Origin of the sequence: Janibacter hoylei PVAS-1, assembly GCF_000297495.1 — a bacterium.
Lineage (GTDB): Bacteria > Actinomycetota > Actinomycetes > Actinomycetales > Dermatophilaceae > Janibacter > Janibacter hoylei.
The window spans coordinates 1-111,376 of record NZ_ALWX01000022.1; the positions used below are offsets into that span (position 1 = coordinate 1).

Below are 111,376 nucleotides of genomic sequence, written 5' to 3' on the forward strand. Positions count from 1 at the left end.
ACCCTGGGTCCGTCCGTCGGCGACGCCGAGGCCGGTGTGCCGGGTGGCGCCCGGGCCGAGCTCGTCGACGCGCTGGCGCGCAGCGCCGGTGTGCCGACGGTCGTCGACGCGGTCGCGCGGGATTTCCGGCTCGAGGCCTCGGCTCGCACCGGCTGGCCCTTCACCCGCTGGGTGCGGGCGCTGCGCCCGGCGCCGCTGCGACGTCTCCGACTGGACCGTGAGGCCGACGGCGCACCCGACATCCGGGAGCACGACGTGCGGGCCGTGCTCGGCCGCTCGTCCATCCCACCACCGGCGCCCGCTGCCCGGGCCGCCGTCGACCTGGCGGCCCGCCGCATCGGCACCGCTGCGGGTGAGGGGCTGCCGACACGGTGGGCCGACGCCGTCGCCGACGCCGCCCGTCCGGTCGACGGGGACCTGGCCGATGCCCTCGACCAGGCCGTGGTCCGGACCCCGCTGCGGGGACGCAGGCCGCTGTGGTGGGCCGTCGCCGGGCTGCTGCAGGTGCTGCTCGCGGTCGCAGCCGTCGCCGGCCTGCTGTGGCTCGTCGTCGTGGCCCTGGCCGGGTGGCTGCAGCTGCCCGAGATCCCCACGGCCGACGTCGGCCCCTTCGCGACACCCTTCCTCCTGCTCGTCGGAGGGCTGCTCGGCGGCCTGCTGCTGGCGGCCGTCTGCCGGTGGTTGGCCGCCATCGGTGCTCGCAAGCGGGCCCACGCCGTCGACAAGCGGTTGCGTCGAGCCATCGGTGAGGTGGGTGACGAGCGGGTCATCGAGCCGGTCGAGGCCGTGCTCGCCGATCACGGTCGCACCCGGCAGGGCCTCGAGCGGGCTCTCGGCCGGACGCGCTAGGGGGCCTGCGGGAGCCTCCCTGCGGCGACGCCCTGATCCTCGTCCCCATGCTCGCGCGCCGGGCCCACGTCGTCCACATCCTGCGCCGGGCGCGGCTGTGCTCCCTTCGCCTCGGTGAGGCTGGACGCACGGGCCCACCGACCGTGGTGGGCGGGGAGTGAGGACAGCATCATGAACGAAGTCGAGATCACCGTCGCCGGCCGGGTCGTCGCCGACCCCGAGCACCGCGTCACGGGCAACGGACGCACCTTCACGACCTTCCGGGTCGCGTCGACGGTGCGCCGGCGCAACCGTGAGGGCGTCTTCGTCGACGTGTCGACGAGCTTCTACAACGTCGCCGCCTTCCGGTCCCTCGGGATGAACTCGCACGTGTCGCTGCGCAAGGGGGACCCGGTCGTCGTGCGGGGTCGCCTGACGATCAACACCTGGCAGCGCGCCGACGAGTCGTGGGGCAGCTCGGCCGACATCGAGGCGATCAACCTCGGGCACGACCTGACCTTCGGGACGACGGAGTACGCCAAGGCCGCCGGCCGTGGAGTCGTCGACAGCCTCGCCGAGCAGGCGGGCGCTGACGGCTTGGCCCGCATGACCGAGCGGATGGAGCGGTCCGAGGGGCCGAGCTGGGCCGTGCCCGAGGCGGGGCCGACGGGGGCCGACGTGGACGGAGACGAGGCGACCCACGACGAGGAGGCCGAGGTGGGGGTGCCGTCACCGACCTGAGGGCAGCGACCGATTCGGGCGCGGGGGCAGGAGTGGATAGCCTGCCCCCATGGCCGACTACATCTACACCATGGTTCGTGCGCGCAAGGCGCACAACGAGAAGGTCATCCTCGATGACGTCTCGATGTCCTTCTTCCCCGGAGCCAAGATCGGGATGGTCGGGCCCAACGGGGCCGGCAAGTCGACCATCCTCAAGATCATGGCCGGGCTCGACCAGCCGAGCAACGGCGAGGCCCAGCTCAAGCCGGGGGCAACCGTCGGCATCCTGCTCCAGGAGCCGCCGCTCAACGAGGACAAGACCGTCCTGGGCAACGTCGAGGAGGGTGCGGGCGAGATCAAGGCCAAGCTCGACCGCTACAACGAGATCTCCGAGCTCATGACCGAGCCCGACGCGGACTTCGACGCGCTCATGGAGGAGATGGGCAAGCTCCAGGAAGACATCGACCACGCCGACGCATGGGACCTCGACTCCCAGCTCGAGCAGGCGATGGACGCCCTGCGGTGCCCGCCGCCGGACGCCGACGTCACCCACCTGTCCGGTGGTGAGCGTCGCCGGGTCGCGCTGTGCAAGCTGCTGCTGCAGAAGCCGGACCTGCTGCTCCTCGACGAGCCGACCAACCACCTCGACGCCGAGTCGGTGCTGTGGCTCGAGCAGCACCTCGCCTCCTACCCGGGCGCCGTCGTCGCCGTGACGCACGACCGGTACTTCATGGACAACGTCGCCCAGTGGATCGCCGAGGTCGACCGCGGTCGGCTCTACCCCTATGAGGGCAACTACTCGACCTATCTGGAGAAGAAGCAGGAGCGCCTGCAGATCCAGGGCAAGAAGGACGCGAAGCTCGCCAAGCGACTCAAGAACGAGCTCGAGTGGGTGCGCTCCAACCCCAAGGCCCGCCAGACGAAGAACAAGGCCCGGCTGGAGCGCTACGAGGAGATGGCGGCGGAGGCCGACCGGACCCGCAAGCTCGACTTCGAGGAGATCCAGATCCCGCCGGGCCCGCGCCTGGGCAGCAAGGTCATCGAGGTCTCGGGTCTGAAGAAGGGCTTCGGCGAGCGGGTCCTCATCGACGACCTGTCCTTCACCCTGCCCCGCAACGGCATCGTCGGCATCATCGGCCCCAACGGCGTCGGCAAGACGACCCTCTTCAAGACGATCGTGGGCATCGAGGAGCCGGACGCCGGCACCGTCGACATCGGTGAGACGGTCAAGCTGTCCTACGTCGACCAGAACCGCGGCGGCATCGACCCGGAGAAGAACGTCTGGGAGGTCGTCTCCGACGGGCTCGACCACATCCAGGTCGGCCAGGTCGAGATCCCTTCGCGCGCCTACGTCAGCCAGTTCGGCTTCAAGGGCCCCGACCAGCAGAAGAAGTCGGGCGTGCTCTCCGGTGGTGAGCGCAACCGCCTCAACCTCGCGCTCACCCTCAAGCAGGGTGGCAACGTGCTGCTCCTCGACGAGCCGACCAACGACCTCGACGTCGAGACCCTCGGGTCGCTCGAAAACGCGCTGCTCGACTTCCCCGGCTGCGCCGTGGTCATCTCCCACGACCGGTGGTTCCTCGACCGCGTCGCGACGCACATCCTCGCCTACGAGGGCACCGACGACGACCCGGCGAGCTGGTACTGGTTCGAGGGCAACTTCGAGGGCTACGAGGCCAACAAGGTCGAGCGTCTTGGCGAGGAGGCGGCTCGCCCGCACCGCGTGACGCACCGCCGCCTCACCCGCGACTGAGTCACCGCTGCACGACCACGGGCGCTCGCCCCCACCACGGGGACGGGCGCCGGTCGCGTCGCGTCAGCGCAGCTCGGCCTCGACGAGGTCGGCCGCCCGGGCAGCGCGCGGGCGGCCGCCGCGGCGGTGTCCAGCCGTCGGGCCACGCCGAGCTCGACGAGGGTGTCGGCGAGCAGGATCGCCAGCTGTGGCACCCACCGGCGCGCCTCCAGGCCCGTCGGGAGGTCACCGATCGCGTCGAGGTCGGTGCGCCGTCCGACCTGGAGGACGAGGTGCCAGCCCGGACGACCGCCGAAGGCCGTGACGCACTCCCTGTAGAAGTCCGGCCGGTCGGTGTAGCTCGACCCGGTCGGCGTGGGGCTGCATGGCGCGTGGGACGAGGGCGAGGGCCCGCGGCGGGACGCCGGCGAGGTCGCGCTGGGCCGGGTCGTTGACGCCCTCGAGACGGTGCCCGCGCCGGACGAGCTCGCCCAGGATCTCGAGACTGGGCAGGGTGTGGCTGACGGCGTCGACGCCGAACATGACGATGTGGGCCATGCCCCGTTGGTGGCCGGGCAGCAGGTCAGGGCGGCACCGAATTGCCGCCGCCCAGCGGGCACGAGTGCTCCGCGACGTAGTGCGGGCGACCGCCGCGCTGCTCTCGGGAGACGAACACGGTCACCTCGTGGGCGCACCACGCGGGGCCGACGTAGTCGCCCAGGGTCGCGAGCCACGGCGTGGCGTCGACGGGGTGCCGGGACCGGGCCAGGGTCAGGTGGGGCGTGTACGGACCGCCTGCGGTCGGGGCGCCGGCAGCGCTGCAGGCCCGTCGGGTGCGCAGGGCCAGGTCAGTGAGGTCGTCGAGGGCGCCGGGGGCGTCGGCGCCGAGTCCGAGCCACGCCACGCGCGCCTCGTGGGTGTCCGGGAAGAACCCGGCCCCGACGAGGCGCAGGTGCAGGGGAGGGGAGGCGGTCGCCTCACGGGTGATCGCGTGGACGACGTCGTCGAGCCCGTCGCCCGGGACCTCTGCCATGAAGGCCAGCGTGACGTGCCACAGGTGCGGTGGCGTCCAGCGCAGCACTGGCTCACCTGCACGGCGGGGCACGAGGAAGGCCTCGAGGTGGGCCCGGGCCGGCTCGGACGGGACGATCGCGGCGAAGACACGCACGCCGCCATCGTCCCTCACCGTCGGGCCACACGCGGTCACCAGCGCCGGTAGCGTGCGCGGCATGGCGTCACTCGTGGAGCAGCTGGACGGACGCACCCACGTCGTGGGGGAGGTCTTCGCCGGCGGGCTCGGCGAGGAGGAGCGTCTCACCGGGGTCGAGCTGGTCGACTGCACCTTCCGCGACGCGTCGTGGGCCGGGTCGACCCTCGCCGGCGTGCACCTCGACGGGTGCAGGTTCGAGCAGGTCGACCTCTCCCGGGTGCGGCTGCCCGATGCGGTCGTCGACGGGTGCACCTTCACCGGCTGCAAGGCACTCGCGACCTCGTGGGCGATGCAACGGTCGCCGGTCATCGCGCCCGACCCGAGTCGCTGGGTCGACTGCCAGCTGTCGTTGGGCGGCTTCGGCGGTCTCGACCTGACCGGCGCCGCCTTCGAGCGGTGCGTCCTCGACGAGGCCGACTTCGACGACGCGGTCCTGCGCGAGGTCGTCTTCGACGAGTGCTCCCTGGCCGGTGCCAGGCTCGTGAGGGCGGACCTGCGTGACGCCGACCTGCGCTCGGCGCGCGACTACGTCGTCGACGCGCGTGAGACGCGGGTCGAGGGCCTGCGCGTGGACCCGGCGGGGGCGCTGGGCCTGCTCACCCCCTTCGGCGTCGTCGTCGACTGACCGGCTCAGCGGCGCTCGTCGGCCTGTTGGCTCGACCAGGCGCGGTCGGCCGCCATGATGCTCGCCGGCGAGTCGAGGTCGACGCCGGCGCGGGTCGCTGCGCGCCGCACCCGTGGTGAGTCGAGGTCGGGGCGCCGCACCGTCTTGGGCGTGATGCGTCGGTCCGCTTCGGCACGTGGTCGCTGGCGGGCCGTCTGCTCGGCGGCGCCGGCATCTGCGCGTGCTGTCGTCGCGGGAGTCACCGTGACCGCGGCGCCCGTGAGGGGTGCGCCGGCGAGGGGGGCTGTACCCGTCGCGGTGACCGGCGGTGTTGGGGTGGTAGCTCTCGCTGATCGGGTTGCTCAGGCCGTTGACCCACTCGGGGTCGTCGCACACCGCGTGGCCGGTGAAGCGGGAGGTCGGGTCGACGAAGGTGAAGCCTGCAGACGTGGCTGCCGTCCGCAGCCGGGCGTTGAGCAGGTCGGCCGTGCCATTGAGCCGGGTCTGCTCCTCCGGCGCGAACCAGGTGAGGGCGTTGCAGTCCTCGCCCATGAAGAGGCGCGGGTAGCCCACGACGACGACGCTGGCGCTGGGCGCCTTGGTGCGGATGGAGCCGAAGAGCGTGGAGAGCCGGCCCGGCAGGGTCGAGGTGATCGTGGACTGCGCGGTGTCGATCGCGCCGTTGCAGTCGCTCGACCAGCCCGGCAGAGCGCACTCGGTGAGCACATCGGCGAAGCCCGCGTCGTTGCCGCCGACGGAGATGCTCACCCGGTCGGTCGAGGACGACAGGGCCCCAGCTGAGTCGCCGCGACGTCGGCTGTCGTCCAGGTAGCTGCCGGTGCCGGTGCCGGAGGAGTAGGAGTCGCCGAGGGCGACGTAGCGGTCGCCCGGGGCGCGTCGGGTGTCAGTCCCCGCGGGCGCCGACGAGACGCAGTGCGAGGGCGCCGTAGGTCTGCGCGATCGAAGCCGGCGTGGTTCGCTTGATGCCGGGGTGGTACCAGCGGGCGACGTCGACGACGAGGGAGAGTGCGGCGAGGGCCGTGGCCCGCACGTCGCTCACCGCGAACTCGCCGGTTGCCACACCGTCGCTGATGATCGCCTCGACGACGCCGTCGATCTCCCTCCGCAGGGTGAGCACCTCGCGCTGGTGGTCGGGGGAGAGGTGGCGGAACTCGTACTGGACGATGCGGGCGACCTGGTGCTGCTCGGCGTGCCAGCGGGCGAAGGCCGAGATGACCTCCTGCAGGGCGTCGGTCGGGGAGCCCGCCTCGGCGGCGGCCGCGGCGAGGGCATCGCGGGCACCCTCGTGCCCGACGCGACTGAGCTGGAAGAGCAGGTCCTCCTTGCTCGCGAAGTGGACGTAGACCCCAGCGGGTGACAGGCCGGCGCGCGAGGCGATGTCGCGCGTGGTGGTGGCGTGGAATCCCTTGTCGGCGAAGGCATCCGCTGCGGCCTCGAAGAGCCGCACGACGGTGGGGTTGTCATGCGCCGGGAGCGAAGGGGTAGGCGTCGTCACGTTGACAGCATGCCTCTTGGCGACGACACTAAGCAAGCGCTTAGTGCGATGTCGCACACCACGTCCCAGGAGAGGTGACCATGCCCCGCAACATCTACGACGAGGACCACGAGTCCTTCCGTTCCTCCGTCAAGGAGTTCGTCGACCGCACGCTCGTGCCGCGCGCGGAGTCGATGATCGCCGAGCACACCATCCCTCGTGAGGTGTGGCTCGAGGCCGGCAAGCAGGGCTTCTTCGGCCTGACGATCCCCGAGGAGTTCGGCGGCGCCGGCATCGACGACTACCGCTTCAACGCGGTCCTGGCCGAGGAGCTCGCCAAGTTCAACGTCGCGGTGTCCTCGTGCTTCGGCATCCACGCCGACATCACCGCTCCGTACATCGTCGCCCTGGGCACCGAGGAGCAGAAGCAGCGCTGGCTGCCGCAGGTCGCCACCGGCGAGAAGATCCTCTCCATCGGCATGACCGAGCCCAACGGTGGCTCCGACCTCGCCGCACTGAAGTCCACGGCGGTCAAGGCCGACGACGGCTCCGGCGACTGGATCATCAACGGCTCCAAGACCTTCATCACCAACGGTCACCAGTGCGACCTCGCGGTCGTCGCGATCCGGACCGACCCCTCCAAGGGCGCCAAGGGCATCTCCCTCTTCGTCCTCGAGAAGGAGGACGAGGGCTTCACCAAGGGCCAGCCCCTGGACAAGGTCGGCCAGCCCGAGTCCGACACCTCCGAGCTCTTCTTCGACAACGTGCGTGTCCCCGCCGACCGCCTGCTCGGGCCCGAGGGCATGGGCTTCATCTCGATGATGCAGAAGCTCCCGCAGGAGCGCCTCGGCAATGCCGTGGGCTGCGTCGCGCACGCCCAGCAGATCCTCGAGGAGACGATCGAGTACACCAAGGAGCGCAAGGCCTTCGGTCAGCCGATCGGCTCCTTCCAGCACAACAAGTTCAAGATCGCCGAGCTCGTCACGAGCCTCGAGGTCGCCCAGGCCTACGTCGACGACTGCGTCGCCGCGCACGCCGAGGGCAAGCTCTCCGCCGTCGACGCCGCCAAGGCGAAGTGGTGGGCCGCCGAGACCCAGAGCAAGGTCCTCGACGAGTGCGTGCAGCTGCACGGTGGCTACGGCTACATGAACGAGTACCGCGTGGCCCGCGCCTGGCGCGATGCCCGGATCAACAAGATCTGGGCGGGCACCAACGAGATCATGAAGGAGCTCATCGGCCGCGACCTGGGCCTGTGACGCCAGACGCATGCGAGGTCGTGGGCGACGAAGGAGCCTGCGGCTGCGCGGAGTCGGCGGAGCAGGCCCCAAGAATCGGTCTGTGACACCGGGCTAGCGCCACACGGCAGGCCCACCCCGTGAGACGGGGTGGGCCTGCCTTCGTCTTCCCTGCGTGATTTGAGACACTGGGAGACCAGCGAGGCGAAAGGAGCCCGGTGAGCACCACAGCGCACGTCATCACGGTCTCGAACCGGGTGAGCGCCGGCGAGCGGGAGGACCTGTCGGGTCGCACCGCGGTCGAGCTCCTGGAGGCGGCCGGCCTCGAGACGACGACGAGTGTCGTTCCGGACGGCGCGGACGAGGTCGAGTCCGTCCTGCGCGCCTCCATCGCGGCGGGGTACCGCCTGATCATCACCAGCGGTGGTACCGGCGTGACGCCCACCGACCGGACGCCGGAGGGCACGGCCCCGGTCCTGGACCGGGAAGTCCCCGGTCTCGCCGAGCTGCTGCGGGCCGAGGGCTCGCGGCACACTCCCTTCGCCGCGATCTCCCGTGGACTGGTCGGTGTCGTGGACGCCTCCCCGGACCACCCGGGTGCCCTCGTCGTCAACCTCCCCGGCAGCCCCACGGGGGTCCGTGAGGGCCTGGACGTGCTCCTGCCCCTCGTCGAGCACGTCCTCGACCAGATCGCCGGAGGCGACCACTGATGGCACACACCGCGTGGATCGCCACCGACCCGATCGACCTGACGGCCATGCTCGCGAGCGTGAGCGGGCCGTCCCACGGAGCCGTCGCGAGCTTCGTCGGGCAGGTGCGCGACCACGACCCCGAGGCCACGGGCGAGGTGGTGGCGCTGCGCTACACCTGCCACCCGGACGCCCAGCGCTTCATCGAGGAGATCGTCTCGGCGACGATCGTCCGGCACGACCCGCAGGGCTTGGCCGAGGTGCAGGCGACCCACCGCGTCGGTGACCTCGACGTCGGTGACCTGGCGCTCGTCGTCACCGTGGGCAGCGCCCACCGGGGTCTCGCCTTCACCCTCTGCCGCGCCGTCGTCGAGGCGGTCAAGCACGAGCTGCCGGTGTGGAAGCAGCAGTTCGAGGCCGATGGCTCGCACGCCTGGTCGGGGCTGAGCTGCTGATGTCCCGCCCGCTGATCGATCCCCACGGTCGCGTCCACCGCGACCTGCGGGTCTCGCTGACCGACAAGTGCAACCTGCGCTGCACCTACTGCATGCCGGCCGAGGGCCTGCCCTGGCTGCCCAAGGACGAGCTGCTCACGACCCCCGAGCTGCTCACCCTCGTCGAGGCGGCGGTCACGGCGGGCATCACCGAGGTGCGTCTCACGGGTGGCGAGCCGCTCGTGCGCCCCGATGTCGTCGAGATCGTCTCGGGCATCGCGGCGATGGAGGGCCCGCAGGGCCGTCCCGAGGTGTCGATGACGACCAATGGTCTGGGCCTGGCCAAGATCGCGCCGGCGCTCAAGGAGGCCGGTCTGACCCGGGTCAACGTCAGTCTCGACACGCTGCACCCAGAGCGCTTCCACGAGATCACGCGTCGTGACCGCTTCGACGACGTCGTCGCCGGCATGGCGGCCGCCCACGAGGCCGGGCTGCGGCCGGTCAAGGTCAACTCGGTGCTCCAGCGTGGCATCAACGACGACGAGGTCGTCGACCTGACGCGGTGGGCGGTCGAGCGCGGCTACGAGCTGCGCTTCATCGAGCAGATGCCGTTGGACGCCCAGCACAGCTGGGAGCGTACGGAGATGATCACCGGGCAGGAGATCCTCGCGTCGCTGCGTGCCGAGTTCGACCTCGAGGAGCTGCCCGGGCGAGGGGCCGCCCCGGCCGAGCGCTTCCGCATCGACGGCGGCCCGGCGACGGTGGGTGTCGTCGCCTCGGTGACGATGCCCTTCTGCGGGTCGTGCGACCGGCTGCGCCTCACGGCCGACGGCCAGCTGCGCAACTGCCTCTTCGCCAACGGCGAGACGGACCTGCGTGGGCCGCTGCGCTCCGGCGCGACGGAGGAGGAGATCCATGCTCTCGTGCACGAGTGCCTGGCGCTCAAGCTGCCCGGCCACGGGATCAACGAGCCCGGCTTCCTCCAGCCGCCGCGTCCGATGAGCGCCATCGGCGGATGACTCACCCCCCGGCGAAGGGGGGCAGCACGTCGATCGTCGCTCCGGCGGTGACCGGTGTGGAGTCGTCGTCGACGTAGCGGCCGGCGTGCAGCACGGAGCACCGCTCGAGGACCTCGCTCAGCCGATCCCCGTGCGCCCGACGGGCAGCCGCGAGCACCTCTCCGACTGTGGCGCCGTCGAGCTGCTCCTCGTCGGTGCCGGCCGCCTCGGCGGCGCCGGCGAAGTACCGGATCGTCGTGCTGCTCATGCCTGCTCCGTCCTCGACGCCGGGGGCAGCGTCGACTCGAGGTGCGATCGTAGGGAGTCCAGGTCGACCGGGCGGCCCTGCTCCTGCAGGCGCCCGACGGCCAGGCCGAGGATGTAGGCGCCGACCGGCGCCATGGGCCGCTCGAAGTCGTGCGCGATGGTCTTCGTCATCGCGAGGATGCTGCGCACGTCGACGGCCTCGGGGTCGAGCCCCAGTGCGGCGCAGGCGTGCTCGATCCAGTCGGCCCAGCGCTCCTCGGCCGGTCCGTCGTCGGTCCGGGTGCTCATCGCTCGTCCTCCTGCTGGGTGGGCTCGTCACGGGGCTCGAGCCGTTGGGCCCACGCGGCGAGGTCGGCCCAGGTGTCGATGTCGGCGACGTCGGCGCGGCTCGCCGGCACGGTGACGAGGGTCGCCTCGGCGAAGAGCTCGTGGAGGGCCCGGTCGCGCGGTGAACCCAGCCGCTCGAGGCCGCGGCGCAGCGTGCTCGTGCGGTGGATACCGAGCAACCACTGGGGGCGGTCGTCGGCGTCGGCCAAGCACCAGCCGTCGTGGTCATCGGTCGTGACGTCCGTGCTGCGGACCGCCCACGACCACGCGGCGAGCAGTCGACCCAGCGCGGGGAGGGGGTTGGCCAGGTCGCACGACGCGACCAGGGTCCACTCGGCGGCTCCGCCGGCGGCGTCCAGGGCCGACAGCCCGGCGGCGACGCCTGCGACGGGTCCGCCCCGGGGCGGGTCCTCGAGCGTGCGGTGGACACCGTCGGGGACGGCGACGTCACCGACGACGGTGATGGTGTCCGCGTCGGCCACGGCGACGAGCACCCGGTCGAGCAGGCGCTGGCCGTCGAGCTCGAGGTCGGCCTTGCTCGCGCCGCCGAGGCGGGAGCCGGTGCCGCCGGCGAGGATCACCGCGTCAAAGGGGGTGGGCTCGCTCATGCGCCCTCCCGCATCCACGTGCCGCTGCGGCCGCCGGTCTTCGTCAGCAGCCTGATGTCGGTGATGTGGGCGCTGCGGTCGCGACCCTTGACCATGTCGACGACGGCCAGCGCGGCGACCGAGACGCTCGTCAGGGCCTCCATCTCGACGCCCGTGCGGTCCGCGGTCCGGACGGTCGCGGTGATGTCGACGCCGTCGTCGGTGATCGCCAGGTCGACGACGGCTCCGTGCACGCCGATGACGTGCGCGAGGGGCAGCAGCTCGGGTGTCTTCTTCGCCGCCTGGATGCCGGCGATGCGGGCGACGGCGAGGACGTCCCCCTTCGGTACGGAGCCGTCCCGCAGGAGCGCGACGGTCTCTGCTGAGGTCACCACGCGGCCTGCGGCGGTGGCCGATCGGATCGTCGGCTGCTTGTCGGTGACATCGACCATGCGGGCGTGGCCCGCGGTGTCGAGGTGGGTCAGCGGGTGGTCCATCTACAGGCTCCTGACCCCGACGAGGTCGCCGGGCTCGACGGTGTCGGTCTCCTCGTCGACGACGGCCAGCGCGTGGGCGCCACCGAGCGAGGTGGCCATGTGCGAGGCGGATCCCCGCCGGTGGGCCGGGGTGGCGACGAGGCGTCCCTCGTCGTCGCTCGTGAGGCGCACGGGGACGAACTGCCGGCGTCCCTCGGGGGATCGCCAGCCGGTGCCGGCGACCGCGAGCGTCGCACCGCCGGGTGCCTCGCGGCCGAGCAGGCGGTCGATCACGGGCCGGCCGAAGACCTCGAAGGAGATCGCGGTGCTCACCGGGTTGCCGGGGAAGGCCAGCACGGGCACGCCGTGCCACCGGGCCCAGCCCTGTGGCTTGCCGGGTTGCATGCGCACGTGGCGGAAAACCCCGTCCGCGGACTCCTGCAGGACGATGCGGGAGACGTCGAAGTCACCCACGCTCACCCCGCCGGTGAGGATGATCAGGTCGCTGCCCCGTGCGAGCTCGTCGAGGCCCGAGGTGAAGGCCGCCCGCTCGTCCCCGAGGACGACGGGTCCGCGCACCTCGACCCCGAGCTCGGTGAGGGTGGCGGCGAGGTGGGTGCCGTTGGACTCGAAGATCTGGCCCCGCTCCAGCGCCCCACCGGGGGCGACGAGCTCGTCACCGGTGGCTGCGACGGCGACGACCGGGCGGCGTCGCACGGAGACGGCGGCGGTGCCGGCGGCCGCGAGCGTGCCGAGCACGCGTGCGGTGACCGTCACCCCGGCGTCGGCGACGACGTCATCGGCCCGCACGTCCTCGCCGGCGCCGCGCAGGTGCTGTCCGGGCTCGACGGTCCCGGTGATGGTCACGCTGTCGTGGCCGCCGTCGGTGAGCTCGACCGGGACGATCGTGTCGGCGTCCGTGGGCACGGGTGCGCCGGTCATGATGCGCACGCACTCGCCGGCGGCGAGGGCGGGGTCGAGCGAGGATCCGGCGGCGACCGCACCGACGACGCGCAGCGTGCTCGTCCCGTCGGTGAGGTCGGCGTGGCGCACGGCGTAGCCGTCCATGCCCGAGTTGGCGAAGGCGGGCACATCACCGCGGGCCCGCACCGGCTCGGCGAGGACCCGGCCGAGGGCCTGGGCCAGGGGGACCTGCTCGGTGTCCGTGAGTGGCCCGCTGCCGGCGAGCAGGTCGGTGAGCAGCTCCTCGCGGTACTCGTCGACGGTCAGCAGGACGCGGGCGGTGGGGCCGGTCATGAGTGGGACTCCTGGGCGAGCGGGACCGGGTCGGGCCAGGCGAGCATGCCGCCGTCGAGGACGTGCAGCTGCACGAAGCCGCGGGCACGCAGCGTGGTCGCCGCGAGTCGGGCCCGCGCCCCGGAGTGGCACACGAGCACGATGTCACGGTCGGTCGGCAGCCCGGCGCTGGAGGCCGGGTCACCCGTGAGGGTCGGCACGGGGATGTGGACGGCGCCGGGGACGCTGCCGGCAGCCAGCTCGTGCGCCTCACGCACGTCGAGGACGAAGGGGGCGTGCGCCCCGGAGAGCTGGTCGGCCAGGTCGGCAGAGGAGACGAGGGGGGGTGCCCCCGGGCTCGGCGTCCTCGACCGTGGCGGGCAGGACCGCCTGGGGGCGGGTGCGTGGCCCGCGAGCGACGAGGGGCAGCTCGCGCTGGGTGGCGGCGAGCACGTCGACGAAGAGCAGCCGGCCGAGGAGGGGCGCACCGACACCGGTGATGAGCTTGATCGCCTCGGTCGCCATCATCGAGCCGACCTGGCCGACAAGTGGTCCGACAACGCCGGCGTCACCGCAGGCGGGCACCGACCCGGGGGCCGGTGGTCGCGGGAAGAGGTCGCGCAGCCCCGGGGCGGGGTGGCCCTCCGGCGCTGCGGTCCAGAAGACGGTGAGGTGGGCCTCGGTGCGGTAGACGGCTGCCCAGACGAGAGGGACACCGAGCTCGTCGCAGGCGTCGGCCACCGCGTAGCGGGTCTCGAAGTTGTCGCTGCCGTCGAGCACGATGTCGTGGTCGGCGAGCATCGCGGCGGCATTGTCGGCAGTGAGGTGGTCGGTGATCCCAACGATCTCGACGTCGGGGTTGACGGCCCGCACCCGCTCGAGGGCGCTGTCGACCTTGGGCCGACCCACGTCGGCGCTCGAGTGGATGACCTGCCGCTGCAGGTTGGTCTCGTCGACCACGTCGTCGTCGACGACGGTGATCCGACCGACGCCGGCCGCAGCCAGGTAGAGCAGCGAGGGGGAGCCGAGTCCACCGGCCCCGATGACGGCGACGCGGGCCGCGAGGAGGCGACGCTGGCCCCCTTCGCCGATGGCGGGCATGAGCAGATGGCGCGAGTAGCGGCTCACCTGCTCCCCGGTCAGCGCCGGTCCGGGGGCAACGAGCGGTGGGAGGCCCATGTACCGACCGTAGTTCACCAGTGCTGCGGGTCGCTGCCCGGTCTCATCGCGCCGTGCGACCCCCGCTCAGCCCACGGGCTTGATCCGCACCATGGCCTCCTGGGCGATGGTCGCGACGAGGACACCCTCCTCGGTGAAGACCTTGCCGACCATGAGCCCGCGACCGGAGCGGGTCGAGGGCGACTCCTGGTCGTAGAGCAGCCAGGCGCCCGGGTCGACGGGGCGGTGGAACCAGATGGTGTGGTCGATGGTCGCCGGCGTCAGCCCGGGCTCGGACCAGGTCAGACCGTGGGCCCGCAGCATGCTGTCGATCGGCGTGTAGTCCGAGGCGAAGGCGAGGACGGCACACCGGGTCAGCTGGTCGTGGGGGAGCTGGGCGATGGTCCGGAACCACACCCGCTGGTGACCGTCCTGCTCGGGGGCCGGCGCCATCATGATGTCGCCGTCGACGTAGCGGTGGTCGACGGGCCGGGTGGCGACGTACTTGGCGCGCGGGTGGTCGATGGCGCCGTAGCTGTCGCCGATCGACTCGAGCTCGTCGGGGCCGGGCACGTCGGGAGCCTCGACCTGGTGGTCGAGGCCGTCGGAGGGGTCCTGGAAGGACGCGGTCATCGACAGGATCGGGCGTCCGTGCTGCAGCGCGTGGACACGACGGGTCGAGAAGGAGCGGCCGTCGCGCATCCGCTCGACGGCGAAGCGGATCGGCAGGTCCGAGTCCCCGGGACGCATGAAGTAGGCATGCAGCGAGTGCGGCATCCGGTGCGGCATCTCGGGGAGGACGGTGCGCCCGGCCGCCATGAGCGCCTGCGCGAGCACCTGTCCGCCGAAGACCCGCCCGTGCGGCATGGCGATGCTCTCGCCCTCGAAGACGTCGGCCGAGCTCGCGCCGAGCTCGCCCACCCCGTCGGCCCCCTCGACGCGGATGGTCGCGTGACCGACCTCCTGGAGCTCGAGCGTCGCCAGAGCGGTGCTCAGGTTGATGCGCTGTGCCTGCTCGACGGAGTCTGCGGCCATGGTGCTCCTCGGTGTCACGTGGTCAACGGACCGAGCCTAGGCGAGAGGGGTGCCCGGGGTCAGCATCGGTCTACCGTGCGGACCGCGCGGGCTCACCCGTCGACGGCGAGGGCGAAGGGGAGGACCTCCCGTGCTCCGGCCCGACGCAGGGCCCGAGCCGCCGTGGTCATCGTCCACCGGGAGTGGACGACGTCGTCGACGAGGAGGACCGGTCCGGTGAGGCCCGGGAGCTGGTGGGCGAGCTCGGGGTCGACGGTCAGCCGCTCCCACACCCCGGCGAGGCGGTAGGCGGAGTTGCCGCCGGGCTCGCCCACGGGTCCGCCCTCGACGGGGGTGAGCGCACCGAGCACCGGCAGCCGGCCGATCTGCCCGAGCTGATCGGCGAGCGAGGTGACGAGTGTCGGACGAGACCGCGAGGGGACGACGACGATGCCGGCGGGGCGGGTCTGCCACCCCCACTCGGCGAGCACCCGGACGACGGCGCGGACCACCTCGTCCGGTACCGGCTGGTCCTCGGAGAGGAGCTCGCGCAGCCGTGGGCCCCAGCCGAGGTCGGTGACGCGCGCCAGGGCGCGGCCGGGCGACATGGCCTCGTCGGCGGGGATGCGTCCCTTGACCGGGACCCCGAGACGGTCCATGCCGCTGGGCCACTGGGCCCGCGGGTCGAGGTCGACACCGGTCCGGTCGAGCGTGGAGCGGGCCGAGCCGAGTGCGTCGTCGGCCACCTCGGCGTCGATCCAGGGCCCGGCGCAGCGGTCGCATCGGCCGCAGTCCTGTGCGCTCGCGTCGTCGAGGGTGCGCTGGAGGAAGGCCATCCGGCATCCGGTGGTGTCGATGTAGTCGAGCATGTGCTGCTGCTCGGCCTCACGGGCGGCGGCGACCCGCTCGTAGCGCTCCGCGTCGTAGACCCACGGTTGGCCGGTGCCGATCCAGCCACCGCTCACCCGCTGGACTGCGCCGTCGACGTCGAGCACCTTGAGCAGCAGCTCCAACCGCGTGCGGCGGATGTCGACGATCGTCTCGAGGGCACCCGTCGACAGGGGACGGCCGGCCTCGGCGAGCGCGGTGATGACGGCGGCGGCCTGGTCCTCGCGGGGCATGGACGAGGAGGCGAAGTGCTTCCAGATCGACACGTCGTCGTGCCCGGGCAGCAGGACCACGTCGGCCCGCTCCGTGGCGCGGCCGGCGCGACCGACCTGCTGGTAGTAGGCGACGGGCGACGAGGGGGCACCGAGGTGGACGACGAACCCGAGGTCGGGCTTGTCGAAGCCCATGCCGAGGGCGCTCGTCGCGACGAGGGCCTTGACCCGGTTGTGGCGCAGGGCCTCCTCCATCGACGCCCGCTCCTCCGCGTCGGACCGGCCGGTGTAGGCGGCGACCTCGTGGCCGGCGGCCTGCAGCGCGGCGGCGACGTCCTCGGCAGCGCTCACCGTCAGGGTGTAGATGATGCCGCTGCCCTCGAGCCGGCCGAGTTGGGTGGTGAGCCAGGCGAGGTGGCGGTCCATCCCGGACCGTGGGAGGACGGCCAGCCGGAGGCTGTCGCGGGCGAGCGGCCCGCGGACGGTGAGGACCTCGCCCTCGGTGCCGGCTGCCAGCTGCTCGGCGACGTCGTGGACGACGCGCTCGTTGGCCGTCGCGGTCGTCGCGAGCACCGGGGTGCCCGCGGGGAGCTCGCCGAGCAGGTCCTTGATCCGGCGGTAGTCGGGGCGGAAGTCATGGCCCCAGTCGCTGACGCAGTGCGCCTCGTCGACGACGAGCAGACCGCACCGCCGGGTGAGGTCGGGCAACTGCTCGGCGCGGAACCGGGGGTTGTTGAGCCGCTCGGGGCTGACGAGCAGGACGTCGACCTCGTCGCGGGCGAGCCGGCCACGGACCTCGTCCCACTCCTGGGCGTTGGCCGAGTTCATCGACACGGCGCGCACGCCGGCCCGCTCGGCGGCGGCGATCTGGTCGCGCATGAGCGCGAGCAGCGGCGAGACGATCAGCGCGGGGCCGGCTCCCTTCGCCCGCTGCAGGCGTGAGGCGACGAAGTAGACCGCGGACTTGCCCCACCCGGTGCGCTGGACGACGAGCACCCGCCGCCCACCCCCGACGAGGGCCTCGATCGCCTCCAGCTGTCCGTCGCGGAAGGTGACGTCGTCGCGACCGACGAGCTGCCGCAGGACAGCGGTCGCGTCGTCGTGGAGGGAGCTGGTCTGTGTGGTCATCGTGGTCAACCGTAGGTCAGCCCACCGACGACGAGCCGGCCGCCGACGGGGGATGGGGATGACCGCGACGGTCGGTGGGAGGATGTGGACATGACGAGCGAGACCACCGAGCCGGGGGCCTTCACGGCCGAGATCGGCCTGCGCTGGGGCGACATGGACGCCTACGGCCACGTCAACAACGTCCAGTACCACCGGCTGCTCGAGGAGGCCCGGATCCGCGCCTTCGGCCGCTGGTTCCACGCCAGCGGTGGTGACAGCATGCTCCGCTCGGGGGTGCTCCTCGCCCGACAGGAGATCGAGTTCCTCGAGCAGCTCACCTATCGTCCCGAGCCGGTGCTCATCGACATGTGGGTCACCGCCGTCGGCGGAGCCAGCTGGGACATGGGCTACACCATCCGTGACGAGGACGTCGTCTTCGCCCGCGCCGAGTCGACCCTCGTCGCCTTCGACCTGGCCACGCAGGGTGCCCGTCGGCTGACCGACGACGAGCGCGCCGCCCTGAGCGCCCAGCTCGGCGGACCGGTGCCGATGCGACGGCGCCGATGACCTCCCTTCGTCTCGTCGACGAGGAGAGCGCCGCCGACCTCGCGACCTACCTCGCCCGGGCCCGCCGCGTCGACGAAGGGGGCTTCGTCCGTCTCCAGGCCGTCGGCCCCGTGCTCGCGGCGTGGACCTGCGTGCTGCCGGGGCGCGGCCTGACCAACTCCGGGCTGGTGCTCGGTCTGCGGACCTTCGCGCTCGCGGAGCCCACGCAGCGCGATCTCACCGTGCCCATCGGTGCCGTGACCGACCGCCTCGCTCGCGGCGGTGTCGAGCTGCAGGACCCGCCGGTCCTGGCCTCGCCCGGGTGGTCGGCGGTCAGTCCGCCCCGGTCGGGCTGGGAGCGCGTCGGTCAGGTGCCCGACACGGCGCTGCAGGACCACGCTCGCGACGGGATCGCCGAGATCGCCCGCGGGGTGCCGGAGGGGGCCGGCTCCGCCGCCGTCGCCGACCTGCGCGCCCGCGTCTGGATGCGGCTGACCGACACGGTGCCCCCGGTGCCTGCGGGCACCGCCTTCGCGCTCCACGCGCTCGGCTTCCTGCGGCCCGCGCCGGAGGCCCGGGCCGAGGTGCACGCGCTCGGGCCGTGGACCCGGGTCTCGACCGACCGGGGCTTCGTCATCGCCCGCTGACCCGGTCGTCGGCGCCCCCATAGGCTGGGGGCGTGGACGATCACCTCGCCGACCTGCCCACCGACATCGACGACGCGGCCCTCGCGGCGGCCCTGACCCGGCAGGCGGCGATGCTCGCCGCCCGCATGCGCTCGGAGGGCCTGCGCGCGCAGCACAAGACCTCGATCTCCGACGTCGTCACGGCCGCTGACCACGCGGCCGAGGAGCTCGTCGAGAGCACCCTGCGTCGCCTGCGCCCCGACGACGGCATCGTCGGGGAGGAAGGCGCCGAGGCGCCGTCCCGCTCCGGCCGGACCTGGGTCATCGACCCGGTCGACGGGACCTACAACTTCCTCTCCGGGCTCGGCACCTGGTGCAGCGCGCTCGCCCTGCGCGACGGCGAGGGCCTCGTGCTCGGCGCCGTCCACCAGCCAGCGGTCGACGAGTCGTGGATCGGCGGTCGTGGCCTGCCGACGCGCCTCAACGGCACCGCGGTGGGTGAGCTGGCCGACCTGCCGCTGGCCGAGGTCGCCATGGCGACCTATCTCCACCCCGCCGTCCTGCCCGACGACTCCCTGCGCGAGCCCTGGCTCGCGGCGCTCTCCGGCGCGGCCACCGTGCGGATGTTCGGCTCCGGCTCGTGCGACCTCGCGGCCGTCGCGGCCGGGCGCCTCGGCGTCTGGGCCCAGCAGTCGGTCCCCGAGTGGGACTGGCTGCCCGGCGCAGCGCTCGTCACCGCCGCCGGCGGGCGCGCCGATCAGGTCGAGGCCCGCGGGCACGTGTGGAGCGTCGCCGGTCGGCCGACGGCCGTGGGCCAGGTCGCCGCGGCGCTGCAGTCCTGACGCGCAGCTGCGGGTCCCGAGGCAGCGGCGCCGGCCGCACACCGTCACGGGCGAAGCGGGTGGCCCCGCTCCGCGAGCACGTCCCGCAGGATGTCGATGCGGTCGGTGACGATGCCGTCGACCCCGAGGTCGAGCAGCCGGTGCATCTCGTCGGGGTCGTCGATGGTCCACACGTGCACCTGCTTGCCCAGCGCGTGCGCGGCGGCGACGAGGCGGGGCGTGACGAGGGTGATGCTCGCCCGTCCGACCCGCTGCGAGACCGGGATCTGCAGCGCCTGCGAGGGGGAGCGGAGCAGGCGGGTCACCACGCGGGGCAGCAGCCGTGTGAGCGCGACGTCGCGCGGCCCGGCCGAGGTGGCCAGGCGTGGGCCGAGGTCGCGGCGCACGAGCCGGAGCCGGGCGTCGTCGAAGGACCCGATGCACACCCGGTCGGTGGCGTCATGGCGGCGGATGGCGTCGACGAGCGGCCCGATGGCCCCCGGCGCCTTGATGTCGATGTTGAAGCGTGCTTGGGGGGAAGGTCTCGAAGAGCTCGTCCAGCGTGGGGACGGCGTCAAGGCCGTGGATGCGGGCTGCGGAGATTTCGCTCCAGGGCAGCTCGGCGATGGCACCGCAGGCGTCGGTCACCCGGTCGAGCACGTCGTCGTGGAAGGCGACGAGCTGCCCGTCGGCCGTCGCGTGAACGTCGGTCTCGAGGTAGCGGTAGCCGAGGTCGACGGCCTGCCGGAAGGCGTGGACGGTGTTTTCGCGACCGACGTTGGGGGCGTAGGTCGAGCCGCCCCGGTGCGCGAGCGCGAGCGGCGTCGCCTGGTCAAAGTAGGGGTAGTCGCTCGCGGACCTCACGTGGTCACGCTACTCGTCGGGACGGGCACCCCGTCGTCCCCAGGGCTCAGTGCTCGGCGACGCAGAACTCGTTGCCGTCGGGGTCGGCCATCGTCACCCACCGGAAGTCGCCCATCCGGCGCGGCTCGACGACCGAGGCGCCGACGCCGGTGAGCCGCTCGACCTCGGCATCGAGGTCAGATGCCCCGAGGTCGAGGTGCAGCCGGTTCTTCCCCGGCGTCGGGTCGTCGACCCGCTGGAAGGAGAGCATCGGGCCACCGGGCAGCTGGACGGTGACGAACCACCCGTCGTTGGTCTCGCGGACCTCTCCGCCCGTCTGCTCGGCCCACCAGGTGCCGAGCCGCAGGGCGTCCGTCGTGTCGGTCGTGATCATGCCGAGCGTGAGGGTCATGCCCCGACCGTAGCGACGGCCTCTGACTGCGGTCGAGACCTCAGTCGATGAAGGCGTCGATCCGCTCGATCGTCGCCGCCGTCACCGCCGCCTCGTACCCGGGGAGGTCGGGGTCGGTGAAGAGGTGGCCGTGGCCGGGTGCCACGTGGTCCTCGAAGGGAGCCCCGCTCGCCTCGACCGCCGCCCCCAGCAGGGACACGTCCGATGGGGCGATCCACGGGTCGTCGGCGTGGCGGTGCACCTGCACCGGCACGCCGGACCAGTCGTGCCGCGGGGCCGCGACGGAGTGGAGCAGGATCGCGGCGCGGGCGCGTGGACGACGTGCGGCGAGCCGCTGGGCGAACCACGCGCCGAGCGAAAATCCGGCGAGCACCGTCACCGGCGGTAGGGCCGCGGCGAGCTCGCGGACGGTCTCGAAGTACTCGGGGTGGGCGTCGCGGTGCGCGATGCCCGGCGCCTCCTCGTCGAAGACGTGCCCCTCGTAGTAGTCGGGGACGGTCACCTCGTGGCCGCACTCGCGCAGCAGGTCGGCGAAGGCGTGCACGCCCGGCCGCAGCCCGAGGGCGGAGTGCAGGAGCAGGACGTCGGCCATCAGGGCAGCTCGGCCCAGACGGCCGTGTCGGCGGGGACCCGTCCGTCGACGAGCTCGCCGGAGGCGACGAGGACGCTGGCGCCCTCGGGCAGCCCGATCTGCTCGGTGGAGAGGTTGGCCACGACGAGGGTGCGGGCCCCGTCCGGTGCGGTGGCGACGTAGCCGAGGACGTCGTCGCCCGGCCCCTCGACCTCGGCGAGGGCCGCCAGCCCGAGGCGCCGCTCGCGGCGCAGCCGCAGGAGGGTGCGGTAGAGCTCGAGCGTCGACCCCTCGACCCCGGTCTGGGCGTCGACCGCCAGGTCGGAGTAGGCCGCCGGCTGAGGCAGCCACGCGGCACCGGTGGGGGAGAAGCCCAGGGCGGGGGGCGCCCTGCTCCCAGGCCATGGGGACACGGCAGCCGTCACGCCCGAGCTCCACTCCGCCGGTCCGGGCGAAGGTCGGGTCCTGGCGCACCTCGTCGGGCAGGCTCGTGTGCTCGGGCAGGCCGAGCTCCTCGCCCTGGTAGACGTAGGCGCCGCCGGGGAGGGCGAGCATGAGCGTCGTCGCCGCACGGGCCCGGCGCAGGCCGCGCTCGGCGTCCGGCTGCGGGTCGTCGGCGCCGATCCCGTTGGGGCGGGGTCGACCGTCGGGCAGCCCGAAGCGGCTCGCGTGGCGCAGCACGTCGTGGTTGCTCAACACCCAGGTCGACGGGGCACCGACGGAGTCGTTGGCCGCGAGCGAGCGGCGGATCGCCGCGCCCAGCGGACCGGCCTGCCACTGGGTCTCGAGGAAGTCGAAGTTGAAGGCCTGGTGGAACTCGTCGGAGCGCACGTAGCGGGCGAGCCGGTCGGCGGGGTTGACCCAGGCCTCCGCGCACATGATCCGGGCCGGTTCGCCGTAGCCGTCGAGCAGCTCGCGCCATGCCCGGTAGATCTCGTGGACCCCGTCCTGGTCCCAGTAGGGGGCCTCGTGGGTCACCTCCATGAGCCCGCCGGGGTGCTTGCCGAAGCTCGGGAAGGTCTGGTCCTTGACGAGGCCGTGGGCGACGTCGACGCGAAATCCGTCGACCCCGCGGTCGAGCCAGAAGCGCAGCGTCGTCTCGAAGTCCTCGCGCACCTGCGGGTTGGTCCAGTCGAGGTCGGGCTGGCTCGGGTCGAAGAGGTGGAGGTACCACTGCCCGGGGGAGCCGTCGGGCTCGGTCACCCGGGTCCAGGCGCCGCCGCCGAAGTTGGCCAGCCAGTCCGTCGGGGGCTGCGACCCGTCGTCGCCGAGCCCGTCCCGGAAGACGTAGCGGGCCCGCTCGGGGCTGCCGGGGCCGGCGGCCAGGGCCTGCTGGAACCACGCGTGGTCGGAGGAGGTGTGGTTGGGCACGAGGTCGACGACGACGCGCAGCCCGAGCTCGTGGGCCCGGGCGATCATCGTGTCCGCGTCGGCGAGGGTGCCGAAGAGCGGGTCGACGTCGCGGTGGTCGGCGACGTCGTAGCCGGCGTCGCGCTGGGGCGACCGGTAGAAGGGGGAGAGCCACACCGCGTCGACACCGAGGTCACGCAGGTGCTCCAGCCGGGAGGTGATGCCCGGCAGGTCGCCGACGCCGTCGCCGTCGCCGTCGGCCCACGAGCGCGGGTAGATCTGGTAGATCACGGCATCGCGCCACCACGGGCTGTCCGCGGGGTCGGCGGCGTGGATCTCGTGGGTCGGCAGGGTCGCGGTCACAGGCGCTGTCCGTCCTCGTCGGCGTTGACGAGCGTGTCGGCGGCTCGTCGGAAGTAGTCGCGCATCGCGGCGTCGTGGGCCTCGGGCAGCTCGAGGCTGTCCATGGCCGCCATCATGTGCCGCATCCACCGGTCACGCATGTCCGGGGTGACGGCATAGGGCACGTGCCGCATGCGCAGTCGGGGGTGCCCGCGCTCCTGGCTGTAGGTGCCGGGCCCGCCGAAGTACTGCTCGAGGAACATCCGCAGCCGCACCTCCGCCGGCCCGAGGTCCTCCTCGGGGTAGAGGGCTCGCAGCGGCTCGTCGCCGGCCACGCCCTCGTAGAAGGCACGCACGAGGCGCACGAAGGTCTCGTGCCCCCCGACCTGCTCGTAGAAGCTGTCTCCGGGCTGGGCGAACATGCCCGTCAGTCTGTCAGGTGCGCCCACCACTGCCCGAGGGGCGGTCAGATCTGGTGCTGCCCGCCGACGGTCGGGATCGGCGGCCCGGCGATGCCTTCGCGGTCGAAGACCTCCTTGACCCGGCGGCGGATCTCGCGCTGGATGCCCCAGTTCTGGTCGGGGGCGCAGCGCGCGAGGATGCGCACGGTGACGGTGCCGCCGGTGATCGACTCGACGCCGAGGACCTGCAGCTCCTCGCGCAGCACCTGCGACCAGTGGGGTTCCTTGTCGATCTTCGCGACCTCGGTACGGATGATGCCGATGACACGCTCGACGTCCTCGCGGTAGTTGAAGGGGATGTCGACGAGGACCGTCGACCAGCCCTGGCTGCGGTTGCCGATCCGGATGATCTCGCCGTTGCGGACGTACCAGACGACCCCGTCGGGGTCGCGCAGGCGGGTGACGCGCAGCGTGACCTCCTCGACGGTGCCGACGGCCTCACCGGTGTCGATGAGGTCGCCGACGCCGTACTGGTCCTCGAGGATCATGAAGATGCCGGAGAGGAAGTCCTTGACGAGGGCCTGCGCGCCGAAGCCCAGCGCGACACCGCCGACACCGGCGGAGGCCAGCAGCGGCGCGAGTGGGATCCCGCACAGCGACATCACGGTGAGCACGGTGATGACCGCGATGGCGAAGGTCGCGATGGACCGCAGCAGCGAGCCCATCGTCAGGGTCCGCTGGCGGTAGCGCTCCCGCGCCGTCGTCGCGTCGCGGTTCGCGCCGCGGCGCTCCCGCTTGGCGCGGGAGGCCTCGCTCCGGGCGATCGAGGCCGAGACGGCTCGGGTGATCGCCCGGTGGGCGAGCCACCGCGCGAGGAAGGCCACCGCGATGGTCACGACGATCTTCAGCGGCGCGCCGAGCAGCCAGTCCGCGGTGGACTCCCAGGTCAGGTCGACGGCGGGCAACGAGGACATGTCGATCATCCGACCGAGTCTGCGTCACGCTCCTGAGCAGCAACTGCACGCGCGACCGCGTCCCGGCTCTCGGCGACGGTGCGGCGCAGCCCCGCCGGCGCGTCCGGGTGCTCGTCGAGCCAGGCCTGCGTCGTCGCGAGCAGCTCCGGGCCGGCGAGGGTCATCGGGTAGAAGCCGATGACGATGCCCTCGGCGATGGCGTGGGTCCGCGCGGACCACACCTCCTCGAGCACGTCGTGGTACCGCTGGACGAAGGGGGTGAGCAGCGCCGGGTCCGCCGTGCGGCCGAAGCCGAGCCCGTGGGCGTCGACGACCGAGTTGGGGGTGTCGGTGGCGACGACCCCCGCCTGCCAGGCGGCCTCCTTGGCCTCGGCGGTCGGGATGCTCGCGGCGGCGCGGGCGGCACGCTCACGACCGGTGGCGGTGTTGTCCCCCTTCGCCTCCGTGGCCACGGCGTCCGCGTCGGCCTCGCCGGCGGCGGCCAGGCCGGTGAGCAGGGTCCACCGCATGTCGGTGTCGACGGCCAGGCCCTCGAGCGGGGCGCTGCCGTCGAGCAGGCCCGCGACGAAGGCGGTGTCGTCGCCGGGGGCGAGCAGACCCGCGTGACCGGTGACGAGCTGCAGCTGGGCGTCGCTGCCCGGCGCAGCGCGCCGAGCGAGCTCGGCGAGGTGGGCGACGACCTGCTGACGGGTCGTCTCGCGGTGCTCGGGGGAGCTGTAGGTGAGCACGGCGGTCGAGACCTGACCGATGAGCGCTCGCAGCAGCACCGAGTCGCTCAGCCCGTCGAGCACGGGCAGGACGAGCTCGACGTAGGAGCGGGCGGCCATCTCGCCGTCGCGCGTCATGTCCCACGCCGAGGCGAGGGCCAGCGACGCGGGCAGCGAGTCGGCGAAGGCCGTTGGGTGCGCGAGCAGCGTCGCGAGAGAGCGCTCGTCGAGCCGCAGCTTGGCGTACGTCAGGTCGTCGTCGTTGAGCAGCAGCAGGTCGGGCTGGCGCTGCCCCACGAGCTGGGCGAGCGGCGTGTGCTCGCCGTCGACGTCCACCTCGATGCGCTCGCGGCGCTGCAGCACACCGTCGACGAGGTCGTAGAGACCGACGGCCAGACGGTGCGGGCGCAGCGTCTCGAAGCCCTCGGCGAAGGTCTGCTCGATGACGGCGTCGACGTAGTAGCCGCGGTCGTCGACCTCGACGAGCGGACGCAGGGTGTTGACCCCGGCGGTCTCGAGCCACAGCTTCGACCAGGCGCGCAGGTCGCGCCCCGAGGTCGCCTCGAGCTCGTCGAGGAGGTCGTCGAGCGTCGTGTTGCCCCAGGCGTGCTTGGCGAAGTACGCGCGCAGCCCGTCGCGGAAGGGCTCCCGGCCGACGTAGGCGACGAGCTGCTTGAGCACGGACGCACCCTTGGCGTAGGTGATGCCGTCGAAGTTGACCTCGACGTCGGCGAGGTCGCGGATCGGGGCGACGATCGGGTGGGTCGAGCTCAGCTGGTCCTGGCGGTAGGCCCAGGCCTTCTCATGGGTGCAGAAGGTCGTCCACGCGTCGGCCCACTCGGTGGCCTCGGCCTGGCAGGTCGTCGAGGCCCACTCGGCGAAGGACTCGTTGAGCCACAGGTCGTTCCACCACTTCATCGTCACGAGGTTGCCGAACCACATGTGGGCCAGCTCGTGGAGCACGGTGAGGGCGCGACGCTCGACGAGGGCGTCGGGCACCTTGGAGCGGAAGACGTACATCTCGTGGAAGGTCACGCAGCCCGCGTTCTCCATCGCGCCCATGTTGTACTCCGGCGTGAAGACCTGGTCGTACTTCGTGAAGGGGTAGGCGCGGTCGAACTCCTCCTCGAAGAAGGCGAAGCCCGCCTTCGTCAGGGCGAAGAGGTTGTCGGCGTCGAGGTACTGGGTGAGCGACTTGCGGCAGAAGATGCCGAGCGGCACCTCCTTGTCCCGCGAGGTGAGCGAGTCGCGGACGACGTCGTAGGGGCCGGCGACGAGGGCGGTGATGTAGCTGCTCATCCGCTCCGTCGGCGCGAAGGCCCACTGCGCCAGGTCCCGCCCCGCTGCGTCCTGCACGAGGGTCGGCTCGGGGGTCGGGCTGTTGCCGATGACCTGCCAGTGCGCCGGCGCGGTGACGGTGAGGGTGAAGCTCGCCTTGAGGTCCGGCTGCTCGAAGACCGGGTACATCCGGCGGCTGTCGGGCACCTCGAACTGCGTGTAGAGGTAGACCTCGCCGTCGACCGGGTCGACGAAGCGGTGCAGGCCCTCGCCGGTGTTCATGTAGCGACCGGTCGCCGCGATCGTCACGACGTTGTCCTCGGCGAGGTCGTCGAGGCGGATGCGGTGGTCGGCGAAGACCGCGGCGGCGTCCAGCTGCGTGCCGTTGAGCTCGACCGACTCCACGGACTCACCGATGAAGTCGACGAAGGTGGCGGACCCTCCCTTCGCCGTGAAGTGGATCGTGCTCGTCGTGGCGAAGGTCGTCTCCGACGTCGTCAGGTCGAGGGTGATCTCGTGACGGTCGACCGTGACGAGCGAGGCCCGCTCGGCGGCCTCCTCACGGGTGAGGTTCTTCCCGGGCACGTGTTGCTCCTTTGCCGTACGACTTTTCGCTCATGCTGTCACAGCGCCGCGGCGCGTCTGAGACGATGGCGTCATGACGCAGACCGTGGAGATGTGGTTCGACCCGCTGTGCCCGTGGGCGTGGATGACGAGCCGGTGGCTCATGGAGGTCGAGGAGGTCCGGGACGTCTCTGTGACGTGGTCGCAGATGAGCCTGTCCGTCCTCAACGAAGGGCGTGACCTCCCCGACGAGTACCGCGAGATGATGGACCGTGGCTGGGCCCCGGTCCGGGTCATCGCGGCCGCCCGCAAGGCGCACGGCGACGAGGTGACCAAGCCGCTGTACGACGCCATCGGGACCCGCCTGCACCTCGGCGGCGAGCGCGACTTCGTCGCCGCCACCGCGGCCGCGCTCGCCGAGGTCGGGCTGCCGGCCGAGCTCATCGAGGCCGCCGACACCGACGAGCACGACGCCTTCCTCCGCGAGAGCCACGACCGCGCCATCGCCCTCGTCGGTGACGACGTCGGCACCCCGGTGATCTCCGTGGAGGGCGTCGCCTTCTTCGGCCCCGTCGTCTCGCCCGCGCCGAAGGGGGAGGCCGCCGGCCGCCTCTTCGACGGATGCGTGCTCGTCGCCGGGACCGACGGCTTCTTCGAGCTCAAGCGCTCCCGCACCCGCGACCCGATCTTCGACTGAGAGGTACTGACTTGCGCGTCCACATCGGTGGCGACCACGCCGCATTCGAACTGCACCAGGAGCTGCTGACCTTCCTCGCCGACGAGGGGCACGAGGTCACCGACCACGGTCCCTTCGAGTACGACGCCGTCGACGACTACCCGGTCTTCGTCATCCGTGCGGCCCAGGCCGTTGCGGCCGACCCGGGCAGCCGCGGCATCGTCCTCGGCGGCTCCGGCAACGGCGAGCAGATGGCGGCCAACAAGGTCGCCGGCATCCGAGCGGCGTTGTGCTACAACGCCGAGCTGGCCAAGCTGGCCCGCGAGCACAACGACGCCCAGATCCTGTCGATGGGCGGCCGGATGCAGTCCGTCGAGGAGTCCAAGGAGATGGTGCGCGTCTTCCTCGCGACCGACTTCACCGGCGAGGAGCGTCACCAGCGGCGCATCGACATGATCTCGGCCTTCGAGGCCGACGGCACGGTCCCGCCGCTGCCCTGACCACACGTCCCATAGCAGGTGAGACCCCCCCGCGCGGCGAGCCCGGGGGGTCTCACTTTGGTTGCAAGGCTTCCCAGACAGGCGAATCGGTGCCTAAGGTGCGGTCACGGTGCCACGAGACGCCGTGACGACCGACAGGGGAGGGGCCGCCGAGTGTCCGCGATCTTGCCCGGTCGGCTCCCTGCGTGGGCCGAGGGACGGCGGATGACGCGCACCCTGCCCGCGGTGGAGGGCACACCGCTGCTCGTCGCGGTGCTGACCGCCCTCGTCCTCGTCGCCCTGGCCCACCACACCTGGCCCGACGCCGTCCCGCTCGTCACGCTCGTGCCCCCCCTGCCTCGTCGCGACGACCCTGTGCCCGATCCGCGAGGTCCGACTGGTCTTCGGCGTGGTCCTCGCCTACGTCGCCTACTCGGTCGTGGTCGGTCAGGGCAGCTGGACCCGGCAGCTGCCGCTGCTCATCTCCCTCGGCCTGCTCTACGTGCTGGCGACCTCGCGGGCCAGCCACGGCGTGGCCACCTTTGCCGGTGACCGGATGCTCGGCGACCTGCGGACCCGCCTGCTGAAGATGGGCGAGATCCCCGCGCTCGAGCGCGGCTGGCACGCCGAGCGATCCTTCGCGACGGCCCACGGCAATGCCTTCGCCGGTGACTTCAACGTGACGACCCGCAGCCGCTGCGGTCGCAGCCTCGAGGTCGTGCTGGCCGACGTCAGCGGCAAGGGGCAGGAGGCCGGCACCCGCGCGCTCGTCCTCGCGGGCGCACTCGGCGGGGTCATCGGCACGACCGAGCCCCAGCACGTGCTGCCGATGGCCAACGAGTTCCTCGAGCGGGACGGCTGGGACGAGGGCTTCGCGACCGCCGTGCACGTCTGCCTCGACATGGCCACGGGCGAGGTGCTCGTGGCCTCGGCCGGCCACCCGCCGGCGATGCACTACGACGCCGGGAGCGGCCGCTGGTCGGCGCTCGACGAGGCACGTGGCCCGGCCCTGGGCTTCGTGGCCGGAGCCACCTACCCGCAGTCGCGTGCCGTGCTGCAGCGCGGTGACGCGCTGCTCGTCTACACCGACGGCATCATCGAGTCGCGCGTGCGCGACCTCGACGACGGCATCGACTGGATGCTCGGTGAGGCCGAGGCGCGGCTGCGCGAGGGTTTCGCGGGTCTGACCAAGCGGCTCGTGGCGGGCGGACGCGCCGGCGACGAGGACGACCGCGCCGCCGTGCTCATCTGGCGCGACTGACCCCCTTCGTCGGGGCCGTATCCTTGAGCGCCGTGACCTCCTCCGAGCCCGACCCGCACAAGCTGCCCCTGACCGACACCCCGCGCACGGCGGACGGTCGGTACCGGGCGACCGTGCGCACCTTCACCCCGCGCTGGCGGATGTCGCCGCGAGTCGAGGAGCTCATGGAGCGGCTGCTGCCGCGCTACGCCGTCCCGACGACGCCCCTGGACCCGACGCAGGTCTTCGGCCGCGACCTGCCCGTCGTGCTGGAGATCGGGTCCGGCTACGGCGAAGCCGCGGTCGCCTACGCCCGCGAGCACCCCGAGAACGGGATCATCGCGGCCGAGGTGCACGTGCCGGGCGTGGCCACGCTCATGGAAAAGGCCGAGCGCGAGGGCCTGGACAACGTGCGGACCTTCCGCGGCGACGCCCTGGAGTACCTCATCGAGTGCGTCGGCCGCGACCAGCTCGAGGCCGTGCACCTCTTCTTCCCCGACCCGTGGCCCAAGGCGCGCCACGCCAAGCGGCGCTTCGTCCAGCAGGACACCCTCGACCTGGTGCTCGAGCGGCTGCGGCCCGGTGGCCACCTGCTCGTCGCTACCGACCACGCGAGCTATGCCGAGCACGTGCGTGAGCAGCTCTCGCAGCACCCCCGGGTCGCGGTGGTCGAGGGGGAGCGGCCGGCCTGGCGGCCCAGCGCGGGCTTCGAGGACAAGGGCCGTGCGGCCGGCCGGGCGATCCACGAGTTCCGGGTCACCGAGGCGGGCTGACCGCGACGGGGCCGGTCGAGGACCACCCGGTCGGCGGGTGCGTCACCAGGTGTGGGCGACGTCGATGACGAGGCGGGTCGAGTCACCGGGGCCGGTGAGCTCGGTGACCTTGAAGGGCAGCCGGGCGCGCGTGCCGACGCCGATCGTCGTCTGCCCCTCCCAGCTGCCGCCCCACGCCACCTGGCGGAGGGTGCGGTAGGACGATCCCGGCGGCGTTGACGTCACCCGGTTGCCCGGAGAAGGGGGACCAAGCGACACCAACGACGCCGGGCTGTCCGCGCATCAGAAAAGTCCTGAGCCGCGACACCGTGTCAACGATGTCGCGACTCAGGACACTGGAGCGGGCGACGGGAATCGAACCCGCGTAGCCAGTTTGGAAGACTGGGGCTCTACCATTGAGCTACGCCCGCGCGCTCGCCACCGACTGCGCTGCACGGGTGGAAGAGCAGGGGCTAGCCTAGACCCCGCTCGCGGCCCGGTCACAATCGGGACGCGTCACGGGGTATGGCGCAGGTTGGTAGCGCGTCCGCTTTGGGAGCGGAAGGTCGTCGGTTCGAATCCGGCTACCCCGACCGCTGGCTGCTGCAGCCGCTGGCTCAGTACTGCTGGTAGCCGGGCGTGCTCGCTCCGCCGAAGGCCTCCGACAGGCCCGAGTGGACGCCCTCGGCGTGCAGCCCGCGCTCGAGCCTGGCCGTGATGCGCTGGGTCGGCCACACGTGCCAGGCCATCGACAGCAGCGCCCAGAAGCCTCCGACGAGGTAGGCCCACGCGCTGCCGGTGGCGAAGGCCCACACGAGGGACAGGATCGCCGGCGCCTCGGTGATCGCGAAGCGGGTGATGGTCGTCTGCTGCATCGCGTCGAGGGCCAGGGACAGCGCCGCCTCGGGCTCGGTGCTGCGCGGGATCGCCGGGGCGCGGTAGCCGACGGCCTCGGCGACGGCGAAGGCGGCGACGTTGAGCCCGAAGAGCACGGCAGCGGTGAAGGCGGACGGGTACTCGTCGGTCCCGAGCACCACCACGGCGACGACCGCGAAGAGGGGGAGCGCGCCGATGAGGCTCCCGGCGAGGATGCGCAGGGACTGGACGCGTGCGGCGGGTTGCGCAGGTGTGCTGGTCATGCGCCCGAACCTAGCGGGGACCGGCCGGCTGCAGGCCCAGGGCTGTGGACAGTCCTGACCGTTCGCCCGCGCGGTCGAGCCGGCGCTCGAGCGCGCGGATGCCAAGGTAGGCGTGCATTCGGCTTGCGGGCGGTCAGCGGATACAGTGGATCTCCGTGTCCCGGACCACCGGGACGGTGCGTGCGCGCCCGAGAGTCGTCCAACCGACGCGAAGGCCTGCGCCCCAACCCCCTTCGTCGTCCAGATCGTGTGGAGTGCCTGCAGTGAAGAGTGCCGTCGAGAACCTCAGCCCGACCCGGGTCAAGCTGACCGTCGAGGTCCCGAGCGAGGAGCTCCAGCCGCACGTCGACGCGGCCCTGAAGACCATCGGGAGCCAGATCCAGGTCCCCGGCTTCCGCGCCGGCAAGGTGCCCGCTCGGATCATCGAGCAGCGCGTCGGCAAGGGCGCGGTCATCCAGGAGGCCGTCAACGAGGCCCTGCCCGAGTTCTTCGGCAAGGCCGTCGACGAGACCGGTGTCAGCCCGATCGGCCAGCCCGAGGTCGACATCACCGAGGTGCCGATGGCTGACGGAGAGCAGCTGAAGTTCACCGTCGAGGTCGACGTGCGCCCCGAGATCACGCTGCCCGACTACGACGGCATCGAGATCACGGTCGACAACCTCGAGGTCACCGACGAGGACGTCGAGGCCAAGCTCACCGAGCTGCGCGAGCGCTTCGGCACCCTCGTGGGCGTCGACCGCGCCGTCGAGACCGGCGACTTCGTCTCCATCGACCTCAAGGCCGAGATCGACGGCGACGAGATCGACTCCGTCGAGGGCGTCTCCTACGAGGTCGGCTCCGGCAACATGCTCCAGGGCATCGACGAGGCCCTCGTCGGCATGACCGCCGGCGAGACCAAGGACTTCACCGCCCCCCCTCGCCGGTGGCGACCAGGCCGGCCAGGACGCCAGCTGCACCGTGACGGTCCAGTCGGTCAAGGTCCGCGAGCTGCCCGAGGTCGACGACGACTTTGCCCAGATGGCCTCCGAGTTCGACACCGCCGACGAGCTGCGTGCCGACCTCACCAAGCAGGCCGAGCAGGCCAAGAAGTTCGAGCAGGGCATCCAGGCCCGCGACAAGGTCCTCGACCACCTGCTCAACAACACCGAGATCCCGCTGCCCGAGGGCATCGTCGAGGCCGAGATCCACCAGCACCTCGAGCAGGAGGGGCGCCTCGAGGACGACGAGCACCGCGCCGAGGTCGACGAGTCGACCCGCAAGACGCTCACGACGCAGTTCCTGCTCGACGCCCTCGCCACGGCCGAGGAGATCGAGGTCGGCCAGCCCGAGCTCATCGAGTACCTCGTCATGCAGTCGCAGCAGTACGGCATGGACCCCAACCAGTTCGCCCAGCTGCTCGACCAGCAGGGCCAGGTCGAGGCCATGGTCGGTGAGGTCGCCCGCCGCAAGGCGCTCGCCGCCGCGCTCGACAAGGCCAAGATCGTCGACGCCGACGGCAACGCGATCGACCTCGACGACATCGTCCCCGAGTCCGAGCGCGCCGTCACCGACGTCGAGGACCTCGACGCCGACGACGAGGGCACCGAGGCCGTCGAGGCGGAGACCGCCGACGAGCAGGCCTGACCCCAGCACCCCGACGAAGGGGGTCGCCGCCGGATGACCGGTGGCGACCCCCTTCGTCCGTCCCGAGGAGCGTCGGATGCAGGCCGCAGACGTGACCACCGCCCGCAACGCCGTGCTGGCGACCTTCGCCGTGAGCGGCTTCGCCTTCGCGTCGTGGGCCTCGCGCATCCCCGCGATCCGGGAGCAGCTCGACCTCACGCCCGGTGAGCTGGGGCGCACCCTGCTCGTCGGTGCGCTCGGGTCGGTGCTCGCCCTGCCGCTGGCCGGGCGGGTCATCACCGCCGTCGGCGCCGCCCGCACGGTGATGATCGGTGTCGTCACCGTGGTCGTCGGACTGCTCTCGGTGGGGCTGGCCGTCGACGTCCTGGGCGACGTCGCAGTGACCGCCGCCGCGATCTTCGTCGTCTCCGTCGGCATCTCGCTGTGGGACGTCGCGATGAACCACGAGGGTGCCGCCGTCGAGCAGCGCCTCGGGCGCACGATCATGCCGGTCTTCCACGCCTTCTTCTCCGGCGGCACCGTGCTCGGCGCGCTCGTCGCGGCGGGGGTGGTGCGTCTGGGCGCGCCGGTGCTCGGCCACCTCGCCGGGGCCGCGGCGCTCGCCCTCGTCGCGGGGCTGCTCGCCCCGCGACGGTTCCTGCCGCGCCTGCTCGAGGTCGGCGAGGGGGGGTCCGGCGCCCGAGCGACCCCGCAGCGCCTGGCTCGAGCCGCGCACGCTCCTCATCGGGCTCGTCGTGCTCGTCGCGGCCCTCACCGAGGGCACCGCCAACGACTGGATCGCGCTCGCGGTGACCGAGGGTCACGACCAGCCGGAGGAGGTGGGGGTGCTCGCCTTCGCGACCTTCCTCGCGGCGATGACCGCCGGGCGCCTGCTCGGGGTGCGTCTGCTCGATCGCTACGACCGGGTGCTCGTGCTGCGGGTGCTCTTCGCCCTCGCCGTCCTCGGCTCCATGCTCGTCGTCCTCGGCACCACGGCGACCGCCTTCGTCGGGGTTGTCCTGTGGGGCGTCGGGGCGAGCCTGGGCTTCCCGACCGGCATGAGTGCGGCCGCGGACGACCCGGCGCGGGCGGCGGCCCGCCTGTCGGTCGTCTCGACGATCGGCTACCTGGCCTTCATCGTCGGTCCGCCCGTGCTCGGGATGATCGGTGATCACACGGGGGTGCTGCGTTCGCTGCTCGTCGTCGGCCTGCTCGCCGTCCCCGCCTTCGTCGCCGTGCCGGCGGTGCGGGAGCGGGAGTCGGCCCGGACCTGAATCCGCATTACCCTAGGGTGATGCGGTTGTACGAGTGTTCAACCCCGCCCCACGAGGAGGACGCATGACCGACGGGACCTTCGTCTCCCCCTTCGCCGTCGAGGACCCGGAGGCGCTGGCCGCGACCGAGCGCGTCCAGGCCGAGCTCGCCCGCACCACGGGCCGGCTCGTCGACGCCGTCGTGCGCACCCGCGTCGACGACGCGACGCTCGCCGAGGTCACCGCGCAGGTCGAGGCGCTCGCCGGGCGGCTCCTGGAGGTCGCCCAGGAGGGGCCGCTCGGTGTCGAGACGGCCAGCGACGGGCGGCTGCGCGACCACGGCAACCCCATGGTCGGGATGCGCAACCCCATCGCGCCGCCGCTGCGGGTGACCGGCGACGACACCGGGCGCACGACGTGCACCTTCACCCTCGGCGCGGCCTACGAGGGCCCGCCGGGGTGCGTCCACGGCGGCATCGTGGCCGCCGTCCTCGACCAGGTCGCAGGCTCCGTCCCCGCGCGGCTCGGCAAGCCCGGTCTGACCGCCTACCTCAACACGACCTACCGCCGCCCCACGCTCCTGGGGCGCGAGCTCGTCTGCAGCGCGTGGGTCGAGCGCGTCGACGGGTGGAAGACCTTCGTCCGCGGCGACATCCGCGACGACCAGGGCCGGGTGACCGCCGAGGTCGAGGCCCTCTTCGTCGTGCCGCGCTGGGCCCGGGAGCACGTGTCGACGCCGGCCGCGGACGCCATCGACGTCCCCTCCGCGGGCGAGGAGACGCCGGGGTCGAGCACCCCGTAGCGTGGCGGCATGACGTCCCCTGACGAGGTCGTGCCCGAGCCGGAGCAGCCGGTGGCCCTCGAGGTGGAGGACCGGGGCGAGCCCGACTTCGCCCGGATCTTCTTCCCGGCCCGGCCACGGGCTCTGCGGCCCCGAGCCCGCCTGCGCCCGCAGGGCGCACCCTCGGCCGACCAGGTGCGCTCGGGCGAGCCGCTCGGGTCCAACCCCGTCTACGTCGAGTGGTTGCGGGGGCAGTCGATGCTGCAGGACGCGAAGGAGATCGCGGCGCAGCTCACCGGGCTGGGCTCGATGTGGCAGAACCCGTACGCGCAGCCGGACCCGCGGGCCGCGGTCGAGACCGCCTCCGTGTGGTTCACCGCCTACCCGATCTCGATGATCACGCCGGCCGGCGCCTCCTTCCTCGGCTCGCTCGCCGACCCGCACCTGTGGCGCACCTTCGAGCGGATCGGTATCCACGCCCTGCACACCGGGCCGGTCAAGCGGGCCGGCGGGCTGTCGGGGTGGAGCCCGACGCCGAGCGTCGACGGTCACTTCGACCGGGTGTCCACCCACATCGACGAGCTCTTCGGCAGCGAGGAGGACTACCGGGAGATGTGCCGGGTCGCCGCGGAGCACGAGGGCACCGTCATCGACGACATCGTCCCCGGCCACACCGGCAAGGGCGCCGACTTCCGCCTCGCCGAGCTCGGCGTCGACGACTACCCGGGCATTTACCACATGGTCGCGATCCCGCAGGAGGACTGGCACCTCCTGCCCGACGTGCCGGCCGGCCGCGACTCGGTCAACCTCCACGAGGCCGCCGAGGCGGCGCTCGCCGAGGCCGGCCACATCATCGGCGCCCTGCAACGGGTGATCTTCCACGTCCCCGGCCTGAAGGACACCAACTGGTCGGCCACCGCCCCCGTGACCGGCCCCGACGGCGTGACCCGACGCTGGGTCTACTTGCACTACTTCAAGGAGGGGCAGCCGTCGATCAACTGGCTCGACCCCACCTTCGCCGGGATGCGGCTGGTCATCGGCGACGCGCTGCACAGCCTCGGCGACCTCGGCTCGGGCGGACTGCGGCTGGACGCCAACGGCTTCCTCGGCGTGGAGCGCTCGCTCGAGGGGCCGGCCTGGTCGGAGGGTCACCCGCTCTCGCTGGCGGCCAACCAGCTGATCGGGTCGATGGTGCGCAAGGTCGGCGGCTTCACCTTCCAGGAGCTCAACCTGTCGATCGAGGACATCCGCGACACCGCCACCGGCGGGGCCGACCTCTCCTACGACTTCGTCACCCGGCCCGCCTACCACCACGCCCTGGCGACGGGGGAGACCGAGTTCCTCCGGCTCTGCCTGCGGCAGGCGATGGATCTCGGGGTCGACGCCGCCGGCCTCGTCCACGCCCTGCAGAACCACGACGAGCTGACCTACGAGCTCGTCCACTTCGCCAGCCGGCACCGCGACGACGACTTCACCTTCCGCGGGCGGACGACGAAGGGGGCCCAGCTCGCCGAGACGATCCGGCAGGAGCTCACCGACGCCCTGACGGGCGAGGCGGCGCCCTACAACCTCGTCTTCACGACCAACGGCATCGCCTCGACGACGGCCTCCGTCGTCACCGCCGCGCTCGGGCTGCGCGACCTCGACGCCCTGACGGAGACGGACGTCGAGCGGGTCCGGCGGGCCCACCTGCTGCTCGCGATGTTCAACGCGCTCCAGCCCGGGGTCTTCGCCCTGTCCGGATGGGACCTCGTCGGGGCGCTGCCGGTGCCGGTCGACGACATCGCCGAGCTCGTCCGCGAGGGTGACACGCGCTGGATCCACCGGCCCGCCTACGACCTGCTCGACGTGGCGCCTCAGGCCAGTGCCTCGGCCTCGGGCATGCCCCGGGCCCGCACCCTCCACGGCCCGATCGACGCCCAGCTCGACGACCCGACATCCTTCGTCTCCCGGCTGCGGGACCTGCTCCACCTGCGCGGGTACTTCGCCATCGCGACGACCCGCCAGGTCGACGTGCCCGACGTCGCCCACCCCGCGATGCTCGTCATGGTCCACGCCTACGAGCAGGTGCCCGGTCAGCTGCAGGTGACCGTGCTCAACTTCGGCGAGGAGCCGATCAGCGGCACGGTGATCAGCGAGCACCTCGAGCCCGGCTCCCGCCTGATGGACATGGGCGACGGGTCGGCCTTCGGCGAGGTCGACCAACTGCACGGTTTCCACGTCGAGCTCGACGGCTTCGCCGGCCTCGCCCTCCTCGTCCACCGCCCCCAGATCCGAACTTGCCTAGGTTTCTGTCATCCGCCGGGGAATGTTCGCAGGCGCCTCGTCAGGATCCTCGGCGGATCCGGGCGGAGGGGACGAAGGAGGAGTTCCGCACCTGTTTGCGCAGGTCAGGGTGGGTTACCGTCGGGACGTGACCCACGACCCGAACCGGCGCCGCGTCCAGATCCGCCCCCTCGGCGGTGCACCCGGGTGCCTCGCGATGATCCTCTTCTCGATACTCGCGAGCGTCGTCCTCACCGTGCTCCTCAACCTCGTCTTCTGAGGTCGGAGTCACGGCCACGGCCGCGGCACCGCACCACCCTTCGCCAGTCCCCCTTCGCCCGTCGCCCTCCGACGACGACTCGAGCGACGACCACCAGGACGACGACAACACCTGAGCCGTGGCCGACGTTGCGCTCAGGGCGAACACGTGCGGGAGGCGGGAAACATGCGCAGGGAGCGGGCGTTAGGGTCAGTGAAAGTCGTGAACCACGAGAGCAACCGCCCCACGGCGGAGAAGCGAGTGAGCGTGAGCAACAGCAGCGAGATCGTCGCGGCCGGCCCGCAGGGCGGGATGGGTCTCGACGACCACATCTACCAGCGCCTCCTCAAGGAGCGCATCATCTTCCTCGGCTCGGATGTGCGAGACGACAACGCCAACGCCATCTGCGCGCAGATGCTCCTCCTCGCCGCGGAGGACCCGGAGAAGGACATCTGGCTGTACATCAACAGCCCCGGTGGCTCCATCTCCGCCGGCATGGCGATCTACGACACGATGAAGTGGATCCCCAACGACGTCGCGACCGTCGCGATGGGCCTGGCCGCCTCGATGGGCCAGTTCCTCCTCTCCGCCGGCACCCAGGGCAAGCGGTACGCGACGCCCCACGCCCGCGTGATGATGCACCAGCCCTCGGGCGGCATCGGCGGCACCGCCTCGGACATCAAGATCCAGGCCGAGCAGATGCTCTTCGTCAAGACGCAGATGGCCGAGCTCATCGCCGAGCACACCGGGCAGAGCGTCGAGCAGATCCACAAGGACTCCGACCGCGACCGCTGGTTCGGCGCCCAGGAGGCCAAGGAGTACGGCTTCGTCGACCACGTCTTCGAGCGCTCCGACCAGGCCGGCCGGGCCGACAACCCGGTCAGCGACTGAGCCCCGACCCGCGAGCCCTCCAGGAGACACCATGAACTTCGACGCCCAGCTGCGCACCCACCAGCCCGGGGGTGCCCCCCTTCGCCCGGGGCCGTCCAACCGCTACGTCCTGCCCAACTTCGAGGAGCGCACCTCGTACGGCATGAAGCGGATGGATCCGTACACCAAGCTCTTCGAGGACCGGATCATCTTCCTCGGCGTGCAGGTCGACGACGCCTCGGCCGACGACATCATCGCCCAGCTCCTCGTCCTCGAGTCGATGGAGCCCGAGCGCGACATCCTCATGTACATCAACAGCCCCGGTGGCTCGTTCACCGCCATGACGGCGATCTACGACACCATGCAGTACATCCGCCCGGACATCCAGACCTTCGTCATCGGTCAGGCTGCCTCCGCCGCGGCGGTGCTCCTCGGTGCCGGCGCCCCGGGCAAGCGCTTCGCCCTGCCCAATGCGCGCGTGCTCATCCACCAGCCGGCCCTCGCCGGCGGTGAGTACGGCCAGGCCTCCGACATCGAGATCCAGGCCAACGAGGTGCTGCGCATGCGCACCTGGCTCGAGGAGACCTGGGCCAAGCACTCGGGCAAGACCGCCGAGGAGGTCCGCGAGGACATCGAGCGCGACAAGATCCTCTCGGCCGCGGAGGCCAAGGAGTACGGCCTCATCGACGAGGTGCTCACCCCGCGCAAGGCCTCCCTGGAGGACTGAGCGCGCCGCGCACGGCGTGTCGTCCTGCAGTTCGCGCGACACCACCACGAAGGGCCCCGGGAAGCCGGGGCCCTTCGTCGTGCCCGACCCTGAACTGCAGGACGACATGCGGGAGCGACCGGTCTGACCGGCCCGTTCCGCTGTCAGCGGAACGGCGCGACGCGCCCCCGTCGGACGGTGTCCAATGGGTCCTGAGACGGACCGCTTTGGGTACCGTCGAGGCACGCGGCCCACCGTGGTCGACCCGGGATCGAGAGGACACCTGACGTGGCACGAGTCGGAGAGAGCGGCGATCTGCTCAAGTGCTCCTTCTGCGGCAAGTCCCAGAAGCAGGTCAAGAAGCTCATCGCCGGGCCCGGGGTGTACATCTGCGACGAGTGCATCGACCTGTGCAACGAGATCATCGAGGAGGAGCTCACCGACGGCGGTGACCTCGGCCTCGACGAGCTGCCCAAGCCGCGCGAGATCTTCGACTTCCTCGAGACCTACATCATCGGCCAGGACACGGCGAAGAAGGCGCTCGCCGTCGCCGTCTACAACCACTACAAGCGCATCCAGGCAGACGAGGGCGCCGCCGCCAAGCGCGACGAGGACCACGTCGACATCGCGAAGTCCAACATCCTGCTCATCGGCCCGACCGGCTGCGGCAAGACCTACCTCGCCCAGACCCTCGCGCGGATGCTCAACGTCCCCTTCGCCATCGCCGACGCGACGGCCCTGACGGAGGCCGGCTACGTCGGCGAAGACGTCGAAAACATCCTGCTCAAGCTCATCCAGGCCGCGGACTACGACACCAAGAAGGCCGAGCAGGGGATCATCTACATCGACGAGATCGACAAGGTGGCCCGCAAGTCCGAAAATCCGTCGATCACCCGTGACGTCTCCGGCGAGGGCGTGCAGCAGGCGCTGCTGAAGATCCTCGAGGGCACGACGGCGTCGGTGCCTCCGCAGGGCGGGCGCAAGCACCCGCACCAGGAGTTCATCCAGATCGACACGACCAATGTCCTCTTCATCGTCGGCGGGGCCTTCGCCGGGTTGGAAAAGATCATCGAGTCGCGCGTCGGCAAGAAGGGGCTGGGCTTCGGCTCCGAGCTGCACAAGGCGACCGACCTCGCCCAGGCGATCACCGACGTCATGCCCGAGGACCTGATGAAGTTCGGCCTCATCCCCGAGTTCATCGGCCGCCTGCCGATCATCACGACCGTCACGCCGCTCGACCGCGAGGCGCTCGTCCAGATCCTCGCCGAGCCGAAGAACGCGCTCGTCAAGCAGTACCGCAAGATGTTTGCCATCGACGGGGTCGAGCTCGAGTTCACCGACGACGCCCTCGAGGCGATCGCCGACTCCGCGATCTCCCGCGCCACGGGTGCCCGCGGGCTGCGCGCGATCCTCGAGGAGGTCCTCATGCCGGTCATGTTCGACACCCCGAGCGACGACGGCATCAAGCAGATCGTCGTCACCGCCGAGGTCGTCCGCGACAACGTCCTGCCGACGATCGTGCGCCACGAGGAGAGCGGCAAGCGCAAGCACAAGCGCTCCGCCTGACCCACCTCGCCGGCTGAGGAGACTGCCCGCGGCCGCCTACGCCCACCACGCTGGCTGAGGAGGCCGCCCGCGGCGGTCTCGAAGCCTGACAAGATGTGGCTGTGAGCGCCCCCTACCGACTCGTCCAGGGTTCCTCGGGTCCCCGGCAGCAGAGCCCGACGACCTGCGGGTCCGCTTGCGCCACGGTCGCCCGCATGCTCGTCGACGCTCCCTTCGCCCGCTGGATCACCGCCGGTGAGGGCCAGCCCGTCCCCGGGGCCGAAGGGAGCACCCAGGCCGAGCGCTTCGCCGCCTGGGAGCGCACCGTCCACGCCCGGACCAATGGCTGGCGCGGGTCGAGCGGCACCCTGGCGCTGGGCTGGCCACGGGCGCTCGGGACGCCACCGTGGGGACTGCGTCGTGAGCTCGAGCAGGGTGCCTCGCGCGTGGGGACGCGCTACCGCCTCGTGTCCGTGCGTGGGCACTCCGAGGAGTCGCTGCGCGCCCGCTACCGCCGCCTGCTCGACCTCGTCGTCGACGGGGAGCCGGCGGCGCTCTACGTCGGCAGCCGCCTGCTGCCGCGGCACGTCACGCTCGTGCTGCCGGGGCAGCGAGCCGATGCGCTCGACGTCTACGAGCCGGCCAGCGGGAGCGTGCAGCTCCTCGACGAAGACGCCTTCGCCCGGCGTCGGCTGCGCTTGGGCGGGTGGTCGGTGCCGTGGATCCTCGTCCAGCCCACCGGTCACCGCCGGGTGGTCGACGGGTCACCGGCGACCAGCCCGTGGCGGGTGCCCCGGCTGGCCCCCGAGCCCTCGCCCGACCTGCTGCGGGAGGCCGACCCCGACTCGGTGTGAGCGGGGCCGGCCCGGCCGTCAGTTCTTCGGCGGCTTGACGAAGGGGATGAGCTCGACGTCGCGCAGCGTGACCTCGTCACCCTCGACGTAGTCGAAGCTGCCCGTCAGGCGCCCCGCGGCCCGCAGGTCGGCCTCGTCGGCGCGCACCCGCTCAGCGGTCGCCGCCGGGGCGACGAGGGTCGCCGAGGTGATCTCGCTGCGCATGCCGACCTTGGCGTCGGACTTGGCCTTGCGCACCTGGCTCAGTGCGGTGCCGACGGCCGTGAGGACCTGTGGGTCGCCGGCCTCGGAGAGCGCCAGCTCGCTGGCCTCGGGCCAGGTCGCGCGGTGCACCGAGCCCTCCTGCCACCATGACCAGACCTCCTCGGTCGCGTAGGGCAGCACCGGGGCGAGCAGGCGCAGCAGCACCGACAGGGCCAGTCGCAGCGCGGCCCGGGCCGAGGGGTCGCCGCCGTGGGCGCGGTCCTTGACCAGCTCGATGTAGTCGTCGCAGAAGGTCCAGAAGAAGGTCTCGGTGACGTCGAGCGATCGGGTGTAGTCCCACGACTCGAAGCCTTTGGTCGCGTCCTTGACCACCTGCTCGAGCGCGGCGATCATCGCCCGGTCGAGCGGCTCGGTGATGACCGACGACAAACCCTGCCGGTCGGCCAGCTCGGGCTCGCCGAAGCCGAGGGCGAACTTGCTCGCGTTGAGCAGCTTGATGGCCAGACGGCGGCCGATCTTCATCTGCCCGGTGTCGTAGGCCGCGTCGGTGCCCAGACGACCCGAGGCGGCCCAGTAGCGGACCGCGTCCGCGCTGTGCTCGACGACGACGTCCTCGGGCGTGACGACATTGCCCTTGGACTTGCTCATCTTCTTGCGGTCGGGGTCGAGGATCCACCCGGAGATCGCGGCGTTCTTCCACGGCGCGGTGCCGTGCTCGAAGTGGGCGCGCACGACGGTCGCGAAGAGCCAGGTCCGGATGATGTCGTGGCCCTGCGGGCGCACGTCCATCGGGAAGACCTTGGCGAAGAGGTCGCTCTCGCCGCGCTCGCCGGCGAGCCAGTCACCGGCGATCTGCGGGGACAGCGAGGAGGTCGCCCACGTGTCCATGACATCGGGGTCGCCGGTGAAGCCACCCGGCTGGTCGCGCTGGTCCTCGGTGTACCCGGCGGGCACCTGTGCCATCGGGTCGATGGGCAGCTGGTCCTCGGTCGGGACGAGGGGGGTGTCGTACTGCGGCTGGCCGTCGCCGTCGAGGGCGTACCAGACGGGGATCGGGATGCCGAAGAAGCGTTGGCGGGAGATCAGCCAGTCGCCGTTGAGGCCGGCGACCCAGTTCTTGTACCGCGACTTCATGAAGTCGGGGTGGAAGTCGATCTCGTCGCCGCGGGCCTGCAGTGCCTGGTTGAGGTCGGCGTCGCGCCCACCGTTGCGGATGTACCACTGGCGCGAGGTGACGATCTCCAGTGGCTTCTCGCCGCGCTCGTAGAAGTTGGCCTTGCGCTGGGTCTTCTGCGGCTCGCCGTCGAGGTCACCGCTGGCGCGCAGCGCCTCGACGACGACCTCACGGGCCGAGTGCACGGTCTTGCCGGACATCTGCGCGAAGGTGGCGGCGCCCCCTTCGCTGTGGATCCACTCCGGGGTCTCGCCGAGCACGCGACCGGCGCGGGTGATGATCGAGCGGGTCGGCAGCTGCAGCTCACGCCACCAGATGACGTCGGTGAGGTCACCGAAGGTGCAGCACATGGCGATGCCGGCGCCCTTGTCCATCTCGGCCGAGGGGTGCGCCACGACGGGCACCTCGACGCCGAAGATCGGGGAGGTGACGGTCGAGCCGAAGAGGCCCTGGTAGCGCTCGTCGTCGGGGTGGGCGATGAGCGCGACGCAGGCCGGGAGCAGCTCGGGGCGGGTGGTCTCGATGTGCACCGGCCCGTCGGGGCCGTGGAAGGCGACGCGGTGGTAGGCGCCGGGGTAGTCACGGGCCTCGAGCTCGGCCTGCGCCACGGCGGTCTGGAAGGTGACGTCCCACAGGCCGGGCGCCTCGGCGGTGTAGGCCTCGCCGCGGTCGAGGTTGCGCAGGAAGGCGGTCTGGGCCGTCGCGCGGGAGCGGTCGTCGATGGTGCGGTACTGGATGCCCCAGTCGAGGCTGAAGCCGAGGCGGCGGAAGAGGGACTCGAAGGCCTCCTCGTCCTTGACCGTCAGCTCGTCGCACAGCTCGATGAAGTTCTGCCGGCTGATCGGCACCTGGTCGGCGGCCTTGATCGACTTCGTCGTCCCCTCGAAGGGGGGAGTGAAGTCGGGGTCGTAGGGCAGCGAGGAGTCACCGCGGACGCCGTAGTAGTTCTGGACCCGCTTTTCGGTCGGCAGGCCGTTGTCGTCCCAGCCGATCGGGTAGAAGACGTTGTAGCCCCGCATCCGCTTGTAACGGGCCATGCAGTCGGTGTGGGTGTAGCTGAAGACGTGCCCCATGTGCAGCGACCCGCTCGCGGTCGGCGGCGGGGTGTCGATGGAGAAGACCTGCTCCCGGGCGCCCGCGCGGTCGAAGGCGTAGGTGTCCTGCTCGCGCCATACGGCGCCCCACCGGTCCTCGAGGCCGTCCAGCGAAGGACGGTCCGGGATGCGGGTGGCGTCGGGGGCGGGGGAGTGCTCGGTCATGGGGTGGATCTTCCCACTGCGGGGTGTGACCAGACCAATCGGTCAGACCCTGACGCGACCACCTACGAGACCGTAGGGTGCAGTCATGCGCCGACCTGAGCCCCTGTACCGCGCGATCATCATCGTCGCGCGGACCATCTTCCTCATCAACGGCTACCGCTTCACCATCAAGGGCGACCGCAACGTCCCCAAGCGCGGCGGCGCGGTCATGGCGATCAACCACACCGGCTACATCGACTTCGTGCTGGCCGGCCTGGGGGCGCGGCGCAGCAACCGGTGGGTGCGCTTCATGGCGAAGAAGTCGATCTGGCAGCACAAGGTGGCCGGGTTCTTCATGCGGGGACTGAAGCACATCCCGGTCGACCGCCACGCGGGTGGGGCGGCCTTCAAGGAGGCCGTGGCCAAGCTCAAGGACGGCGAGGTCGTCGGGGTCTACCCGGAGGCGACGATGTCGCGCTCCTTCGAGATCAAGGAGCTCAAGAGCGGCACCGCCCGCATGGCGCAGGAGGCGGGTGTCCCGATCCTCCCGACGATCGTGTGGGGCGCGCACCGGATCTGGACCAAGGACGTCCCCAAGCGGCTGGGCCGCACCAACTTCCCGATCCACATCACCATCGGCGACCCGATTCACGTCGGGCCCGACGACGATGTCAACGAGGTGACCGAGCGGCTGCGCGAGGTCATGAAGCAGCTCCTCGACGAGACGATCGCGCGGTACCCGGAGCTCACGGGTGACGAGCTGCGCTTCCACCCGGCCCGTCTTGGTGGCACCGCGCCGACGTACGAGGACGCCTGGGCGAAGGACCACCGCGACATGACCCGCACCAAGGACCAGTTCACCAAGGACTGACCGTCGCCCCCCGGACCTGCGTATTTCCCTAGGGAAATCACACCGGACCTGCGTATTTCCCTAGGGAAATACGGCCGGGGGCGAAGGGGGAGCCCCGCACCTCACGCGGTGAGGGCGACCTCGGCCTCCCGACGGTCACCCTGCCGAGGTTCGTCCCCGGCGAGCCGGGCGTAGGCGCCGCGCCGCCGCAGCAGGCTCAGGTGCTCACCGCGCTCGACGACCCGCCCGCCGGCGAAGACGAGGATCTCGTCGGCCGCCTCGATGGTGCTCAGCCGGTGGGCGATGGTGATCGTCGTGCGGCCGCGGGCCAGGGCGTCGAGGGCCGCCTGCAGCTCGCGCTCGGTGTCGTTGTCCAGGGCGCTCGTCGCCTCGTCGAGGACGAGCACGGCCGGGTCGCGCAGGAGGGTGCGGGCGATGGCGATGCGCTGCTTTTCGCCGCCGGAGAAGCGGTGCCCGCGGGCGCCGACGACCGTGTCGAGCCCGTCGGGCAGGCTCGCGACGAGGTCGGCGGCTTGCGCGGTCGCGAGGGCCTGCCACAGCTGGGCCTCGGTGGCGTCGGGGTCGGCGAGCAGGAGGTTGGCCCGCACGGTGTCGTGGGCGAGGTAGGTCTCCTGGGTGACGATGCCGATGACGTGGGTCAGGGTCTGCGGGTCGATGTCGCGCAGGTCGACGCCGTCGACGGTGATCCGCCCGGTGCTCGGGTCGGCGAGCCGGACGAGCAGCGAGGCGAGGGTCGACTTCCCGCTGCCGGTGGCGCCGACGAGCGCGAGGTGGGAGCCGGCGGGGATGGTCGCGTCGATGCCGTCGAGGGCGAGCCGGTCGCCGTCGGGGTAGCCGTAGCCGACCCCTTCGATGCGCACGTCGCCGCGCACGGTCGCCGGGTCGAGGTCGACCGGCGCCGCCGGGGGAGCGACGTCGGGCTCGAGGTCGAGGTAGCCGAAGACGCGGCTGAAGAGGGCCATCGAGGCCACCCACGAGGCGCCGACGTTGAGCAGCCCCATGATCGGCCGGAAGATGCCCGACTGCAGCGTGGTGAAGGCGATGATCGTGCCGATCGTCATGCCGCCGCTCGTCGCGGGGAAGCCGGCGGCGAGGTAGATCAGCGCCGGGATCGCGGCGAAGACGATCGACATCGTCGCCATCCGCCAGCGGCCGGCGAGCTCGCTGCGCACCTCGAGGCCGACGAGGTCGGTCGAGGTGGTGGTGAACTCGCGGGCCCCGCGCTCGGCGGTTCCGAGGGTCTTGGACAGCAGGGCGCCGCTCACGGAGAGCTCTTCGGTCACCTGGGCCTGCAGGTCCGCGAGGCGCCGCTGACGTCGTGAGGTGATCTCGCGGCGGGTCAGCGCCACCTTGCGCGTGGTCCAGATGGCCGGAGGGAGCACGAGGAGGGAGAGGAGGGACAGCCGCCAGCTCAGGGCGACCATGGCGACGGCGGTCGCGACGGCGGTCGTGAGGTTGGAGGCGATCGACACGGCGGTGCTCGTGACGATCGACTGCATGCCGGCGACGTCCTGGGTGATGCGTGACTGGATCTCGCCGGAGCGGGTCCGGGTGAAAAAGCTCATCGACTGGCGCTGCAGGTGGGTGAAGACGTCGGTGCGCAGGCGGTGCATGACGGCCTGGCCGACGCGCGTGGAGATCCACGTCTGCTGCACGCCGATGAGCGCGGTCGCGATGGTCACGAGGAGCATGCCGCCGACGGCGAGCAGGAGCAGCCGGACGTCCTGGTGCGGCAGTGCGTCGTCGATGACGGTCCGCAGGAGGAAGGGGGAGGCCATCGAGACCAGCGAGCTGGCGACGATGAGGGCCACGACCGCGGCGACCTGCCAGCGGTAGGGGCGGAAGTAGGCGATGACCCGGCGCGCGCTCACGGGGCTCTCGGCGAGCTGGGCGCGGTCTCGGGGGTCGATGCGGCGGGGTCCGTGCCCGCCGCCGGTCTTGGGGGAAATCATCGGGGTGTCCATGTGGGCCCCTTTCGTTCGATCCGTTCGCGATGCTGAGGTTACCTCACTATGAGGGGAGAGGCAAGTCGGCTAGCGTGCTCACCATGACGCAGCGCACGGCCGGGCAGAGCTCGGAGGACCTCGGGGAGCAGCTGCTGCGGGTGGCCCGCGGCCTGCGGCGAGCGTGGATGGTCGACCTCTCGGAGCACGACCTGTCACCCCACGAGTCGCGCGCCCTGCGCGTCGCCGCCGATCGTGAGGAGTCGCCGCGGCTGCGCGACCTGGCTGATGCCCTGCGCATCGCCCCGCGGTCCGTCACCGACGTCGTCGACGCGCTCGAGCGCAAGGGTTATGTCGTCCGCGAGCCGGACCCGCACGACCGTCGGGCGAGCGTGGTCGTCGTCACCGACGCCGGGCGGCAGGTGCGGGCGGCGGTGCACGAGGCCCGTCGGCGCAGCGTCGGTGACCAGATGGGGGCGCTCACGGCGACCCAGCGCGCGGCGCTCGCCGACGCGCTGACGAGGCTCGAGGAGGGGCTGAGCTGCTGAGGGGGCGTCGAGACGGCCCTTCAAGACGGCTCGTTCCTTGCCTCCTCAGGGGCCGGGGTGTGGGCTCAGCCAGCGGGAGTTCAGAAGGAGCTGTGGCCCAGGTGGGCCAGCGCCTGACGCAGCAGCGCTCCTTGGCCACCAGCCATCTCGGCCTGCAGTCCGGTCTCGGCGGCCTCGTCGAGGGTGAGCCAGGCGAGGTCGAGGGCGTCCTGCTGCGGCGCGCAGTCGCCGCGCACCGGGACGATGAAGCTCAGCGCGACGGCGTGCTGGCGCGGGTCGTGGAAGGGCGTGACCCCCGGCGTCGGGAAGAACTCGGCAACCGTGAAGGGGATCGGCGAGGCCGGCACGCTCGGCAGGGCCATCGGGCCGAGGTCCTTCTCGAGGTGACGCACGAGGGCGTCGCGCACGCGCTCGTGGTAGTTGACCCGGCCGGCGATGAGCTCGCGCTCCATCATGCCGCTCTCGCTGGCCCGCAGCAGCAGCCCGACCGCGGTGACATCGCCGTTGTCGGCGACCCGCACCGGCACCGCCGCGACGTAGAGGATCGGCACGCGGCCGCGCACGTTGTCGAGCTCCTCGCGGCTGAGCCACGCTTCCTGACGGTCGAGGTCGGTCGGCATGCGGCCATCCTCGCACGCGGTTTCGGCCCTCCACCGGGGCGCCCTACACTGGTGGCACAGGCGCCTGAGCCGTCATCAGCGGCGAGCCTTCCGGAAGAACGGGAGCCCAGCTCCTCACTAGACCCGGACGGGTGGTCACGACACGACCGGTGGACCAAGGAGCGGTCTACTCCCTTCGTCGCGAAGGGGGTGGGCAAGCGGGGTGGTACCGCGGAGGCCGACCGGCCGCCGTCCTCGTGGCAGTAGCCGAGTTGACCCGCCGAGTACCCCCGGAGCCGCAGCGATGACCTACCCCAAGGTCTCCACCACCGACGCGACGACCGTCGCCTCCTCCCCGAGCTTCCCCGAGCTGGAGCAGCACGTCCTGAGCTACTGGGAGGCCGACGGGACCTTCCAGGCCTCCATCGACGCGCGCGAGCCCGGCGAGGACGGCGGCAACGAGTTCGTCTTCTACGACGGACCCCCCTTCGCCAATGGCCTGCCGCACTACGGCCACCTGCTCACCGGCTACGTCAAGGACGTCGTCCCGCGCTACCAGACGATGCGCGGCAAGCGGGTCGAGCGGCGCTTCGGCTGGGACACCCACGGTCTGCCCGCCGAGCTCGAGGCGATGCGTCAGCTCGGGCTGAAGACCACGGACGAGATCCGCGAGCTGGGCGTCGAGAAGTTCAACGAGGCCTGCCGCGAGTCGGTGCTGAAGTACACCGGCGAGTGGCGCGACTACGTGACCCGACAGGCGCGCTGGGTCGACTTCGACAACGACTACAAGACGCTCAACCCCGGCTTCATGGAGTCGGTCATGTGGGCCTTCAAGTCCATGTACGACCAGGGGCTGGTCTACGAGGGCTTCCGCGTGCTGCCGTACTGCTGGCAGGACGAGACGCCGCTGTCCAACCACGAGCTGCGCATGGACGACGACGTCTACCAGCAGCGCCAGGACCCGGCCGTCACCGTCGGCCTGCGGATGGACTCCACCGGTGAGGACCCGGTCCTCGACGGTGCCCACCTGCTCGTGTGGACGACGACCCCGTGGACCCTGCCGAGCCACCTGGCCGTCATGGTCGGCTCCGAGATCGACTACGTCGTCGTCGAGGCGCCGGTCCCCGGTGTCGAGGGAGCCACGGCCAAGTACGTCCTCGCCGAGGCGCGCCTGGGCCACTACGCCCGCGAGCTCGGCGACGAGCCGACGGTCCTCGGCCGCTACACCGGAGCCCAGCTGATCGGCCGCACCTACACCCCGCCGATGTCCTACTACGTCGGCCACGAGGGCGCCTTCCGCGTCGTCGCCGCCGACGACGCCGTGACGACGACCGACGGTTCCGGTCTCGTCCACACCGCCGGTGCCTTCGGTGAGGTCGACAAGGAGGTCACCGACCGCGAGGGCATCGCCGCCGTCATGCCGGTGGCCAAGGACGGTCGCTTCACCGCGCCGGTCACCGACTACGAGGGCATGCTCGTCTTCGATGCCAACGGCCCGATCATCGACGCGCTCAAGGCCGCCACGAGGTCGCTGGGCGAGGCCCTTCGAGACGGTCGCTTCGCGACCTCCTCAGGGACCGATGGAGGGGCGGCGACGGACAGCGTCAGCCCCGGCACGATCCTGCTGCGCCGCGAGTCCTACGAGCACTCCTACCCGCACTGCTGGCGCTGCCGGCAGCCGCTGATCTACAAGGGCGTCGAGTCGTGGTTCGTCGAGGTCACGGCGATCAAGGACAAGATGCTCGCCAACAACGAGCAGATCACCTGGACGCCCGACCACGTCAAGCACGGCCAGTTCGGCAAGTGGCTCGACAACGCGCGTGACTGGTCGATCACCCGCAACCGCTTCTGGGGCTCCCCGGTGCCGGTGTGGAAGTCCGACGACCCTGCCTACCCGCGGATCGACGTCTACGGCTCCTTCGAGGAGATCGAGCGCGACTTCGGGCAGCTGCCGCTCGGCGTCGACGGCCAGCCGGACCTGCACCGACCCTTCGTCGACGAGCTGACCCGTCCCAACCCCGACGACCCGACGGGCCAGAGCACCATGCGCCGCGTCGAGGACGTGCTGGACGTGTGGTTCGACTCGGGCTCGATGAGCTATGCCCAGGTGCACTACCCCTTCGACAACGCGGAGTGGTTCGAGCAGCACTTCCCGGCCGACTTCATCGTCGAGTACATCGGGCAGACGCGCGGCTGGTTCTACACGCTGCACATCCTCGCGACCGCGCTCTTCGACAAGCCGGCCTTCAAGTCGGTCATCAGCCACGGCATCGTCCTGGGCAGCGACGGGCAGAAGATGTCCAAGTCGCTGCGGAACTACCCGGACGTCTCCGAGGTCTTCGACCGCGACGGCGCCGATGCGATGCGCTGGTTCCTCATGAGCAGCCCGATCCTGCGCGGCGGCAACCTCGTCGTCACCGAGCAGGGCATCCGCGAGGGCGTGCGGCAGGTGCTCATCCCGCTGTGGAACAGCTACTCCTTCTTCGCCCTCTACGCCAACGCCCTCGGCGAGGGCTACGAGGCGAAGTGGTCGACGGGCTCCACCGACCCGCTCGACCGCTACCTGCTCGCCAAGCTGCGCGAGTTCGTCGAGGCCGCGACCGCGCGCCTGGACGCCTACGACATCGCCGGCGCCTGCGACAGCACCCGCTCCTTCACCGACGTGCTGACGAACTGGTACATCCGGCGCAGCCGGGAGCGCTTCTGGGCCACCGGTGACGACCGTGCGGATGCCGAGGCCGCCTGCGACACGCTCTACACGGCACTCGAGGTGCTCTGCCGCGTCGCCGCCCCCCTTCTGCCGCTGACGACCGAAGAGGTCTGGCGTGGGCTGACAGGGGAGCGGTCGGTGCACCTGGCGGACTGGCCGCAGGCGCAGGACCTGCCGGCCGACCACGAGCTCGTCGTCGCCATGGACACCGCCCGCGCGGTGTGCAGCTCGGCCAGCGCCCTGCGCAAGGCCAACAAGCTGCGCAACCGGCTGCCGCTGCGCGACCTGACGGTCGTCGTGCCCGACGCGGCGAAGCTCGCGGACTTCGGCGCGATCGTCGCCGACGAGGTCAACGTGCGCCAGGTGAGCCTGCTCGACATCGACGACCCGGCGGCGGCCGACTTCGGCGTGAGCCAGAAGCTCACCGTCAACGCCCGCGCGGCCGGCCCGCGCCTGGGCAAGCAGGTCCAGGTCGCGATCAAGGGCAGCAAGTCGGGCGACTGGTCCGTCGCCGACGACGGGACCGTGACCTCCGGCGGCATCGCTCTGGTCGAGGGCGAGTACACGCTCGAGACCGTCGCGGCCGATGACGAAGGGAGCCACCGCGCCACCGCGATGCTCCCCGCCGGCGTGGGCGGCTTCATCGTCCTCGACACCGAGGTCACCGACGAGCTGGCCGCCGAGGGCCTGGCGCGCGATGTCATCCGTGCCGTCCAGGAGGCGCGCAAGCAGGCCGGGCTCGAGGTCTCCGACCGGATCAGCCTGACGATCACCGGCTCGCAGCAGGTGTGGGAGGCGACGGTCGCCCACCAGGGCCTCATCGTCGACGAGACCCTCGCCGGGCAGTTCGGCTCCGCTCCCTCCCTCGAGGCGCTGCCGCTCGGCGACGGCGTCGTCGAGACCGAGCTCTCCGGCAGCGAGAGGGTCCGGGTCAAGGTCACGCGCCTGTGAGCCGCCGATGATCAACGGGATCCTCTGGGTCCTCGGCTGCCAGCTCGTCGGGGAGGTCTTCGTCCGGAGCCTCGGCCTGTCGATCCCCGGGCCGGTCGTGGGGATGGTGCTGCTCTTCGTGGTGCTGTCCGTGCGCCGGCCGGGGGAGGTCTCGGGCACGTTGCGCTTCTCCGACGGGCTGCTGCGACACCTGCAGCTCTTCTTCGTCCCGGTGACCGTCGGGATCATGGTCCACGCCTCCGAGCTGGGGAGCCAGTGGCTGCCGGTCACCGGTGGTCTCGTCCTGTCGTGGCTGCTCGGCCTGGTGACCGTCGCCGGTCTCGCCTCGTGGCTGCAGCGGCGGCGGGGAGTGTGGGTGAGCTCGCCTGACTGAGGCCCTGGACTGGCTGCGCGACTCGCCCCTGACGTGGGTCTTCGTCACCCTGCTCGCCTACCGGGCGGGGCTGTGGGTGCGCGATCGCACCGGCGGTCACCCGCTCGCCCAGCCGGTGCTCGTCGCCGCCGCGCTGCTCATCACGTTGCTGGCGGTGCTCGGCATCGACTACGACACCTACATGACCGGCGGCACGCTCATCCACGTCGTGCTCGGCCCGGCGACCGTCGCGCTCGCGGTGCCGCTGCACCGGCAGGCGCACCACCTGCGCGAGATGGCCCTGCCCCTGGCGATCGCCCTGCCGACGGGCGCCCTCGTCTCGATCGGGTCGGCCGCGCTCACCGTGCGGGCGCTCGGCGGCTCCGAGGTGCTCGAGCACACGATCGCGCCCAAGGCGGCGACGACCCCGGTGGCCATCGCGATCGCCGACCACATCGGGGGAGTGCCGGCGCTCGTCGCCGCCTTCACCATGCTCGCCGGCATGCTCGGGGCGGTCTTCGGCCCGTGGCTGCTGGACTCTCTTCGCGTCGACGACCGGCGGGTGCGTGGTCTGGCCATGGGGGCGGTCTCCCACGGCGTCGGGACCTCCCGGTCGCTGCACGACCACGCCACCGAGGGCGCCTTCGCCGGCCTCGCCATGGGCCTGACCGCGCTGCTGACGAGCGTGCTCGTCCCGCTCGTCATCGCCCTGCTCTGACTGGGCTCAGGCGGCGCCGTCGGCGGCGCTCGGCTCCATCGCCTCGCCCGTCTCGAGGACGGTCTTGATGCCGGATAGCACCCTGGGCCAGCCGCCGCCCCCTTCGTTGGTCGGGTCGGGGTTGCCGGCCACCTGCTCCGCCGTCGTGGGGCGGCCCGTGAGGTCGTGGGTGAGGGTCAGGCGGACCGAGCCGTGCGCGCTCGGCTCGATGTCCCAGGTGATGGTGCCCGGCTCCTCGTCCTCGATCCACACCGGTCCCCAGGTCTGGACGAGGCGGCGCGGCGGGTCGGCCTCGAGGACCTCGCCGGTGACGACGACGTCGGGCATGCCGACGGCCTTCATGTCCTCGCCGGCCCGGTGCTCGAAGTGGCCACCCGGCTGCAGGTCGTAGTCGACGTCGCCGGCGTAGCCGTAGAGCCGGCTGAACTCCGGGGACGTGATGGCCGCCCACACCCGCTCGGGCGTGGCGTTGATGAAGATGCGATGGATCTGGATCTCGGTGTCGCTCATGACTCGTCGTCCTCTAGGACTCGCTTGAGATCGAGCAGCGCGGAGGTCCGCGCCGCCGTGTACTTGCCGATCCACCGGTCGTGGATCGCGCGGATGGGGACGGCGTTGAGGTGGTGCAGCTTGGTCCGCCCCTGCTTGCGGGTGACGACGAGGTTCGCTTCCTCGAGCAGGCGCAAGTGCTTGGCCACCCCGAACCTCGTCATCTCCGTGTGCTCGCGCACGACCTCCTCGAGCTCAGACTGGCTGCGCCCGTCTCGCTCGAAGAGTGCGTCCAGCAGCACCCGGCGGATCGGGTCCGCCAGGGCCTTGAAGACGAGGTCGTCATCGCTCACGTCATCATCGTAGGTGACCAAATGGTCACCTATCAAGACCTAAGGTGTGAGACATGGACACGACCCTGCACTCCGTCTCCGGCCTCGTCGACCTCGCGCCGACGAGCGAAGGGGGCCGCCCCGGCGTCAAGAAGGCGCTCGTCGGCCACGGCTGCCGCGTGGTGATGTTTCGCTTCGCGCCCGGTCAGGTGCTCGCGGAGCACACGGCGGCCTTCCCGATCCTCGTCCAGTGCCTCTCCGGCACCGTGGAGTTCGCCGCGGGGGAGCAGGTGGTGACCCTCGGTCCCGGAGCCGTCGCCAACCTCGACGCGCGGGTGCCCCACGAGGTGCGGGGGGTCACCGATGCCGTCTTCCAGCTGGTCATGCTTGACCCGGCGGCGAGGCCGGACTGAGCTGTCGACGGGCGCACGAGTCATCGACTGCCGCACCAGGTACTTCTCGCGCGTGATTCGATGACCCGCGCGCGAGTGGAAGTCCGGCGCGCCGGGTGGCGCGGGCTGACCGGGATCAGGGCGCGAGGGTCTGCGGCCGCACGTGGGGCACCACCATCGGCGTGCCCGACTGCGGGTCGTCGACGACGTCGCAGGCCAGACCGAAGACCTCGTCCACGAGTCCGCTCGTGAGCACCTGCGCGGGCGGACCGTCGCCGCGGATCCTCCCTTCGTGCATGACGACCAGACGTGAGGCGAAGCGCGCCGCCTGGTTGAGGTCGTGGAGCACGGCGACGATGGTGCGGCCCTCGCGGTTGAGCCCCGCGAAGAGCTCGAGCAGCTCGTACTGGTGCGCGATGTCGAGGAAGGTCGTCGGCTCGTCGAGCAGGATCACCTCGGTGTCCTGCGCGAGGACCATCGCGACCCAGGCCCGCTGCCGCTGACCGCCGGAGAGGGTCGCCACGGGGGTGTCGGCGAGGTCGGTCAGGTGGGTGCGCTCGAGCGCCCCCGCGATCGCCCGGTCGTCGTCCGGCGACCACTGCCGCAGCAGGCTGTGGTGGGGGTGCCGGCCACGCGTCACGAGCTCGGCGACGGTGATCCCCTCGGGGGCATTGGCGCTCTGCGACAGCAGCGAGACCCGTTGCGCCGCAGCGCGTCCCCGCATCCGGTGCAGGTCCTCGCCGTCGAGCTCGACCCGGCCGTCTGAGGGCCGGTTGACCCGGCACAGCGTCTTGAGCAGCGTCGACTTGCCGCAGCCGTTGGGGCCGACGACGACGACGAACTCGCCCCGCTCGATCGTCAGGTCGAGCGAAGGAATGACCGGCTCACCCCCGTAGCCGACGGTGATCTGGCGGGCAGCGAGGAGGGTCATGTGGCCTTCTTCCATTCGCCGACGAGCAGGGCGCCGAGGTAGACGCCGCCGATCGCCAGGGTGAGGATGCCGACGGGCAGCCCGTCGAAGATCGGGACCTGCTGGGTCGCCAGGTCGGCCGCCGACAGCAGCAGGGCGCCAGTGACCGCGGAGAGCCCGAGCAGCGGGCGGGCGCTGCGGGCGAGCAGGCGGGTGATGTGCGGCGCGGTGAGGGCGACGAAGGCGATGGGGCCGGCGACCGCGACCGCCCCGCCGGCGAGCAGGACGGACAGGACGACCGCCCTTCGGCGGATGGCACCGGAGTGCACCCCGAGGGAGGCGGCCACCTCGTCGCCCATCTCGGTCAGGCCGAGCGGGATCGACAGCAGCGCGAGCGGCACGACGGCCACGGCGAGCACGATCCAGATCGTCGCGACGTGGTCCCAGCCGCGGGCGTTGAGGCTGCCGTTGAGATAGGCCGACAGGACCGTCGCCTTGTCCCGCGCGACGACGTAGACGACGTACTGCGTGAAGGCGTAGGCCATCGCGGAGACACCGATGCCGGCGAGGATCATCCGCATCGGGTTGGACAGGCCGGTGCCGGTGCTCACCGCGACGAGACCGACGGCCAGTGCCGCGCCGAGGACCGAGCCGAGCACGATCGACGTCGCGCTCGGCATGAGCAGCCCGACGAAGGCCGCGCCGGCCCCCGCGCCGGCGCTCACGCCGATGACGTCGGGCGAGCCGAGCGGGTTGCGGGTCACGGACTGGAAGAGGGCACCGGAGGCCCCGAGCGCGGCGCCCGCCCCGAGGGCGACGAGCAGACGTGGGCCGCGCAGGTGGCCGAGGACGAAGCGGGCCTTGCCCGTCGCCTCGCCGCGGGCGACCTCGATGATGCCCGAAGGGAGGTCCGTCAGCGCCATGCCGAGCCGCCCCATCGTCAGCGTGGCCAGGGCCGTCGCGACGACGAGCGCGACGAGCGCAAGCCCGAGGAGGGTCGACCGGCGGCGGGCCGGTGCCAGCCAGCGCGCTCATGCCTGGGCCCTGCGACCGAGGCGGCGCACCGCGAGCAGCAGGATCGGCGCGCCGACGAAGGCGGTGACGACCCCGACCATGAGCTCCTGCGGGCGCAGCAGCACCCGGCCGACGATGTCGGCGCCGAGCAGCACGACGGGCCCGACGAGCAGGCACCCGATGAGCTGGCGACGCATGTCGAGCCCGAGCAGCCCGCGGACGATGTGGGGGACAGCCAGCCCGATGAAGGCGATCGGCCCGACCGCCGCGGTGGCCGCCGCGCACAGCAGGGTGGCCGCGCCGAGGGCCGCGGTGCGCACGAGCGTCGTGCTCACCCCGAGCCCGGCGGCCGTCTCCGAGCCGAGGGCCAGCGCGTTGAGACTGCCTCGCGCACAGCAGGGCCAGCGCCAGACCGACGACGACGAAGGGGGTGACCGCCCGCAGCTGGTCGAGGCCGCCGTCGCCGAGCGAGCCGACGACCCAGAAGCGGTAGTTGTCGAAGTGTCGCGGCAGGGAGAGCGCCACGGCCTGGACGTAGGCGTTGAGCACGGCCGCGACGACCGCGCCGGCGAGGACGAGGCGCACCATGCTCGCGCCGCTGTCGCCGGCGGTGCCGATCGTGTGGACGACGAGGGCGGCGATGCCGCCGCCGAGCAGGGCCACCCAGGCGGCCGCGACCGACCCGGTCGAGACGCCGAGCCAGACGCTCGCCGTCACCATCGCCGCGGCCGCACCTGCGTTGATGCCGAGCAGGCCGGGGTCGGCGAGCGGGTTGACGGTCACGCCCTGCATGAGGGCGCCGGAGACGGCGAGGGCCGCGCCGATGACGACCGCGAGGATCGTGCGCTCGATCCTCGCGTCGAGGACATTGGCCAGGTGGGCGTCGGGGCGCCCCGTGAGGGCGTCGACGACCTGGGGGAGGGTGGTCGGCTTGGAGCCGACGGCTAGGGAGAGGAAGCAGACGAGTGCGAGCACGACGACGCACCCCACGAGGACCAGGGTGGTCCGTGGGGTGCGTCGCGCGGTCGTGCTCGAGGTCACTCGGCGGAGGCTACTTCTTCTCGGCCTTGGCGATGGCCTCGTCGATCATGTCCGGGTACGTCTCGAGGGCGTAGGGCACCGTGAGCGGGTTGATCATCGACGACGCGGTGACGAAGGAGTTGTCCGTGCTCGAGACGACCGCGCCGGCCTTGATGGCCGGGATCGAGGCGTAGAGCTTGTTGGACATCGCCTGCTTCTTGGCCTTCGGGTCGCTGTAGAAGGTGAAGATCAGGTCGCTGTCGTTCAGCTGGTCGGCGTTTTCGTACCCGATGACCGCGGAGTCGGTGCCCTCGGTCTCCTTCATCTTGTCGATCGCCGGGTCGCTCTTGAGGCCGAGCTTGCGGACCATGTCGGCGCGCTGCTCGGTCGGCTTGAAGACGCCGAGGGTGTCCGGCGTCGTGTAGACGTAGCTGAAGGTGTAGTTCTTCCAGTCGGGGTGCTTCGCGGCCTCGTCGGCCAGCTGCTTGTCGAGGTCCTCGACGAGCTCGGCCGCGTCCTCCTCCTGACCCAGGGCCCGGCCGATGATCTCGATCTGCTCGTCCCAGTCGATGCTCCATGCCTGGTCGGGGTAGGCGACGGTCGGGGCGATCTCGCTCAGCGAGTCGTACTGCTCCTGGGTGATGCCCGACCAGGGGGCGAGGATGACGTCGGGCTCGAGCTCGAGGATCTTTTCCATGTCGAGCTCCTCGCCGGCGCCGACGAACTCGGGGAGCTTGCCCCCTTCGCCCTTGACGGCCTCGTTGACCCACGGGGTGTAGCCGGAGTCGTCGGCCGCCCAGGCGTACTCCTCCATGCCGACGGGGATGGTCCCGAGGGCGATGGAGGTCTCGGTGGAGCCCTGGCCGAGGGTGACGACCTTCTTCGGCTTCTCGGGGATCTCGGCGGTGCCGAGGGAGCTCTTGATGGAGACGGGGAAGGCGCCGTCGCCGGATCCCGACGTCGCGTCGCTGTCGGATGCGTCGGAGCCGCAGGCCGTCAGGGCCACGGTGGAGGTCAGCAGGAGCGCGACACCGGTGGTGCGCAGGCGGTTCAGGGGCATGCTCGTGATCCTTGCGAAGGGGGAGTGCCGGCCACCTCGACCGGCCAACATTAGGAGACCCTAACCTAACTCTTGGGTGCCTCGCGCACAGGTTCGCCGTCTACGCCCCGTCGTGCCGGTGGGCGCGGTGCCCGTCCCGGTCGAAGATCATGATGACCTCGGCCCCTCCGCATTTCCCTAGGAAAATGCGCACTCCTTCCGTATTTCCCTAGGGAAATCTCCACCCTTCCGGTGATTTCCCTAGGGAAATGCGCCAGCACGACCTCGTCCCAGCTGCCGCCGCGTCGAGACCGACGCCATCGCCGCGGCCCTCGCCGCCCGCGCGGGATGGACCGTCGACGTGCACGACCGGCGTGAGCGACCCGCCGGCGCCGTGTCGACCCACCACGTGCACGACGTCGTGCTGCGGGCACGGAGGGCCGGCTGACGGGTGCGACAATCGGGGCCATGAGCCCCGCCCCCGATGCCGCCCAGCGGCAGGCCGCCGCCGATCTCGAGCTGCGTGAGCGCATGCGCCGCGTCGAGGAGGGCATCCTCGAGCGCGCTCCCGAGCACGACCTCGAGCCGAGCCTCGACCGCATCCGCGCCGTGCTCGACCTGCTCGGCGAGCCGCAGCGCACCTTCCCCGTCATCCACGTCACCGGCACCAACGGCAAGACCTCGACCGCCCGGATCGTCGAGTCGGTGCTGCGGGAGTCGGGCCTGAAGACCGGGCGCTTCACCTCGCCGCACCTGCAGGACATCCGCGAGCGGATCACCATCGGCGGCGAGCTCATCACCCGCCGGGCCTTCCTCGACGCGTGGGCCGACATCGCCCCCTTCGTCGACGCGGTGGACACCCGCTCGGTCTCCGAGGGCGGGCCGCGGATGACCTACTTCGAGGTGCTCGTCGCGCTCGCCTACACGGCCTTCGCCGACGCGCCGGTCGACGTCGCGATCGTCGAGGTCGGCATGGGGGGGTCCTGGGACGCGACCAACGTCGTCGAGGCCGACGTCGCCGTCATCACGCCCGTCGGCATCGACCACCAGCACTTCCTCGGCGACACCATCGAGGAGATCGCGACCGAGAAGTCCGGGATCATCCACCCCGACGCCATCGCCGTCAGCGCGCCGCAGGTGCCCGAGGTCCTCGAGATCCTGCGTGCCCGCGCCGACGAGGTCGGCGCCCGTCTCGTCGTCGAGGGCGAGGACTTCGGTGTCCTCGAGCGCGACGTCGCCGTCGGCGGCCAGATGATCTCGCTGCGCGGGCTGGCCGGCGACCACCCCGACCTGCTGCTCAACCTCCACGGAGCCCACCAGGCGAGCAATGCCGCGCTCGCGGTCGCGGCCGTCGAGGCCTTCCTCGGGGGAGGGGAGCAGCCCCTCGGCGAGGAGGTCCTCGCCGCGGGCCTCGCCGCCGCCACCTCGCCCGGGCGGCTCGAGATCGTGCGTCGCAGCCCGACCGTCGTCGTCGACGCCGCGCACAACCCACACGGGGCCGCGGTCCTCGCCGAGACGCTCAAGGACTCCTTCACCTTCACCCACCTCGTCGGTGTCGTCTCGATCTTCAAGGACAAGGACGTCGTCGGGATCCTCGAGGCGCTCGAGCCGGCCCTCGACGAGGTCGTCGTCACCCGCTCGACCTCCCCGCGGGCCATGCGGCCCGAGCGGCTCGGCGAGATCGCCGCGGAGGTCTTCGGCGACCACCGCGTCACCGTCGTCGACGCCCTGCCCGATGCCCTCGACCACGCGGCCCAGCTGGCGGACGAAGGGGGAGTCGCCGGCGGTGTGGTCGCCACCGGATCCATCGTCACCGTGGGCGAGGTGCGTCTGCTCCTCGGCGTCACCGACGTCGAGCGGCCCGTCGCGCCGCCGGTCGAGGTGCCCGTCGAGGTCGAGGACGAGGACTGACCTACCCTTGTCGACCGTGACGTCAGACCAGCAGCCGCGCCCGCGGGGCAAGTTCATGTGGCGGATGCTCGCCACCGTCGTCGGCGGTCAGGCGCTCGTCATCTTCTTCGGTGCCCTGACCAGCCGCGGCCTCGACCAGGAGCAGGCGCCCGTCGTGGCCGGCCTGACCCCCTTCGCCCTGTTGTGCGGCCTGGCCGTCCTCGCGCTCGTCTCCGCGGGACTCATGCGGCGGCCTTCGGGCCGGCGCTCGGATGGATCGTCCAGCTGCTGTCCATCCTCTCCGGAGTCTTCGTGACGATGATGTTCGCCGTCGGGGTGATCTTTGCGCTGCTGTACTTCTCCTGCGTCCGCATCGGCCGCCGCGTCGATCACGAGCAGGCCGAGCGGGCCGTGACCGAGCAGGAGAGCTGACCACGTGGACTACTTCACCGCGATCGTCCTGGGCCTCGTCCAGGGCCTGACCGAGTTCCTCCCCGTGAGCTCGAGCGCGCACGTCTCGATCGTCGGCCAGCTGATGGGTCAGGAGGACCCGGGCGCGGCCTTCACCGCGATCACCCAGCTCGGCACCGAGGCGGCCGTCGTCATCTACTTCTGGCGCGACATCACGACGATCATCCGCAAGTGGTGCCTCTCGCTCGCGGGCAAGGTCGCCACGGACGACCCCGACGTGCGCATGGGGTGGCTGGTCATCATCGGCACGATCCCCATCGGCCTGCTCGGCGTCCTCTTCCAGGACCAGATCGAGACGACCCTGCGCAGCCTGTGGATCACGGCGACGATGCTCCTCGTCTTCGCGCTCGTCATCATGGCCGCCGAGCGGGTCGGCACCCAGCGACGCGAGCTGACCGACCTGACGTGGCGGCACGGCGTCGGCTACGGGCTCTTCCAGGCGCTCGCGCTCATCCCCGGCGTCTCCCGCAGCGGTGGCACCATCGCCGGTGGTCTCTTCATGGGGTACACCCGCAAGGCGGCTGCCCGCTACAGCTTCCTCCTCGCCATCCCGGCGGTCATCGCCTCCGGCGGCCTGCAGGTCGTCAAGATCGCCGGCGGCGAGGGCACCGGCGAGACCGGCTGGGGGCCGATCATCATCGCCACGGTCATCGCCTTCGCGGTCGGCTACGCCGTCATCGCGTGGTTCATGAAGTTCATCGAGACGCACACCTTCACGCCCTTCATGATCTACCGGATCCTCCTGGCGCTCGGCCTCTTCGCCCTGCTGGGTACGGGCACGATCTCGGCGTGACTACGCTGGGCCCCGTGACCGAGACTGCGCAGACCGAACGTTCCCTGATCCTCGTCAAGCCCGACGGCTTCCGCCGTGGCCTCACCGGTGAGGTGATCCGCCGCATCGAGGCGAAGGGGTACACCCTCGCCGCCCTCGCCGTGGTCACCCCGACCCGCGAGCAGCTGGCCGCGCACTACGCCGAGCACGAGGGCAAGCCGTTCTACGAGCCGCTGCTCGACTTCATGTCCTCCGGCCCGGTCGCCGCGGTCGTCATCGAGGGCCAGGAGTGCATCAAGGGCTTCCGCTCCCTCGCCGGCGCGACGAAGCCGACCGAGGCCGCCCCCGGCACGATCCGCGGCGACCTCGGCCGCAAGTGGGCGGGCACGGTGGACGAAAACATCGTCCACGGCTCCGACTCCCCGGAGTCCGCCGACCGCGAGATCGGCATCTGGTTCCCGAGCCTCTGACGTGACTGGAGCCCGACGAGGACGCCGAGCTCTCCCGACCCTGGCCCGCGACCTGGCGATCGACCTCGGGACGGCCAACACCCTCATCCACCAGCAGGGTCGCGGCGTCGTGCTCGACGAGCCGAGCGTCGTGGCGCTGAGCGTCGAGACCGGCGGTCTCGCCGCGGCCGGTGGCCGGGCCAAGGAGATGCTCGGGCGCACCCCGGGCGCCTGCGTGCCGTGCGACCGCTGCGGGCCGGCGTCATCAGCGAGCCGGACGCCGCGGAGGCGATGCTGCGCTGGTTCACCGACCGCGTCGGGGTCTCCAGCGTCTTCCGACCCCGCATGGTCGTGTGCATCCCGAGCGATGTCACCGGGGTGGAGCGGCGCGCGGTCGAGGAGGCCGCGCTGCGGGTCGGCGCCCGACGCGTCTACCTCGTCGAGGAGCCGATGGTCGCCGCCATCGGCGCCGGCCTGCCGGTGACCGACACCGAGGCCTCGATGGTCGTCGACATCGGCGGTGGCTCGACCGACGTCGCCGTCATCGCCCTCGGCGGCATCGTCGCCTCGCGCAGCACCCGCGTCGCCGGTGACGCCCTCGACGACGCGATCGTCGACCACGTCCGCCGTCACCTCTCGCTGCTCCTCGGGGAGCGCAGCGCCGAGCACATCAAGGTCGAGGTCGGCTCCGCCTTCCCCCCTCGCCCGCGAGGTGAGCACCCGGGTGCGTGGTCGCGACCTCGTGACGGGTCTGCCCAAGACCGTCGACGTCGGCTCCGCGGAGATCCGCCGGGCCATCGCCGCACCGGTCGGGCAGATCGTCTCCCTCGTGCGTGACGTGCTCGACCGCTGCCCGCCGGAGCTGGCCGGTGACATCCTCCAGCGCGGCATCACCCTCACCGGGGGCGGCGCCCTGCTGCGCGGCATCGACGCCCGCCTGCGCCACGAGCTCGGTGTGCCGGTGACCGTGGCCGAGACACCTCTGCGGGCCGTCGTGCGCGGCGCGGGCCGGTGCGTCGACGACTTCGCCGCCCTGCAGCCCGTGCTCGTCGACGGTCATCGCTTCTGATGCGTCGCCGAGTCCTGCCGGTGCTGCTGGTGCTCACGGCCCTCGTGCTCCTGGCCGACCTCGCGGGGGGCGCCCCTCGGGCCGCTGCGCGGCGTCGGAGACCAGGTGCTCGGGCCGGTCGAGCGCCTCGTCGCGCCGGGGCCGGACGAGACCGACCGGCTCGAGCAGGACAACCTGCGCCTCGACGAGCAGGTACGCCGCCTCGAGGACCGCGAGGGCGTGGGCGACGAGCTCGAGCGCCTCGACCCCGACCTCGAGTCCGTCACGGCCCGAGTCGTCGCCCTCGACCGCGCGGGCGCCTCCGGCCCCGAGCGGGTCACCGTCGACGTCGGCCGGCGCGACGGTGTGCGCGCCGACAGCGCGGTCATCGCCCCGGATGGTCTCGTCGGTCGCGTCGTGTCCGTGGGGGAGTGGACGAGCGACGTCGAGGTCATCGGTGCCGACTCCTCCGTCGGCGTCCGCACGGGCGCGAAGGGGGTCATCGGCACCCTGTCGGGGTCGCACCCCACGACGACCCACGCCGCGGACGAGCTCGTCATCACCCAGCTGACCCGGGACCGGGCCCGCGAGGGCGACGAGGTCGTCACCCTCGGCAGCCCCGGCCAGCGGCCCTACCCGCCGGGTGTCCCGGTCGGCACGGTGACCCGGGTGGAACGGGCCCCCGGCCAGCTGACCGACACGGCCGTCGTCGAGCCCGCCGTCGACCTGGCGACCGTCGACGTCGTCGCCGTCGTCACCGGACCCGGGCGAGCCGCGGGCGGCTCGTCGTGACCGGTCTGCGGTGGCCGGTGCGTCTGGTCCTGCTGGCCCTGGCGCTCGTCGCCGTGCTCGCCCTGGGCGCGCGCGGCGTCGTCACCCCACCCGACCTCGTCGTCCTCGTCGTCGTCGGCGTCGCCCTCGCCGCGGGCTCGGGAGCCGGTGCGCTCACCGGCCTCGTCGGCGGGTGGCTCGTGGATCTCGCGCCACCCGTCGGGGTCCCCCTCGGTCTCTCCGCCCTCGGGTACGCGGCGGCCGGGTGGCTCGCCGGCTACGCGCACCGTCGTGCCGGGCACCCCTGGTGGTGGTCCCTGCCGGTCGTCGTCGGCGCCTGCCTCGTCACCCGTGCCGCGCCGGCGCTCGTCGACCTCGGCAGCGCGCGCCCGGTCGCCTGGGGCGCCCTCGCCTGGCAGGTCATCGCCACCGCGACGATCGGCCTGGTCCTCGTGACCCTCGTCGAGCGCGTCGAGGCCACCCTCGTGCAGCGGCGGTGGGCATGAAGCCTCGCGCCCCGCGGATGCAGGCGCGGATGCTCGCCTCCCTCGCCGTGCTCACCCTGCTCGCCGGTGTCCTCATCGGTCGCCTCGGTCAGCTGCAGCTGACCGACCACCCGGCAGGCGCCGACGGCGCGAGCGGTCCCGGCACCTCCCGCGTCACCCTGCCGGCCCTGCGCGGCCGCATCCTCGACCGCGAGGGTCGGCCGCTCGTCGACAATGCGGTGCGCACCGACGTGACGATCGACCGACGCGCTCTGGCCGACGCCGACGACGGTGGCCGAGCCACGGTGCGCCGCCTCGCGCAGGCGCTGGACCTCCCCTTCGACCGCATGTGGGGCCGCACGACCCTGTGCGGTGCGCCCGGAGCCGCCGACCCGCCGGACTGCTGGGCCGGCTCCGCCCTCGTGCCCGTGCCGCTCGCCGTCGACGTCGACCCGCAGGCCGCGGCGACGCTCACCGAGCGACCGGAGCTCTACCCGGGCGTCACCGTGACCAACCAGCCGGTGCGGGCCTACCCCCGCGCGGCCGGCGGTGGCGCTCCGCAGACGACCGGCTACCTCACCCGGTCGGAGGGGGACGACGGTGGTCTCGTCGGCGCCGCCGGCCTGGAGCTGCAGTACGACGAGCTGCTCCGAGGCACCCCGGGCCACAGCGACGTGCGCGTCGACGCCCGTGGCGTGCCGGTCGAGGAGACCGACCGGGAGGAGCCGGTCGCGGGCTCCGACCTCGTGACGACCCTCGACCTCGACGTGCAGCGCACGACCGAGCGGGCCCTCGCCGACGGGGTGGCCGATGCCCGCGACCGGGGCCACCGCGCCGACACCGCGGCCGCGGTCGCCCTCGACCTGCGTGACGGCGGGGTCGTCGCCTCGGCGAGCGTGCCCACCTACGACCCCTCGGTCTGGTCCCAGGGGGTGACCCAGACCCAGTACGACCGGCTGACGTCGGGGGAGGGCAGCCCGCTCATCGACCGGGTCACCGGGGTGGCGCAGCCGCCGGCCTCGACCTTCAAGGCGGTGACGCTGCCCGGCGCGGTCGCCGCCGGCACCGACCTCGACGACGAGGTCAACTGCTCGTCGTCGTACCGCACCGGGGGGGCGGACCTTCAACAACTTCGAGTCACGGGCCTACGGCATGATCAGCTGGCGCGAGGCGATCAAGGTCTCGTGCGACACGGTCTTCTACCGGGTCGCCGACCGGGTCTGGCGCGACCAGGGCGGTCTCTCGGGCGACGACGCCGGCGACCCCCTGATCAGCACCGCCCGCGACCTCGGGCTCGGCGCCCCGACCGGCATCGACCTGCCGGCGGAGTCCAGCGGCCGCATCCCCGACCGGGAGTGGAAGCGCGAGTGGTGGCGCACGACGAAGGACGCCTCCTGCCGCGCTGCGAAGCGCGGCCACCCCGAGGTCGAGGACCGCACCGAGCGGGCCTACCTGACCGCCCTCGAGCGGGACAACTGCCGCAGCGGCTACCAGTTCCGCCCCGGCGACGAGGTCAACCTGTCGATCGGGCAGGGCGACGTCACTGCCACGCTGCTGCAGATGGCCCGGGTCTACGGCACGATCGCCACCGGTGGCACCGAGCCGAGCCCCCACCTCGGTCGGGCGACGATCGCCCCCGACGGCCGGCGCACCCGGCTCGACGCGCCCGCGACGCGCGAGGTCGACCTGCCGGGGGAGTCCGGCAGCCTGCTGCGCACCGCCCTCGGCGACGTCGTGGACCGGCCCGGCGGCACCGCCCGGTCGGCCTTCGCCGGCTTCCCGCTGCGGCAGTGGCCGGTCGCCGGCAAGACCGGGACGGCCGAAGTCTACGGCAAGGAGGACACGGCGTGGTTCGTCTCGTACGCGCCGACGACTCGGCCCCGCTACGTCGTCGCGGTCGTCGTCTCCCAGGGCGGCACGGGCGGCGGGACGGCCGCGCCGATCGCCCGCGCGATCCACGAGGACCTCGCGGGCGTCGACGACTGACTCAGCAGCAGCGCGTGCCCGGGTTGCGCTCCTGCCAGGCGTAGTGCTCCCGCCAGAAGTCCGCGCGCGACGGCACCGGCCGGTCAGGGTGGACCCGCCGGAGGTGCTCGACGTACCGCTCGTAGCGGTCGGCCCCGGTCACCCCGGACACGAAGCGGCCCATCCGCCGCACGACGTCGAAGGGAGTGCCCGTCGCCGCGGTCACCCGCGCGGCCGCGATGAGGGCGAAGACGAGCTTCTCCCTTCCCGTCACGAGGTGCGGTGCCCGGACGGCGACCGGAGGTCGGTCGGGGTCGGTGCGGACCCGCTCGACGCCGTCGCGCTCCTCGACGAGGGGTCCCGTCTCGACGTGCTCGGTCATGTGACTCCTCGGCTCACCGCGATGTGATCTGGACTACGTGTCGGAACCTGACCGACCAGTGGCTAGGCTGTCGGACATGGCTGATTTCGACGTCGTTGTGCTCGGTGCTGGACCCGGTGGCTATGTGGCGGCGATCCGCGCCGCGCAGCTCGGCCACAAGGTCGCGGTGATCGAGAAGAAGTACTGGGGCGGTGTCTGCCTCAACGTGGGCTGCATCCCGAGCAAGGCGCTCATCAAGAACGCCGAGCTGGCGCACACCCTGACCCATGACAAGAAGAAGTTCGGCATCGAGGGCGACGCCACGATGTCCTTCGGCCCGACGCACGCCCGCTCCCGCCAGGTGAGCGCTGGCATCGTCAAGGGCGTCCACTTCCTCATGAAGAAGAACAAGATCACCGAGATCGACGGCTGGGGCACGATCACCTCCGCCAACACCGTCGACGTGGCGCTCAACGACGGCGAGACCAAGACGGTCTCCTTCGACAAGCTGATCATCGCCGCCGGCGCGACCACCCGCATGCTCCCGGGCGTCGAGGTGAGCAAGAACGTCGTCACCTACGAGGAGCAGATCCTCGGCGACAACCTGCCCGGCTCGATCATCATCGCCGGCTCCGGCGCCATCGGCGTCGAGTTCGCCTACGTGCTCAAGAACTTCGGCGTCGACGTCACCATCGTCGAGTTCCTCGACCGGATGGTCCCGACCGAGGACGCCGACGTGTCCAAGGAGCTGGCCAAGCACTACAAGAAGCTCGGCGTCAAGGTCATGACGAGCACCAAGGTCGAGTCCGTCGAGGACACCGGCTCCGGCGTCAAGGTCACCGTCACCCCGGCGAAGGGGGGGCGACGCCCAGGTCCTCGAGGCCGACCGCCTCCTGTCCGCCATCGGCTTCGCCCCGCGCACCCAGGGCTACGGCCTGGAGTCGATCGGGGTCGAGCTCACCGAGCGCGGCGCCATCGCGATCGACGAGTACTGCCGCACCAACGTCGACAACGTCTACGCCATCGGTGACTGCACCGCGAAGATGATGCTCGCCCACGTCGCCGAGGCCCAGGGCGTCGTCGCCGCGGAGCACATGAGCGGTGCCGAGACCATGCCGGTCGACTACGACTTCATCCCGCGCGCGACCTACTGCCACCCGCAGATCGGCTCCTTCGGCTACTCCGAGGAGCAGGCGAAGGACAAGGGCTTCGACGTCAAGACCGCGACCTTCCCCTTCACCGCCAACGGCAAGGCCATGGGTCTGGGCGACGCGGTGGGCTTCGTCAAGGTCGTCGCCGACGCGGAGCACAACGAGATCATCGGCGCCCACATGATCGGCCCCGACGTCACCGAGCTGCTCCCGGTCCTCACCCTCGCGCAGAAGTGGGACCTCACCGCCGACGAGGTCGCCCGCAACGTCTTCGCGCACCCGACGCTGTCCGAGGCGGTCAAGGAGGCCGTCGAGGGCATCGCCGGCCACATGATCAACTTCTGATTAGGGACGAAGGGGAGGCCGCTGCTAACCTTCAACGGTTGCCGTGAGAATCGGCCGCGGATCCACAGAGCCCCGGTGAACCAGCCCGGGCGCGCCGCGCAACGAACCAAGAATGGAGCAGTGTCGCAGCATGCCGCTGACCGCTGAAGTCAAGAAGCAGATCATGGCCGAGTACGGCACCGTCGAGGGCGACACCGGCTCCCCGGAGGTCCAGGTCGCGCTCCTCACCCAGCGCATCAAGGACCTCACCGAGCACGCTCGTGAGCACAAGCACGACCACCACAGCCGTCGTGGTCTGCTGCTCCTCGTCGGCAAGCGCCGTCGGCTCCTCCGCTACCTGGAGAGCACCGACATCGAGCGCTACCGTGCGCTGATCAAGCGCCTCGGCCTTCGCCGATAATAGCTTCGTGAAGAGCGGTTCCCGTCCCTGGGGGCCGCTTCTTCGCGTATCCGGGGGGATCCTCCCTCCGGCACAACTGAAGAGTGACAACCGAAGATCGTCCAGACCGAAGACCTGACCGGGGCACAACGACGATGCTCCCGGTAGTAGAGAGAAAAGGAGGACCCGATGGAGGGTCCTGAGATCCAGTTCGCCGAGGCCACGATCGACAACGGCCAGTTCGGCACCCGCACCATCCGGTTCGAGACCGGCCGCCTCGCCAAGCAGGCCGGCGGCGCCGTCGCCGCCTACCTCGACGGCGAGACCATGCTCCTGTCGACCACGACGGCCGGCAAGACCCCCAAGGACCACTTCGACTTCTTCCCGCTGACGGTGGACGTGGAGGAGCGCATGTATGCCGCGGGTCGCATCCCCGGCAGCTTCTTCCGCCGTGAGGGCCGTCCCAGCACGGACGCCATCCTCACCTGCCGGCTCATCGACCGCCCGCTGCGCCCGACCTTCCGCAAGGGTCTGCGCAACGAGGTCCAGGTCGTCATCTCGGTGCTGTCGGTCCACCCCGACCACCAGTACGACGTGCTCGCGATCAACGCCGCGTCGGCGTCGACCCAGATCTCCGGGCTGCCCTTCTCGGGCCCGATCGGTGCCGTCCGCGTCTCGCTCATCGACGGCCAGTGGGTCGCCTTCCCGAATTTCAGCGACATCGAGCGCTCGACCTTCGACATGGTCGTCGCCGGCCGCGTTGTCGACGGCGGTGACGTCGCGATCATGATGGTCGAGGCCGAGTCCACCGAGTCGACCTGGGACCTCGTGAAGACCCAGGGCAAGACCGCCCCGACCGAAGAGGTCGTCGCCGAGGGCCTCGAGGCCTCCAAGCAGTTCATCAAGACGCTCTGCGACGCGCAGGCCGACCTGGCTGCCAAGGCCGCCAAGCCGGTCCAGGAGTTCCCGATCTTCCTCGACTACGAGGACGACGCCTACGCCGCCGTCGAGGCCGCCACCTCCGGTGACCTCGCCACCGCGCTGACCATCGCCGGCAAGCAGGAGCGCGAGTCGCGCCTCGACGAGATCAAGGACGCCATGAAGGCCTCCCTCGCCGGGACCGAGGAGGCTCCCGGTGAGTTCTTCGGCCGTGACAAGGAGCTGTCCGCGGCCTTCCGCTCCGTGCAGAAGGCGCAGGTCCGCCAGCGCATCCTGCGCGACAAGGTCCGCATCGACGGCCGTGGCCTCGCCGACATCCGCGCCCTGGGCGCCGAGGTCGAGGTCCTGCCGCGCGTGCACGGCTCGGCGCTCTTCGAGCGCGGCGAGACCCAGATCATGGGTGTCACCACGCTCAACATGCTCAAGATGGAGCAGCAGATCGACTCGCTGAGCCCGGTCACGCGCAAGCGCTACATGCACAACTACAACTTCCCGCCCTACTCGACCGGTGAGACCGGCCGCGTGGGCAGCCCGAAGCGCCGCGAGATCGGCCACGGTGCGCTCGCCGAGCGTGCGCTCCTGCCGGTGCTGCCCTCCCGCGAGGAGTTCCCGTACGCGATCCGTCAGGTCTCCGAGGCCCTCGGGTCCAACGGCTCGACCTCGATGGGCTCCGTGTGCGCCTCGACGATGTCGCTGCTCAACGCCGGTGTGCCGCTGCGCGCCGCCGTCGCCGGCATCGCGATGGGTCTGGTCTCCGACGAGGTCGACGGTGAGACCCGCTACGCGGCGATGACCGATATCCTCGGCGCCGAGGACGCCTTCGGCGACATGGACTTCAAGGTCGCCGGTACCCGCGAGTTCGTCACCGCGATCCAGCTCGACACCAAGCTCGACGGCATCCCCGCCTCGGTCCTGGCCGGCGCGCTGACCCAGGCTCGTGACGCGCGGATGCACATCCTCGACGTCATGAACGAGGCCATCGACGCCCCGGACGAGATGGCTCCGACCGCTCCGCGGATCATCACGGTCAACGTGCCCGTCGACAAGATCGGCGAGGTCATCGGCCCGAAGGGCAAGATGATCAAGCAGATCCAGGAGGACACCGGCGCCGACATCAGCATCGAGGACGACGGCACCGTCTTCATCGGTGCGGTCGACGGCCCGTCCGCCGACGCCGCGCGCAACGCGATCAACGCGATCGCCAACCCGCAGATGCCCGAGGTCGGCGAGCGCTTCCTCGGCACCGTCGTCAAGACCACGACCTTCGGCGCCTTCATCTCGCTGACGCCGGGCAAGGACGGCCTGCTGCACATCTCCGAGGTGCGCAAGCTCGTCGGTGGCAAGCGGATCGACGCCGTCGAGGACGTCGTCGCCATCGGCCAGAAGGTCCAGGTCGAGCTCAAGGAGATCGACCCCCGCGGCAAGCTGAGCCTCGCCGCCGTCCTCACCCCCGAGCAGGAGGCCGCCCTGGCCGCCGACTCGAAGGGCGATGACGAGGGTGGTCGTGGCGGTCGCCGTGAGGGCGGTCGTGAGGGTGGCCGCGAGGGCGGTCGCGACGGTGGTCGTGAGGGTGGCCGCGAGGGCGGTCGCCGTCGTCGCCGCCGCGGCGACAACGACTCCGCGGACTCCGGCGAGGGCTCCGGCTCCGACGAGTCGGGCGACGCGCAGGACGACTGACCACTGGGGTCTCCGCAAGGGGGCCGGCTCTCCTCCGGGAGGGTCGGCCCCCTTCGTCGTGCCTGTGGACGGTCGACCGGCGAGCCGCGCGACCCTCTCCTACGGTGATCCGGACACACGCCACACACCAGGGGGAACCATGAAGGCCGTGCGCCTGCTCATCGGGGTCATCGCACTCGTGCTCGTCGTCGTGGGGGCGATCCTCGTCCCGCACTCGGGCGCCCCGAGCGTCACCGGCAGCGAGGTCGAGCGCGTCCTCGACGTCCCGCCGTCCGGGTGATGGGCGCAGGCATCATGAGGAAGCCCCCGGCACCGTGCGGTGTCGGGGGCTTCCTGGTGCGGGGGAGCGGTGGCTCGGTCAGGCAGCGTGACGCGCGGTGCGACGGGTCTCGTCGATCCAGCGCATCTCCATGCGGGTCCGGCCGTCCTCTCCACGCACGGCGACCCAGGTGCAGGTCAGCTTCGGGGCGGGTCGAGTCGTCTCGGTCTTCTTGAGGGTGGTAACGGTCATTGCGGACACCTCCTGTTCACTTTCTGTTCATGTACGACCCTAGCACCAAAGTGAACGGAAGGTGAACACGCTGCCCGGTCGAGCGCGTGTCGCCCGGCTTCGTAGGCTGTGCCCATGACGACGAAGGTGGCAGTGATCGGCGCCGAAGGGCGCATGGGTGCGACGGCCTGCGAGGCGGTCGAGGGTGCGGACGACCTCGAGCTCGTCGGCCGCTTCGACGAGGGCGACGACCTGGGCGATCTCGGGGGCGCCGACGTCGTCGTCGAGTTCACCGTCCTGTCCGCCAGCGAGCGCAATGTGCGCCACTGCGTCGAGCGCGGCGTCCACGTCGTCGTCGGCACCTCCGGCTGGACGGACGAGCGGGCGGCGCAGCTGCGCACCGAGGTCGAGGCGAAGGGGGGAGTGGGCGTGCTCATCGCCCCCAACTTCGCCATCGGCGCGGTGCTGATGATGCAGTTCGCCAAGCAGGCGGCGCGCTTCTACGAGTCGGTCGAGGTCGTCGAGCTGCACCACCCGCGCAAGGTCGACGCCCCGAGCGGCACCGCCACCCGCACGGCTGAGCTCATTGCCGCCTCCCGGGCGGAGGCCGGGCTCGGTCCGGTCCCGGACGCGACGACCGACGACCCGGACGGCGCGCGCGGTGCGAGCGTCGAGGGTGTGCCGGTCCACGCCGTGCGTCTGCGCGGGCTCGTGGCGCACCAGGAGGTGCTCCTGGGCAACGAGGGCGAGACGCTGACGCTCCGCCACGACTCCTTCGACCGGGTCTCCTTCATGCCCGGTGTCCTCACGGGGGTGCGCGAGGTCGCCAAGCACCCCGGCGTCACGGTCGGTCTGGAGCACGTCCTCGGTCTCTGACCGGGGCGTGTCCCGCGGCGTCGGCGCGGTCAGCCCCAGCCGAGGGCGCGCAGGCCCGCGGCCAGCGCGGCGGCGGCGAAGACGACGATGACGAAGTTGGCCCGCACCCACAGCAGCACGACGGCCAGCGCGACGGCGGCCAGACGGGCGTCGACGACGATGCCGTCGTTGCCGCCGACGGTCTGCGTCACGAGCAGGCCGGCGAGCAGGGCGACCGGGAGCAGCCCGATGATCCGGGACCGGCGCCGACCGTCGACGAGGGACTCGGGCACGAGGTAGCCGACGTACTTCGTCACGAAGCCGAGCACGCACGCGGCGAGCACGCAGACCCACAGGCTGGTGGCGCTCACAGCAGGTCTCCTTCCGGTTGCTCGATGTCGTGGGCGCTGCTCGGCCCGGCGGAGGCCAGTCCGATGACGATCGCCGCGATGGCGGCGAGGAGCACGGGCACGCCGGCCGGCATCGGGGCGAAGCTGATGAGGGCGATGGCGGCGGCCAGGGCGGCCGTCACCTGTCCGGTGCGGTCCTTGAGCCGGGGCCAGATGAGCGCGACGAAGGCGGCAGCAGCGGCGGCGTCCAGGCCCCACACGCGCGGGTCGCCGATGGCATTGCCGACGAGCGCGCCGACGAGGGTCGACAGGTTCCAGAAGGCGTAGACGCCCAGCCCGGCGGCCCAGAAGCCGGTGCGCTGCACCTCGGGCTGCTCCTGGGCGAGGGCGACGGCGGTCGACTCGTCGATCGTCAGGTGGGCGGCGGCCGCCCTGCGCCACCCGAGCAGCCGCAGCACGCGGGCGAGCTGGAGCCCGTAGAGCCCGTTGCGGATGCCGAGGAGGGTGGAGGTCGCGACGGCGGTGACCGAACTGCCGCCGGAGGCGATGATGCCGACGAGGGCGAACTGCGAGCCGCCGGTGAAGAGCAGCAGGGACAGCGCGACGGTCTGCCACACGTCGAGCCCGGCGGCGATGCCGAGGGCCCCGAAGCTCACGCCGTAGACGCCGGTCGCCAGCCCGACGGACAGTCCTTGGCGGCGGGCGGCGGCGTGCTCGGCGGCGAAGGGGGCCGCGCTCACGGCGTCTCGTCCGTGAGGGCCGCGACGAGTCGGACCTCCCGGGCGGTGTCGCCGTCGGGGGAGATGACGCGGTCGCGGTAGGCGCCGTCGGGCACGAGCCCGGCGCCGGTGAGGAAGCCGCGCAGGGCCTCGTGCTCGACGAGGCTCCAGGTCGCGACGTGCTCGGCGCCGGCCTCGCGCAGGATGTCGACGGCAGCGTTGACCAGGCGGGAGCCGTGACCCTGGCGCCGGTGCCCGGGGTGGACCCCGAGGGCGGTCACCTCACCGGTGGTCTGCCCGGCGTCGGGGTCCTGGCTGGGGCCGATGGCGACGAACCCGACCACCTGCTCGCCGGCGCAGGCGACGAGGAGGCGGTGCACCCCTTCGGGCGGTGTGCGAAGGGAGTCCGCCCACGCCGCGGCGAAGGCCCGCGGGTCGAAGGCGGCGTGCACCTGCGGTGGCACGACGCCGTCGTAGGCCTGCTGCCAGACGAGGGCCTGCACCTGCCCGACGGTCGTGGCGTCGTCGGCCGTGGCGCTGCGGACGCTGGCGTCGGCGGTCGTCATCAGCGGCCGACGAACCGGGGGGAGCGGCGCTCGCCGAAGGCGCGCTGCCCTTCGGCGAGGTCGTCGCTGGCCCAGGCGCGGGCGAAGGCGGTGGCGTAGTCGGCGTCTGGGCCGGGGGTGGCGCCCATGCCGAGCTTCGAGCCGGCCTGGGTGAGCGGGGCGAGAGCCACCGTGCGGTGGGCCAGCCCGAGAGCGGTGTCCAGGCCCCCGCGCTCCTGCGCGAAGCCGAGGCGCCACGCGTCGTCGTCGGTGAGGACGGCGGCGGTGAGCACCATGTGGCGGGCGGCGCCCTCGCCCCACATGCGGGTCACGCGGTCGAGGGTCCACTTGTCGACCATGAGGCCGAGCTTGGCGACGGGCACGGCGAAGCGGGCGGGGGAGTCGACGACGCGGATGTCGCAGGCGACGGCCAGCTGCATGCCCAGACCCATGCACGAGCCGGAGATCGCGGCGATTGTCGTCACGGGGACCGCGGCGAGGTGCTGGAGCACCTCCGCGAGACGCTCGGTGAAGGAGACGTCCTCGAGCTCGGTGAGGTCGGCGCCGGCGCAGAAGTGCCCCTCGGCACCGGTCAGGACGAGGGCCCTCGACCCGCCCTCGACGGCGGCCACGACCGCGGCGTGCAGCTCCTCGAGCGTCGCCAGGTCGAGGGCATTCCGCCGGTGGGTGCGGTCGATCGTCAGGACGGTGACGTCGTCGGTGGTCTCGCTGAGGATGGGCACGTCGTCAGCATACGGAGGGGCTCAGGCGGCGAGCAGCAGCCCTCCCAGCGCGACGAGCCAGCTGACGAAGCTGCCGACGAGGAAGTACTCGGTCACCTTGTCGATGTCGGAGGCGCGGGTGTCGTCCTCGCTGCGGGCGTGCGACCTCAGCTCGGGCCAGCGGATGAGCCCCTTGGCGGCGATGACCAGGCCGGCGGCGGTGAGCTCACCGGCCAGGCCGAGCCCGAGGATGAAGAGGCGCTCGAGCGGGCCGAGCAGCCGCCCGCCGCGCAGCTCGCCGTCGACGCCGCCGGTCACCGGTCCGGCCGGCAGGGCACCCGTCGTCACGAGCACCAGGCGCACGAGCCGGTTGCCGGTCGCGAGCTGGACGAGGGTGAGCCCGGCGAGCAGCAGCGCCCGGTCGGGGGCCGGCTGCCACGGCAGGTGGCTCCAGGCCAGCCAGTCGGCGAACCACCCGCCGACGGGCGGCGCCCAGCCGGAGGCGAGCAGCTGAACGCCCACGGCCGCGGCGAAGACACCGAGTGCCAGCGCGTGACCGCGGCCCCGGTCGGCCCGCTCCGCGCACACGAGCCACGCGACGAGACCGGCGACCGCGAGAGCCGTGAGGGCGACGCCACCCCAGGTCGCGAGCAGGCCGGTCGCGGATGCGATGACGACGAGCAGCAGCACCCCGGCGGCGGGCACGCCACGGGTCTCACGAGGCGCGTCGGAGGGCTGCGGGCCGAGGCTGCGCAGCAGGTCCGCGAGACCGATGGTGATGAGCAGGACGGACAGGACGCTCACGGGAGCCCTCCGAGGTCGGCGTCGAGGCGGACGAGGTGGTCGAGGGCGTCGCGGTGCACCCGCCGCGAGACGGCCGTGGGGGGAGACGTCTTCCGCCTCGGCGAGCGCCCGCTGGCTGGTGCCGTGCAGCAGTCCCCGCAGCAGTCGGTGGGAGCGCTCGTCGAGGTCGGCCAGGAGCAGGTCGCGGTGCTGCAGGGCGGCGTCGAGGGCGGTGCCGGTGGGGGAGTCCTCGCGCCACCGGGTGCGCACGACGCGGCCGTCGGCCCGGGCGGCACTCTCGGCGTCCTTGGCCAGGGTGATGGCCTCGCGGGCGAGCCACCAGCCGGGCCCGTCCTGGACGGTGCCGTCGTCGCTGAGCGCGGTGACCTCTCCGTGGCCCAGACCGTAGCGGGTCTCGACCTCCGGCAGCAGCCCGGTGCGCAGCAGCAGGGCAGCGTGCACCGCCTGCCCGCGGCGGGCCCACGCCCCCTGGAACTCGTCGCCGACGGTGATCCGCACCGGGTGCACGGGGTCGGTCGTCGCGTTGATTGTGGCGATGACCTCCTCGAGCCGCGCGTGCAGACCACGGCGGTCGGCCGCGGTGCGGGAGCCGACGACGTCACCGATGAGGGTGGCCACGGAGGTCATGTGAACACTCTACAGCGATATCGACGAAAATAAACAGATATGGTTGATCTACCTGTTGGTGAACTCATGAGGTTCACGTTCGTAGGTGACGAAGTCGAAGCCCTCGCGCGGGTCCCGGCGCACCTCGCGCCACACGCGCGCATCGACCTCGGGGAAGAAGACCTCCGCCTCCGGCGAGCGGTCGATCTCGGTCAGCTCCAGCCGCGAGGCCAGGTCGATCGTCTGCCGGTAGATCTCACCGCCACCGAGGACGTGCACCTCGCCGGGGCCGGCGGCGACGAGGGCCTCGGCGAGCGAGTGGACGACGATCGCGCCGGGGGCCGACCACGCGTGGTCGGAGGTGACGACGATCGTCGTGCGGCCCGGCAGCGCCCGTCCGATCGAGTCCCAGGTCCGCCGCCCCATGATCATCGTGCCGCCCATGGTCAGCGCCTTGAAGTGCGCCAGGTCCTCGGGCAGGTGCCACGGCATGCCACCGTCGACGCCGATGGCCCGGTTGGCCCCGAGCGCCGCGACGAGGACGAGCCGCTGGTCGTGCCCCAGCTCGACGAAGGGAGCCAGCCCCCCGTCCCGCAGCCCCTCCAGCACGACCCGCTCGTGCGGCACGACGAGCGCGGGCAGCTCCGCGAGCGGCCACCACCGCAGGTCGGCCGCCTTGTCCGGCTCGCGCAGCGTCGGCTCGCCCGACCAGGCGGTGACGTGGAAGAAGAAGTCGGCGCGCTGCTCGCGCACCCCGGCGAGCGTCGAGCGCTGCACCGTCGTCAGGGGAGTCGCCTCGAGGACCCGCACGCCCAGCTCCTCGTCGACCTCGCGCGCCAGGGCCTGGCTCGGGGCGCTGGCGTCCTCGACGTGGCCGGCGGCCCCGCAGGCCCACCACCCGTCCATGAATCCGGTGCCGCGACGCAGCTGGAGCAGCACCTCGGTCCCGCCGTCGCCCTCCCGGGTCATCACGGCGTAGGCGGCGGCGAGCAGGGGCACCCGGCCGCGCAGCTCCTCGGGGACGGGGCGGGGCAGGCTCATACGGCGATCGGCGCCTTGATCGAGGGCGCGGCCTCGTAGCCGACGAGGGTGAAGTCCTCGAGCTCGTAGGCGTCGATCGAGTCGCGGGGCGCGATCTCCATCCGCGGCAACGGACCGGGGGTGCGGGTCAGCTGCAGGTCCGTCTGCTCGAGGTGGTTGAGGTAGAGGTGCGCGTCACCGAGGGTGTGGACGAACTCGCCCGGCTCCATGTCCACCTGCTGCGCGACCATCATCGTCAGCAGCGCGTACGAGGCGATGTTGAAGGGCACGCCGAGGAAGATGTCGGCGCTGCGCTGGTAGAGCTGGCACGACAGGCGGGGGCGGCCCCCTTCGCTCGCCGGGGTGACGTAGAACTGGAACATCGTGTGGCAGGGCGGCAGCGCCATCTCGCCGACCTCGGCGACATTCCACGCGGAGACGATGTGCCGCCGGCTGTCGGGGTTGGTCCGCAGCCCCTCGATGACCTGCGCGATCTGGTCGACGGTCGACCCGTCGGGCGTCGGCCAGGAGCGCCACTGGTGCCCGTAGACCGGCCCGAGGTCACCCTGCTCGTCGGCCCACTCGTCCCAGATGCTGATGCCGCGCTCCTGCAGCCACCGCACGTTGGTGTCGCCGCGCAGGAACCACAGCAGCTCACCGATGATCGAGCGCAGGTGCAGCTTCTTCGTCGTGAGCACGGGGAAACCCTCCGACAGGTCGAAACGCATCTGGTGGCCGAAGACGCTCCGGGTGCCCGTGCCGGTCCGGTCGGACTTGACGACCCCGTGGTCGCGGACGTGCTCGAGGAGGTCGAGGTACTGGCGCATGGCGCCACGATAGACGCCGCCACCGACGGCTACGCTGAGCCGCATGACGACTTCCCCCTTCGGACGGGTGATCACCGCGATGGTGACCCCCATGACCCCTGACGGCGCGGTGGACACGAAGGGCGTGGCCGCCGTCGTCGAGCACCTCGTCGCCACCGGACACGACGGTGTCGTCGTCAACGGCACCACCGGCGAGTCGCCGACCCTCAGCTCCGCCGAGAGCATCGCGATGGTCGAGACGGTCAAGGAGGCGGCCGGTGACCGGCTCGCCGTCACCGCGGGGGTCGGCTCCAACAACACCGCCCACGCCATCGAGATGGCTGGCCAGGCCACCGCGGCCGGCGCCGACGGCCTGCTCGTCGTCTCCCCGTACTACAACAAGCCCACCCAGCCGGGCCTGCTCGCGCACACCCGCGCCATCGCCGACGCCGCCGAGCTGCCGGTCATGCTCTACGACATCCCGGGGCGCACCGCGACCCCCTTCGCCGTCGAGACGCTCGTCGCGCTCGCCGACCACGAGCGGATCGTCGCGGTCAAGGATGCGAAGGGGGACCTCTGGGCCGCCTCGCAGGTCATGGCCGCGACCGACCTGCTCTGGTACTCCGGTGCCGACGAGCACAACCTCGCGCACCTCGCGCAGGGCGCCCACGGCGTCGTCTCCGTCGTCGGGCACGTCGCCGGCCGTGAGTACCGCGCGATGATCGAGGCCGTCGACGCCGGCGACCTCGCGACCGCCCGCGAGATCCACCACCGCCTCATCCCCGTCACCAATGCCCTGATGTCGACCTCGCAGGGCGCGATCATGGCCAAGGCCGCCCTCGTCGAGCTCGGTGTCATCGAGCACGCCGCCGTGCGCCTGCCCTACGTCGAGGGGCCGGCCGAGCACCTCGAGGTGCTGCGCGCCGGCCTGACCGCCTCCCGGATCGGAGCCACCGCATGAGCCACCCGCACCCCGACCTCGAGCTGCCGCCGCCGCTGGCGAAGGGGGCGCTGCGCGTCATCCCGCTCGGGGGCCTCGGCGAGGTCGGCCGCAACATGGCGGTCATCGAGCACGACGGCCAGCTGCTCATCATCGACTGCGGTGTCCTCTTCCCCGAGGACCACCAGCCGGGCGTCGACCTGATCCTCCCGGACTTCGACTACATCCTCGACCGGCTCGACGACGTCCAGGCGATCGTCCTCACTCACGGCCACGAGGACCACATCGGCGCCGTGCCCTACCTGCTCAAGCACAAGCCGGACATCCCGCTCGTCGGCTCGATGCTCACGCTGGCCCTCGTCGAGGCCAAGCTCAAGGAGCACCGGATCAAGCCCTACACGCTCGGCGTGCGCGAGGGCGGGCGCGAGTCCTTCGGCGTCTTCGACTGCGAGTTCATCGCCGTCAACCACTCGATCCCCGACGCGCTGGCGGTCTTCGTGCGCACCGAGGGCGGCACGCTGCTGCACACGGGCGACTTCAAGATGGACCAGCTCCCGCTCGACCGGCGCCTCACGGACCTGCGGGCCTTCGCCCGGGTCGGCGAGGAGGGGGTCGACCTCTTCCTCACCGACTCGACCAATGCCGAGGTCCCGGGCTTCACGACGCCCGAGCGGGAGATCGGCCCGGCGATCGACACCGTCTTCCGCAAGGCGCGCCGGCGGATCATCGTCGCCTGCTTCTCCAGCCACGTGCACCGTGTCCAGCAGGTGCTCGACGCGGCCGAGCGCAATGGCCGCAAGGTCGCGATGGTCGGGCGCTCGATGGTGCGCAACATGCGCATCGCCGCCGACCTGGGCTACCTGCACGTCCCCGACGGGGTGCTCGTCGACGTCAAGAAGCTCGACAACTACCCCGACGACGAGGTCGTGCTCATCTGCACCGGCAGCCAGGGCGAGCCGATGGCCGCCCTGTCGCGCATGGCCAACCGCGACCACCGGATCGACGTCGGTGACGGCGACACCGTGCTGCTCGCCTCGAGCCTGATCCCCGGCAACGAAAACGCCGTCTACCGGGTCATCAACGGTCTGATGCGGCTCGGCGCCGACGTCGTGCACAAGGGCAATGCCAAGGTGCACGTCTCCGGGCACGCGAGCGCCGGCGAGCTGCTCTACTGCTACAACATCGTCAAGCCGCGCAATGTCATGCCGGTCCACGGCGAGTGGCGCCACCTCGTCGCCAACGCCGACCTGGCCATCGCGACGGGCGTCGACCCCGACCACGTCGTGCTCGCCGAGGACGGCGTGGTCATCGACCTCATCGACGGTCGCGCCCGCATCGCCGGCGCCATGCCCTGCGGCTACGTCTACGTCGACGGCTCGAGCGTCGGGGGCGCCACGGAGGAGCTGCTCAAGGACCGCCGCATCCTGCGCGACGAGGGCTTCATCTCCGTCATGGTCGTCGTCGACTCCTCGAGCGGCAAGGTCGTCGCCGGCCCGGAGATCACCGCCCGCGGCTTCGCCGAGGACGACGAGATCTTCACCCAGGTCAAGCCCAAGATCGTCGCGGCCCTCGACGAGGCCGCCCGCAAGGGCACGACCGATACCCACCAGCTGCAGCAGGTCGTGCGCCGCGCGGTCGGTGGCTGGGTCGGCGGCAAGATCCGTCGCCGCCCGATGATCATCCGGTGGTCGTCGAGGCCTGAGACCGCCCGGGGGGCGAAGGGGGGCCTGCCGGGTCCCCCCTTCGCCCTACCCGAGGAGGGTCAGAGCGAGCGCAGCGCCGCCAGCAGGCGGTCGATGTGCTCGGGCGTCGTGCCGAGGCCGGCACTGATCCGCACGGCGGTGTCGTGCTCGGTCTCGGAGAGCAGGTCGTCGACGAGCAGGTGGGCGCAGAACTTGCCGTCGCGCACCCCGATGCCGTGGTCGTCGCCGAGGACGCGGGCGACCTCGGCGCTGTCGTGGCCGTCGACGGTGATCGTCGCCACCGGGGCCCCGTCACCCCCGCCGAAGAGGGTGTGCACGCGCACGCCCTCGATCTCGGCGAGGCCGGCGAGCAGCCGGATGCGCAGGGCCTGCTCGTGGTCGCGGATCGCCCGCTCGTGCTCGCTGACGATCTCGCAGGCGGTGGCGAGCGCGACCGCGCCGAGCACGTTGGGGGAGCCGGCCTCGTGGCGGGCCGGGCCGTGCGTCCACTCGGTCGTGTCGAGATCCACGCGGGCGGTGGCGCCGCCGCCGGCGAGGTAGGGCTCGGCGGCGTCGAGCCAGTCGCTGCGCCCGACGAGGACGCCGGCGCCGAAGGGGGCGTAGATCTTGTGACCGCTGAAGGCGATCCAGTCCGCGCCGATCGCCTCGATGTCGACCCGGCGGTGCGGGACGACCTGCGCGGCATCGAGCGCGAAGCGGGCGTCGTGCTCGTGGGCGAGAGCCGCGAGCCGCTCGACCGGCCAGTGCTCGCCCGTGACGTTGGAGGCACCGGTGGCGACGACGAGCCGGTGCTCGGCGGGGTGGTTGCGCAGCGCCTGCTCGAGCAGGTCGAGCGCCTCGTCGTGGCTGTGCGGCACGGGCAGGCGCAGGGCGCGGGGCCAGGGCAGGAGCGCGGCGTGGTGCTCGGAGCCGAAGACGAAGACGAGCGTGTCCTCGGGCAGGGCGCGGGCCAGCAGGTTGAAGGAGTCGGTCGTGTTGCGGGTGAAGACGACCTGGTCGTCCTCGCGGGCCCCGACGAAGGTCGCGACGGTCTCGCGGGCCTGCTCGTAGCGCGAGCTGGTCACCCGCGAGGCGAAGCCGGCGCCTCGGTGCACGGAGGAGTAGGTGACGGCGGCTGCGGCCACCTCCTGGGCGACGGCCGCGAAGGCCGGCGTCGTCGCCCCGTGGTCGAGGTGCGCGTACTCGACGGTCGAGCCGTCGGCGTCGCGGTAGGTCAGGCCCTCGCTGACGAGCGCGGGCAGGGCAGTGGAGGTGCGGTGGAGGTCGGACACGGTCATGGGAGGTGCTCCTGATCCGTCAGGGACCCGGGCGGTGACCTCGAGTCCGCGCTTGCCGGGCGACACTGCGTCGCCGGCCAGGTCGTCACCCGGAGCACCCCACCGCGGACGAGGGTTGCCGACCAGCTAGCCGGGGCTTGTCGCTGGTACTCGTGACCTTGGGTCGAGACCCTAGCCGATGACGGGTGCCGGCTGTCGAGCCACTCCGGGACCCGTCTCGCGACCTGGGACGTCAGGCGAGGGCGAGGGCGAGCACGGCCCCGGCGACGAGGTGGGGGCCGAAGGCGAGCGAGGTCCGTCGGCCCGCCCGGCGCGTGAGGAGCAGCGACAGGGCGACGATGCCGCCGAGCACGAAGCCCAGCCAGATGCCGACGACGAGCTCGCTCCAGCCGAGCCAGGCGAGGGTCGGGGCGATCGACACGAGCAGCTTGGCGTCGCCCAGGCCGATCGAGCGGCCGGGCAGGAGCAGGGAGAGAGCGATCGCGCCGCCGCCGACGAGCAGGGCTGCGGTGCCTGCGCGTGCGAGGGCCGCGAGGTCGCCGGTGGCGAAGGAGGCGACGGTCACGGCCAGGGCGATGGCCGGCGCGAGCGGCACGGTGATCGCATTGGGCAGCCGGTGCACGTCGGCGTCGATCGCGGCGAGCACGAGCCCGGCCAGCGACAGGGAGAGCGGGGCCAGCAGGACGGGCCAGGGTCGGTCGGCGAGCCCCCGCTCGACGGCCACGGCGACGAAGGGGGGCGACCGCCGCCACCCACACGTGGCGGGGGAGGGGACCCCCTTCGTCCTCCCGGCGGTAGCCGCCGGTGGCCAGCCAGCGCCAGCCGGCGACCCCGACGACCAGGGCCAGGATCGCGACGACGACGGTGCGGGCTTCCACGGCCGTGACGCTACTCGGTGGGCGACCGGGGCGCGCCGGCTCGTCCACACCCGCCTGCGCGGGGTTGGCCCTGTTGCGCGTGTGACGCGTGTGTCAGGGGTGGCTTTCGCCTAACCTGCGAAGCATGGCCACTCGTCCGTCGACCACCTCGCGCAGCACCAAGGGCGCCTCCACGCGCCCGAAGGGCAGCACCCGCCCCACCGGGCGCAAGGCTCCCGCCAAGAGTGCTGCGAAGGGGAAGACCTCCGCTTCCCGCAAGACCTCCGCGTCGGGCGGGGGCCTCCCGCTGCCCATCGCCGCGGTGCAGAAGACGTGGATGGGGGTCGCCCACGCGACCGGCTCCGGCGTGCGCCGCATCGGGCACAGCGCGAGCCAGATCGAGCCGGAGCACCGTCGTGACGGCTGGGGCTTCCTCGCCCTCGCGCTCGCCCTCGTCGTCGCCGTCCGCGAGTGGTGGGGCCTCACGGGCCTCTTCGGCGACATGGTCCACGCGGTCTTCGCCGGCACCTTCGGTCGGGTCGCCTACGCCCTGCCGATCGTCCTGCTCGTCCTCGGCGTGCGCCTGCTGCGCTCCGAGGGGGACTCCGCCGCCGACGCGCGACTCGGCTTCGGCGCCGTCATGGGCCTCTTCGCCGCCTCCGGCCTGACGCACATCGCCAAGGACATCCCGCAGCCGCCCGACGGTGCCGGCCCGATGCGCGATGCGGGCGGGATCATGGGCTTCCTCGCCTCGGACCCGCTGGCCACCGCGGTCACCGAGTGGCCCGCGACGATCCTGCTCGTCCTCCTCGGCCTCTTCAGCCTGCTCCTGCTCACCGGTACCCCGCTGCACGAGGTGCCGCAGCGGCTGGCCTACATCCGCGCCGCCTTCACCGGCGAGGTGCCCAGCCACGTGACCGCTGCCCCGGAGGCCGCCCACGACGCCCCCAAGGCCGCCGTGAGCCGCGCCCGTCGGCGCCGCGTCATCGACCCCGCCGACGAGGAGCTGTCGGGTGAGCGTGACGGCGACACCGCCTTCGACCAGGCCGCCGTCGTGCAGCCGGTCGGCAAGGGGCGCCGCAAGAAGTCGGCCCCGGTGCCCGAGGCCGACGAGACCGTCGAGACGCCCCAGGCCGAGGCCGGGGGCCCGCGCCCCGGGGAGAAGCGCCCGACGAAGAACCCCGTCGTCGCGCCGATCAAGCCCTCCGACAAGACGGTGCTCGAGCCGCCGCCCACGACCCAGCTGCCGCAGCGGGTCGAGCAGCTGGCCCTCGCCGGCGACGTCACCTACACGCTGCCCGACAGCCAGCACCTCAAGCCCGGTGCCCCCCACAAGGAGCGCTCGGCGGCCAACGACAAGGTCGTCGAGTCGCTGACGAGCGTCCTCGACGAGTTCGGCATCGACGCCCAGGTCACCGGCTTCCACCGCGGCCCGACGGTCACCCGCTACGTCGTCGAGCTCGGCCCGGGTGTCAAGGTCGAGCGGGTCACGGCCCTGTCCAAGAACATCGCCTACGCCGTGGCCTCGGCCGACGTGCGCATCCTCAGCCCGATCCCGGGCAAGTCGGCCATCGGCATCGAGATCCCCAATGCCGACAAGGAGATGGTCTGCCTCGGCGACGTGCTCCGCTCCGACGTCGCGCGCAACAACGAGCACCCGATGGTCATGGGTGTCGGCAAGGACGTCGAGGGCGGCTACGTCATCGCCAACCTCGCGAAGATGCCGCACATCCTCGTCGCCGGTGCCACGGGCTCCGGCAAGTCCTCCTTCGTCAACTCGATGATCACCTCGATCCTCATGCGGGCCACGCCCGACGAGGTGCGCATGGTGCTCGTCGACCCCAAGCGGGTGGAGCTGACGGCCTACGAGGGCATCCCGCACCTCATCACGCCGATCATCACCAACGCCAAGAAGGCCGCCGAGGCCCTGCAGTGGGTCGTGCGCGAGATGGACATGCGCTACGACGACCTCGCGACCTTCGGCTACAAGCACGTCGACGACTACAACAAGGCGGTCAAGGCCGGCAAGGTCGAGCCGATCCCCGGCAGCGAGCGGGTCATCCAGCCCTACCCCTACCTCCTCGTCATCGTCGACGAGCTCGCCGACCTGATGATGGTCGCCCCGCGCGACGTCGAGGACTCGATCGTGCGCATCACCCAGCTCGCGCGCGCCGCGGGTATCCACCTCGTCCTCGCGACGCAGCGCCCGTCGGTCGACGTCGTCACCGGTCTGATCAAGGCCAACGTGCCCTCGCGCATGGCCTTCGCCACCTCGTCGCTCGCCGACTCGCGGGTCGTGCTCGACCAGCCCGGCGCCGAAAAGCTCCTCGGCCAGGGTGACGCCCTCTTCCTGCCCATGGGCAAGTCCAAGCCGATGCGTGTGCAGGGTGCCTGGGTCACCGAGTCCGAGATCCAGGCGGTCGTCGCCCACGTCACCGGGCAGCTCAAGCCGGTCTACCGCGAGGACGTCGCCCCGGCGGAGGCGCCCAAGAAGGAGATCGACGAGGACATCGGCGACGACCTCGACGTGCTGCTGCAGGCCACCGAGCTCGTCGTCACGACCCAGTTCGGCTCGACGTCGATGCTCCAGCGCAAGCTCCGGGTCGGCTTCGCCAAGGCCGGCCGGCTCATGGACCTGCTCGAGTCGCGCGGCGTCGTCGGCCCCTCAGAGGGCTCCAAGGCCCGTGACGTGCTCATCACCGTCGAGGACCTGCCGACGACCCTGGCCCTGATGAAGGGGGAGGAGCCGCCGGCTCCGGAGGCCTCGGCCGAGGGTGCCGACGGGGTGGAGGGCGGCGTCGACGACGAGGCCCCGCAGGCCGCGCCGGCAGGGGTCTCCACCGACACCGACGTCATCGACCTGCGCCAGGGTGCCCCAGCGGCGCAGGACCGTTACGCGAGCGACCCGATCGGCACCGAGGTCGTCGAGGAATGGACCGAGGACGACGACGAGGACGCCTGGTCCCTCACCGACCGTCGCTGACCTGCTCGGGCGCCGGCGCCTCGTCGAGGGCGCCGGCGTCGAGGAGCTCGGCGCGCACGTCGCCGACGAAGTCGACGACCTGGTCGCGGCCGCGGACCGGACCGCCGGCGAGCAGGCCGTCACCGCCGAGGAGCACCGCTGCGGGGGTCCCCACGCCGAAGATGCGCGCCAGCGTGCCCTGCGGGTCGTGCAGCACCCGCCCGGACAGCGCAGGGGCCTGCTGGGTGGCCAGCTCGACGGGCTGGGCGACGACCGCCCGCACCCGCACCGGGCCCAGCCCCTCGTCCCAGCCCGGCAGCTCCTCGATGACCGGCGTGCACGGACCGCACCCCGGTGAGATGAAGAGGAGCAGCACCGCGCCCTCGGCGACGAGGGCCGTCAGCGGGATCGAGCGGCCGGCCTCGTCCTCGAGCGCCGCGTAGGGCATCGGCTGGCGGCTGTAGTCCAGCTCCTCCTCGTCGGTGGCGGCCGCTGCGGGGGCGGGGGTCGCCCCCTTCGTCCCGCCGAAGGTCACGACGACCACGGCGACGGTGACGACGACCAGCGCGAGCCAGACCCACGTCGCCGCGCTGGCCTCGGCGAGCCGCGCGAGCACGGAGGCCTCCGCTGACGCCGACCACAGCGTGAGCAGCCCGACGAGCACGAGCAGCACGTTGCGCCACGCGGTGCGGCGGGTGACCTCGCCGAGCCCGAGCCGCCCGAAGCAGCTGCACGTCACGGGGTAGCCGAAGCCCAGCGCCCGCACGATGACGGCGAGGTAGGCGATGAGCAGGCCGAGCGTGACCACCGCCACCCCCAGGGCGAAGGGGGCGGGCGTCACCACGAGCGCCACCGCCAGGACGATCTCGGCCCACGGCAGGACCCGCGGTGCGGGGGAGTCGGTGAGGGCCCGGGGCAGCTGCAGCTGCGCGAAGGCGCTGCGCGTCTCCTCGGGGTGACGCAGCTTGGCGCCGCCGCTGACGCAGAGCAGGACGGCGAGCAGCAGGGGAGGGAGCAGGAGGGGTCCGGCGAGCACGTGGCGAGTCTAGGGTTGCCCCATGACGAAGGCTTGGTACGAGCTCGACAGCCGTCCGACGGGGGCCCGCTACTGGGCCGCTGTCGTGCGCAAGCAGCCCTCGGCGATCCTCGTGGGCATCCAGCTCTTCGCGATCGTGCTGCTCCCGTGGGTCGAGTCGGAGAACTGGGGCCGGGCGGTCATCACCTCGCTGTCGCTCTTCGCCGTGACCTTCGGTATCTGGGTCGTCCGCTCCACCCCGGCTCTGACCTGGCTCGCCCTGCTCATCGGCTTCCCTGCCTTCGTCCTCGAGGTGTGGTCGGTCGTCGACCGGAGCAACGTGCCGGTGACCTTTGCGGCCCACCTGCTGCTCGCGATCTTCTACATGTACGTCGCCTACGGGCTCGTTGCGTACATGTTCGCCGACACGTGGGTGACCAAGGACGAGCTCTTCGCGGTGGGTGCGGCCTTCACCGTGCTCCTCTTCGGCTTCACCTACCTCTTCGTGGCGATCCAGACCCTCGAGCCCGGCTCCTTCGACGGGCACACGGGCGTGGGGCAGAAGTCCTTCCTCGAGCTGTTGTACTTCTCCGCGGCCAACCTCACGAGCGTCGGCCTGTCCGACGTGACGGCCATCGAGCCGCACGCGCGGGCCGCGACGATCATCGAGCAGCTCGGTGGCGTCCTCTACGTCGCGATGGTCATCTCGCGACTCGTGGCGCTGACGGTCAGCCGGGCGCGTCACTGAGGCGCCTGCGGGGACCTAGAGTGGGGGCATGTCCGTCACCACCCGTAGCGTCGCCATCGTCACCCTCGGGTGCACCCGCAACGACGTGGACTCCGAGGAGCTCGCCGGGCGGCTCTCCGCCGAGGGGTGGACCCTCGTCGACGACGCCGCGGAGGCGGACGTCGCGGTCGTCAACACCTGCGGATTCATCGAGCAGGCCAAGAAGGACTCGATCGACGCGATCCTCGAGGTGGGCGGCCTGCGCGAGCACGGTCGCACGCAAAAGGTCGTGGCCGTCGGGTGCCTCGCCGAGCGCTACGGCAAGGAGCTGGCCGACGAGCTGCCCGAGGCCGACGCGGTGCTCGGCTTCGACTCCTACACCGACATGTCGGCCCACCTGCGGGCGGTCCTCGACGGGCACGCCCCCGAGGCCCACACGCCCGGTGACCGGCGCAAGCTGCTGCCGATCTCGCCGGTCGAGCGCGATGCCGCTGAGGTGGCCCTGCCGGGGCACAACACCGCCAGCGACCTGCCGCGGACCCGCCTGGCGGACACGCCGTGGGCGCCGCTGAAGATCGCCTCGGGCTGCGACCGGCGCTGCGCCTTCTGCGCCATCCCGACCTTCCGTGGCGCCTTCGTCTCGCGTCGTCCCAACGACGTCGTGGCCGAAGGGAGGTGGCTCGCCTCCCAGGGGGTGCGTGAGCTCTTCCTCGTGAGCGAGAACTCGACGTCCTACGGCAAGGACCTCGGCGACCTCGACCTGCTCGAGCAGCTGCTGCCGGAGCTCGTCGCCATCGAGGGCATCGAGCGGGTGCGGGTGTCCTACCTCCAGCCGGCGGAGATCCGGCCCGGGCTGCTGCGTGCGATGGCGGCGACGCCGGGCGTCGTGCCCTGGTACGACATCTCCTTCCAGCACGCGTCGGGTCCGCTGCTGCGGAGGATGCGTCGCTTCGGCGACACCGACTCCTTCCTCGAGCTCATCCGTGGCGTGCGCGAGCGCCAGCCGGAGGCCGGCATCCGCTCCAACGTCATCCTCGGCTTCCCTGGGGAGACCGAGGAGGACGTCGCCGAGCTCGAGCGCTTCCTGACCCGGGCCCGTCTCGACGTCGTCGGGGTCTTCGGCTACTCCGACGAGGACGGCACCGAGGGAGAGCTGCTCACCGACAAGGTCGACCCGGAGGTCGTCGCCGAGCGCGTGGAGCGGGTGCGCTCGCTCGTCGAGGAGCTGAGTGCCCAGCGCGCCGAGGAGCGCGTCGGCGAGGTCGTCGAGGTCCTCGTCGAGGAGATCGACGACGAGACCGGCGAGATCAGCGGGCGGGCGGCCCACCAGGGGCCCGACGTCGACGGCGTCACCCTCCTCACCGGAGCGGTCGACGGGCTGGAGGTCGGCACGATCGTCACCGCCGAGGTCATCGGGACCGAGGGCATCGACCTCGTCGGGCGGGTGTCGGCATGACCTCCCAGCCGCAGTCGCAGGCGCCGGTGGGGCAGACGCAGGCGCCCGAGCCCAGCCCCTGGAATCTGCCCAACGCCCTGACGGTCCTGCGCATCCTGCTCGTGCCCGTCTTCGTCTGGCTCGTCCTGCGCGACGGCGGCGACGACACCGTCACCCGGTGGTGGGCCTGGGGCGTCTTCGCGATCGCGATCATCACCGACCGCATCGACGGCGACCTCGCCCGGGCCAAGGGGCTGGTGACCACCTTCGGCAAGGTCGCCGACCCGATCGCCGACAAGGCACTGACCGGGGCGGGCTTCATCACCCTGTCGATGATCGGCGAGATCCCGTGGTGGATCGCCGTCGTCATCATCGCCCGCGAGCTCGGCATCACGCTCATGCGCTTCTGGGTCATCCGCCACGGGGTGATGCCGGCGAGCCGCGGTGGCAAGGTCAAGACCTTCTTGCAGGCCCTGGCCATCGGCCTCTTCGTCATCCCGCTGAGCAGCCTGCCCGTGGAGTGGCTGTGGCGCGGCCTGGCCTGGGCGATCCTCCTCGCGGCCCTCGTCGTGACGATCGCGACCGCGGTCGACTACGTCATGAAGGCGATGACGCTCCGCTCGACGAGCGATCGCGCCCGGATGAAGCAGGAGCGCAAGGCGGCACGTGGCCGCTAACGCCGCGGCACTGCTCGACGCCCTCGCCGCGCGGGGGTGGTCGCTCGGCACCGCGGAGTCACTGACGGGTGGCCTGCTCGCCGCGACCGTCGTCGAGGTGCCCGGCGCCTCCCGGGTCTTCGCCGGCTCAGTCGTCGCCTACGACCCCGCCGTCAAGATCTCGCTGCTGGGCGTGGACCAGTCCGTGATCGAGCGCGTGGGCACCGTCGACGAGCAGGTCGCGACCCAGATGGCGACGGGAGCCTGCCGCGCCCTGGGCGTCGACGTCGCCGTCGCGACGACGGGGGTGGCCGGTCCCGGCCCGAGCGAGGGACACCCGGCCGGCACGGTGTGGCTGGCCTGCGCCTGGCCCGAGGGAGTATCGACGCGTCGGCTGGCGTTGACCGGGGAGCGCTGCGAGGTGCGCGCGACGGCGGTCGCTGCCGCGCTGACCTTGGTGGCCGAGGCCATCGGTCGCACGTCGACCGGCGGCGGCCCTGACCTTTCGCAGGGACTCACCTGATCGTTGTGGGTGGGGCGTTGTACCGTGGTGTCGGACGAGATGCTCGAGGAGGTGGTCCGTGATGGTGTTGCTGCGTGAAGAGCTCGGCGACGTGCTGCGCGATGCCCGCCGCTCCCAGGGGCGCACCCTGCGCGACATCTCGGCCAAGGCCTCCGTCTCTCTCGGCTACCTCAGCGAGATCGAGCGCGGCGAAAAGGAAGCGAGCTCCGAGCTGATCGCCTCGATCTGCACCGCGCTCGAGGTGCCACTGTCCGCCGTCTTCACCGAGATCGCGCACCGCGCCGACCGGGCCGAGCGGGCCAGTGCCCCCTCCACCCTGCCGGTCGCCACCCGCTCCGAGGACGTCGTCTCCGCCGCCTGACCGGCTCTGCCGGACCTGCCGGCCCTCAGCGGCCAGGTCGTCGCCGGGAGCCCAGCGGGCCCTGTGGTCGCCCGTCATCGGTCGGGGCCGGCCCACCCTGGCACCCCGGGCAGGAGAAGAAGACCCGGTCCGGCCCCGTGCGACCCAGCGGCGCCACGCGGATCGTCGCGCCGCAGCGTCGGCACGGCCGCCCCGATCGCCCGTGCACCCACGAGCGGTGGTCGGCACGCAGCACGCCGGTCGCCGACTGGACGGCGTGGTCCTTGCCCCGGTCCATCAGCTCGTGCACGCGAGCGACGAGCGCGGAGATCTCGTCGCCGGTGAGGTCGCGGGCCGGACGCCACGGGTGCAACCGCTGGGCGAAGAGCGCCTCGCTCGCCCAAAATGTCCCCACCCCGGCGAGCACCCGCTGATCGAGCAGCGCCGCGGCGATCGTGACATCCGGGGGACACTCGCTGATCCGCAGCACGACGAGGTCGGGGTCCCAGTCCTCGCCGAGGACGTCGGGGCCCAGGTGCCCGACGAGCCGGTGCTCGTCGCGACGTGGCACGACGTCGACCTCACCCAGCCGCAGACCCAGCGTCGTCCACGCATCGGTGCCGATCGCCGCCCGCAGGTCGGTCCGGCGCAGCGCGCGTCGCGCCGCCTCGGACCCGGCGGCCTCGACCCGCCACGAGCCCTCCATCCGCAGGTGGGTGTGCAGCGTCCATCCGGAGTCGAAGCGGTGGAGGAGGTGCTTGCCGCGGGGCACGACCTCGTCGACGACCGCGCCCGTGAGGCGCCCTTCGTCCACCTCACCCCACCGGATGTCGACGAGTGTCGCGGGGGCTCCCGCCAGGGCGGCGTGCAGCCGTCGCGCCGTCCGCCAGACGGTGTCGCCCTCGGGCACCGGTCAGCCTCGCCGGCCTGGGCGAGTCTCAGCCCGCGCGGGGTCATGGTGAAGCCGGCATCGGTCAGGGCCACGGCGAGCGGGTCCTGCGAGCCGAGGACAGCGGCACCGTCGGCGCGCTGCACCGTGAGGCGACCCAGCGCTCCGCGGTGCACGGCATCGGCGAGCCCGGTCGCGGCGACGGCGAGCGACTCCTCGTCGCACGGCCAGGAGAGCAGGGTGCGGCCACCGCGCTCGACGTAGAGTACGAGCTGCCCGTCGACGGCGACGACGAGGGCTCCGGCCTTGCGACCCGGCTGGTGCCCGGAGTCCCGCTCGGGCCAGCGCAGGGCGGCGCCCCACGGGTTGGCGGGGTCGGTCGCGGCGAGCACGACCGGGCCCTCGGGGGGCCGGGCCGAGCGCACCTCGTCGACGGCGCCGGGCACGGCGAACTGCGAGGCACCGAGCCCCTCGATGAAGTAGCCGCGGCGCACCTGACCGGCCTCCTCGGCGGCACCGAGGACGCGGTGGACGGCGGCGAAGCCGCCGGTGACCTCTTCGGCGACCACGCTGCCGCGGGTGACGACGCCGTACCGGTCGAGCAGGCCCTCGGCGGCCGCATGGGCGCGGACCGTCGGCTCTGCCTCCGTGGCGGGCAGGGCTGACCAGCGCCCGGCGGCGCGTGGTGGGCCGCTGCGCTGCGGGACGGTGGGCCGACCGAGCCGTGGTCGGCCGCCGTAGCGCCCCCGCGCTGCCGGTCGCCGCTGCGGCTTGTGTGCGGTGCGGCCGCCCGCGAGCAGCCCGCGGACCGGGGCGAGGGTGTCGCCGGTGACGAGCCCGCGGTGGGCCAGGGACCACAGCGCGTCGGCCAGCTCCTCGTCGTCGACCCGCTCCTCGTCCTCGGCGCGGTCGTGGGCGAGGGTGTCCGCGAGGTCGCGGAAGAAGTGGGCTCCGCCGCCGGCGAGGGCGTGGTGCACCCGTGCTTCGAGCGGGCTCAGACCGGTCGCATCGGGCACCGGGAGGGTGGTCTCGGCCCCGTCGGCCAGGTGCAGGCTGACCCACGCGTCGTCGCCGGGCAGGCTGCCGTGGCCGGCCCACAGCACCTCGCCGGTCGCCATGAGGTCGTCGAGGACCGGTCCGCCGGCGTCGTCGACCCGGGCGGGCAGGACGAGGGACTCGAGCGCACTGGCCGGGAGCGGGACGCCGCTCAGCTGCTCGACGACCCGCAGCACGCCGTCGCGTCCGCGCATGCGGCGGCCGACGCCCTGCCACGAGGGCAGGAAGCGGGCGAACTGCCGGGGCTCGACCGGCTCGACCTCATGACGCAGCGCGGCCAGCGACCGCCGCCGCAGGGTCCGCAGCACCTCGGCGTCGCAGAACTCGCCACCCCGGCCCCCGCACTCGACGGGCAGCAGGTCGCCCTCGACGAGGCGGCCGGTCTGCACCAGACGCCTCAGGGCATCGGTGGCGACCGCCCGGCCGATGCCGTAGTGCGTCGCGAGGTCGGTTGCGGCGAAGGGGACGTGGGTGCGCGCGTAGCGCGCCACGAGGTCCCCGAGCGGGTCGCTCGCCGGTTGCAGCAGCGAGTCGGCCAGTCCGGGAGGCAGGCTCACCCCGAGGGCATCGCGCAGGCGAGCGGCGTCCTCGGTGCTGGCCCAGCGATCCTCACCGGCCACCCGCACGGGGATGACCTGGCGGCTGGTCTCGAGGTCGACCAGGGCCGCGCGCACGGCGTCGGTGTCGAGGCGGCTGCGCCCCTCGAGCCCCTCGACCGTCAGGGGCCCGAGGACGCGCAGCAGGTCGAGCAGGTCCTCGCCGTCACGGGCCGCGCGCTCGGGCGTGAGGCTCTGCAGCTCGGCGGCGGTGCGCTCCACGGCTGCCGGGTCGAGCAGGTCGGCCAGGGCGAGCTGCTCGCCGCGCCCGAGCAGGTCCGCGAGCAGCGTCGGGTCGAGGGTCAGTGCGGCGGCGCGCCGCTCGGCGAGCGGTGAGTCCCCTTCGTAGAGGAACTGGGCGACGTAGCCAAACATCAACGACGCGGCGAAGGGGGAGGGCCGCTGGCTCTCGACGTCGACGAGGGTCACCCGTCGTCCCGCGATGTGCGTCATGAGCTCGGTGAGGGCCGGTACGTCGAAGACGTCCTGGAGGCACTCGCGCACCGCCTCGAGCACGATGGGGAAGTCGCTGTGCCCGCTCGCGACCTCGAGCAGGGCCGCGGCCCGCTGCCGCTGCTGCCACAGGGGCTGGCGGCGGTCGGGGCGACGCCTCGGCAGGAGGAGGGCCCGCGCCGCGCACTCGCGGAAACGCGCGGCGAAGAGGGCCGAGCCACCGATCTCGTCGGTCACGGCTCGCTCGACGTCGGCCGGGTCGAGGGTGATGAGGTCGAGGACCTGACGGCTCAGCGCGGCGGCGTCGAGACTGTCGTCGAACTCGAGATCGGGCAGCCGCAGGACGATCCCGTCGTCACCGTGCATCGCCTGAACGTCGATGCCCCACCGCTCTCGCATGCGGCCGGCGATCGCCAGCGCCCACGGGGCGTGCACCTGGGCGCCGAAGGGGGAGTGCACGGCCACGCGCCAGTCACCGATCTCGTCGCGAAACCGCTCGACGACGATCGTGCGGTCGTCGGGCAGGTGACCGGTCGCCGCGCGCTGCTCCTCGAGGTAGGCGAGGAGGTTGTCGCGAGCCCACTCGTCGAGCCCCGCCTGCGCGAGGCGGGCGTTGGCTCCCTTCGTCCCGAGGCCGCCGATCTCTCGGACGAAGCTGCCGACGGCGGCGCCGAGCTCGGCCGGTCGGCCGAGCTGGTCGCCGTGCCAGAAGGGCAGCCGGCCGGGCTGGCCGGGGGCCGGGGTGACGAGCACCTGGTCGTGGGTGATGTCCTCGATGCGCCAGCTGCTCGTGCCGAGGGTGAAGACGTCGCCGACCCGCGACTCGTAGACCATCTCCTCGTCGAGCTCGCCGACCCGGCGTCCGGGCCCGTCACCGGAGGCGAGGAAGACGCCGTACAGACCGCGGTCGGGGATCGTGCCGCCGCTCGTCACGGCGAGTCGCTGCGCTCCGCGGCGCCCCGCGATGGTGCCGGCGACGCGGTCCCACGTGATGCGCGGGCGCAGCTCGGCGAAGTCCTCCGACGGGTACCGCCCGGCGAGCATGTCGAGGGTGGCGTGCAGCAACGTCGAGGGCAGGGAGGCGAAGGGAGCCGCCCGCCGCACGAGCGCCTCGAGCTCGGTGACCTCCCACTCGTCGAGGGCGCACATGGCGACGACCTGCTGGGCGAGCACGTCGAGCGGGTTGGCAGGGACGTGCAGGGCCTCGATCTCGCCGGCGCGCATCCGCTCGACGACGACGGCCGACTGGACGAGGTCGCCGCGGAACTTCGGCAGGACGACCCCGTGGCTGACGGCTCCGACCTGGTGGCCGGCACGGCCGACCCGCTGCAGCCCGGAGGCGACCGACGGCGGTGACTCGATCTGGACGACGAGGTCGATCGCGCCCATGTCGATGCCGAGCTCGAGGCTGCTCGTCGCGACGACGCAGGGCAGCCGGCCGGCCTTGAGGTCCTCCTCGATGAGGGCGCGCTGCTCCTTGCTCACCGAGCCGTGGTGGGCACGGGCCAGGACGGGTGGTGCTCCCGCGGAGGCGCCGGACTGGGCCATGACCTCGGCGGGTGGCCGGCTGGGGAGGGGCGCCTCGGCGGCCTCGGGAGGAGCGACGCGCTCGGCGTGGATCTCGTTGAGCCGACCGGTCAGCCGCTCGCCGAGCCGGCGGCTGTTGACGAAGACGAGCGTCGAGCGGTGCTGCTCGACGAGGTCGACGACCCGCTCCTCCACGTGCGGCCAGATCGAGGCCCGACGCTCCTCGCCCGCGGCGGCACCGGAAAGATCGCCTGTCGGCTCGCCGAGCTCGGTGAGGTCGGCGACCGGGACGACGACGTCGAGCTGCCACTGCTTCGTCGACGTGGGCTGGACGATCTCGACCGGTCGGCCACCGGAGAGGAAGCGGGCGACCTCGTCGACCGGGCGCACCGTGGCCGACAGGCCGATCCGCTGGGCGGGCCGCTCGAGCAGGGCGTCGAGGCGCTCGAGCGAGAGCGCCAGGTGGGCCCCGCGCTTGGTGCCGGCGAGGGCGTGGATCTCGTCGATGATGATCGTCTCGACCCCGCGCAGGGCCTCGCGCACGCCCGAGGTGAGCATGAGGAAGAGCGACTCGGGGGTCGTGATGAGGACATCGGACGGCGTCCTGGCGAAGGCCCGGCGCTCGGCGGCCGGGGTGTCTCCCGAGCGGACGGAGACCGAGACCTCGGGCGCCGGCAGCCCGAGCCGGTCAGCGGCGTGCCCGATGCCGACGAGCGGGGCGCGCAGGTTGCGCTCGACGTCGACGGCCAGAGCCTTGAGGGGCGAGATGTAGAGGACGCGGCAGCGCGCCTGCGGGTCCTGTGGTCGTGGTGTCGACGCGAGTCGGTCGAGCGCCCAGAGGAAGGCCGAGAGGGTCTTGCCCGAGCCGGTCGGGGCGACGACGAGGGCGTGGCTGCCAGCGCTGATCGCGCTCCAGGCACCGACCTGCGCCTGCGTGGGCTCGGCGAAGCTGTCCCGGAACCACGTCGCGGTGGCGGGGGGAGAAGCGGTCGAGGACGTCGTCGGTCATGGTAGGGACAGCCTGCCACCGTCCGCCGACAGCTCAGCGCTGCAGCAGGTCGAGCACCTGGTCGAGCTTCGTCTCGAGCGAGGTCATCCGGGTCTCCATGGAGGTCATCCGGGTCTCGAGCGAGTCCATCCGGTCCCCGAGCGCCCCCACGTCCTCGGTCAGCTCGTTGAACCGGTTGGTGTGGCGACGCTGCGTGTTGTGGACGTCGGCGATCATCGTGTGCATCGCGGAGATGTCGTTGTCGTGCTGCCGCACCTTGCGCTCGAGATCGGTGGCCGTCATGCGTCCACGATAGGCGCTCGAGGGAGCCTGTCCGGCGCCTCGGGCGAGATCTGTGGACAACGATCGGGCAGCGGTCGGGGCCCGGCTCAGCGGTGCTTGTCGGGCTCGAGCCGCAGGGTCATGAGCGTCGTGGCGAGCATGTCGTAGTGCCCGACGAGCAGCAGCAACTCGATGGCCTCTCGCTCGCTCGCGACTGATCTGAGGCGGTCCCACTGCGCATCGTCGAGGTCCTTCGTCGCCACGAGCGTCTGGGCGCTCTCGCGCAGCACCCGCTCGCGGTCGCTCAGCGTCTCCACGGCTGTGTCGGCGAGGATCCCCTCGATCTCGGCCGAGCTCAGCCCGGCTCGCTGACCGAGCAACCGGTGGTGCTCTCGCTCGTAGTCGCAGCCCCGTGCGGTGGCGACGGTGAGGATCACCAGCTCGGACTCCCTTCGCTCCAGGGAGCCGAAGGGCATGAGGCGCCCGGCGAAGTGCAGCCAGCCGGTGAAGAGGCCCTTGGTCCGCCCGAGGGTGGTGAAGATCGCCGGCGGCTCGGTGCCGGTGACCCGGCCGGCGGCGCGGGCGAAGCCCCACCGCACCGGCCCGAGCTCACGCAGGCTCCCCGGCCCGATGCGGGCGGTCACGAGCCCAGCGCCCGGGTCGTGCCGGTCGGCTGCTCGGTCGTGTAGGCGACCTGCTCCGTGCGGGCGATCTCGAGCGACTCCTCGAGGTCGGGCATCGGCTTGAGCTCGATGACCCGCTGGGCCACGTGTCGAAGGGGGACGACCGGCGGCACCCAGCCCGGCGCCGCGATGCGCCGCGACCGCTTGGCGATGCCCCGCTCGAGCGCCCGCAGGCCGGACTCGATGGGGGCGACGCCGCTGACGGTGCCGCCTCCGGTGAGCTTCTTGCCGGCGACCGTGTCGAAGCCGCGGCTGGTCATGTCGGTCGCGAGCTCGGAGTAGTAGGCGACGCCGACCTTGGCGCCCGTGGGCTTGATCTCTTGGCGGAAGGTGTTGCCGATCGCCTCGACCGCGGCCTTGCTCGCGCTGTACGCGCCGAGCAGGGGCAGGTGCACGGCCGCTGCGAGGGAGGCGGTCGCTAGGGCGTACCCGCCCGGGTGGGTGATGTGCGGGCCGGCCGCGCGCAGCGTGTAGAAGACGCCGAGGGTGTTGACCCGCAGGTGCGCCTCCATGACGTCGGGCTGGCCGCCGATGATCGGCAGCTGCTTGGCGATGCCGGCGTTGGCGACGACGACGTCGAGACCGCCGAGCTCGGCGACGAGCTCGGCGACCGCGCGGTCGACCTGGTCGGGGTCGGAGACGTCGCACTCACGCCAGGGGGGCGTGGTTGCGCTGCGCCGCCTCGGCGAGGAGCTCGGGCTCCAGACCGGCCAGCGCGACGCGGGCGCCGTGGGCGGTGAGCAGATCGGCCAGGCCGGCGCCGATGCCGCGCGCCGCGCCCGTGATGAGGACGCGACGGCCGCGCAGGGCCGGGGTGTACTTCGGGCGAGGTGAGAGGCTCATTACCCGACGGTAACAAGGTTGGCGCGAACCCGCGACCCCTCAGCCTCGTCGCGCAGCCCGTGCACGAGCAGCCCGAGCGCCGCCGTGTAGGTCGAGAGGATCACGGCGGACGAGATCGCCTGCGTCCGTGGGGTCTTCGCGTACTGCTGGCCGACGATGATCGCCGCGTCCGAGACGAGGAAGAGCGCGCCGCCGAGCGCGACCGCCCGGCCGTTGCGCGGACGCTCGCCGTCGCCCATGGCGAGCGCCGACATCGAGCCGAGCAGCAGGCCGTAGCCGGTGAGCACCGGGTCGGGGGCGCCGCCGTCGGTGTCGAGCACCGCGAGCCCGGCGAGGGTCGTCGCGGCGATGGCGGAGGGGACCGGGCGGGGGCGGGCGCCGTCGTGGAGGAGCAGCCCGATGAGCCCGATCTGCTGGACCCCGAAGGCGCTGGCGCCGCGGCGCATCAGGCGGCGCGACTCGTCGCCCTCGGCCCGGCTGGACCGGTACATCCACCAGTCGCCGACGGTCGACCCGACGAGGGCGGTGACGAGGGTGGCGGTGCGCTTGGGGCAGCGCTGCGAGCGGGTCGCGAGCACACCCGCTGCCAGGGCCGGCGCGAGCGCCACCTTGGTCGCGGCGTGCGTGCGGTGGCGGCCGATGACGTCCGCGGCGGTCGTCGCGAGGGCCAGAGGCACGTAGGCGAGCAGGTCGGCGCGGCCGCGGACGAAGGAGGAGAAGCTCACGAGGACTCCGGCTGTTGTTGGGTGATGCAGTGGATGCCGCCACCACGGTCGAAGAGCGGCCGGGCGTCGACGCCGACGACCTCGCGCCCCGGGTAGACCGAGCGCAGCACCTCCAGGGCGCGCTCGTCGTGCGGGTCGTCGAAGACGCAGGCCACGACGCCGCCGTTGCAGACGAGGTGGTTGACGTAGGACCAGTCGACGGGGCCCTCGTCGTCGGTCAGGGTCTGCGGTGCCGGGATGCGCGTCACCTCGAGGCGGCGGCCGGCGGAGTCGGTCGCGGCGAGCAGCACCTGCTCGATCTGCTGGCAGACCTCGTGGTCCGGGTGGGTCTCGTCCTCCTGCCAGTGCAGCAGCACGTGACCGGGTGCGGTGAAGGTCGCGACGATGTCGACGTGCCCGCGGGTGCCGAAGTCGTCGTAGTCCCGGGTCAGGCCGCGCGGCAGCCAGACGAAGGTGTCGACCCCGAGCAGCCGCCCGACCTCGGCCTCGATGTCCCCCTTCGTCGCCCCGGGGTTGCGACCGGGGTCGAGCTGGACGGTCTCGGTGAGCAGGACGGTGCCCTCACCGTCGACGTGGAGGCCGCCCCCTTCGTTGACGATGGACGAAGGGAGGTGGTGGGCGCCGGCGGCGTCGGCCACCTGCGAGGCGATGCGGGAGTCGAAGCCCCACGAGGCCCACTCCTGCGCGCCCCACCCGTTGAAGATCCAGTCGACCGCGCCGAGCTCGCCGTCGGGGGGCGAGGACGAAGCTCGGCCCGATGTCGCGCATCCACGCGTCGTCGAGGTCGGCGACGACGATGTCGATGGGGTGGGCGGTGTCGTTGCGCAGGTACTCGCGGCACAGGTGGATGTCGGCCGGCGGCACGACGAGGGTCACCGGCTCGAAGCGCGCCACGGTGCGCGCGACGGTCGCCCACGTCGTGCGGGCGCTCTCGACCTCCTCGGGCGTGTCCCCGAGCGTGTAGCCGTGGCTGGGCCAGGCCATCCACGTGCGCTCGTGGTCGGTCCACTCGGCGGGCATCCGCCACCGGGTCGCGTCGCCCATGGGGCCGCCCTCCTTGGTCGTCGTGGCTGCAGTATGCCGTCCGACACCGACGAGTGCCGACTACTACACTCCACGGGTGCGGCTGAGCCACTTCTGGACCCTGATGGAGGACGAGTTCGGGGAGAGCTATGCCCACACGCTGGCGCGTGGGCACGTCGTCCAGGCGCTCGGCGACCGGACGGTCACCGCCGCCCTCGACGAAGGGGAGTCCCCGCGCCGTGTGTGGGAGGCCCTGTGCGACGACCTCGACATCCCGCCGCACCGCCGGCTCGGGATCGACCGGGAGCCGATGCCGGTCCGCCCGAGATCGCGAACGAGCGGCCGGAGTGACGCCTACTCGATGACGTGGCCGACGCCGTCGAGCCCCGGGAGGTCAGGGACCGTGAAGGTGTCCAAGGAGCCCATGCGCGCGATCGTAGCGACGGGCGTCGCCCCCATTTTTCGTGCGGGTACTCTCGCCCCCGTGAACGACGTCCTCCTGAGCGCCTCCGGTCTGACGAAGACCTTCGGTGACTTCACCGCCGTCGACGGGATCGACATCGAGGTGCGGCGGGGCGAGTCCTTCGGATTCCTCGGCCCCAACGGCGCTGGCAAGTCGTCGACGATGAAGATGGTCGCCGCGACCTCGCCGCCCACCGGGGGAGAGCTGCGCATCTTCGGCCTCGACCCGGTGACCGACGGCGCGGCGGTGCGGGCCCGTCTGGGCAACTGCCCCCAGCAGGACAACCTCGACGAGGAGATCACCGTCGAGGAAAACCTCCACGTCTACGGCCGCTACTTCGGCCTGCCGCGCAAGGTCATCCGCGAGCGCACCGACGAGCTGCTCGACTTCGCCCAGCTCACCGAGCGCCGCAAGGACAAGGTCGAGCCGCTCTCGGGGGGCATGAAGCGCCGCCTGACGATCGCCCGCTCGCTCGTCAACAACCCCGAGATCCTCCTGCTCGACGAGCCGACGACCGGCCTCGACCCGCAGGCCCGGCACGTGCTGTGGGACCGCCTCTTCCGCCTCAAGCGGCAGGGCGTCACGCTCATCATCACGACGCACTACATGGACGAGGCCGAGCAGCTGTGCGACCGGCTCGTCGTCATGGACCACGGCCGGATCGTCGCCGAGGGCTCGCCCCGCTCGCTCATCGAGACCCACTCCACGAGAGAGGTGCTCGAGCTGCGCCTGCCCGTGGAAGACCACCTCGGGGCGGCCGGGCTGGTCGAGGGCGTCGGCGAGCGCGTCGAGGCCCTGCCCGACCGCCTGCTCGTCTACACCGACCACGGTGACGGTGCCCTCGAGGCGGTCCACGCCCGCGGGCTGCAGCCGGTCTCGGCCATCGTGCGTCGCGCCAGCCTCGAGGACGTCTTCCTCCACCTCACCGGCCGGACCTTGGTCGACTGATGACCGCGACACCGGTGGCGTCGACGACGGTGCGCCACGAGCACGGGGAGCGGGCCCCCCTTCGTCCGGTGGAGCGGGTGGCCGCCGTCGCGGCCTACTTCGGCCTCGTCTACCGCCGCACGTGGATGGGGTCGGTCTTCAGCCGCTTCGTCATGCCGCTGCTCTTCCTGCTCGCGATGGGCGTCGGGCTCGGCTCGCTCGTCGACGACGCCTCCGGCGGTGTCGAGGGCGTCTCCTACCTCCTCTTCGTGGCCCCGGCGATGATCGCGGTGCAGGCGATGATGACCGCGGTCAGCGAGTCGACCTACCCGGTCTTCGGGCTCTTCACGTGGAACCGGATGTACCACTCGATGCTCGCCACCCCGCTCACGGTGAGCGACCTCCTGCTCGGCCACCTCGCCGTGGTCGCCGCGCAGGGTGGCTTCGCGGCGGCGGCCTTCGTCGTCGTCGCGGCGCTCTTCGGCAGCTTCACGTCGTGGTGGGTGCTCCTCGCCGTGCCGATCGGCGTGCTCGTGACGCTGGCCTTCGCGGTGCCGCTCTTCGGCTTCACCGCCCGGGCGAAGGGGGAGTCGGCCTTCAACATCGTCTACCGGCTCGTCATCACGCCCCTCATGCTCTTTTCCGGCGTCTTCTTCCCCGTCGACCGCCTCCCGCTGGTCCTCGAGGTGCTCGCCTGGCTGACGCCCCTGTGGCACGGCGTGGAGCTGTGCCGCGCCGCGGCCCACGGGAGCTTCGCTCCCTTCGACCTGGTGCACCTGGCGGTGCTGCTCGTCGTCATCGCGGCCGGCTGGGTATACGCCCGCGCCGGCATGACCCGCAGGCTCGTCTCGTGAGCGCGGGGGTGCTCACGCCGGGCCTGGCGATGTGGCGCTCCGTGGTGGAGCGCAACGTCGTCGGCTTCCGGCGGCGGTGGGCGGCCTTCGTCACCGGCTTCGCCGAGCCGGTCTTCTACCTGCTCTCCCTCGGCATCGGGGTCGGGTCGCTCGTGCCCGTCGTGCTGACCGACGGCGGCACCGAGGTGAGCTATGCGGCCTTCGTCGCGCCCGCCATGCTCGCCGCGTCGGCGATGAACGGCGCGATCATGGACTCGACCTTCAACGTCTTCTTCAAGCTGCGCTACGCGAAGATCTACGACGCGATGCTCGCGACGCCGCTCGGCCCGCGCGACATCGCGGTCGGCGAGGTGGTGTGGTCGCTCATCCGTGGCGGGGTCTACGCGCTCGTCTTCTACCTCGTGGCGCTCGCCGTCGGGGTCGTGGAGTCGTGGTGGTCGCTGCTCGCGGTGCCGGCGGCGGTCTTCATCGGGCTCGCCTTCTCCGCCGTGGGCATGTTTGCGACGACCTTCATGCGCTCGTGGGTCGACTTCGACTGGATCATGCTCGTCATCCAGCCGCTCTTCCTGCTGTCGGCGACCTTCTTCCCGCTCGGCACCTACCCGGGGTGGGCCCAGCCGATCGTCCAGGCGACGCCGCTCTACCACGGGGTGGCGCTGGAGCGCGGGCTCATGCTCGGGGAGGTCGGCTGGGGCCTGCTGTGGCACGTCGGCTACCTCGTCGTGCTCGGCGTGGTCGGCATCTGGCGACCTCCCGCCGCATCGAGACACTCCTGCGGTCGTAGCCGACGGGCGACGAAGGGGGAGTCCCGGCGTGTCGGCGCGCCGCTCCCGACCTCGAACACGTGTTCGGGTAACGTCGTCCACAGGTGCTCGGCCGACGACACCGGCGTCCACAGCCCCACGGCAGCTGCGGACCGTTGTCGGTGCTGGCTCCTAGCGTCTGACCAGACACGCACGAGACGTCCGACAGTGCGATCCGGTCGCCGGTGGACGCGCCCGACACGACGACAAGGAAGGTGTGGCATGGCTGAGGTCACCGCCATCGACAGCAAGCTCCACGAGCAGAAGCTCAAGTCCCTCGACAACGTCATGGGCCAGATCGAGAAGGCCCACGGCAAGGGCGCGGTCATGCGCCTGGGTGACGACGTGCGTCCCCCGATCGCGGTCATCCCGACCGGCGCGATCGCCCTGGACGTCGCCCTCGGCATCGGCGGCCTGCCCCGCGGCCGCGTCGTCGAGGTCTACGGCCCGGAGTCCTCCGGTAAGACGACCGTCGCCCTGCACGCCGTCGCCAATGCGCAGCGCGCCGGCGGCATCGCGGCCTTCATCGACGCCGAGCACGCGCTCGACCCCGAGTACGCCAAGAAGCTCGGCGTCGACACCGACGCCCTGCTCGTCAGCCAGCCGGACACCGGTGAGCAGGCGCTCGAGATCGCCGACATGCTCATCCGCTCCGGCGCGCTCGACATCATCGTCATCGACTCGGTCGCCGCGCTCGTGCCCCGCGCCGAGATCGAGGGCGAGATGGGTGACAGCCACGTCGGTCTGCAGGCCCGCCTCATGAGCCAGGCCCTGCGCAAGATCACCGGTGCCCTCAACGCGTCGGGCACCACCGCGATCTTCATCAACCAGCTGCGGGAAAAGATCGGTGTCATGTTCGGCTCGCCCGAGACGACGACCGGTGGCAAGGCGCTGAAGTTCTACGCCTCGGTCCGCCTCGACGTGCGCCGCATCGAGACGCTCAAGGACGGCACCGACCCGGTCGGCAACCGCACCCGGGTCAAGGTCGTGAAGAACAAGGTCAGCCCGCCCTTCAAGCAGGCCGAGTTCGACATCCTCTATGGCCAGGGCATCTCTCGCGAGGGCGGCCTCATCGACATGGGCGTCGAGCACGGCTTCATCCGCAAGGCCGGCGCCTGGTACACGTACGAGGGCGACCAGCTGGGTCAGGGCAAGGAAAATGCCCGCAAGTTCCTCAAGGACAACCCCCAGCTCGGCGAGGAGATCGAGGTCAAGATCAAGACCAAGCTCGGCATCGGCGTCAAGCCCGCCGACGAGGCGGCTGAGGAGCCGGCCGAGGTCCCGGTCGACTTCTGATCGAGGGCACGTCATGACGGATCGTCACGACCCGGAGACCGTCGCGCGCCTGCGTGCGGCGGTCTCCGCCATCGAGGACGGCTCCCCGGTCCCTGCCCTTCGAGACGCTCGCCCGCAAAGCGGACTCCCTCCTCAGGATCCGGAGGTCGCTCAGCGACCGTCTCGAAGGATCCCGCCCCCCGGACCCGGCGACCCGGGACGCGGACTCCGACCCCCACGCGGTTGCCCGTGCCGTCGTGCTGCGCCAGCTGACCGGTGCACCCAAGAGCCGCAAGCAGCTCGAGGACGCACTGACCCGCAAGGGCTGCCCCGACGACGTCGCGGCCGAGGTGCTCGACCGCTTCGAGCAGGTCGGGCTCGTCGACGACGAGGCCTATGCGCAGGCCTTCGTCCGCTCCAAGCAGGCCGGGCGCGGCCTGGCCCGTCGAGCGCTATCGCACGAGCTGCGCGCCAAGGGGGTCGACGACGAGATCGCCCGTGCGGTCCTCGACGACGTCGACCCCGAGGACGAGCGGGCCAGGGCCCACGAGCTCGTCGCCAAGAAGCTGCGCTCGATGCACGGCCTCGACCGCGTGGTCCAGACCCGACGGTTGTCCGGCATGCTCGCCCGCAAGGGCTATGGCCACGACGTCGCCAGAGTGGTCATCACCGAGGCGCTCGACGCCGATCCGGAGCACCAGCGCGACTGAGCCGCACGCGAGGACCCGGCACGAGCTGGCCGCACGGTCGCCCGACCCCGCGGTGTGCGCGGCGATGAGGGGGTAGCCCCCGGTCACCGGGTGGTCGCTGAGGAAGAGCGTCGGCTGCCCGTCGCCGTTCACCTGGACCGATCCGCGGACCACCCCCTCGCTCGGCAGCTCGTCGGTGACGGCGCGCTCGAGGGTGGGTCCCTGCAGCCGCGCCCCGACCCGGTCGACGTCTGCCGTCACCGACCACTCCGCGCTCGTGAGCGTGCGCCGGCGAGATTGGCAAAGCCGGCGAAGGCGACCTCGACGACGGAGATCTCGTGGGCCCGGCTCGTCGCGCTCCCGGTGGGCCGGCCATGCGTGCCGGCGGCTGAGCGCAGGGCAGCGACTACCGCCGTCGTCGTCGTCACGCGTGGGTCGAGGGTGACGAGGACGGTGCGTACCGCACGGCGCGGACGTCCTCGACGGCGCTGGGGGAGTCCCCGTGGACGCACTGGGAGGAGACCGGTCCCTGACGACCTCCGCCGTCAGCTCGGCGGGGTCGACGTCGATGAAGCGACGGCCGAAGCCCGCGAGATCGCGGTAGGAGACCTGCGCTCCGACGACGACGCCGCGCTGGGCGCACAGGGCGACGACGGGCTGCATCGTGCGGGTGTCCCCGGCGTGGGAGCCGCACGCGACGTTGGCGCTCGTCACGACGTCGAGCAGGCCCTCGTCGTCTGTCAGGGCCCGCCGGCCGAAGCCTTCGCCGAGGTCCGCGTTGAGGTGGATGGTCACCACAGCGAGCTCGTCGCAGAGCCCTGCCGAAAGAGGCCTCGGGCGGGAAACCTTGCGGCAACCTCCCGGCCCTATGGTGTGGGGGTGACCCAGGTACAACGACAGTCCCAGGGCCGCGGGAACCCCGCGACCGCCGAGGGGCCGAGCATGTTCGACGACTACCCGACCGGGGACGCGTGGGACGAGATGTTCGACCACGGATCGGGAGAGCCCCGCGCTCCGTACAAGCCGATCCACCACACGCTGCGCGCGATGGACCCGGAGAGCCTCGAGGAGCGCGCCGATGCGCTCGCCCGGATGTTCCTCGACCAAGGCGTGACCTTCGACCACGCCGGGGAGGAGCGCCCCTTCCCGCTCGACGCCGTGCCGCGCGTCATCGACGCGGAGAGCTGGCAGACCGTCGAGCGGGGAGTCGCCCAGCGGGTGCTCGCCCTCGAGTCCTTCCTCGACGACATCTACTCACGCGAAGGGGCTATGCCACGGGCCGTCGAGGACGGCATCATCCCGTGGCGGCTCATCGCGACCTCGAGCCACTTCCACCGCGCCGTGGCCGGTCTGCGCCCCGCCAACGGCGTCCGGGCCCATGTCTCGGGCATCGACCTCATCCGCGACGAGCAGGGCGACTTCCGCGTCCTCGAAGACAACGTCCGGGTGCCGTCCGGCGTCTCCTACGTCATCGCAAACCGGCGTGCCATGGCCAACGTCTTCCCCGAGGCCTTCGCGACGATGCGGATCCGCCCGGTCCACCACTACCCGCGCATCCTGCTCGACGCGCTCCGTGCGGCTGCTCCCGAGGGCCGCACCGACCCGACCGTCGTGGTGCTCACCCCCGGCGTCTACAACAGCGCGTACTTCGAGCACACGCTCCTCGCGCGGATGATGGGTGTCGAGCTCGTCGAGGGTCGTGACCTTGTCGTCCGCGGCGGCGAGGTCCGGATGCGCACGACGCGCGGCGAGGAGCGGGTCGACGTCATCTACCGGCGGGTGGACGACGACTTCCTCGACCCGGTGCACTTCCGTCGCGACTCGATGCTCGGGGTGACCGGTCTCATCTCCGCCGTCCGGGCGGGTCGGGTCACCCTGGCCAACGCCATCGGCAACGGCGTCGCCGACGACAAGCTCGTCTACTCGTACGTGCCTGACCTCATCCGCTACTACCTCGACGAGGAGCCGATCCTCCACGGTGTCGACACCTACCGCTGCAACGAGCCCGAGGCCCTCCAGGAGGTCTTCTCCCGCCTCGACGAGATGGTCGTCAAGCCGGTCGACGGCTCAGGCGGCAAGGGCCTGGTCATCGGACCGAAGGCGAGCGGCGAGGAGCTCGACGAGCTGCGCGCCAACCTCGAGCGGGACCCGCGGGGCTGGATCGCCCAGCCCGTCGTCCAGCTCTCCACCGTGCCGACGCTCATCGACGGGCAGCTGCGCCCTCGGCACGTCGACCTGCGCCCCTTCGCCGTCAACGACGGGGACCAGGTGACGGTGCTGCCCGGCGGGCTGACCCGGGTCGCGCTGCCCGAGGGGCAGCTCGTCGTCAACTCCAGCCAGGGCGGTGGCTCGAAGGACACGTGGGTGCTCGCCGGCCGCTACGCCAAGGTCCCGACGAGCGGCGATGAGGTCATCCTCCTCGGCACGAACCGTCCGATGCCGAGCGACGACAGCGCGCCGCCCACCGAGCTGCTCGACTCCGAGACCGAACCGGGGGGCACCTCGCCACCGCAGGCGGTCCCGGACCATGACTCGACGGCAGGCGAGGAGGCCTGATGCTCAGCCGGATCGCGGACTCGCTCTTCTGGATCGGCCGGTACATCGAGCGCGCCGACGGCACTGCGCGCATGGTCGACGTGCTGCGCCTTTCGCTCATCGAGGACCCGGGGCAGGACGTGAACTACACCTCGTGGATGCTTCTCGGCGGGATCATGGGGCTCGACGACGTCAGCCCCGATGTCACCTACGCCGACGTGGCCAGCCGGCTCGTCTTCGACGCGGACAACCCGAGCGCCATCTCCGGCTCATGGCTGGCCGCGCGGGAGAATGCCCGCCGGGCCCGGGAGACCCTCTCTACCGAGCTGTGGGAGGTCATCAACACCTCCTGGCACCGGTGGAACGGCCTCGGGGCGCAGACCGCGACCCAGCAGCACCTCGGCTGGGTCACCGAGCGCGCCGCCCTCGTCGCCGGCATCGCCGACTCGACGATGAGCCACGACGAGGCGTGGGACTTCCTCAGCCTCGGGCGGTCGCTCGAGCGTGCCGACATGACGGCTCGGATCGTGGCGACCGGCGCGATCGACGGCGGCCCGAACTGGGGCGTCGTCCTCGCGAGCTGTGGTGCCCAGCAGGCGATGCTGCGCACCATGCGGGGTGTCATCACCGACCGCACCGCTGCGGCCTTCCTCTCGCTGGACCGTCGCTTCCCGCGCTCGGTCCTCGCGTCCCTGCGTGAGGCCGAGGAGCGGCTGACGACCCTCTCGCCGGACACCGACCGCGTGGGCTTCTCCGACGAGGCCCGCCGCATCCTCGGCCAGACCCGCACCCAGCTCGAGTACGCCGACCCGGACGACGTCCTGGACGACCTGCCCGCGATGATGGGTCTGGTCCAGGAGTCGGTCACCCAGGCATCGGACGCGATCGGGGCCCGCTACTTCATGTCGGGCCCGGTCCAGGAGTGGACGGGGGAGATCCTGTGAGTACCCGACGGCACCGCATCGTGCACCGGACGGTCATGCGCTACGACGGCGACGTCGTCGCCTCGCACAACGAGCTGCGGATGACGCCGCTGAGCGAGCCCGGGCAGACCACGCTCGAGGCGCGGATCCGGGTACGCCCGCACTCGTGGAGCAACGTCTACACCGACCACTGGGGCACCCAGGTCATGGCGGTCGAGTCCCAGGGCGCGCACGACACCCTCGAGATCGAGGCGATGTCGACCGTCGAGCGCGCGCAGACGGTGGCGGAGGCGAGCGGCACCGGCTGGGATGCGCTGGCCAACGAGCAGACCCGTGACCTGCTGAGCGAGCTCGTCACCGCGACACCGCGCACGACGACCACCGAGGAGCTGACGAAGATCGCGCAGGCGGCTCGCGACGAGCGGACCCCACGGGCTGCTGCCCAGGCGATCTCGACGCAGGTCCACGAGCGGATGAGCTACGCCAAGGGCGTCACGGAGGTCTCCGACACCGCCGAGGACGCCTGGGCCAAGGGGCAGGGCGTGTGCCAGGACTTCGCGCACATCACCCTCGCGGCGCTGCGCTGCATCGGCATCCCCTCTAGGTACGTCTCCGGCTACGTCGCGAGCGAGCCTGACCTCGAGCGCGGCCAGTCCTGCCCCGGCGAGTCGCACGCCTGGATCGAGATCTGGGACGGCGCGTGGATGCCCTACGACCCGACGAACCTCGCGCCCGTGGGGCTCGACCACGTCGTCGTCGGCCGCGGCCGCGACTACGACGACGTCGCGCCCTTCCGGGGGATGTATGCCGGACCCGAGCTCTCCGAGCTCGACGTCGAGATCACCTTCACCCGGGTCAGCTGAGGGTCCGGCGGTTGCCCCCGGATGCGCCGCGTCGGCAGAGCCTGCGGGACCCCCTCTGCCCGGCCGCCATGGATCTCCTGCGCCTCGCGGCGGCTCTGAGCGTGGTGCTCGGCACGCTCGGCTGGGGATTCATCGGCTTCGCGCTCTTCATGCTCGTGCTCGGAGGCTCGATGATCCCCCGCGCCCTGGGGACCCCCGCGCCGCTCGATCTCTCCTACTGCGCGACGATCCTCGTCGGCGCCTGGGCCGCGATGCTCGACTGGTACCTCGCCGTCAGCTGGCTCGATGTCGTCGTGCATGCCGCACTGACCGGCCTCGTCGGCGCGATCGGCTACGCCGCGCTCGAGCGGCTCGGGCTCTTCGGTGAGGACATGACTCGGCTGGGGTTCGTCGTCGTGAGCAGCACCCTGGCCACGACCCTCGCCCTCCTCTGGGAGATGGGTGAGTGGTTCGGGCACACCGTCCTCGACGACCGCATCCAGGTGGGCTACGAGGACACGCTCGGCGATCTCGGGGCCGGGGTGGTCGGGGCGGTCGTCGCCGCGGTCCTGCTCGCACTGAGTAGACCTGAGCCCGAGGGGTCAGGATGAGAGCACCCGCCGGGCACGGCCTGCCGAGTGTCTCCGTCGTCATCCCGGCTCGCGACGATGCCGTGGCCCTGCGCACCTGTCTGACCTTGCTCGCCCGCCAGCACGTGCCGCCGCTCGAGGTCGTCGTCGTCGACAACGGCTCCCGCGACGACACGGCAGCAGTCGCACGGGCGCACGGAGCGACGGTGATGCACGAGTCACGGGTCGGAATCCCCCTCGCTGCGGCAACTGGCTACGACGCTGCCCGCGGCGAGGTGATCGCCCGTCTCGACGCCGACTCCCGTCCCGGCCCGGGCTGGGTCGAGGGGGTCGCCCGGGCCATGGCCGACCCTGCGGTGAGCGCCGTGACCGGCACCGGCACCTTCTACGACCTGCCCCGCCCATTCGGGCCGCCGGTGGCTGCGCTGTACCTCGGTGCGTACTACGTCCTGAGCCACCTCGCGCTCGCCCATACCGCGCTGTGGGGCTCGAGCATGGCCGTTCGCCGCAGCACCTGGCTCGCCGTCCGCCACGAGGTGCACCGCGAGGACCCCGAGGTGCACGACGACATGGACCTCGCGTTCGTCCTCGGGCCGGGCCGAAGGGTTCGGCTGGCGCGCGGCCTGCACGTCGGGGTCTCGGCCCGGTCGCTGCGTGGGGCCGCGCAGGTGCGTCGGCGCTTCGCACGGGCTGTGCGGACCCTCGAGCTCAACTGGCAGGTTCACCCGCCGTGGCTGCGGTGGCGCGACCGCATCGAGCGGGCGCGCCTCGAGGTCATTGACCGGGCAGGCCGATCGTCGCGACGATGATCAGCTGGCTGAGCAGAAAGCCGGTGAGATAGTTGAGCCAGAGGAAGCGTCGCCAGCCTGTGTGCGCGCGCTCGCACTCGGCCTCTTCCAGCCGTAGGTACGGCACGACGTTGGCGAGGTAGGGCAGGACGAAGGCCGCAGCGAGCGTGCTTGGCCAGGGCAGGGCCAGCAGGAGCAGCCCGCTGACGAGGTAGGCGAGCAGGGCGAAGCCGGTGGTGCGCCGCGCCCCCCAGGACGGTGCCGATCGAAGCGATGCCGCCTGCCCGGTCGGCCTCGATGTCCTGCACCGCGCCGAAGGCGTGCGACCCGACCCCCCAGGCGAAGAACCCGGTGAGCGCGGCGAGGGTGACGGGGTCGAAGGTGCCACCGGACAGCGCGATGCCCAGGACGGCGGGGCTGACGAAGTGGGTGCTCGACGTCAGCGAGTCGAGGAAGGGCCGTTCCTTGAATCGCAGCCCTGGGGCTGAGTACGCGACAAGTGCGAAGACGCTCACCGCGAGGACGAGGGTCGAGCGGAGATCGCCGAGGATGACAAGCACGACGACGAAGGGCAGGTTCGACACCACCACCGACCACAGGGTGGCCCGGTGCAGGCCACGATCGAGGACGACCCCTTCGACTCCTCCCTTGCGGGGGTTGCGGATGTCCGACTCGTAGTCGAAGACATCGTTCACCCCGTACATGAGCAGGTTGTAGGGCACGAGGCACCACAGCGTCCCGACGACCCAGGAGAGGTCCACCCGCCCGCCGGCGAGCAGGTAGGCGACGGCGAAGGGGTAGGCCGTGTTGACCCACGACAGCGGCCGGGAGGACGCGAGGACGTGGGCGAAGGGAGAGGACTGAGCCGACCGCTGCTGCGCTGCGGCACTCATCGCTGGGCTCCGCGGGTGGCTCGTGGGTGGTCGAGATCGAGCAGGAGCGTGAGCGCGGGCAGGGTGGCAGCGGCCGCGACCGGCCACGCGAGGTCCTCGAGCGGTGCGAGGCCGATGCGTATGCCGGAGAGCTGGGCCTCGTCGAAGCGGAAGAGGTCGGCGGCGATCATGAGGTTGTCGAAGATCACGGTGAGCACGACGAGCGCCAGCGCCGTCGCAGCGGTCGCGAGCCACCAGCGCCGGTCGGGTCGGCGCAGCACGGCGGCGGCGACGAGGACGAGCGCCGCGGCGGCGAGGAAGCAGACGGCCAGGCCGGCGTAGGTCATGAGGGCAACTCGCCGCGGGGGATCAGGCTCGAGAAGAGCCCGTGGAGCACGCACGTGAGGTAGCTGAGGAAGACGATGAAGAAGATCTCCTCGACGGGGAGCTCGGGCAGCAGCTCGATGCCGGTCATCGCGGGCGACTCGCCACGCACGTACATGCCCGACTCGATCGCCACGAGGTCCCACACGAGGAAGAGCAATGAGCCTGCTGCGACGACGGCGAGGGTGCGGGCGGGCCGGTCGAAGAGGGCGAGGCGCCACCGGTGGTCGACGAGACCCACGCAGACCGTGGAGACCACGACGAAACCGAGGTAGAGCAGACCCACTCAGCCCACCTCGACATCGCCGGTCGGGGTGACGCTCGGCCCGCTCGAGGTATCGCCCCTCAGCCGCTTGAGCACGAGCTCGGCGCTGATGAGACACATCGGCAGCCCGATGCCGGGGCGGGTCGAGTAGCCCGCGTAGTAGAGCCCGTCGACCTTCTTCGAGACGTTGTCCGCGCGGAAGAAGGCGCTCTGGCGCAGGACATGTCCCGGTCCGAGCATGCTCCCGGAGAAGGACGACAGATCCCGCACGAAGTCCTCCGGCCCGACGGTGCGCCGGACCTCGACGCGCTCGGCAAGGTCCGGCACGCCCGCCCACGCAGCGATCTGATCGATGGCCGCGTCCACGGTTCGCTCCACCCCGGGGTCACCGGCGCCGTCCGTGCCGCCCCGGCCGATCGTGGGGTCTGCGGGGACAGGGACGAGGACGAAAAGGTTCTCCTTGCTGGCG

Annotated in this window: 106 protein-coding genes, 2 tRNA genes, 20 pseudogenes and 1 riboswitch (1 of these 129 cut by a window edge); of the genes and pseudogenes, 66 read left to right on the forward strand and 62 right to left on the reverse strand. The window is 71.9% G+C overall.

The window, feature by feature from the left end:
- The 3 genes and pseudogenes from B277_RS17880 to ettA all read left to right on the forward strand — a co-directional run.
- A pseudogene (locus B277_RS17880) lies at positions 1-849 on the forward strand (ABC transporter); the annotation flags it as partial.
- A 171-nt stretch (positions 850-1,020) separates the two neighbouring features.
- The gene (locus B277_RS05265; RefSeq protein WP_007925963.1) at positions 1,021-1,569 is read left to right on the forward strand and encodes a single-stranded DNA-binding protein; all 549 of its coding nucleotides are present in this window, start codon (positions 1,021-1,023) and stop codon (positions 1,567-1,569) included.
- 49 nt (positions 1,570-1,618) lie between these two features.
- Positions 1,619-3,301 (forward strand): energy-dependent translational throttle protein EttA, encoded by a 1,683-nt coding sequence (gene ettA / locus B277_RS05270; protein WP_007925964.1) that lies wholly within the window; start codon positions 1,619-1,621, stop codon positions 3,299-3,301.
- A 101-nt stretch (positions 3,302-3,402) separates the two neighbouring features.
- Here ettA and B277_RS20240 read toward each other — a convergent pair.
- Positions 3,403-3,706: pseudogene (locus B277_RS20240) on the reverse strand (hypothetical protein); the annotation flags it as partial.
- A 157-nt stretch (positions 3,707-3,863) separates the two neighbouring features.
- Positions 3,864-4,448 (reverse strand): RNA 2',3'-cyclic phosphodiesterase, encoded by a 585-nt coding sequence (thpR, locus tag B277_RS05280; protein WP_007925966.1) that lies wholly within the window; start codon positions 4,446-4,448, stop codon positions 3,864-3,866.
- A 61-nt stretch (positions 4,449-4,509) separates the two neighbouring features.
- On the opposite strand from thpR, the gene B277_RS05285 reads away from it, so the two are divergent.
- Positions 4,510-5,115, forward strand: coding sequence for a pentapeptide repeat-containing protein (locus B277_RS05285; protein WP_007925967.1), 606 nt, complete (start codon positions 4,510-4,512; stop codon positions 5,113-5,115).
- A 5-nt stretch (positions 5,116-5,120) separates the two neighbouring features.
- Here the strand turns inward: B277_RS05285 and B277_RS18845 are convergent, their stop codons facing one another.
- From B277_RS18845 to B277_RS05295, 3 genes and pseudogenes are all read right to left on the reverse strand, one after another.
- Positions 5,121-5,357 (reverse strand): hypothetical protein, encoded by a 237-nt coding sequence (locus B277_RS18845; protein WP_007925968.1) that lies wholly within the window; start codon positions 5,355-5,357, stop codon positions 5,121-5,123.
- Between the two features lie 112 nt (positions 5,358-5,469).
- Positions 5,470-5,922 (reverse strand): annotated as a pseudogene (locus tag B277_RS18850) (SGNH/GDSL hydrolase family protein); the annotation flags it as partial.
- 76 nt (positions 5,923-5,998) lie between these two features.
- Positions 5,999-6,610, reverse strand: a complete 612-nt coding sequence (locus B277_RS05295) for a TetR/AcrR family transcriptional regulator (protein ID WP_169330587.1) — start codon at positions 6,608-6,610, stop codon at positions 5,999-6,001.
- Positions 6,611-6,690: 80 nt separating this feature from the next.
- On the opposite strand from B277_RS05295, the gene B277_RS05300 reads away from it, so the two are divergent.
- The 4 genes from B277_RS05300 (at position 6,691) to moaA (ending at position 9,966) form a co-directional block, all read left to right on the forward strand.
- Positions 6,691-7,845 (forward strand): acyl-CoA dehydrogenase family protein, encoded by a 1,155-nt coding sequence (locus tag B277_RS05300; RefSeq protein ID WP_007925975.1) that lies wholly within the window; start codon positions 6,691-6,693, stop codon positions 7,843-7,845.
- Positions 7,846-8,042: 197 nt separating this feature from the next.
- On the forward strand, positions 8,043-8,534 hold the full coding sequence (locus tag B277_RS05305; RefSeq protein ID WP_007925977.1) for a MogA/MoaB family molybdenum cofactor biosynthesis protein: 492 nt from the start codon (positions 8,043-8,045) through the stop codon (positions 8,532-8,534).
- On the forward strand, positions 8,534-8,968 hold the full coding sequence (locus tag B277_RS05310) for a molybdenum cofactor biosynthesis protein MoaE (protein ID WP_007925979.1): 435 nt from the start codon (positions 8,534-8,536) through the stop codon (positions 8,966-8,968). Before B277_RS05305 ends, B277_RS05310 begins: the two co-directional genes overlap by 1 nt.
- Entirely contained in the window at positions 8,968-9,966 is a 999-nt protein-coding gene (gene moaA / locus B277_RS05315) for a GTP 3',8-cyclase MoaA (protein ID WP_007925981.1), read from the forward strand. Before B277_RS05310 ends, moaA begins: the two co-directional genes overlap by 1 nt.
- A gap of 1 nt (position 9,967) precedes the next feature.
- On the opposite strand, the gene B277_RS05320 is transcribed toward moaA, so the two are convergent.
- The 9 genes from B277_RS05320 to B277_RS05360 form a co-directional block, all read right to left on the reverse strand.
- Positions 9,968-10,213 (reverse strand): MoaD/ThiS family protein, encoded by a 246-nt coding sequence (locus B277_RS05320; RefSeq protein WP_007925982.1) that lies wholly within the window; start codon positions 10,211-10,213, stop codon positions 9,968-9,970.
- Positions 10,210-10,500, reverse strand: a complete 291-nt coding sequence (locus B277_RS15840) for a DUF6457 domain-containing protein (RefSeq protein ID WP_007925984.1) — start codon at positions 10,498-10,500, stop codon at positions 10,210-10,212. Before B277_RS15840 ends, B277_RS05320 begins: the two co-directional genes overlap by 4 nt.
- Positions 10,497-11,147, reverse strand: a complete 651-nt coding sequence (gene mobA, locus B277_RS05330) for a molybdenum cofactor guanylyltransferase (protein WP_007925986.1) — start codon at positions 11,145-11,147, stop codon at positions 10,497-10,499. Before mobA ends, B277_RS15840 begins: the two co-directional genes overlap by 4 nt.
- Positions 11,144-11,623, reverse strand: a complete 480-nt coding sequence (gene moaC / locus B277_RS05335; RefSeq protein ID WP_007925987.1) for a cyclic pyranopterin monophosphate synthase MoaC — start codon at positions 11,621-11,623, stop codon at positions 11,144-11,146. The genes mobA and moaC overlap by 4 nt, the downstream gene beginning before the upstream one ends.
- On the reverse strand, positions 11,624-12,859 hold the full coding sequence (locus B277_RS05340; protein ID WP_007925989.1) for a molybdopterin molybdotransferase MoeA: 1,236 nt from the start codon (positions 12,857-12,859) through the stop codon (positions 11,624-11,626).
- The gene (locus B277_RS18855) at positions 12,856-13,116 is read right to left on the reverse strand and encodes a rhodanese-like domain-containing protein (RefSeq protein ID WP_007925991.1); all 261 of its coding nucleotides are present in this window, start codon (positions 13,114-13,116) and stop codon (positions 12,856-12,858) included. The genes B277_RS05340 and B277_RS18855 overlap by 4 nt, the downstream gene beginning before the upstream one ends.
- Entirely contained in the window at positions 13,109-14,017 is a 909-nt protein-coding gene (locus B277_RS05350; protein WP_040880927.1) for a HesA/MoeB/ThiF family protein, read from the reverse strand. The genes B277_RS18855 and B277_RS05350 overlap by 8 nt, the downstream gene beginning before the upstream one ends.
- 66 nt (positions 14,018-14,083) lie before the next feature.
- Positions 14,084-15,031, reverse strand: a complete 948-nt coding sequence (locus B277_RS05355) for an acyl-CoA thioesterase (RefSeq protein ID WP_007925995.1) — start codon at positions 15,029-15,031, stop codon at positions 14,084-14,086.
- A gap of 92 nt (positions 15,032-15,123) precedes the next feature.
- A complete protein-coding gene (locus tag B277_RS05360; RefSeq protein ID WP_007925997.1) occupies positions 15,124-17,238 on the reverse strand; it encodes a RecQ family ATP-dependent DNA helicase in 2,115 nt (704 codons plus the stop codon).
- Between the two features lie 90 nt (positions 17,239-17,328).
- Between B277_RS05360 and B277_RS05365 the strand changes: the two genes are divergently transcribed.
- From B277_RS05365 to B277_RS05375, 3 genes are read left to right on the forward strand one after another with little or no spacing between them, the layout of a single operon-like run.
- Positions 17,329-17,784 (forward strand): acyl-CoA thioesterase, encoded by a 456-nt coding sequence (locus B277_RS05365; RefSeq protein ID WP_007925999.1) that lies wholly within the window; start codon positions 17,329-17,331, stop codon positions 17,782-17,784.
- On the forward strand, positions 17,781-18,410 hold the full coding sequence (locus B277_RS05370; RefSeq protein WP_007926000.1) for a DUF8185 domain-containing protein: 630 nt from the start codon (positions 17,781-17,783) through the stop codon (positions 18,408-18,410). Before B277_RS05365 ends, B277_RS05370 begins: the two co-directional genes overlap by 4 nt.
- Before the next feature lie 32 nt (positions 18,411-18,442).
- On the forward strand, positions 18,443-19,231 hold the full coding sequence (locus B277_RS05375; RefSeq protein ID WP_007926001.1) for an inositol monophosphatase family protein: 789 nt from the start codon (positions 18,443-18,445) through the stop codon (positions 19,229-19,231).
- A gap of 44 nt (positions 19,232-19,275) precedes the next feature.
- Here B277_RS05375 and B277_RS19765 read toward each other — a convergent pair whose 3' ends face one another.
- The 8 genes and pseudogenes from B277_RS19765 to pepN form a co-directional block, all read right to left on the reverse strand.
- Positions 19,276-19,656: a glycerophosphodiester phosphodiesterase family protein gene (locus B277_RS19765; RefSeq protein WP_007926002.1), complete on the reverse strand. Its 381-nt coding sequence runs from the start codon at positions 19,654-19,656 to the stop codon at positions 19,276-19,278.
- Between the two features lie 13 nt (positions 19,657-19,669).
- Positions 19,670-20,074, reverse strand: a complete 405-nt coding sequence (locus B277_RS19770) for a glycerophosphodiester phosphodiesterase (protein ID WP_007926004.1) — start codon at positions 20,072-20,074, stop codon at positions 19,670-19,672.
- 46 nt (positions 20,075-20,120) lie between these two features.
- Positions 20,121-20,465, reverse strand: coding sequence for a VOC family protein (locus tag B277_RS05385; RefSeq protein WP_007926005.1), 345 nt, complete (start codon positions 20,463-20,465; stop codon positions 20,121-20,123).
- A 40-nt stretch (positions 20,466-20,505) separates the two neighbouring features.
- On the reverse strand, positions 20,506-21,057 hold the full coding sequence (locus B277_RS15845; protein ID WP_051987892.1) for a dienelactone hydrolase family protein: 552 nt from the start codon (positions 21,055-21,057) through the stop codon (positions 20,506-20,508).
- A pseudogene (locus tag B277_RS05395) lies at positions 21,057-22,749 on the reverse strand (glycoside hydrolase family 13 protein). Before B277_RS05395 ends, B277_RS15845 begins: the two are co-directional and overlap by 1 nt.
- On the reverse strand, positions 22,746-23,150 hold the full coding sequence (locus B277_RS05400; protein WP_007926007.1) for a globin: 405 nt from the start codon (positions 23,148-23,150) through the stop codon (positions 22,746-22,748). Before B277_RS05400 ends, B277_RS05395 begins: the two are co-directional and overlap by 4 nt.
- A gap of 44 nt (positions 23,151-23,194) precedes the next feature.
- A complete protein-coding gene (locus B277_RS05405; protein WP_007926008.1) occupies positions 23,195-24,112 on the reverse strand; it encodes a mechanosensitive ion channel family protein in 918 nt (305 codons plus the stop codon).
- The gene (gene pepN / locus B277_RS05410; protein WP_007926009.1) at positions 24,109-26,673 is read right to left on the reverse strand and encodes an aminopeptidase N; all 2,565 of its coding nucleotides are present in this window, start codon (positions 26,671-26,673) and stop codon (positions 24,109-24,111) included. Before pepN ends, B277_RS05405 begins: the two co-directional genes overlap by 4 nt.
- Positions 26,674-26,746: 73 nt before the next feature.
- On the opposite strand from pepN, the gene B277_RS05415 reads away from it, so the two are divergent.
- The 4 genes from B277_RS05415 to trmB all read left to right on the forward strand — a co-directional run bounded on the left by B277_RS05415 (position 26,747) and on the right by trmB (position 29,820).
- Positions 26,747-27,349 (forward strand): mycothiol-dependent nitroreductase Rv2466c family protein, encoded by a 603-nt coding sequence (locus B277_RS05415; RefSeq protein ID WP_007926010.1) that lies wholly within the window; start codon positions 26,747-26,749, stop codon positions 27,347-27,349.
- An 11-nt stretch (positions 27,350-27,360) separates the two neighbouring features.
- Positions 27,361-27,828, forward strand: coding sequence for a ribose-5-phosphate isomerase (locus B277_RS05420; RefSeq protein ID WP_007926011.1), 468 nt, complete (start codon positions 27,361-27,363; stop codon positions 27,826-27,828).
- 388 nt (positions 27,829-28,216) lie between these two features.
- A complete protein-coding gene (locus tag B277_RS05425) occupies positions 28,217-29,068 on the forward strand; it encodes a PP2C family protein-serine/threonine phosphatase (RefSeq protein WP_007926012.1) in 852 nt (283 codons plus the stop codon).
- Positions 29,069-29,100: 32 nt separating this feature from the next.
- Positions 29,101-29,820, forward strand: coding sequence for a tRNA (guanosine(46)-N7)-methyltransferase TrmB (gene trmB / locus B277_RS05430; protein WP_007926013.1), 720 nt, complete (start codon positions 29,101-29,103; stop codon positions 29,818-29,820).
- A 42-nt stretch (positions 29,821-29,862) separates the two neighbouring features.
- Here the strand turns inward: trmB and B277_RS17360 are convergent.
- Both B277_RS17360 and B277_RS05440 read right to left on the reverse strand, forming a co-directional pair.
- A pseudogene (locus B277_RS17360) lies at positions 29,863-30,057 on the reverse strand (AMIN-like domain-containing (lipo)protein); the annotation flags it as partial.
- Between the two features lie 99 nt (positions 30,058-30,156).
- Positions 30,157-30,230, reverse strand: a tRNA-Gly gene (locus B277_RS05440).
- An 88-nt stretch (positions 30,231-30,318) separates the two neighbouring features.
- Between B277_RS05440 and B277_RS05445 the strand changes: the two genes are divergently transcribed.
- Positions 30,319-30,392 (forward strand) — tRNA-Pro (locus B277_RS05445).
- Between the two features lie 24 nt (positions 30,393-30,416).
- On the opposite strand, the gene B277_RS05450 is transcribed toward B277_RS05445, so the two are convergent.
- Positions 30,417-30,938, reverse strand: coding sequence for a hypothetical protein (locus B277_RS05450; protein ID WP_007926016.1), 522 nt, complete (start codon positions 30,936-30,938; stop codon positions 30,417-30,419).
- A 263-nt stretch (positions 30,939-31,201) separates the two neighbouring features.
- On the opposite strand from B277_RS05450, the pseudogene tig reads away from it, so the two are divergent.
- Both tig and B277_RS20250 read left to right on the forward strand, forming a co-directional pair.
- Positions 31,202-31,798: pseudogene (gene tig, locus B277_RS20245) on the forward strand (trigger factor); the annotation flags it as partial.
- Positions 31,799-31,895: 97 nt separating this feature from the next.
- On the forward strand, positions 31,896-32,561 hold the full coding sequence (locus B277_RS20250) for a trigger factor (RefSeq protein ID WP_420795266.1): 666 nt from the start codon (positions 31,896-31,898) through the stop codon (positions 32,559-32,561).
- Here the strand turns inward: B277_RS20250 and B277_RS18860 are convergent.
- A complete protein-coding gene (locus tag B277_RS18860; protein WP_238539374.1) occupies positions 32,482-33,285 on the reverse strand; it encodes a hypothetical protein in 804 nt (267 codons plus the stop codon). The two genes, B277_RS20250 and B277_RS18860, sit on opposite strands and share 80 nt — an antisense overlap.
- Positions 33,286-33,295: 10 nt before the next feature.
- Here B277_RS18860 and B277_RS18865 point away from each other — a divergent pair, with 10 nt between their 5' ends.
- From B277_RS18865 to B277_RS05500, 7 genes and pseudogenes are all read left to right on the forward strand, one after another.
- On the forward strand, positions 33,296-33,814 hold the full coding sequence (locus B277_RS18865) for an MFS transporter (protein WP_007926019.1): 519 nt from the start codon (positions 33,296-33,298) through the stop codon (positions 33,812-33,814).
- A gap of 64 nt (positions 33,815-33,878) precedes the next feature.
- Entirely contained in the window at positions 33,879-34,595 is a 717-nt protein-coding gene (locus B277_RS05465) for a PaaI family thioesterase (protein WP_007926020.1), read from the forward strand.
- Between the two features lie 9 nt (positions 34,596-34,604).
- A pseudogene (gene treS / locus B277_RS16615) lies at positions 34,605-36,845 on the forward strand (maltose alpha-D-glucosyltransferase); the annotation flags it as partial.
- 565 nt (positions 36,846-37,410) lie between these two features.
- Positions 37,411-37,989: an ATP-dependent Clp protease proteolytic subunit gene (locus tag B277_RS05485; RefSeq protein WP_051987910.1), complete on the forward strand. Its 579-nt coding sequence runs from the start codon at positions 37,411-37,413 to the stop codon at positions 37,987-37,989.
- A gap of 31 nt (positions 37,990-38,020) precedes the next feature.
- Complete coding sequence (locus tag B277_RS05490; protein ID WP_007926022.1) at positions 38,021-38,695, forward strand: ATP-dependent Clp protease proteolytic subunit; 675 nt, start codon at positions 38,021-38,023, stop codon at positions 38,693-38,695.
- Between the two features lie 267 nt (positions 38,696-38,962).
- On the forward strand, positions 38,963-40,240 hold the full coding sequence (gene clpX / locus B277_RS05495; protein WP_007926023.1) for an ATP-dependent Clp protease ATP-binding subunit ClpX: 1,278 nt from the start codon (positions 38,963-38,965) through the stop codon (positions 40,238-40,240).
- Positions 40,241-40,341: 101 nt separating this feature from the next.
- Positions 40,342-41,073, forward strand: coding sequence for a hypothetical protein (locus tag B277_RS05500; RefSeq protein ID WP_007926024.1), 732 nt, complete (start codon positions 40,342-40,344; stop codon positions 41,071-41,073).
- 18 nt (positions 41,074-41,091) lie between these two features.
- On the opposite strand, the gene valS is transcribed toward B277_RS05500, so the two are convergent.
- Positions 41,092-43,710 (reverse strand): valine--tRNA ligase, encoded by a 2,619-nt coding sequence (gene valS / locus B277_RS05505; RefSeq protein WP_007926025.1) that lies wholly within the window; start codon positions 43,708-43,710, stop codon positions 41,092-41,094.
- A gap of 85 nt (positions 43,711-43,795) precedes the next feature.
- On the opposite strand from valS, the gene B277_RS05510 reads away from it, so the two are divergent.
- A complete protein-coding gene (locus B277_RS05510; protein WP_007926026.1) occupies positions 43,796-44,560 on the forward strand; it encodes a lysophospholipid acyltransferase family protein in 765 nt (254 codons plus the stop codon).
- 101 nt (positions 44,561-44,661) lie between these two features.
- Here B277_RS05510 and B277_RS05515 read toward each other — a convergent pair whose 3' ends face one another.
- On the reverse strand, positions 44,662-46,512 hold the full coding sequence (locus B277_RS05515) for an ABC transporter ATP-binding protein (RefSeq protein ID WP_128276751.1): 1,851 nt from the start codon (positions 46,510-46,512) through the stop codon (positions 44,662-44,664).
- 95 nt (positions 46,513-46,607) lie between these two features.
- Here B277_RS05515 and B277_RS05520 point away from each other — a divergent pair, with 95 nt between their 5' ends.
- On the forward strand, positions 46,608-47,051 hold the full coding sequence (locus B277_RS05520) for a MarR family winged helix-turn-helix transcriptional regulator (protein ID WP_040880937.1): 444 nt from the start codon (positions 46,608-46,610) through the stop codon (positions 47,049-47,051).
- An 80-nt stretch (positions 47,052-47,131) separates the two neighbouring features.
- Here the strand turns inward: B277_RS05520 and B277_RS05525 are convergent, their stop codons facing one another.
- Positions 47,132-47,671: an NUDIX hydrolase family protein gene (locus B277_RS05525; protein ID WP_007926043.1), complete on the reverse strand. Its 540-nt coding sequence runs from the start codon at positions 47,669-47,671 to the stop codon at positions 47,132-47,134.
- 283 nt (positions 47,672-47,954) lie between these two features.
- On the opposite strand from B277_RS05525, the gene ileS reads away from it, so the two are divergent.
- The 3 genes from ileS to B277_RS05540 are packed head-to-tail and all read left to right on the forward strand — an operon-like array spanning position 47,955 to position 52,381.
- The gene (gene ileS / locus B277_RS05530; RefSeq protein WP_007926044.1) at positions 47,955-51,311 is read left to right on the forward strand and encodes an isoleucine--tRNA ligase; all 3,357 of its coding nucleotides are present in this window, start codon (positions 47,955-47,957) and stop codon (positions 51,309-51,311) included.
- A 7-nt stretch (positions 51,312-51,318) separates the two neighbouring features.
- On the forward strand, positions 51,319-51,684 hold the full coding sequence (locus tag B277_RS05535) for a CidA/LrgA family protein (RefSeq protein ID WP_007926045.1): 366 nt from the start codon (positions 51,319-51,321) through the stop codon (positions 51,682-51,684).
- Positions 51,685-51,733: 49 nt separating this feature from the next.
- Positions 51,734-52,381: an LrgB family protein gene (locus tag B277_RS05540; RefSeq protein WP_083853660.1), complete on the forward strand. Its 648-nt coding sequence runs from the start codon at positions 51,734-51,736 to the stop codon at positions 52,379-52,381.
- Positions 52,382-52,387: 6 nt separating this feature from the next.
- On the opposite strand, the gene B277_RS18870 is transcribed toward B277_RS05540, so the two are convergent.
- Positions 52,388-52,891: an SRPBCC domain-containing protein gene (locus tag B277_RS18870; protein ID WP_007926047.1), complete on the reverse strand. Its 504-nt coding sequence runs from the start codon at positions 52,889-52,891 to the stop codon at positions 52,388-52,390.
- Complete coding sequence (locus tag B277_RS18875) at positions 52,888-53,223, reverse strand: ArsR/SmtB family transcription factor (protein WP_040880940.1); 336 nt, start codon at positions 53,221-53,223, stop codon at positions 52,888-52,890. The genes B277_RS18870 and B277_RS18875 overlap by 4 nt, the downstream gene beginning before the upstream one ends.
- 53 nt (positions 53,224-53,276) lie before the next feature.
- On the opposite strand from B277_RS18875, the gene B277_RS05555 reads away from it, so the two are divergent.
- Positions 53,277-53,615 (forward strand): cupin domain-containing protein, encoded by a 339-nt coding sequence (locus B277_RS05555; RefSeq protein ID WP_007926049.1) that lies wholly within the window; start codon positions 53,277-53,279, stop codon positions 53,613-53,615.
- A 115-nt stretch (positions 53,616-53,730) separates the two neighbouring features.
- On the opposite strand, the gene B277_RS05560 is transcribed toward B277_RS05555, so the two are convergent.
- The 5 genes and pseudogenes from B277_RS05560 to B277_RS05575 form a co-directional block, all read right to left on the reverse strand.
- A complete protein-coding gene (locus tag B277_RS05560; RefSeq protein ID WP_007926051.1) occupies positions 53,731-54,525 on the reverse strand; it encodes an ABC transporter ATP-binding protein in 795 nt (264 codons plus the stop codon).
- Positions 54,522-55,442 (reverse strand): FecCD family ABC transporter permease, encoded by a 921-nt coding sequence (locus B277_RS05565; protein ID WP_007926053.1) that lies wholly within the window; start codon positions 55,440-55,442, stop codon positions 54,522-54,524. Before B277_RS05565 ends, B277_RS05560 begins: the two co-directional genes overlap by 4 nt.
- A gap of 93 nt (positions 55,443-55,535) precedes the next feature.
- Complete coding sequence (locus B277_RS18880) at positions 55,536-55,853, reverse strand: iron chelate uptake ABC transporter family permease subunit (RefSeq protein WP_238539375.1); 318 nt, start codon at positions 55,851-55,853, stop codon at positions 55,536-55,538.
- Between the two features lie 106 nt (positions 55,854-55,959).
- Positions 55,960-56,559: pseudogene (locus B277_RS20255) on the reverse strand (iron chelate uptake ABC transporter family permease subunit); the annotation flags it as partial.
- 10 nt (positions 56,560-56,569) lie between these two features.
- Positions 56,570-57,598, reverse strand: a complete 1,029-nt coding sequence (locus tag B277_RS05575; RefSeq protein WP_007926059.1) for an iron-siderophore ABC transporter substrate-binding protein — start codon at positions 57,596-57,598, stop codon at positions 56,570-56,572.
- A 447-nt stretch (positions 57,599-58,045) separates the two neighbouring features.
- Here B277_RS05575 and B277_RS05580 point away from each other — a divergent pair, with 447 nt between their 5' ends.
- From B277_RS05580 to B277_RS19465, 11 genes and pseudogenes are all read left to right on the forward strand, one after another.
- Entirely contained in the window at positions 58,046-59,488 is a 1,443-nt protein-coding gene (locus B277_RS05580; protein ID WP_007926063.1) for a bifunctional folylpolyglutamate synthase/dihydrofolate synthase, read from the forward strand.
- Positions 59,489-59,504: 16 nt separating this feature from the next.
- Positions 59,505-59,783, forward strand: coding sequence for a hypothetical protein (locus tag B277_RS17885; protein WP_007926072.1), 279 nt, complete (start codon positions 59,505-59,507; stop codon positions 59,781-59,783).
- Positions 59,780-59,899, forward strand: coding sequence for a hypothetical protein (locus tag B277_RS18890; protein ID WP_338009734.1), 120 nt, complete (start codon positions 59,780-59,782; stop codon positions 59,897-59,899). The genes B277_RS17885 and B277_RS18890 overlap by 4 nt, the downstream gene beginning before the upstream one ends.
- Positions 59,900-59,903: 4 nt before the next feature.
- Complete coding sequence (locus tag B277_RS05590) at positions 59,904-60,731, forward strand: undecaprenyl-diphosphate phosphatase (protein ID WP_007926076.1); 828 nt, start codon at positions 59,904-59,906, stop codon at positions 60,729-60,731.
- A gap of 14 nt (positions 60,732-60,745) precedes the next feature.
- Entirely contained in the window at positions 60,746-61,180 is a 435-nt protein-coding gene (gene ndk, locus B277_RS05595) for a nucleoside-diphosphate kinase (RefSeq protein WP_007926078.1), read from the forward strand.
- 1 nt (position 61,181) lies between these two features.
- Positions 61,182-61,996: pseudogene (gene mreB / locus B277_RS05600) on the forward strand (rod shape-determining protein MreB).
- Positions 61,902-62,228: a rod shape-determining protein gene (locus B277_RS20475; RefSeq protein ID WP_007926082.1), complete on the forward strand. Its 327-nt coding sequence runs from the start codon at positions 61,902-61,904 to the stop codon at positions 62,226-62,228. Before mreB ends, B277_RS20475 begins: the two are co-directional and overlap by 95 nt.
- 105 nt (positions 62,229-62,333) lie before the next feature.
- Positions 62,334-62,999 (forward strand): rod shape-determining protein MreC, encoded by a 666-nt coding sequence (gene mreC / locus B277_RS05610; protein WP_007926085.1) that lies wholly within the window; start codon positions 62,334-62,336, stop codon positions 62,997-62,999.
- The gene (gene mreD / locus B277_RS15850) at positions 62,996-63,484 is read left to right on the forward strand and encodes a rod shape-determining protein MreD (RefSeq protein WP_007926086.1); all 489 of its coding nucleotides are present in this window, start codon (positions 62,996-62,998) and stop codon (positions 63,482-63,484) included. The genes mreC and mreD overlap by 4 nt, the downstream gene beginning before the upstream one ends.
- Before the next feature lie 29 nt (positions 63,485-63,513).
- Positions 63,514-64,518 (forward strand): annotated as a pseudogene (locus B277_RS19460) (penicillin-binding transpeptidase domain-containing protein); the annotation flags it as partial.
- Positions 64,519-64,615: 97 nt separating this feature from the next.
- On the forward strand, positions 64,616-65,449 hold the full coding sequence (locus tag B277_RS19465) for a penicillin-binding transpeptidase domain-containing protein (protein ID WP_051987899.1): 834 nt from the start codon (positions 64,616-64,618) through the stop codon (positions 65,447-65,449).
- Between the two features lies 1 nt (position 65,450).
- Here B277_RS19465 and B277_RS18895 read toward each other — a convergent pair whose 3' ends face one another.
- Positions 65,451-65,810: a YbdD/YjiX family protein gene (locus B277_RS18895; protein WP_007926088.1), complete on the reverse strand. Its 360-nt coding sequence runs from the start codon at positions 65,808-65,810 to the stop codon at positions 65,451-65,453.
- Positions 65,811-65,886: 76 nt separating this feature from the next.
- Between B277_RS18895 and lpdA the strand changes: the two are divergent.
- The 4 genes and pseudogenes from lpdA to B277_RS17370 all read left to right on the forward strand — a co-directional run bounded on the left by lpdA (position 65,887) and on the right by B277_RS17370 (position 70,560).
- Positions 65,887-67,285: pseudogene (gene lpdA, locus B277_RS05630) on the forward strand (dihydrolipoyl dehydrogenase).
- A gap of 130 nt (positions 67,286-67,415) precedes the next feature.
- A complete protein-coding gene (gene rpsO, locus B277_RS05635) occupies positions 67,416-67,685 on the forward strand; it encodes a 30S ribosomal protein S15 (RefSeq protein WP_007926089.1) in 270 nt (89 codons plus the stop codon).
- A 168-nt stretch (positions 67,686-67,853) separates the two neighbouring features.
- The gene (locus B277_RS05640) at positions 67,854-70,280 is read left to right on the forward strand and encodes a polyribonucleotide nucleotidyltransferase (RefSeq protein ID WP_007926091.1); all 2,427 of its coding nucleotides are present in this window, start codon (positions 67,854-67,856) and stop codon (positions 70,278-70,280) included.
- A 139-nt stretch (positions 70,281-70,419) separates the two neighbouring features.
- On the forward strand, positions 70,420-70,560 hold the full coding sequence (locus tag B277_RS17370) for a hypothetical protein (RefSeq protein ID WP_156811739.1): 141 nt from the start codon (positions 70,420-70,422) through the stop codon (positions 70,558-70,560).
- Positions 70,561-70,638: 78 nt separating this feature from the next.
- Here the strand turns inward: B277_RS17370 and B277_RS17375 are convergent, their stop codons facing one another.
- Positions 70,639-70,791, reverse strand: coding sequence for a hypothetical protein (locus B277_RS17375; protein WP_156811740.1), 153 nt, complete (start codon positions 70,789-70,791; stop codon positions 70,639-70,641).
- Positions 70,792-70,905: 114 nt separating this feature from the next.
- Between B277_RS17375 and dapB the strand changes: the two genes are divergently transcribed.
- Positions 70,906-71,646 carry a 4-hydroxy-tetrahydrodipicolinate reductase gene (dapB, locus tag B277_RS05645; protein ID WP_040880901.1) on the forward strand — a complete coding sequence of 247 codons (741 nt, stop codon included), beginning with the start codon at positions 70,906-70,908 and terminating at the stop codon, positions 71,644-71,646.
- 29 nt (positions 71,647-71,675) lie between these two features.
- Here the strand turns inward: dapB and B277_RS05650 are convergent, their stop codons facing one another.
- Genes B277_RS05650 through B277_RS05685 form a run of 7 tightly spaced genes read right to left on the reverse strand, consistent with a single transcriptional unit; the run spans position 71,676 to position 77,218 of the window.
- The gene (locus B277_RS05650) at positions 71,676-71,996 is read right to left on the reverse strand and encodes an AzlD domain-containing protein (protein WP_007926098.1); all 321 of its coding nucleotides are present in this window, start codon (positions 71,994-71,996) and stop codon (positions 71,676-71,678) included.
- The gene (locus tag B277_RS05655; protein ID WP_007926100.1) at positions 71,993-72,715 is read right to left on the reverse strand and encodes an AzlC family ABC transporter permease; all 723 of its coding nucleotides are present in this window, start codon (positions 72,713-72,715) and stop codon (positions 71,993-71,995) included. The genes B277_RS05650 and B277_RS05655 overlap by 4 nt, the downstream gene beginning before the upstream one ends.
- Positions 72,712-73,260, reverse strand: coding sequence for a GNAT family N-acetyltransferase (locus B277_RS05660; protein ID WP_007926103.1), 549 nt, complete (start codon positions 73,258-73,260; stop codon positions 72,712-72,714). The genes B277_RS05655 and B277_RS05660 overlap by 4 nt, the downstream gene beginning before the upstream one ends.
- Complete coding sequence (locus tag B277_RS05665; RefSeq protein WP_007926105.1) at positions 73,260-73,982, reverse strand: enoyl-CoA hydratase-related protein; 723 nt, start codon at positions 73,980-73,982, stop codon at positions 73,260-73,262. The genes B277_RS05660 and B277_RS05665 overlap by 1 nt, the downstream gene beginning before the upstream one ends.
- 21 nt (positions 73,983-74,003) lie before the next feature.
- Entirely contained in the window at positions 74,004-75,392 is a 1,389-nt protein-coding gene (locus tag B277_RS18335) for a SatD family protein (protein WP_007926108.1), read from the reverse strand.
- 48 nt (positions 75,393-75,440) lie between these two features.
- A complete protein-coding gene (locus tag B277_RS15870) occupies positions 75,441-76,412 on the reverse strand; it encodes a dihydrofolate reductase (RefSeq protein ID WP_007926110.1) in 972 nt (323 codons plus the stop codon).
- On the reverse strand, positions 76,409-77,218 hold the full coding sequence (locus tag B277_RS05685; RefSeq protein ID WP_007926111.1) for a thymidylate synthase: 810 nt from the start codon (positions 77,216-77,218) through the stop codon (positions 76,409-76,411). The genes B277_RS15870 and B277_RS05685 overlap by 4 nt, the downstream gene beginning before the upstream one ends.
- A gap of 43 nt (positions 77,219-77,261) precedes the next feature.
- Between B277_RS05685 and dapA the strand changes: the two genes are divergently transcribed.
- On the forward strand, positions 77,262-78,158 hold the full coding sequence (dapA, locus tag B277_RS05690) for a 4-hydroxy-tetrahydrodipicolinate synthase (protein ID WP_040880903.1): 897 nt from the start codon (positions 77,262-77,264) through the stop codon (positions 78,156-78,158).
- Positions 78,155-79,839 (forward strand): annotated as a pseudogene (locus tag B277_RS05695) (ribonuclease J). The gene dapA and the pseudogene B277_RS05695 overlap by 4 nt, the downstream one beginning before the upstream one ends.
- Positions 79,840-79,899: 60 nt before the next feature.
- Here B277_RS05695 and B277_RS05700 read toward each other — a convergent pair.
- Complete coding sequence (locus B277_RS05700; protein ID WP_007926115.1) at positions 79,900-81,117, reverse strand: aminotransferase class V-fold PLP-dependent enzyme; 1,218 nt, start codon at positions 81,115-81,117, stop codon at positions 79,900-79,902.
- Positions 81,118-81,160: 43 nt separating this feature from the next.
- A riboswitch (SAM riboswitch) is annotated at positions 81,161-81,275 on the reverse strand.
- A 74-nt stretch (positions 81,276-81,349) separates the two neighbouring features.
- The gene (locus tag B277_RS05705; RefSeq protein ID WP_007926116.1) at positions 81,350-81,841 is read right to left on the reverse strand and encodes a prepilin peptidase; all 492 of its coding nucleotides are present in this window, start codon (positions 81,839-81,841) and stop codon (positions 81,350-81,352) included.
- A gap of 278 nt (positions 81,842-82,119) precedes the next feature.
- Between B277_RS05705 and B277_RS05715 the strand changes: the two genes are divergently transcribed.
- Positions 82,120-84,957 carry a DNA translocase FtsK gene (locus tag B277_RS05715; RefSeq protein WP_007926119.1) on the forward strand — a complete coding sequence of 946 codons (2,838 nt, stop codon included), beginning with the start codon at positions 82,120-82,122 and terminating at the stop codon, positions 84,955-84,957.
- Here the strand turns inward: B277_RS05715 and B277_RS15880 are convergent.
- Positions 84,941-85,972 (reverse strand): MauE/DoxX family redox-associated membrane protein, encoded by a 1,032-nt coding sequence (locus B277_RS15880; protein ID WP_007926126.1) that lies wholly within the window; start codon positions 85,970-85,972, stop codon positions 84,941-84,943. The two genes, B277_RS05715 and B277_RS15880, sit on opposite strands and share 17 nt — an antisense overlap.
- Positions 85,973-85,994: 22 nt before the next feature.
- Here B277_RS15880 and B277_RS05730 point away from each other — a divergent pair, with 22 nt between their 5' ends.
- The 5 genes from B277_RS05730 (at position 85,995) to B277_RS05750 (ending at position 89,653) form a co-directional block, all read left to right on the forward strand.
- Entirely contained in the window at positions 85,995-86,699 is a 705-nt protein-coding gene (locus B277_RS05730; protein WP_007926132.1) for an ion channel, read from the forward strand.
- Between the two features lie 28 nt (positions 86,700-86,727).
- The gene (gene rimO, locus B277_RS05735) at positions 86,728-88,134 is read left to right on the forward strand and encodes a 30S ribosomal protein S12 methylthiotransferase RimO (RefSeq protein WP_007926133.1); all 1,407 of its coding nucleotides are present in this window, start codon (positions 86,728-86,730) and stop codon (positions 88,132-88,134) included.
- The gene (gene pgsA / locus B277_RS05740) at positions 88,131-88,790 is read left to right on the forward strand and encodes a CDP-diacylglycerol--glycerol-3-phosphate 3-phosphatidyltransferase (protein ID WP_007926134.1); all 660 of its coding nucleotides are present in this window, start codon (positions 88,131-88,133) and stop codon (positions 88,788-88,790) included. The genes rimO and pgsA overlap by 4 nt, the downstream gene beginning before the upstream one ends.
- Positions 88,780-89,292 (forward strand): CinA family protein, encoded by a 513-nt coding sequence (locus B277_RS05745; protein WP_007926135.1) that lies wholly within the window; start codon positions 88,780-88,782, stop codon positions 89,290-89,292. Before pgsA ends, B277_RS05745 begins: the two co-directional genes overlap by 11 nt.
- A 61-nt stretch (positions 89,293-89,353) precedes the next feature.
- On the forward strand, positions 89,354-89,653 hold the full coding sequence (locus B277_RS05750) for a helix-turn-helix domain-containing protein (protein WP_007926136.1): 300 nt from the start codon (positions 89,354-89,356) through the stop codon (positions 89,651-89,653).
- A 25-nt stretch (positions 89,654-89,678) separates the two neighbouring features.
- On the opposite strand, the gene B277_RS18900 is transcribed toward B277_RS05750, so the two are convergent.
- The 9 genes and pseudogenes from B277_RS18900 to B277_RS05785 all read right to left on the reverse strand — a co-directional run bounded on the left by B277_RS18900 (position 89,679) and on the right by B277_RS05785 (position 98,694).
- Complete coding sequence (locus tag B277_RS18900) at positions 89,679-89,942, reverse strand: hypothetical protein (RefSeq protein WP_238539379.1); 264 nt, start codon at positions 89,940-89,942, stop codon at positions 89,679-89,681.
- 36 nt (positions 89,943-89,978) lie between these two features.
- A pseudogene (locus tag B277_RS17380) lies at positions 89,979-90,542 on the reverse strand (DNA-formamidopyrimidine glycosylase family protein); the annotation flags it as partial.
- A gap of 17 nt (positions 90,543-90,559) precedes the next feature.
- A pseudogene (locus tag B277_RS05760) lies at positions 90,560-95,162 on the reverse strand (ATP-dependent helicase); the annotation flags it as partial.
- 33 nt (positions 95,163-95,195) lie between these two features.
- Complete coding sequence (locus tag B277_RS05765; protein ID WP_007926141.1) at positions 95,196-95,444, reverse strand: hypothetical protein; 249 nt, start codon at positions 95,442-95,444, stop codon at positions 95,196-95,198.
- 86 nt (positions 95,445-95,530) lie between these two features.
- Positions 95,531-96,067, reverse strand: coding sequence for a carboxymuconolactone decarboxylase family protein (locus B277_RS05770; protein ID WP_007926142.1), 537 nt, complete (start codon positions 96,065-96,067; stop codon positions 95,531-95,533).
- Positions 96,064-96,744, reverse strand: a pseudogene (locus B277_RS18905) (SDR family NAD(P)-dependent oxidoreductase); the annotation flags it as partial. The pseudogene B277_RS18905 and the gene B277_RS05770, both read right to left, overlap by 4 nt.
- A 10-nt stretch (positions 96,745-96,754) precedes the next feature.
- Positions 96,755-96,949: an SDR family NAD(P)-dependent oxidoreductase gene (locus B277_RS19470; RefSeq protein WP_202948415.1), complete on the reverse strand. Its 195-nt coding sequence runs from the start codon at positions 96,947-96,949 to the stop codon at positions 96,755-96,757.
- A complete protein-coding gene (locus B277_RS05780) occupies positions 96,949-97,674 on the reverse strand; it encodes a lysoplasmalogenase (protein ID WP_007926145.1) in 726 nt (241 codons plus the stop codon). The genes B277_RS19470 and B277_RS05780 overlap by 1 nt, the downstream gene beginning before the upstream one ends.
- Positions 97,671-98,694, reverse strand: a pseudogene (locus tag B277_RS05785) (agmatine deiminase family protein). Before B277_RS05785 ends, B277_RS05780 begins: the two are co-directional and overlap by 4 nt.
- A gap of 22 nt (positions 98,695-98,716) precedes the next feature.
- On the opposite strand from B277_RS05785, the pseudogene B277_RS19475 reads away from it, so the two are divergent.
- The 6 genes and pseudogenes from B277_RS19475 to B277_RS18350 form a co-directional block, all read left to right on the forward strand.
- Positions 98,717-98,965, forward strand: a pseudogene (locus B277_RS19475) (DUF3046 domain-containing protein); the annotation flags it as partial.
- Between the two features lie 156 nt (positions 98,966-99,121).
- Entirely contained in the window at positions 99,122-100,108 is a 987-nt protein-coding gene (locus B277_RS05790; RefSeq protein ID WP_128276735.1) for an ABC transporter ATP-binding protein, read from the forward strand.
- Positions 100,108-100,941, forward strand: a complete 834-nt coding sequence (locus tag B277_RS05795; RefSeq protein WP_007926159.1) for an ABC transporter permease — start codon at positions 100,108-100,110, stop codon at positions 100,939-100,941. Before B277_RS05790 ends, B277_RS05795 begins: the two co-directional genes overlap by 1 nt.
- Before the next feature lie 29 nt (positions 100,942-100,970).
- Positions 100,971-101,594, forward strand: a pseudogene (locus B277_RS18915) (ABC transporter permease); the annotation flags it as partial.
- A gap of 372 nt (positions 101,595-101,966) precedes the next feature.
- Positions 101,967-103,040: a recombinase RecA gene (recA, locus tag B277_RS18920; protein ID WP_040880958.1), complete on the forward strand. Its 1,074-nt coding sequence runs from the start codon at positions 101,967-101,969 to the stop codon at positions 103,038-103,040.
- Positions 103,041-103,276: 236 nt separating this feature from the next.
- The gene (locus B277_RS18350; RefSeq protein WP_007926161.1) at positions 103,277-103,729 is read left to right on the forward strand and encodes a regulatory protein RecX; all 453 of its coding nucleotides are present in this window, start codon (positions 103,277-103,279) and stop codon (positions 103,727-103,729) included.
- A gap of 105 nt (positions 103,730-103,834) precedes the next feature.
- Here B277_RS18350 and B277_RS19775 read toward each other — a convergent pair.
- Positions 103,835-104,743, reverse strand: a pseudogene (locus tag B277_RS19775) (LamB/YcsF family protein); the annotation flags it as partial.
- On the opposite strand from B277_RS19775, the gene B277_RS05810 reads away from it, so the two are divergent.
- The 5 genes from B277_RS05810 to B277_RS05830 all read left to right on the forward strand — a co-directional run bounded on the left by B277_RS05810 (position 104,651) and on the right by B277_RS05830 (position 109,407).
- Positions 104,651-106,264: a circularly permuted type 2 ATP-grasp protein gene (locus B277_RS05810; RefSeq protein WP_007926167.1), complete on the forward strand. Its 1,614-nt coding sequence runs from the start codon at positions 104,651-104,653 to the stop codon at positions 106,262-106,264. The pseudogene B277_RS19775 and the gene B277_RS05810 sit on opposite strands and share 93 nt — an antisense overlap.
- Positions 106,264-107,187 carry an alpha-E domain-containing protein gene (locus tag B277_RS05815; protein WP_007926169.1) on the forward strand — a complete coding sequence of 308 codons (924 nt, stop codon included), beginning with the start codon at positions 106,264-106,266 and terminating at the stop codon, positions 107,185-107,187. Before B277_RS05810 ends, B277_RS05815 begins: the two co-directional genes overlap by 1 nt.
- Positions 107,184-108,029: a transglutaminase family protein gene (locus tag B277_RS05820; RefSeq protein WP_007926171.1), complete on the forward strand. Its 846-nt coding sequence runs from the start codon at positions 107,184-107,186 to the stop codon at positions 108,027-108,029. The genes B277_RS05815 and B277_RS05820 overlap by 4 nt, the downstream gene beginning before the upstream one ends.
- A 68-nt stretch (positions 108,030-108,097) precedes the next feature.
- Complete coding sequence (locus B277_RS05825) at positions 108,098-108,619, forward strand: DUF2238 domain-containing protein (protein WP_007926172.1); 522 nt, start codon at positions 108,098-108,100, stop codon at positions 108,617-108,619.
- A complete protein-coding gene (locus B277_RS05830; RefSeq protein ID WP_007926183.1) occupies positions 108,616-109,407 on the forward strand; it encodes a glycosyltransferase family 2 protein in 792 nt (263 codons plus the stop codon). The genes B277_RS05825 and B277_RS05830 overlap by 4 nt, the downstream gene beginning before the upstream one ends.
- Here the strand turns inward: B277_RS05830 and B277_RS05835 are convergent.
- The 4 genes and pseudogenes from B277_RS05835 to crtI form a co-directional block, all read right to left on the reverse strand.
- Positions 109,373-110,279 (reverse strand): annotated as a pseudogene (locus B277_RS05835) (prenyltransferase). The gene B277_RS05830 and the pseudogene B277_RS05835 sit on opposite strands and share 35 nt — an antisense overlap.
- The gene (locus B277_RS05840; RefSeq protein ID WP_007926185.1) at positions 110,276-110,605 is read right to left on the reverse strand and encodes a lycopene cyclase domain-containing protein; all 330 of its coding nucleotides are present in this window, start codon (positions 110,603-110,605) and stop codon (positions 110,276-110,278) included. The pseudogene B277_RS05835 and the gene B277_RS05840 overlap by 4 nt, the downstream one beginning before the upstream one ends.
- Complete coding sequence (locus B277_RS05845; RefSeq protein ID WP_007926187.1) at positions 110,602-110,928, reverse strand: lycopene cyclase domain-containing protein; 327 nt, start codon at positions 110,926-110,928, stop codon at positions 110,602-110,604. The genes B277_RS05840 and B277_RS05845 overlap by 4 nt, the downstream gene beginning before the upstream one ends.
- Positions 110,929-111,376, reverse strand: partial view of a phytoene desaturase family protein gene (gene crtI, locus B277_RS05850; protein ID WP_007926189.1) — the final stretch only. Its footprint extends 1,178 nt past the window's final position; 448 of the gene's 1,626 nt are visible here — the last part of the coding sequence; its start codon lies beyond the right edge, outside the window; its stop codon occupies positions 110,929-110,931.

What these genes read in the sequence shown, in the direction of transcription:
- B277_RS05265 (WP_007925963.1), top strand. Translation starts at nt 1,021, where the DNA reads ATGAACGAAGTCGAGATCACCGTCGCCGGCCGGGTCGTCGCCGACCCC.
- ettA (WP_007925964.1), top strand. Translation starts at nt 1,619, where the DNA reads ATGGCCGACTACATCTACACCATGGTTCGTGCGCGCAAGGCGCACAAC.
- B277_RS05285 (WP_007925967.1), top strand. Translation starts at nt 4,510, where the DNA reads ATGGCGTCACTCGTGGAGCAGCTGGACGGACGCACCCACGTCGTGGGG.
- B277_RS05300 (WP_007925975.1), top strand. Translation starts at nt 6,691, where the DNA reads ATGCCCCGCAACATCTACGACGAGGACCACGAGTCCTTCCGTTCCTCC.
- B277_RS05310 (WP_007925979.1), top strand. Translation starts at nt 8,534, where the DNA reads ATGGCACACACCGCGTGGATCGCCACCGACCCGATCGACCTGACGGCC.
- moaA (WP_007925981.1), top strand. Translation starts at nt 8,968, where the DNA reads ATGTCCCGCCCGCTGATCGATCCCCACGGTCGCGTCCACCGCGACCTG.
- B277_RS05320 (WP_007925982.1), bottom strand. Translation starts at nt 10,213, where the DNA reads ATGAGCAGCACGACGATCCGGTACTTCGCCGGCGCCGCCGAGGCGGCC.
- B277_RS15840 (WP_007925984.1), bottom strand. Translation starts at nt 10,500, where the DNA reads ATGAGCACCCGGACCGACGACGGACCGGCCGAGGAGCGCTGGGCCGAC.
- mobA (WP_007925986.1), bottom strand. Translation starts at nt 11,147, where the DNA reads ATGAGCGAGCCCACCCCCTTTGACGCGGTGATCCTCGCCGGCGGCACC.
- moaC (WP_007925987.1), bottom strand. Translation starts at nt 11,623, where the DNA reads ATGGACCACCCGCTGACCCACCTCGACACCGCGGGCCACGCCCGCATG.
- B277_RS05340 (WP_007925989.1), bottom strand. Translation starts at nt 12,859, where the DNA reads ATGACCGGCCCCACCGCCCGCGTCCTGCTGACCGTCGACGAGTACCGC.
- B277_RS05350 (WP_040880927.1), bottom strand. Translation starts at nt 14,017, where the DNA reads ATGGGCCTCCCACCGCTCGTTGCCCCCGGACCGGCGCTGACCGGGGAG.
- B277_RS05355 (WP_007925995.1), bottom strand. Translation starts at nt 15,031, where the DNA reads ATGGCCGCAGACTCCGTCGAGCAGGCACAGCGCATCAACCTGAGCACC.
- B277_RS05360 (WP_007925997.1), bottom strand. Translation starts at nt 17,238, where the DNA reads ATGACCACACAGACCAGCTCCCTCCACGACGACGCGACCGCTGTCCTG.
- B277_RS05365 (WP_007925999.1), top strand. Translation starts at nt 17,329, where the DNA reads ATGACGAGCGAGACCACCGAGCCGGGGGCCTTCACGGCCGAGATCGGC.
- B277_RS05370 (WP_007926000.1), top strand. Translation starts at nt 17,781, where the DNA reads ATGACCTCCCTTCGTCTCGTCGACGAGGAGAGCGCCGCCGACCTCGCG.
- B277_RS05385 (WP_007926005.1), bottom strand. Translation starts at nt 20,465, where the DNA reads ATGACCCTCACGCTCGGCATGATCACGACCGACACGACGGACGCCCTG.
- B277_RS15845 (WP_051987892.1), bottom strand. Translation starts at nt 21,057, where the DNA reads ATGGCCGACGTCCTGCTCCTGCACTCCGCCCTCGGGCTGCGGCCGGGC.
- B277_RS05400 (WP_007926007.1), bottom strand. Translation starts at nt 23,150, where the DNA reads ATGTTCGCCCAGCCCGGAGACAGCTTCTACGAGCAGGTCGGGGGGCAC.
- B277_RS05405 (WP_007926008.1), bottom strand. Translation starts at nt 24,112, where the DNA reads ATGATCGACATGTCCTCGTTGCCCGCCGTCGACCTGACCTGGGAGTCC.
- B277_RS05415 (WP_007926010.1), top strand. Translation starts at nt 26,747, where the DNA reads ATGACGCAGACCGTGGAGATGTGGTTCGACCCGCTGTGCCCGTGGGCG.
- B277_RS05450 (WP_007926016.1), bottom strand. Translation starts at nt 30,938, where the DNA reads ATGACCAGCACACCTGCGCAACCCGCCGCACGCGTCCAGTCCCTGCGC.
- B277_RS18860 (WP_238539374.1), bottom strand. Translation starts at nt 33,285, where the DNA reads ATGAGGAGCGTGCGCGGCTCGAGCCAGGCGCTGCGGGGTCGCTCGGGC.
- B277_RS05465 (WP_007926020.1), top strand. Translation starts at nt 33,879, where the DNA reads ATGACCGACGGGACCTTCGTCTCCCCCTTCGCCGTCGAGGACCCGGAG.
- B277_RS05485 (WP_051987910.1), top strand. Translation starts at nt 37,411, where the DNA reads ATGGGTCTCGACGACCACATCTACCAGCGCCTCCTCAAGGAGCGCATC.
- B277_RS05490 (WP_007926022.1), top strand. Translation starts at nt 38,021, where the DNA reads ATGAACTTCGACGCCCAGCTGCGCACCCACCAGCCCGGGGGTGCCCCC.
- valS (WP_007926025.1), bottom strand. Translation starts at nt 43,710, where the DNA reads ATGACCGAGCACTCCCCCGCCCCCGACGCCACCCGCATCCCGGACCGT.
- B277_RS05510 (WP_007926026.1), top strand. Translation starts at nt 43,796, where the DNA reads ATGCGCCGACCTGAGCCCCTGTACCGCGCGATCATCATCGTCGCGCGG.
- B277_RS05515 (WP_128276751.1), bottom strand. Translation starts at nt 46,512, where the DNA reads ATGATTTCCCCCAAGACCGGCGGCGGGCACGGACCCCGCCGCATCGAC.
- B277_RS05520 (WP_040880937.1), top strand. Translation starts at nt 46,608, where the DNA reads ATGACGCAGCGCACGGCCGGGCAGAGCTCGGAGGACCTCGGGGAGCAG.
- B277_RS05525 (WP_007926043.1), bottom strand. Translation starts at nt 47,671, where the DNA reads ATGCCGACCGACCTCGACCGTCAGGAAGCGTGGCTCAGCCGCGAGGAG.
- ileS (WP_007926044.1), top strand. Translation starts at nt 47,955, where the DNA reads ATGACCTACCCCAAGGTCTCCACCACCGACGCGACGACCGTCGCCTCC.
- B277_RS05535 (WP_007926045.1), top strand. Translation starts at nt 51,319, where the DNA reads ATGATCAACGGGATCCTCTGGGTCCTCGGCTGCCAGCTCGTCGGGGAG.
- B277_RS18870 (WP_007926047.1), bottom strand. Translation starts at nt 52,891, where the DNA reads ATGAGCGACACCGAGATCCAGATCCATCGCATCTTCATCAACGCCACG.
- B277_RS05555 (WP_007926049.1), top strand. Translation starts at nt 53,277, where the DNA reads ATGGACACGACCCTGCACTCCGTCTCCGGCCTCGTCGACCTCGCGCCG.
- B277_RS05560 (WP_007926051.1), bottom strand. Translation starts at nt 54,525, where the DNA reads ATGACCCTCCTCGCTGCCCGCCAGATCACCGTCGGCTACGGGGGTGAG.
- B277_RS05565 (WP_007926053.1), bottom strand. Translation starts at nt 55,442, where the DNA reads ATGGGGCGGCTCGGCATGGCGCTGACGGACCTCCCTTCGGGCATCATC.
- B277_RS05575 (WP_007926059.1), bottom strand. Translation starts at nt 57,598, where the DNA reads ATGCCCCTGAACCGCCTGCGCACCACCGGTGTCGCGCTCCTGCTGACC.
- B277_RS05580 (WP_007926063.1), top strand. Translation starts at nt 58,046, where the DNA reads ATGAGCCCCGCCCCCGATGCCGCCCAGCGGCAGGCCGCCGCCGATCTC.
- B277_RS19465 (WP_051987899.1), top strand. Translation starts at nt 64,616, where the DNA reads ATGATCAGCTGGCGCGAGGCGATCAAGGTCTCGTGCGACACGGTCTTC.
- B277_RS18895 (WP_007926088.1), bottom strand. Translation starts at nt 65,810, where the DNA reads ATGACCGAGCACGTCGAGACGGGACCCCTCGTCGAGGAGCGCGACGGC.
- rpsO (WP_007926089.1), top strand. Translation starts at nt 67,416, where the DNA reads ATGCCGCTGACCGCTGAAGTCAAGAAGCAGATCATGGCCGAGTACGGC.
- B277_RS05640 (WP_007926091.1), top strand. Translation starts at nt 67,854, where the DNA reads ATGGAGGGTCCTGAGATCCAGTTCGCCGAGGCCACGATCGACAACGGC.
- B277_RS17370 (WP_156811739.1), top strand. Translation starts at nt 70,420, where the DNA reads ATGAAGGCCGTGCGCCTGCTCATCGGGGTCATCGCACTCGTGCTCGTC.
- B277_RS17375 (WP_156811740.1), bottom strand. Translation starts at nt 70,791, where the DNA reads ATGACCGTTACCACCCTCAAGAAGACCGAGACGACTCGACCCGCCCCG.
- dapB (WP_040880901.1), top strand. Translation starts at nt 70,906, where the DNA reads ATGACGACGAAGGTGGCAGTGATCGGCGCCGAAGGGCGCATGGGTGCG.
- B277_RS05660 (WP_007926103.1), bottom strand. Translation starts at nt 73,260, where the DNA reads ATGACGACCGCCGACGCCAGCGTCCGCAGCGCCACGGCCGACGACGCC.
- B277_RS18335 (WP_007926108.1), bottom strand. Translation starts at nt 75,392, where the DNA reads ATGACCTCCGTGGCCACCCTCATCGGTGACGTCGTCGGCTCCCGCACC.
- B277_RS15870 (WP_007926110.1), bottom strand. Translation starts at nt 76,412, where the DNA reads ATGAGCCTGCCCCGCCCCGTCCCCGAGGAGCTGCGCGGCCGGGTGCCC.
- B277_RS05685 (WP_007926111.1), bottom strand. Translation starts at nt 77,218, where the DNA reads ATGCGCCAGTACCTCGACCTCCTCGAGCACGTCCGCGACCACGGGGTC.
- dapA (WP_040880903.1), top strand. Translation starts at nt 77,262, where the DNA reads ATGACGACTTCCCCCTTCGGACGGGTGATCACCGCGATGGTGACCCCC.
- B277_RS05700 (WP_007926115.1), bottom strand. Translation starts at nt 81,117, where the DNA reads ATGACCGTGTCCGACCTCCACCGCACCTCCACTGCCCTGCCCGCGCTC.
- B277_RS05715 (WP_007926119.1), top strand. Translation starts at nt 82,120, where the DNA reads ATGGCCACTCGTCCGTCGACCACCTCGCGCAGCACCAAGGGCGCCTCC.
- B277_RS05730 (WP_007926132.1), top strand. Translation starts at nt 85,995, where the DNA reads ATGACGAAGGCTTGGTACGAGCTCGACAGCCGTCCGACGGGGGCCCGC.
- rimO (WP_007926133.1), top strand. Translation starts at nt 86,728, where the DNA reads ATGTCCGTCACCACCCGTAGCGTCGCCATCGTCACCCTCGGGTGCACC.
- pgsA (WP_007926134.1), top strand. Translation starts at nt 88,131, where the DNA reads ATGACCTCCCAGCCGCAGTCGCAGGCGCCGGTGGGGCAGACGCAGGCG.
- B277_RS05750 (WP_007926136.1), top strand. Translation starts at nt 89,354, where the DNA reads ATGGTGTTGCTGCGTGAAGAGCTCGGCGACGTGCTGCGCGATGCCCGC.
- B277_RS05765 (WP_007926141.1), bottom strand. Translation starts at nt 95,444, where the DNA reads ATGACGGCCACCGATCTCGAGCGCAAGGTGCGGCAGCACGACAACGAC.
- B277_RS19470 (WP_202948415.1), bottom strand. Translation starts at nt 96,949, where the DNA reads ATGAGCCTCTCACCTCGCCCGAAGTACACCCCGGCCCTGCGCGGCCGT.
- B277_RS05790 (WP_128276735.1), top strand. Translation starts at nt 99,122, where the DNA reads ATGCGCGCGATCGTAGCGACGGGCGTCGCCCCCATTTTTCGTGCGGGT.
- B277_RS05795 (WP_007926159.1), top strand. Translation starts at nt 100,108, where the DNA reads ATGACCGCGACACCGGTGGCGTCGACGACGGTGCGCCACGAGCACGGG.
- recA (WP_040880958.1), top strand. Translation starts at nt 101,967, where the DNA reads ATGGCTGAGGTCACCGCCATCGACAGCAAGCTCCACGAGCAGAAGCTC.
- B277_RS05810 (WP_007926167.1), top strand. Translation starts at nt 104,651, where the DNA reads ATGTTCGACGACTACCCGACCGGGGACGCGTGGGACGAGATGTTCGAC.
- B277_RS05815 (WP_007926169.1), top strand. Translation starts at nt 106,264, where the DNA reads ATGCTCAGCCGGATCGCGGACTCGCTCTTCTGGATCGGCCGGTACATC.
- B277_RS05825 (WP_007926172.1), top strand. Translation starts at nt 108,098, where the DNA reads ATGGATCTCCTGCGCCTCGCGGCGGCTCTGAGCGTGGTGCTCGGCACG.
- B277_RS05830 (WP_007926183.1), top strand. Translation starts at nt 108,616, where the DNA reads ATGAGAGCACCCGCCGGGCACGGCCTGCCGAGTGTCTCCGTCGTCATC.
- B277_RS05840 (WP_007926185.1), bottom strand. Translation starts at nt 110,605, where the DNA reads ATGACCTACGCCGGCCTGGCCGTCTGCTTCCTCGCCGCCGCGGCGCTC.